General features: G+C 38.0%; 91 protein-coding genes, 4 tRNA genes and 2 pseudogenes. 34 read left to right on the top strand and 63 right to left on the bottom strand.

Going from position 1 to position 96,149, the window contains the following annotated elements; genetic code table 11:
• Both EXE09_RS13570 and tusA read right to left on the bottom strand, forming a co-directional pair.
• Positions 1 to 1,116 (bottom strand): phage late control D family protein (locus EXE09_RS13570; RefSeq protein ID WP_213073889.1); only part of this gene is annotated, 1,116 nt, incomplete at its 3' end.
• A gap of 132 nt (positions 1,117 to 1,248) precedes the next feature.
• Positions 1,249 to 1,506, bottom strand: a complete 258-nt coding sequence (gene tusA, locus EXE09_RS13565) for a sulfurtransferase TusA (protein ID WP_068975110.1) — start codon at positions 1,504 to 1,506, stop codon at positions 1,249 to 1,251.
• Between the two features lie 204 nt (positions 1,507 to 1,710).
• Between tusA and EXE09_RS13560 the strand changes: the two genes are divergently transcribed.
• From EXE09_RS13560 to EXE09_RS13550, 3 genes are all read left to right on the top strand, one after another.
• Positions 1,711 to 2,550: an HlyC/CorC family transporter gene (locus EXE09_RS13560; protein ID WP_068975109.1), complete on the top strand. Its 840-nt coding sequence runs from the start codon at positions 1,711 to 1,713 to the stop codon at positions 2,548 to 2,550.
• The gene (gene lnt / locus EXE09_RS13555) at positions 2,547 to 4,106 is read left to right on the top strand and encodes an apolipoprotein N-acyltransferase (protein WP_130117629.1); all 1,560 of its coding nucleotides are present in this window, start codon (positions 2,547 to 2,549) and stop codon (positions 4,104 to 4,106) included. The genes EXE09_RS13560 and lnt overlap by 4 nt, the downstream gene beginning before the upstream one ends.
• An 80-nt stretch (positions 4,107 to 4,186) precedes the next feature.
• Entirely contained in the window at positions 4,187 to 4,612 is a 426-nt protein-coding gene (locus EXE09_RS13550; RefSeq protein ID WP_087553134.1) for a GFA family protein, read from the top strand.
• Between the two features lie 56 nt (positions 4,613 to 4,668).
• On the opposite strand, the gene EXE09_RS13545 is transcribed toward EXE09_RS13550, so the two are convergent.
• From EXE09_RS13545 to gspF, 3 genes are all read right to left on the bottom strand, one after another.
• On the bottom strand, positions 4,669 to 5,004 hold the full coding sequence (locus tag EXE09_RS13545) for a hypothetical protein (protein ID WP_068975106.1): 336 nt from the start codon (positions 5,002 to 5,004) through the stop codon (positions 4,669 to 4,671).
• Between the two features lie 282 nt (positions 5,005 to 5,286).
• Positions 5,287 to 5,724 (bottom strand): type II secretion system major pseudopilin GspG, encoded by a 438-nt coding sequence (gene gspG, locus EXE09_RS13540; protein WP_068975105.1) that lies wholly within the window; start codon positions 5,722 to 5,724, stop codon positions 5,287 to 5,289.
• A gap of 53 nt (positions 5,725 to 5,777) precedes the next feature.
• On the bottom strand, positions 5,778 to 6,983 hold the full coding sequence (gspF, locus tag EXE09_RS13535; protein ID WP_087553135.1) for a type II secretion system inner membrane protein GspF: 1,206 nt from the start codon (positions 6,981 to 6,983) through the stop codon (positions 5,778 to 5,780).
• Between the two features lie 154 nt (positions 6,984 to 7,137).
• Here gspF and EXE09_RS13530 point away from each other — a divergent pair, with 154 nt between their 5' ends.
• A complete protein-coding gene (locus EXE09_RS13530; protein WP_130117628.1) occupies positions 7,138 to 9,363 on the top strand; it encodes a primosomal protein N' in 2,226 nt (741 codons plus the stop codon).
• 17 nt (positions 9,364 to 9,380) lie between these two features.
• Here EXE09_RS13530 and EXE09_RS13525 read toward each other — a convergent pair whose 3' ends face one another.
• From EXE09_RS13525 to EXE09_RS13515, 3 genes are all read right to left on the bottom strand, one after another.
• The gene (locus EXE09_RS13525) at positions 9,381 to 11,894 is read right to left on the bottom strand and encodes a tetratricopeptide repeat protein (RefSeq protein WP_130117627.1); all 2,514 of its coding nucleotides are present in this window, start codon (positions 11,892 to 11,894) and stop codon (positions 9,381 to 9,383) included.
• A 78-nt stretch (positions 11,895 to 11,972) separates the two neighbouring features.
• Complete coding sequence (locus EXE09_RS13520; RefSeq protein ID WP_068975101.1) at positions 11,973 to 12,245, bottom strand: hypothetical protein; 273 nt, start codon at positions 12,243 to 12,245, stop codon at positions 11,973 to 11,975.
• Between the two features lie 31 nt (positions 12,246 to 12,276).
• Complete coding sequence (locus EXE09_RS13515) at positions 12,277 to 12,744, bottom strand: Holliday junction resolvase-like protein (RefSeq protein ID WP_130117626.1); 468 nt, start codon at positions 12,742 to 12,744, stop codon at positions 12,277 to 12,279.
• Positions 12,745 to 12,887: 143 nt separating this feature from the next.
• Here EXE09_RS13515 and EXE09_RS13510 point away from each other — a divergent pair, with 143 nt between their 5' ends.
• The 3 genes from EXE09_RS13510 (at position 12,888) to sodC (ending at position 15,521) form a co-directional block, all read left to right on the top strand.
• Positions 12,888 to 13,532 carry a ParA family protein gene (locus EXE09_RS13510; protein WP_068975099.1) on the top strand — a complete coding sequence of 215 codons (645 nt, stop codon included), beginning with the start codon at positions 12,888 to 12,890 and terminating at the stop codon, positions 13,530 to 13,532.
• A 100-nt stretch (positions 13,533 to 13,632) separates the two neighbouring features.
• Entirely contained in the window at positions 13,633 to 14,751 is a 1,119-nt protein-coding gene (locus tag EXE09_RS13505) for an AI-2E family transporter (protein WP_087553140.1), read from the top strand.
• A gap of 218 nt (positions 14,752 to 14,969) precedes the next feature.
• The gene (sodC, locus tag EXE09_RS13500; RefSeq protein ID WP_130117625.1) at positions 14,970 to 15,521 is read left to right on the top strand and encodes a superoxide dismutase family protein; all 552 of its coding nucleotides are present in this window, start codon (positions 14,970 to 14,972) and stop codon (positions 15,519 to 15,521) included.
• Positions 15,522 to 15,576: 55 nt separating this feature from the next.
• On the opposite strand, the gene EXE09_RS13495 is transcribed toward sodC, so the two are convergent.
• Positions 15,577 to 16,809: a DUF2252 family protein gene (locus EXE09_RS13495; protein ID WP_130117624.1), complete on the bottom strand. Its 1,233-nt coding sequence runs from the start codon at positions 16,807 to 16,809 to the stop codon at positions 15,577 to 15,579.
• Between the two features lie 183 nt (positions 16,810 to 16,992).
• On the opposite strand from EXE09_RS13495, the gene yccS reads away from it, so the two are divergent.
• Together yccS and EXE09_RS13485 are read left to right on the top strand one after the other, a co-directional pair.
• Positions 16,993 to 19,143: a YccS family putative transporter gene (gene yccS / locus EXE09_RS13490; protein WP_130117623.1), complete on the top strand. Its 2,151-nt coding sequence runs from the start codon at positions 16,993 to 16,995 to the stop codon at positions 19,141 to 19,143.
• 133 nt (positions 19,144 to 19,276) lie between these two features.
• On the top strand, positions 19,277 to 19,558 hold the full coding sequence (locus tag EXE09_RS13485) for a DUF3817 domain-containing protein (RefSeq protein WP_068975093.1): 282 nt from the start codon (positions 19,277 to 19,279) through the stop codon (positions 19,556 to 19,558).
• Positions 19,559 to 19,637: 79 nt separating this feature from the next.
• Here EXE09_RS13485 and EXE09_RS13480 read toward each other — a convergent pair whose 3' ends face one another.
• Positions 19,638 to 20,879, bottom strand: a complete 1,242-nt coding sequence (locus EXE09_RS13480; protein ID WP_130117622.1) for an MFS transporter — start codon at positions 20,877 to 20,879, stop codon at positions 19,638 to 19,640.
• 328 nt (positions 20,880 to 21,207) lie between these two features.
• On the opposite strand from EXE09_RS13480, the gene EXE09_RS13475 reads away from it, so the two are divergent.
• The gene (locus tag EXE09_RS13475) at positions 21,208 to 21,600 is read left to right on the top strand and encodes a hypothetical protein (RefSeq protein ID WP_130117621.1); all 393 of its coding nucleotides are present in this window, start codon (positions 21,208 to 21,210) and stop codon (positions 21,598 to 21,600) included.
• A gap of 57 nt (positions 21,601 to 21,657) precedes the next feature.
• Here EXE09_RS13475 and EXE09_RS13470 read toward each other — a convergent pair whose 3' ends face one another.
• The 6 genes from EXE09_RS13470 to EXE09_RS13445 form a co-directional block, all read right to left on the bottom strand.
• Positions 21,658 to 22,554, bottom strand: a complete 897-nt coding sequence (locus tag EXE09_RS13470) for a pirin family protein (RefSeq protein ID WP_130117620.1) — start codon at positions 22,552 to 22,554, stop codon at positions 21,658 to 21,660.
• Positions 22,555 to 22,732: 178 nt separating this feature from the next.
• Positions 22,733 to 23,497, bottom strand: coding sequence for a DNA polymerase beta superfamily protein (locus tag EXE09_RS13465; RefSeq protein WP_130117619.1), 765 nt, complete (start codon positions 23,495 to 23,497; stop codon positions 22,733 to 22,735).
• Positions 23,494 to 24,951: an AbiH family protein gene (locus EXE09_RS13460; RefSeq protein WP_130117618.1), complete on the bottom strand. Its 1,458-nt coding sequence runs from the start codon at positions 24,949 to 24,951 to the stop codon at positions 23,494 to 23,496. Before EXE09_RS13460 ends, EXE09_RS13465 begins: the two co-directional genes overlap by 4 nt.
• Before the next feature lie 92 nt (positions 24,952 to 25,043).
• Entirely contained in the window at positions 25,044 to 25,415 is a 372-nt protein-coding gene (locus EXE09_RS13455; protein ID WP_130117617.1) for a hypothetical protein, read from the bottom strand.
• A gap of 77 nt (positions 25,416 to 25,492) precedes the next feature.
• Positions 25,493 to 25,921, bottom strand: a complete 429-nt coding sequence (locus EXE09_RS13450; RefSeq protein ID WP_130117616.1) for a hypothetical protein — start codon at positions 25,919 to 25,921, stop codon at positions 25,493 to 25,495.
• A gap of 146 nt (positions 25,922 to 26,067) precedes the next feature.
• Complete coding sequence (locus tag EXE09_RS13445) at positions 26,068 to 27,477, bottom strand: FAD-binding oxidoreductase (RefSeq protein ID WP_068975086.1); 1,410 nt, start codon at positions 27,475 to 27,477, stop codon at positions 26,068 to 26,070.
• Positions 27,478 to 27,860: 383 nt separating this feature from the next.
• Between EXE09_RS13445 and serA the strand changes: the two genes are divergently transcribed.
• Positions 27,861 to 29,093: a phosphoglycerate dehydrogenase gene (gene serA, locus EXE09_RS13440; protein WP_130117615.1), complete on the top strand. Its 1,233-nt coding sequence runs from the start codon at positions 27,861 to 27,863 to the stop codon at positions 29,091 to 29,093.
• 192 nt (positions 29,094 to 29,285) lie between these two features.
• Positions 29,286 to 30,155 carry an EamA family transporter gene (locus EXE09_RS13435; RefSeq protein ID WP_130117614.1) on the top strand — a complete coding sequence of 290 codons (870 nt, stop codon included), beginning with the start codon at positions 29,286 to 29,288 and terminating at the stop codon, positions 30,153 to 30,155.
• Between the two features lie 57 nt (positions 30,156 to 30,212).
• Here EXE09_RS13435 and EXE09_RS13430 read toward each other — a convergent pair whose 3' ends face one another.
• Both EXE09_RS13430 and EXE09_RS13425 read right to left on the bottom strand, forming a co-directional pair.
• Positions 30,213 to 30,908 carry a metallophosphoesterase gene (locus EXE09_RS13430; RefSeq protein ID WP_228257214.1) on the bottom strand — a complete coding sequence of 232 codons (696 nt, stop codon included), beginning with the start codon at positions 30,906 to 30,908 and terminating at the stop codon, positions 30,213 to 30,215.
• Positions 30,909 to 30,943: 35 nt separating this feature from the next.
• Positions 30,944 to 32,374: a tetratricopeptide repeat protein gene (locus tag EXE09_RS13425; protein ID WP_130117613.1), complete on the bottom strand. Its 1,431-nt coding sequence runs from the start codon at positions 32,372 to 32,374 to the stop codon at positions 30,944 to 30,946.
• Between the two features lie 169 nt (positions 32,375 to 32,543).
• Here EXE09_RS13425 and EXE09_RS13420 point away from each other — a divergent pair, with 169 nt between their 5' ends.
• Positions 32,544 to 33,413, top strand: a complete 870-nt coding sequence (locus EXE09_RS13420; protein WP_130112101.1) for an EamA family transporter — start codon at positions 32,544 to 32,546, stop codon at positions 33,411 to 33,413.
• 60 nt (positions 33,414 to 33,473) lie between these two features.
• Here EXE09_RS13420 and EXE09_RS13415 read toward each other — a convergent pair whose 3' ends face one another.
• The 3 genes from EXE09_RS13415 to truB all read right to left on the bottom strand — a co-directional run bounded on the left by EXE09_RS13415 (position 33,474) and on the right by truB (position 35,838).
• Positions 33,474 to 33,935 carry a hemerythrin domain-containing protein gene (locus tag EXE09_RS13415; protein WP_068975080.1) on the bottom strand — a complete coding sequence of 154 codons (462 nt, stop codon included), beginning with the start codon at positions 33,933 to 33,935 and terminating at the stop codon, positions 33,474 to 33,476.
• A 160-nt stretch (positions 33,936 to 34,095) separates the two neighbouring features.
• Positions 34,096 to 34,863: a sulfite exporter TauE/SafE family protein gene (locus EXE09_RS13410; RefSeq protein ID WP_130117612.1), complete on the bottom strand. Its 768-nt coding sequence runs from the start codon at positions 34,861 to 34,863 to the stop codon at positions 34,096 to 34,098.
• Between the two features lie 69 nt (positions 34,864 to 34,932).
• Positions 34,933 to 35,838, bottom strand: coding sequence for a tRNA pseudouridine(55) synthase TruB (truB, locus tag EXE09_RS13405; RefSeq protein WP_130117611.1), 906 nt, complete (start codon positions 35,836 to 35,838; stop codon positions 34,933 to 34,935).
• Positions 35,839 to 35,975: 137 nt separating this feature from the next.
• Between truB and EXE09_RS13400 the strand changes: the two genes are divergently transcribed.
• The 4 genes from EXE09_RS13400 (at position 35,976) to EXE09_RS13385 (ending at position 40,434) form a co-directional block, all read left to right on the top strand.
• Complete coding sequence (locus EXE09_RS13400; protein ID WP_130117610.1) at positions 35,976 to 37,010, top strand: lipase secretion chaperone; 1,035 nt, start codon at positions 35,976 to 35,978, stop codon at positions 37,008 to 37,010.
• Positions 37,011 to 37,224: 214 nt separating this feature from the next.
• Positions 37,225 to 38,196: an esterase/lipase family protein gene (locus tag EXE09_RS13395; protein ID WP_087554316.1), complete on the top strand. Its 972-nt coding sequence runs from the start codon at positions 37,225 to 37,227 to the stop codon at positions 38,194 to 38,196.
• Positions 38,197 to 38,337: 141 nt separating this feature from the next.
• A complete protein-coding gene (locus EXE09_RS13390) occupies positions 38,338 to 39,318 on the top strand; it encodes an esterase/lipase family protein (RefSeq protein WP_130117609.1) in 981 nt (326 codons plus the stop codon).
• Positions 39,319 to 39,468: 150 nt separating this feature from the next.
• The gene (locus EXE09_RS13385) at positions 39,469 to 40,434 is read left to right on the top strand and encodes an esterase/lipase family protein (RefSeq protein WP_130117608.1); all 966 of its coding nucleotides are present in this window, start codon (positions 39,469 to 39,471) and stop codon (positions 40,432 to 40,434) included.
• A 67-nt stretch (positions 40,435 to 40,501) separates the two neighbouring features.
• Here the strand turns inward: EXE09_RS13385 and rplS are convergent, their stop codons facing one another.
• The 12 genes from rplS to ispH all read right to left on the bottom strand — a co-directional run bounded on the left by rplS (position 40,502) and on the right by ispH (position 50,875).
• Positions 40,502 to 40,873, bottom strand: a complete 372-nt coding sequence (gene rplS, locus EXE09_RS13380; protein WP_068973806.1) for a 50S ribosomal protein L19 — start codon at positions 40,871 to 40,873, stop codon at positions 40,502 to 40,504.
• Between the two features lie 138 nt (positions 40,874 to 41,011).
• On the bottom strand, positions 41,012 to 41,758 hold the full coding sequence (gene trmD, locus EXE09_RS13375) for a tRNA (guanosine(37)-N1)-methyltransferase TrmD (RefSeq protein ID WP_130117607.1): 747 nt from the start codon (positions 41,756 to 41,758) through the stop codon (positions 41,012 to 41,014).
• Between the two features lie 54 nt (positions 41,759 to 41,812).
• Positions 41,813 to 42,361, bottom strand: a complete 549-nt coding sequence (gene rimM / locus EXE09_RS13370) for a ribosome maturation factor RimM (RefSeq protein WP_087554320.1) — start codon at positions 42,359 to 42,361, stop codon at positions 41,813 to 41,815.
• A 42-nt stretch (positions 42,362 to 42,403) separates the two neighbouring features.
• On the bottom strand, positions 42,404 to 42,661 hold the full coding sequence (gene rpsP, locus EXE09_RS13365; RefSeq protein WP_068973809.1) for a 30S ribosomal protein S16: 258 nt from the start codon (positions 42,659 to 42,661) through the stop codon (positions 42,404 to 42,406).
• Between the two features lie 144 nt (positions 42,662 to 42,805).
• The gene (locus tag EXE09_RS13360; protein ID WP_130117606.1) at positions 42,806 to 43,237 is read right to left on the bottom strand and encodes a type IV pilin protein; all 432 of its coding nucleotides are present in this window, start codon (positions 43,235 to 43,237) and stop codon (positions 42,806 to 42,808) included.
• Complete coding sequence (locus tag EXE09_RS13355) at positions 43,234 to 43,662, bottom strand: type IV pilin protein (protein ID WP_130117605.1); 429 nt, start codon at positions 43,660 to 43,662, stop codon at positions 43,234 to 43,236. Before EXE09_RS13355 ends, EXE09_RS13360 begins: the two co-directional genes overlap by 4 nt.
• On the bottom strand, positions 43,662 to 47,174 hold the full coding sequence (locus tag EXE09_RS13350) for a pilus assembly protein (RefSeq protein WP_130117604.1): 3,513 nt from the start codon (positions 47,172 to 47,174) through the stop codon (positions 43,662 to 43,664). Before EXE09_RS13350 ends, EXE09_RS13355 begins: the two co-directional genes overlap by 1 nt.
• Before the next feature lie 30 nt (positions 47,175 to 47,204).
• Complete coding sequence (locus tag EXE09_RS13345; protein WP_130117603.1) at positions 47,205 to 47,972, bottom strand: hypothetical protein; 768 nt, start codon at positions 47,970 to 47,972, stop codon at positions 47,205 to 47,207.
• The gene (locus EXE09_RS13340; protein WP_130117602.1) at positions 47,969 to 48,841 is read right to left on the bottom strand and encodes a prepilin-type N-terminal cleavage/methylation domain-containing protein; all 873 of its coding nucleotides are present in this window, start codon (positions 48,839 to 48,841) and stop codon (positions 47,969 to 47,971) included. The genes EXE09_RS13345 and EXE09_RS13340 overlap by 4 nt, the downstream gene beginning before the upstream one ends.
• On the bottom strand, positions 48,841 to 49,320 hold the full coding sequence (pilV, locus tag EXE09_RS13335) for a type IV pilus modification protein PilV (protein ID WP_130117601.1): 480 nt from the start codon (positions 49,318 to 49,320) through the stop codon (positions 48,841 to 48,843). The genes EXE09_RS13340 and pilV overlap by 1 nt, the downstream gene beginning before the upstream one ends.
• A 9-nt stretch (positions 49,321 to 49,329) precedes the next feature.
• The gene (locus EXE09_RS13330) at positions 49,330 to 49,782 is read right to left on the bottom strand and encodes a pilus assembly FimT family protein (protein WP_130117600.1); all 453 of its coding nucleotides are present in this window, start codon (positions 49,780 to 49,782) and stop codon (positions 49,330 to 49,332) included.
• Between the two features lie 142 nt (positions 49,783 to 49,924).
• A complete protein-coding gene (gene ispH, locus EXE09_RS13325) occupies positions 49,925 to 50,875 on the bottom strand; it encodes a 4-hydroxy-3-methylbut-2-enyl diphosphate reductase (RefSeq protein WP_130117599.1) in 951 nt (316 codons plus the stop codon).
• A 134-nt stretch (positions 50,876 to 51,009) separates the two neighbouring features.
• Here ispH and gmk point away from each other — a divergent pair, with 134 nt between their 5' ends.
• From gmk to bfr, 6 genes are all read left to right on the top strand, one after another.
• The gene (gene gmk, locus EXE09_RS13320) at positions 51,010 to 51,630 is read left to right on the top strand and encodes a guanylate kinase (RefSeq protein WP_087552293.1); all 621 of its coding nucleotides are present in this window, start codon (positions 51,010 to 51,012) and stop codon (positions 51,628 to 51,630) included.
• Positions 51,631 to 51,767: 137 nt separating this feature from the next.
• On the top strand, positions 51,768 to 52,049 hold the full coding sequence (gene rpoZ / locus EXE09_RS13315) for a DNA-directed RNA polymerase subunit omega (protein WP_004718302.1): 282 nt from the start codon (positions 51,768 to 51,770) through the stop codon (positions 52,047 to 52,049).
• Positions 52,050 to 52,261: 212 nt separating this feature from the next.
• Positions 52,262 to 54,373, top strand: coding sequence for a RelA/SpoT family protein (locus tag EXE09_RS13310; protein WP_068973818.1), 2,112 nt, complete (start codon positions 52,262 to 52,264; stop codon positions 54,371 to 54,373).
• 95 nt (positions 54,374 to 54,468) lie between these two features.
• Positions 54,469 to 54,852 (top strand): RidA family protein, encoded by a 384-nt coding sequence (locus tag EXE09_RS13305; RefSeq protein WP_130117598.1) that lies wholly within the window; start codon positions 54,469 to 54,471, stop codon positions 54,850 to 54,852.
• Between the two features lie 192 nt (positions 54,853 to 55,044).
• Positions 55,045 to 55,239, top strand: coding sequence for a bacterioferritin-associated ferredoxin (locus EXE09_RS13300; protein ID WP_068973820.1), 195 nt, complete (start codon positions 55,045 to 55,047; stop codon positions 55,237 to 55,239).
• Between the two features lie 326 nt (positions 55,240 to 55,565).
• On the top strand, positions 55,566 to 56,030 hold the full coding sequence (gene bfr / locus EXE09_RS13295; protein WP_130117597.1) for a heteropolymeric bacterioferritin subunit Bfr: 465 nt from the start codon (positions 55,566 to 55,568) through the stop codon (positions 56,028 to 56,030).
• 82 nt (positions 56,031 to 56,112) lie between these two features.
• On the opposite strand, the gene EXE09_RS13290 is transcribed toward bfr, so the two are convergent.
• The 18 genes and pseudogenes from EXE09_RS13290 to tpiA all read right to left on the bottom strand — a co-directional run bounded on the left by EXE09_RS13290 (position 56,113) and on the right by tpiA (position 71,514).
• On the bottom strand, positions 56,113 to 57,756 hold the full coding sequence (locus tag EXE09_RS13290; protein WP_130117596.1) for an O-antigen ligase family protein: 1,644 nt from the start codon (positions 57,754 to 57,756) through the stop codon (positions 56,113 to 56,115).
• A gap of 61 nt (positions 57,757 to 57,817) precedes the next feature.
• Positions 57,818 to 58,564 (bottom strand): TfpX/TfpZ family type IV pilin accessory protein, encoded by a 747-nt coding sequence (tfpZ, locus tag EXE09_RS13285; protein ID WP_087552289.1) that lies wholly within the window; start codon positions 58,562 to 58,564, stop codon positions 57,818 to 57,820.
• Positions 58,561 to 60,231, bottom strand: a complete 1,671-nt coding sequence (locus EXE09_RS13280) for a PglL family O-oligosaccharyltransferase (RefSeq protein ID WP_130117595.1) — start codon at positions 60,229 to 60,231, stop codon at positions 58,561 to 58,563. Before EXE09_RS13280 ends, tfpZ begins: the two co-directional genes overlap by 4 nt.
• A gap of 66 nt (positions 60,232 to 60,297) precedes the next feature.
• Positions 60,298 to 60,762, bottom strand: coding sequence for a pilin (locus EXE09_RS13275; RefSeq protein WP_130117594.1), 465 nt, complete (start codon positions 60,760 to 60,762; stop codon positions 60,298 to 60,300).
• A gap of 219 nt (positions 60,763 to 60,981) precedes the next feature.
• Positions 60,982 to 61,542, bottom strand: coding sequence for a TPM domain-containing protein (locus EXE09_RS13270; RefSeq protein ID WP_130117593.1), 561 nt, complete (start codon positions 61,540 to 61,542; stop codon positions 60,982 to 60,984).
• Complete coding sequence (locus EXE09_RS13265) at positions 61,536 to 62,666, bottom strand: TPM domain-containing protein (RefSeq protein ID WP_130117592.1); 1,131 nt, start codon at positions 62,664 to 62,666, stop codon at positions 61,536 to 61,538. Before EXE09_RS13265 ends, EXE09_RS13270 begins: the two co-directional genes overlap by 7 nt.
• A gap of 93 nt (positions 62,667 to 62,759) precedes the next feature.
• The gene (locus tag EXE09_RS13260) at positions 62,760 to 63,350 is read right to left on the bottom strand and encodes a LemA family protein (protein ID WP_068973923.1); all 591 of its coding nucleotides are present in this window, start codon (positions 63,348 to 63,350) and stop codon (positions 62,760 to 62,762) included.
• 93 nt (positions 63,351 to 63,443) lie between these two features.
• Complete coding sequence (locus EXE09_RS13255; protein WP_228257213.1) at positions 63,444 to 64,268, bottom strand: tetratricopeptide repeat protein; 825 nt, start codon at positions 64,266 to 64,268, stop codon at positions 63,444 to 63,446.
• An 85-nt stretch (positions 64,269 to 64,353) separates the two neighbouring features.
• Positions 64,354 to 64,758, bottom strand: coding sequence for a ribosome-binding factor A (locus EXE09_RS13250; protein ID WP_068973838.1), 405 nt, complete (start codon positions 64,756 to 64,758; stop codon positions 64,354 to 64,356).
• Positions 64,758 to 67,286, bottom strand: a pseudogene (gene infB, locus EXE09_RS13245) (translation initiation factor IF-2); the annotation flags it as partial. The pseudogene infB and the gene EXE09_RS13250, both read right to left, overlap by 1 nt.
• A 43-nt stretch (positions 67,287 to 67,329) precedes the next feature.
• Positions 67,330 to 68,814 (bottom strand): transcription termination factor NusA, encoded by a 1,485-nt coding sequence (gene nusA / locus EXE09_RS13240; RefSeq protein ID WP_068973839.1) that lies wholly within the window; start codon positions 68,812 to 68,814, stop codon positions 67,330 to 67,332.
• A gap of 34 nt (positions 68,815 to 68,848) precedes the next feature.
• Positions 68,849 to 69,373, bottom strand: coding sequence for a ribosome maturation factor RimP (gene rimP, locus EXE09_RS13235; protein WP_068973840.1), 525 nt, complete (start codon positions 69,371 to 69,373; stop codon positions 68,849 to 68,851).
• A gap of 217 nt (positions 69,374 to 69,590) precedes the next feature.
• A tRNA-Met gene (locus tag EXE09_RS13230) sits at positions 69,591 to 69,667 on the bottom strand.
• Positions 69,668 to 69,860: 193 nt separating this feature from the next.
• Positions 69,861 to 69,937 (bottom strand) — tRNA-Met (locus tag EXE09_RS13225).
• 170 nt (positions 69,938 to 70,107) lie between these two features.
• A tRNA-Met gene (locus EXE09_RS13220) sits at positions 70,108 to 70,184 on the bottom strand.
• Positions 70,185 to 70,231: 47 nt separating this feature from the next.
• Positions 70,232 to 70,316: transfer RNA gene (locus EXE09_RS13215), tRNA-Leu, on the bottom strand.
• Positions 70,317 to 70,377: 61 nt separating this feature from the next.
• Positions 70,378 to 70,710, bottom strand: coding sequence for a preprotein translocase subunit SecG (gene secG / locus EXE09_RS13210; RefSeq protein ID WP_130117591.1), 333 nt, complete (start codon positions 70,708 to 70,710; stop codon positions 70,378 to 70,380).
• Positions 70,711 to 70,719: 9 nt separating this feature from the next.
• A complete protein-coding gene (gene tpiA, locus EXE09_RS13205; protein WP_130117590.1) occupies positions 70,720 to 71,514 on the bottom strand; it encodes a triose-phosphate isomerase in 795 nt (264 codons plus the stop codon).
• Positions 71,515 to 71,767: 253 nt separating this feature from the next.
• Between tpiA and pilB the strand changes: the two genes are divergently transcribed.
• The 4 genes from pilB to coaE are packed head-to-tail and all read left to right on the top strand — an operon-like array spanning position 71,768 to position 76,261.
• Positions 71,768 to 73,492, top strand: coding sequence for a type IV-A pilus assembly ATPase PilB (gene pilB / locus EXE09_RS13200; RefSeq protein WP_087552281.1), 1,725 nt, complete (start codon positions 71,768 to 71,770; stop codon positions 73,490 to 73,492).
• 32 nt (positions 73,493 to 73,524) lie between these two features.
• Positions 73,525 to 74,751 (top strand): type II secretion system F family protein, encoded by a 1,227-nt coding sequence (locus EXE09_RS13195; RefSeq protein ID WP_130117589.1) that lies wholly within the window; start codon positions 73,525 to 73,527, stop codon positions 74,749 to 74,751.
• Positions 74,751 to 75,611, top strand: coding sequence for a prepilin peptidase (locus tag EXE09_RS13190; RefSeq protein WP_130117588.1), 861 nt, complete (start codon positions 74,751 to 74,753; stop codon positions 75,609 to 75,611). The genes EXE09_RS13195 and EXE09_RS13190 overlap by 1 nt, the downstream gene beginning before the upstream one ends.
• A 38-nt stretch (positions 75,612 to 75,649) precedes the next feature.
• Entirely contained in the window at positions 75,650 to 76,261 is a 612-nt protein-coding gene (coaE, locus tag EXE09_RS13185) for a dephospho-CoA kinase (RefSeq protein WP_130117587.1), read from the top strand.
• Positions 76,262 to 76,273: 12 nt separating this feature from the next.
• On the opposite strand, the gene EXE09_RS13180 is transcribed toward coaE, so the two are convergent.
• From EXE09_RS13180 to EXE09_RS13165, 4 genes are all read right to left on the bottom strand, one after another.
• Positions 76,274 to 77,191, bottom strand: coding sequence for a DMT family transporter (locus EXE09_RS13180; RefSeq protein ID WP_130117586.1), 918 nt, complete (start codon positions 77,189 to 77,191; stop codon positions 76,274 to 76,276).
• Between the two features lie 56 nt (positions 77,192 to 77,247).
• On the bottom strand, positions 77,248 to 78,000 hold the full coding sequence (gene rlmB / locus EXE09_RS13175) for a 23S rRNA (guanosine(2251)-2'-O)-methyltransferase RlmB (RefSeq protein WP_068973848.1): 753 nt from the start codon (positions 77,998 to 78,000) through the stop codon (positions 77,248 to 77,250).
• Between the two features lie 177 nt (positions 78,001 to 78,177).
• The gene (locus EXE09_RS13170) at positions 78,178 to 78,501 is read right to left on the bottom strand and encodes a pyrimidine/purine nucleoside phosphorylase (protein ID WP_068973849.1); all 324 of its coding nucleotides are present in this window, start codon (positions 78,499 to 78,501) and stop codon (positions 78,178 to 78,180) included.
• Between the two features lie 83 nt (positions 78,502 to 78,584).
• Positions 78,585 to 79,895 carry a tetratricopeptide repeat protein gene (locus EXE09_RS13165; RefSeq protein WP_130117585.1) on the bottom strand — a complete coding sequence of 437 codons (1,311 nt, stop codon included), beginning with the start codon at positions 79,893 to 79,895 and terminating at the stop codon, positions 78,585 to 78,587.
• Positions 79,896 to 80,008: 113 nt separating this feature from the next.
• On the opposite strand from EXE09_RS13165, the gene recN reads away from it, so the two are divergent.
• Complete coding sequence (gene recN, locus EXE09_RS13160; protein WP_130117584.1) at positions 80,009 to 81,670, top strand: DNA repair protein RecN; 1,662 nt, start codon at positions 80,009 to 80,011, stop codon at positions 81,668 to 81,670.
• Positions 81,671 to 81,757: 87 nt separating this feature from the next.
• Here the strand turns inward: recN and EXE09_RS13155 are convergent, their stop codons facing one another.
• Genes EXE09_RS13155 through EXE09_RS13140 form a run of 4 tightly spaced genes read right to left on the bottom strand, consistent with a single transcriptional unit; the run spans position 81,758 to position 85,143 of the window.
• On the bottom strand, positions 81,758 to 82,750 hold the full coding sequence (locus EXE09_RS13155; RefSeq protein WP_130117583.1) for a CsgG/HfaB family protein: 993 nt from the start codon (positions 82,748 to 82,750) through the stop codon (positions 81,758 to 81,760).
• Positions 82,751 to 82,804: 54 nt separating this feature from the next.
• The gene (gene lpoB, locus EXE09_RS13150; RefSeq protein ID WP_068973852.1) at positions 82,805 to 83,401 is read right to left on the bottom strand and encodes a penicillin-binding protein activator LpoB; all 597 of its coding nucleotides are present in this window, start codon (positions 83,399 to 83,401) and stop codon (positions 82,805 to 82,807) included.
• Between the two features lie 12 nt (positions 83,402 to 83,413).
• Positions 83,414 to 83,818: a DUF1425 domain-containing protein gene (locus tag EXE09_RS13145; protein WP_068973853.1), complete on the bottom strand. Its 405-nt coding sequence runs from the start codon at positions 83,816 to 83,818 to the stop codon at positions 83,414 to 83,416.
• 23 nt (positions 83,819 to 83,841) lie between these two features.
• Positions 83,842 to 85,143, bottom strand: a complete 1,302-nt coding sequence (locus tag EXE09_RS13140; RefSeq protein ID WP_228257212.1) for a COG3014 family protein — start codon at positions 85,141 to 85,143, stop codon at positions 83,842 to 83,844.
• A 430-nt stretch (positions 85,144 to 85,573) separates the two neighbouring features.
• Between EXE09_RS13140 and EXE09_RS13135 the strand changes: the two genes are divergently transcribed.
• The 3 genes from EXE09_RS13135 to EXE09_RS13125 are packed head-to-tail and all read left to right on the top strand — an operon-like array spanning position 85,574 to position 87,322.
• Positions 85,574 to 86,128, top strand: coding sequence for a YqgE/AlgH family protein (locus EXE09_RS13135; RefSeq protein ID WP_068973855.1), 555 nt, complete (start codon positions 85,574 to 85,576; stop codon positions 86,126 to 86,128).
• Positions 86,121 to 86,594 carry a Holliday junction resolvase RuvX gene (gene ruvX, locus EXE09_RS13130; RefSeq protein ID WP_130117581.1) on the top strand — a complete coding sequence of 158 codons (474 nt, stop codon included), beginning with the start codon at positions 86,121 to 86,123 and terminating at the stop codon, positions 86,592 to 86,594. The genes EXE09_RS13135 and ruvX overlap by 8 nt, the downstream gene beginning before the upstream one ends.
• A 14-nt stretch (positions 86,595 to 86,608) precedes the next feature.
• Entirely contained in the window at positions 86,609 to 87,322 is a 714-nt protein-coding gene (locus EXE09_RS13125) for an SDR family NAD(P)-dependent oxidoreductase (protein WP_130117580.1), read from the top strand.
• Between the two features lie 55 nt (positions 87,323 to 87,377).
• On the opposite strand, the gene EXE09_RS13120 is transcribed toward EXE09_RS13125, so the two are convergent.
• From EXE09_RS13120 to EXE09_RS13110, 3 genes are all read right to left on the bottom strand, one after another.
• Complete coding sequence (locus EXE09_RS13120) at positions 87,378 to 88,388, bottom strand: HlyD family secretion protein (protein WP_130117579.1); 1,011 nt, start codon at positions 88,386 to 88,388, stop codon at positions 87,378 to 87,380.
• Positions 88,389 to 88,449: 61 nt separating this feature from the next.
• Positions 88,450 to 88,656, bottom strand: a complete 207-nt coding sequence (locus tag EXE09_RS13115) for a DUF1656 domain-containing protein (protein WP_068973859.1) — start codon at positions 88,654 to 88,656, stop codon at positions 88,450 to 88,452.
• Positions 88,657 to 88,658: 2 nt separating this feature from the next.
• The gene (locus EXE09_RS13110) at positions 88,659 to 90,758 is read right to left on the bottom strand and encodes an FUSC family protein (RefSeq protein ID WP_130117578.1); all 2,100 of its coding nucleotides are present in this window, start codon (positions 90,756 to 90,758) and stop codon (positions 88,659 to 88,661) included.
• A 592-nt stretch (positions 90,759 to 91,350) separates the two neighbouring features.
• Here EXE09_RS13110 and EXE09_RS13105 point away from each other — a divergent pair.
• Both EXE09_RS13105 and EXE09_RS13100 read left to right on the top strand, forming a co-directional pair.
• On the top strand, positions 91,351 to 92,139 hold the full coding sequence (locus EXE09_RS13105) for an IclR family transcriptional regulator (protein WP_068973861.1): 789 nt from the start codon (positions 91,351 to 91,353) through the stop codon (positions 92,137 to 92,139).
• A 314-nt stretch (positions 92,140 to 92,453) separates the two neighbouring features.
• Complete coding sequence (locus EXE09_RS13100; RefSeq protein ID WP_130117577.1) at positions 92,454 to 93,161, top strand: NAD(P)H-dependent oxidoreductase; 708 nt, start codon at positions 92,454 to 92,456, stop codon at positions 93,159 to 93,161.
• Positions 93,162 to 93,496: 335 nt separating this feature from the next.
• Here EXE09_RS13100 and EXE09_RS13095 read toward each other — a convergent pair whose 3' ends face one another.
• Positions 93,497 to 94,126, bottom strand: a complete 630-nt coding sequence (locus EXE09_RS13095) for an alpha-ketoglutarate-dependent dioxygenase AlkB family protein (protein WP_130117576.1) — start codon at positions 94,124 to 94,126, stop codon at positions 93,497 to 93,499.
• Between the two features lie 212 nt (positions 94,127 to 94,338).
• Between EXE09_RS13095 and EXE09_RS13090 the strand changes: the two are divergent.
• Positions 94,339 to 96,140 (top strand): annotated as a pseudogene (locus EXE09_RS13090) (ABC transporter ATP-binding protein).
• Positions 96,141 to 96,149 lie beyond the last annotated feature (9 nt).

The raw sequence follows: 96,149 nt of genomic DNA, 5'->3' as shown, positions 1-96,149 counted from the left end.
GTCTGAGCCTTTGTGTTGGTCGATTTCTGGGTGTTCGGTAAATTTGAACCAGTAGCCCACTTGGGCATCTCGTACGGTTGAGTTGGCAATGAATTGTTTGGATTGACTGTTGTAGTAGTCACTTAAATTTTGATTCAGTTTTTCGATTTGGCTGTTGTTGGATGCTGTGGCTTGGTCTTCGCCTTTGAGGTCTTGCATCCATGCAGGGCTGATATGCCATGCTTGCTCTAAGCCTAAACTTGCATTGTCTTGGTTTTTGCTATGTTGATGTTTGCTTTGGACACTACCTGCGCCTTCTTCTTGTTCGAGTACATCGGCTTGCCAGCGTTGTACGTGGACGGCTGTCGGTTGTAGGCTGCGTTGTCCGATAAAACTAGTAATGCTGTCTTGTTTTTCTGTGGCACTGCTACGATGGTAACGGATGTTTCTACGTTCTAGGGCTTTGTATTGGCTATTGTCATCAATTAACCGAAGTTTCTGGGCTTGGATTTGTGTCGCTGAATTTGGAACTTGCAGTTGTGCTTCGTCAATCAGCCAATTGATGCCTTCGCTGCGCATTAAACGGGTGAGAAAGTCGTAATCGCTTTCGTTACTTTGCATGATGAATGGGCGGATATCGTAGTCTTTTTGCAATCCACTTTTATCTAAAGTTAAGCTTGTTGCGAATAATGGGCTTTTGTCTTGCCATTCTTTAAAGATGGTTTCGATGACTTCAACTGCCGATTTGTTCATGAATACACGGCTGTTACGGCGTTTATTCCATAGTGAAGTTGCATCTTGAAGTTTGAGTTTGTAAATCGTTAGTGAACCATCACTCTGTCCCTGAGCTGCTTCGGTAATGATGCCTGTAGTACGGAACAGCTGTCCTTGATCAGTCACTTGGTCGATGGCAACTTGTGTACCAATGAATTGTTTAAGTGGAATGGTTGCAGATGTTGATAGGCAAATCAGTTCAGCAGACACACCTTGGTTAATAGCATGTTGTCCGTCAATGCGTTGTAAGTAGACGTGTTGGTTTAAGTCTGTATTTGTAAATTGGATATGGATGGCACGTTTTTGAGCGGTAAGTCCAAGTTGATCCAATATTTTATGAATACTATTCACTAAGCTGTTCATTCGAATATTTAATTATTATTAAAAATATGTTTAGATTATAATCAAAAAGTAACTAAAACTTATTATTTTTATGTAAAAAAGAATGAATAAATCTCAAGTTATTCATTCCTATATTTTTATTTTACTAACCAACTAGCCCTTTTTGACCAGATAATGAAATTCTTTATTTCCTTCTGCATCTTGTACTTCTTCTTGTAAAATCAATTCATGCCCAAGATGCATGCAAAACTTCGGAATATCCCAAGACGTTGAATTATCCGTGGCAAAAACCTCTACCACATCACCTGATTTAGACTTACGAATCGCTTGATGTAACATCATCACGGGTTCAGGACAGCGCAATCCACGTGTATTCAATTGAATGTTCGGTGTAATAGACTGATCTGACATTTTCAACTCTCAAAACACAACTAAAGTAAATCAAAATTTTAACACAAACTCAAATAATCAATAAGCTTTACTATTTCTTGGCAAGTTCTTGGCAAGATGACTCATGCTTTCATCTATTTACCTCATTTAATAGATAGACATCTGTATTTTCTTCGGTATGATAAAAATTCATTTACCAGATATTAAGCGTCTTTAGGAAAGATCATGCACGAGGAATCAGGCACATCGTGGGGAATGCGTGGATTACGCAAATGGCTAGGCACAGCACCAGAAACCCGCGATGAACTGCTAAAATTAGTACAAGATTCACGTCGTTTTTTAGAACCAGATACCGTTGCAATGTTAGAGGGCGTTTTAGACCTTCCAGCAACAAAAATTCGTGAAGTGATGACGCCACGTACGGCGATGGTTAGCTTGCAAGAAGATGATCAACTACTTGATATTTTGCATGTTCTAATTGAATCTGCGCATTCACGTTTCCCAGTATTTTCAGCAGATCAACCTGAAAATGTGGTAGGGATCTTACTTGCAAAAGACTTATTGCCATTTTTGACAGATCGCTCATCCAATGTCGATGTACACGCACTGATGCGTCAGCCTTTATTTGTACCTGAAAGTGCGCGTTCTGACCAAGTATTGAGGATGTTGAAAAATACCCAAACGCATATTGCAATTGTCATTGATGAATATGGTTCAACAGCAGGTTTGGTGACTTTAGAAGATATTCTTGAAGAAATCGTTGGCGAAATCGAAGATGAACATGACAATGTTGATGAAGAAGCACAATTTATTGTTCCCGATAAAAGCCATAACACAGCCAACACGTGGATTGTACAAGCACTTACACCAATCGAACATTTTAACAATGTTTTAGATGCTGAATTTTCTGATGACGAAGTAGAAACTATGGGTGGTTTATTGCTTCAAGAAATTGGTTTAGTCAGCGATCTACAAGGGCAAGTCATTGAACTTGAGGATTGGCAATTTACCATTATTGAAGCAGATGCCCGCACTATTCATCTGATTCGAGCTGTACGTAAATGAGAGCATATTTTGACAAGCTGTTAAATTCTTCACAACAACAAAAACAGTTACCTTTCATTTTCCCCTTACTGATTTCGTTAATGTCGGGCGCAGTGTTCAGTTTAGCACTGGCGCCTTTTTATTGGTGGTGGTTGGCGATCTTATCACCTGCCCTACTCTATGCATGTTTAAAAGGTCGTACACCCAAACAAGCTTTTGCGATAGGTCTAAGTTACGGCTTTGGCTTATGGTTTGTTGGGGCTTTTTGGCTCTATACCTCAATCCATGTCTATGGCGATACCAATGCCTTTTTAAGCGTACTCATGATTGCAGTTATGGCGCTTTTAATGGGGCTATTTAGCGCAGTCCAAACTTGGGTATATCGCAGATTTTTCCCAGAAACACCTTTGACCTTCGCGCCACTTTGGGTATTTTTTGAATGGTCTAAAACGTGGGTCTTTACAGGCTTTCCGTGGTTATTTGCAGGCTATGCATTTACTGAAAGATTCCTAGATGGCTATGCACCTTTATTTGGGGTCTTTGCCGTTTCATTCGTGGTGATCATTCTTGCCTGTGCGCTCGTTGAAATTCTGAATAAAAAGTTTTTTTGGGCAATCCCTGCAATTGTACTTTTGCTCGGGGCTTGGGGTGCTTCATTCATTCAGTTTGTACAACCAAAAGCTGAGAAGCCACTGAGTGTTTCCCTCATTCAAGGCAATATTCCACAAGATTTAAAATGGTTGACTGAATACCAAGTTAAAACCTTAGAAATTTATGTCAATTTAAGCCGTACCGAATGGGGACGTGACCTGATTGTTTGGCCTGAATCATCCATTCCATTATTCCAAACCGATATTGAACAGTTTTTGGAAATGATGGATCAACAAGCCAAAAGTACAGGTACTGCATGGGTAACTGGCATTCCCTATTGGGATTTAAAAGAATCTCAACAGAATGGCTATCCAATGTATTACAACAGTATGATGGCTTCTGGTGATGAAGGTTCGGGCTTATATAAAAAGCAAAGACTAGTCCCTTTTGGTGAATACATTCCCCTTTCTGGCTTACTCAGTTGGGTACTTCCTGCATTGCAAAATGACCCTTCGATGAGTGGTTTTTCACGTGGTGCTTCTGATCAGAAACCATTTAACATTAAAGGTCACCATTTAGCCGCAGCGATTTGTTATGAGGTCGCATATCCAAATTTAACCCGTCGTAATGCGATCAATAGTGATTTCTTAGTCACTGTTTCAAATGATGCATGGTTTACTGGAACCGCGGGGCCGTTGCAACATTTACAAATGGTGCAGATGCGTGCTAAAGAGAATGGGCGTTGGCTTATTCGTGCCACCAATACAGGTGTAACGGCTTTTATTGATCACAATGGACATATTGTGAAACAAGCACCTGTGGATCAAAAAGCTGTTTTACGTGGTGAATTACCCGCGATGCAAGGCGAAACTTTATATACTCGTTTAAGCGATTGGCCGATTTTAATCTTCTCATTATTATTGCTGATTTTAGGCTGGGTTTATCGTCCGAAAAAAGTTGATGTGAGTTTTAAATCTAGACGCTGATCTTGACTATATAAATAACCTCTTATTGTAAATATAAGAGGTTATTTATGATTAAAATGAAGAATAACAAAGGATAAAAAATGCTAACAGGAAAATGTCTCTGTCATACCATTCAGTTTCAAGTAAATAAACCAATCAATATCATTTATCAATGTCACTGTAGCTTATGCAGAAAACAATCTGGGACACATGCCAATCATGCAAGCATGGTCAAATCACAATATTTTCAATGGATTCAAGGTCAAGAAAATATTATCACCTATAAGAAAGACACAGGTTTTACTTCTTGTTTTTGTCAAAAATGTGGTTCACCTGTTCCCAATCAAATTGGTCAAACCACGTTTATCTGGATTCCTTTAGGACTCATTGACAGTGAATTATCTCCTGTTCAAACGCTCCATTTTTGCGTCAACTCTAAAGCCAATTGGGAATGCACTTCGATGAATCCACAAAGCTATGAACATCTCCCTCACTGGGATGAAATCGAACAATTTTTTGAATCATAAAAAACCGAGGGCAACCTCGGTTTTTTTATTTTTAGAATATCTTAAATCAGAACATCTTAGATTTGAGTCACTAAGTAAGACATCATGCTGACTAAGAATAACATCGGTAAATAACGATAAATTTTTACCGCATATTGTTCAGCGAATGATGATAGTTCTGTTTTTAATTGCACTACGGTAAAATTCAAAGCACTACAAAAACTAATAATTGACACAGCACTAAACACACTGATTGCCATAAAACCAATCATGATTTGACTACTGGCATCTGCACCTTGCCATAAATTCATAAAAAATTGACTCATGGGTAACAGGCTCAAAATGAGTAAAACAGATTTGAGCATGCTCCAATGAAATTGGGTAATTTCATCCGATAATAATAATGCTTTCATCTCATTCTCCTGAGCAATTCATGTTGCCTTGAGAACTATTATGCAAGCTTTTAACTAAATAAAAAGTCTATTTTTATCCATGATTTAACTTTATTGTAACTATTAAATATGGGAATAATTCTTATTATAAATCTCAAATCAAATTTATTTTATAATGTAATACTTTTCAATGGTTTAATGCTATTTTTATAATTAAGAAAGATTATCACTTCACTCAATATTTATTTATTCGATTAAGTGAAGTGATTTATTTCATCATCAATAACTTAGAATGATTTTCAATTAAGGTGTGTAATAAATATCAGCATCATTCCCTTCGCCGCCTTGTTTACCATCGGCACCAAATGAATACAGATCAAACTTACGACCTTCTGAGCCTGGAATCACATATTGAATATCGTTTTCCCAGCTGTCTTTTGGATAACCACCTTTCACATAACCTTCTGGCATCCAGTTTTTTGCTGTCGCAGGCTTATTGATCAAAGCATCCAAACCACCTTCTTGACTGGTTGGATAATGGCTATTGTCTAATTTGTACTGATCCAAAGCACCCGCTACACCTTTTAAAGTAATTTTGGTGGTGTCTACTTTGGCTTTTTCCCCACGTCCCATGACATTTGGAACGATCAATGCGGCTAATACACCTAAAATCACGATCACAACCATAACTTCGATTAAGGTAAAACCTGTTTGGCGAGTTCTATTCATCTTCTGTTGCATTTACTTACTCTCTAAAAACTCTTTATAAAAATAATTTGGTTAAATCGTATCAATCAAATCATATTGTTCATATTGACGATTGGCAACATCACAGCAATCACAATAACCAAAACAATACCCGCCATAAACACCAACATCAACGGCTCTAACAATGCCAATAAAGTCGAGATAAAAGATGATACTTCTCGGTCTTGCATATCTGAGGCACGACTCAGCATACGGTCTAATTCCCCAGATGCTTCACCACTTTTGATCATTTGTACCATCATCGGTGGGAAATAACCACAGCGCTCAAGTTGTGTTGCAAGGTTCCCACCCTCCGTGACTTTTTCTGCAGCGATATTGACGGCATCTCGAATCACCCAATTACTACTCACGGCTGCACCAATTTTCAATGCATCTACCAAAGGCACACCTGATTGGGTCAAAATGGATAAGGTACTGGCAAATCGTGCTGCATTTATACCACGTGATAATTTACCAAATAATGGCAATCTGAGGGTTAAACGATCAAAGGCATAATGTCCTGCCGATGTCCGTAAAAATCGAATCAATAAAAATATTCCGAGCACACTAGCAACCAATATAAATGGCCAAGCTTGCCGAATGATGTCACTGGTTTTCATTAACACCACAGTAATCCAAGGCAGTGCTTGTTTACTTTGATCAAAAGTTTTGACGATGTCCGGAACGACATAGGTCATTAAGCCCATGACGATCGCAAATGACATCAACATGAGAATAATTGGATAGATCATTGCACCTTGTATCTTCTTTTGCATGGCAAAACGGTTTTCGGTGTAATCTGATAATTGATCAAGAATAAGGTCTAAATGCCCTGAACGTTCACCTGCTGCAACCGTGGCAATATACAAATCAGGGAATCGCCCTGTTTGTTGCATGGCTTGGGCTAAGGAATGCCCTTCGAGTACTTTAGAACGTGCTGAAAGCAATAAGTTCTGCACATGCGCTTTTTCACTTTGTTTTGCCACAGCACGTAAGGCTTCTTCCAAAGGAATTGCAGCAGCAACCAGTACAGATAATTGGCGTGTCATCAATGCCAAATCATAAGCGGAAAATTTACGCTGAAATAAGCCTGAGCTTTGTGTTTTATCCTTTTGCTCTACAGCATCCACAGTCACAGGGATCAGTTCTTTGTCCCGTAGCTGTTGTCGGATCTGACGTGCTGAATCGCCCTCTAACACGCCTTTTTGCTGCTTCCCTGAAGCGTCAATCGCAGTAAACTGATATGCTGGCATTATAATGCTCTAGTTTTCCAAAATTTTTTGCTTACGCTGTTGCGTCAAACCCTATAAATCATTCATATTCTTGTTTATAAATGATCGCTACACTCTAACACAAGCAGAATCCGTACACGATACAATTTCATCGTTGAGTCTTTGAATCTTAAATATGCCGAATAATATTGATACGCCGACACCGATTTACCGAGTTCAAGTTGCTGTACCTGTCTATTTGAATGACTGCTTTGATTATCAAGTCAGTCCTGAACAATATGCACAGGCAGAGATCGGTGCTCGCGTGGCGGTATCTTTTGGTCGACAAAATCTGATCGGCATCATTGTGAAAAAAATTCCCATTGATGAACCACTCGATTCACATTTCAAACTTAAATTCATCACTGAATTGTTAGATGAACAAGCCATTTTAGATGCGAAAGTTTTAAGTTTATTGACATGGTCTGCGCAATATTATCAATTTCCAATCGGAGAAGTGATTCAAACTGCTTTACCGACCTTATTACGCCAAGGGAAGCCCTATAATTTATTGGCACGTATTTGGAAAGTACTCAATTTAAATGCTGAAGACAAAGTAAAGCGTTCCGAGAAACAGCAAGAAGCTTATAAAATTTTAAAATTGCATCCCAAAGGGACTCAGGAAAATATCCTCAATCTCAGTGGTGTAGAAACAGCGACGTTAAAAGCACTTGAAAAGAAACAGATTGTTCGTTGTGATTTAGAAGAACAAAACTTTAAGCCTGAACCTGTGCAATTGGCACAAATGCCACTGACACCGAATGAAGATCAAAAGAAAGCTATTCAAAATATTTTAAAATCGCAAAATAAATATCATGCATATTTACTCGATGGTTTAACAGGCAGTGGTAAAACTGAAGTCTATTTGCAAGTCATGCATGAGGTATTGAAACAAGGCAAGCAAGTTTTGGTTTTAGTGCCTGAAATTGGTTTAACCCCACAAACTATTAGCCGTTTCCAATCCCGCTTTCATTGCAATATTGCCCTGCTCCATTCAGGTTTAAATGACACCAAACGTCTACAAGCTTGGCAACATGCACAGACGGGTAAAGCGTCTATTATTTTGGGTACACGTTCAGCAATTTATACGCCATTGCCAAATCTGGGTTTGATCATTTTAGATGAGGAACATGATCTCTCATTTAAACAGCAAGAAGGCTTCCGCTATCATGCCCGTGATGTGGCGATGTATCGTGCGCACTTGGAAAATTGTCCGATTATTTTAGGTTCTGCAACACCAAGTATCGACAGTTATTATTTGGCACGTCAGGACAAACTAACACGTATTGAATTGAATCAACGTGCAGGCACGGCGGTGATGCCGAAAATGCATTTAATTGATTTAAAAGTCGCGAAAAAACAAAATGGGTTAAGCGATAGTTTAATTGCCGAAATTAAAAAACGTTTAGAGAAAAAAGAACAGGTTTTAATTTTTCTCAACCGTCGAGGTTATGCCCCTGTTTTAATTTGTGAAAGTTGTGGATGGCAAGCCAATTGTCCACATTGCGATGCACATTTCACCTTACATTTAAAACCGTATCAGCATTTGCATTGTCATCATTGTGGCACGATTAATCGCATGCCTGATGCTTGCCCGAGTTGTAATCAAACACAGCTCAAACCGATTGGTATGGGCACTGCAAAAGTTGAAGAAACCTTAAATGAGCTATTTCCAAATTTTCCAGTCTTACGTGTAGACCGTGATTCCACCAGTCGTGTTGGCAGTTGGCAAAAAATTTATGATCAAATTCAAAAGAGTGAACCAACGATTCTATTAGGTACACAAATGCTGGCGAAGGGTCATCATTTCCCTTATGTCACTTTAGTGGCGATTTTAGATATTGATGCGGGCTTACTCAGTGTCGATTTCAGAGCGACTGAACGAACGGCCCAGTTGATTGTTCAGGTCGCAGGTCGTGCTGGTCGCGGCGAGAAAAAAGGGGAAGTGTATTTACAGACTTTACGTCCCGATCACCCCTTATTAAATACACTCATTGATAAAGATTATCGTGCTTTTGCAAAGCAGACTTTGAAAGATCGTCAAGCTGCCTTAATGCCACCTTGTCGTTATGCCATCATGATCCGTTGTGAATCTAAACATCAGGAAGAAAATTTAAAATTCCTCACTGAAATGACGCAGTTACTTCGCCAAAATTCAGAGGAAAATTTAATTGATATTTGGGGACCGATTCCTGCACCGATGGAACGTAAAGCTGGACGTTATCAAGCTCATGTGGTTTTACTTTCACAAGATCGCGCCAAGATGCATTTCTATGTACGCCAATGGTGGGCTAATCTTTTACACAGTAAACCATCTTCGATGAAAGTAACGATTGACGTTGATCCACAGGAGTTGAGTTAATCGCTACTCAACTTGATTTAAGACTGACCAAATAAACGCTTAAAGAACCCTTTTGACTTCTTTGATGGGAGCACATGCTCAGGAAGATCCACTTCATTTTCTTGGGCGAGTGCGAGAACACGAACATAGTCATCTTCTGATTCAAATGCACCATTTTTGATATAATATTCAAGCAACGCAATGTACGCAGCAGAATATGAACCTACTTCCAAGCTACGTTCATAATATTTTTTGGACTTTTCCAGATTTACATCGATACCGAAACCGTGTTGATAAAAGATTCCCCAATAAATATGGGTAAAATCTTCATCTTTAGACTTTTTTAAATACTTAATCGCATTTTTATAATCATCAATTCGATAATAAATTTCGATCATTTCATGCGGGTTAGACATTCCTTGCTTTTCAGCCTTTTTAAAATAATCCAATGCAAGTATCAAATCTTGTTCAACTTCCTCACCGTTATAGTAATTAAACGCTAAATTCTGTAGGGCTAAAGCATAATTCTGTGCTGCTGACATGGAATATAATTGGATGGCTCGTGCTACATCTTTCTGAACACCTATCCCAGTCATATAGTGATAACCTAAATTATTTTGTGCATTGGCATCACCTAGATCAGCAGATTTTTTATAAAGTTGAATTGCTTCATCAATATTTAATACACTTTCATTTTCAGTATAAATATATGCCAATTGGCACATCATCTCCGCATGTTGTCGTTCAACACCAATTTTATAAATTTTAATCGCTTCGTCTAAATTACCATTTTCAGCTTCTTCCATCCCTAAATAGGACAATTGGCGATCGTCTAAATATTGATAATAATTAAATCCTTGTGTTTCTTCTAAATTTTTAACATAGCGTTCAAAATAAGTTAAATCCTCACCTTCAAAGTAACTACGGCTCAAATATAATTTTGCACATTGTTCATTCGTCATTTCTTCACAGTTAAATGCCTGATCTATATGCACTAACTGATTATTTTTATAAGCTAAAATATAAAAATCATTTTGTAAAAATCCACAAATATAGTCATACTTTTCATCACTAAAAGAATGCTCAGATAATTTAAAACATTGATAGCTCAGAGTATCTTTTATGATAAAAACATCATCACTGACATATTGAATGCTTAAAATTTGCATATCGAATGGAAAGACATAATCATCATTGAAAGCATCGTACAATGCGTACTGATTCTTGGTATTGGTCAAAATATAATGATCTTTCAGCGCAGTATGTTGATGAAAATAGTCATCTTGAATATTCAAAATATCTTCAATTTCAATACTTTTTTGCAGAGCACAATGATAAAACATCCACGCTTTATTGCGTTGCAACGCGATACAACTGTTCTCACTGGTATATTTTATTTTTTCAATATCATCGAAAATTAACGTTCCATCTGAATCATATAGCTGATAAAAAACAGCTTTTTTCTTAAAAGGTTTTAACAGCAAATATTGATGATTTAACTCACGTAAATTCTCAGGATAGAACTCCCCAATATATTCACCGAGACGGTTATAAAATTTTAAATAGGGCGACTTAGCAATCTGCTGTGTAAGAAAGTTTTCAGACCATAGCTCAAATGGTTGATCGCTGTTTTCAATGATCGAACCTAGAGACTGATCGAGTACCTGAAACACACCATTCTTTTTAACTTGTAAATATCCATTATAAAGAAAGTCGATTTCCTCATAATCGATTGGCAATAAAATCTGTTCATTCAATAAGTCAATTAAGCCAAGCTTTCCATCACGAATAACAATCGCTTGTTTTTGTTCAAAATCATTGATCTCACTAATCTCATCCCACTCAGGTTTAATACAAATTTTCCCGTCTGCATAAACCACACCGAATTTTTGATCTTTTTCAACAATGGCATACCCCATATAAGAAAAAGCTTGAATGTCGTTATAAATAGCAGGAAGAATAATTTTAGATTTTGCATTCATCAAACCATAGTGTTCATCTTCACAAATGATATGCACTTCTGGATGCATAAGATGACCGACTTCGAGCAAATACCAACCGTAATCGACATATTCGTGCTCAAGTAATTCCAACCAACTTTTAAAATGAAATTGACTTTCCAATACTGGATTCAACGGTTCAAGCGAATTAGCTTCAATTGCTTGTTGAAAAGCATGTTGATTTAACTGTAATTCTTCTACAAAATCTTTTGCTTGCTGTTTTTTAGGCTCATCACGCATATTAAAGACATCTGTTGCATCCATATAAAAATGCTCAAATGCTAAGTCATTTAAATATTCAAGGACTTTGTTGCGTTTCTCCTGAAAATCATGATGTTGAAATAGATCTAATTGTTGTTCTAATAAGTTATAAAATTTCGTGAGTTGTTCTACACCGATTTTTTTATTGAAATACAGACTTTTTCCTTTTGCTTTTGGCTCGGCTAACAAAGGAATAAAAAGGAGTGGAACAACATATTTCCATTCACCAATATAAGATGAAAATTCACTCGTTTCTGCACAATAATTATAAAGATATAGGCGATGTGACATTGTAATTTAGATATAAATTATAAAAATATTAAACTCATCATACATTTAAAAAGTAATTATGTGAGATAAATGATTAGATTATTCACCTAAAGCTTTTACAAACGCATAGGCGAAGTGAGTTGGTACTAATGGCGAATGATAGCCCACAAAATAATCCAAAGTATCTGTCAGTATGTTGTAAGCGCAAGATTGCTCATGAACATCATCTTGAAGAATCTCCATCAAAACTTGGTAGAGCTGTTGCTTTGAAAGATGTTGTTGATACTTTATCTGAATTAGAAATCTAAAAAATGAATCGATTTTGTCATTTTCCAATTCATTTAAGAAACTCAAAATTTGTTGTTTGATCATTGTGATGATCCAATTTTAACTATGCTATTTTTTAATCCTCAAAATCAATCCGAATCGTTTCGAATCGTATTCGCCCCTCTCGAATCGCCTGAGCAATCGCCTGTTGCCCTTTAGTCAAACGAGCACCACCACTTTTAATATCAATCAACACCACTTCTATATCTTCTGCTAAACCATCACCATCACGAAAATCCGTATACCCATCAAAAACCACATAATCAATTGGGTCACCTAAAAATTTGGCATCACTTGGTAAATAACGAAACTCAGGCATAATCGGTGCAAGTTGCTCTGCCATTTTCCCTTTTAAAACAGCACGACTGGTATTCACACTACGCTTTTGCGCACTTGCCAAAGCCTGCTGATGTTCAAGCTCCAACTCAGAAATGTATTGCTCATATTCCGCTTTAATTTTGCCATTACGTGTGCTTGATAACACGATTGTGGTTAATACAATACCGATACAAGCACCGATTAACATTGCCAGCCCAACGGACATGCTTTTTCCCTTATCAATTTGACCTAAATTAGGTTTTACACAATGTAAACAACTACTAAAGTTTTGTCATGTGTAACCTATACGCTTGAAAATAGTGCTACAGTAAGACAAAACCCAATCTTGACAGAATCTATAGATCACTCATGAAAACAATACTCATTGCAAATTTAAAAGGTGGATGCGGTAAAACAATTACAGCAATAACATTAGCAACTGCATTAGCTCAAAAGGGCTATAAAGTCGCATTGGCTGATGCTGATACGCAAAAATCTGCCCTGCAATGGTTAAAACAGCGTCCTGAACAGGCGGCGACAATTCAAAGCTTAGATTGGCGCCATGAAAAATCAATTGGTGATGCGCCTAAAAATCTTGATTATTTAATTATTGATGCGCCAGGTGCATTAACAGGTGAACACGCTGAACAGCTTATCAGCGAATGCCATGCTGTCGTTACACCTCTACAACCCTCTTTCTTCGATATTGACAGTACCAAGCGCTTTCTAAAACATATCCAAGACATTAAAAAAATTCGTAAAGGTAAAGTTGCAGTACATTTGGTGGCAAATCGTGTGAAACCAAATAGTTCGAGCTCAAAAGACATTCAACAATTTTTTGAGAAGATTGAGCAAAAACCTGTAGCTTGGATTTCAGAACGTACTGCTTATGGTCAATTGGCAATGCAAGGTCTCAGTATTTTCGATAAAAACCAAAAGAACTTTTTAACCATACAAGAACAATGGCAACCGCTACTTGATGCTTTAATAGACGACCCAAGCGATTGGTTCTAAAGTCATTTGAGAATACCTAAATAAAATAGGTGCTCAATTTGCCAGACTTTATTTTTCAGTTAATATTGAGTTAGCCTCTCAACCGTTTTTAGAGTGATCAGTGCAAGATTTTACGTCGAATTTACAGCGCATCTTATTATTCGGATTATTGTTTATCCTGATTTTTTTAGGCTACGATATTCTGAAGTACTTTATTGTACCTGTGTTATGGGCGTGCATTATCGCTTATATGACATGGCCAATATACAAACGCATTTTAAGATTACTGGGTGAAAATCGTCCGACGCTTAGTGCGTCACTGATGATCACACTAGTTGTATTGGTTATCGGAATTCCTCTGACATTTGCGATTTTTATTTTGCAGCATGAAGGGCGTAATCTCTATTTCGACTTACAGCGCCAAATGTCATCAGGACATTTAACGGTTCCAGATTTGATTCGTGATCTTCCAATTATCGGTAAAGAAATCAGTCGAACTGTCCGTGAAATCAATGCCGACCCGACCAGCCTTTCTCAAACGATAGGTGCATGGATTCAGGGACATATGAATTATGGTAAATTTATTTTAAATGAAATTACCAAAAATCTGGTAAAACTCAGCTTTTCCATCATGTCTTTGTTCTTCTTTTATCGTGATGGACAAACAATTTTGGCACAAGTGAGTAAAGCGCTTCAGATGCTGATTGGTCCACGTATTCATCATTATCTAGATACAATTTCTGAAACGACTCGTGCAGTTGTTTATGGTGTAGGTTTAACTGCTGTTGCACAGTCTATTCTTGCTGGTATCAGTTACTTTGTTGCAGATGTACCAAATCCAATGGTACTGACCATTGTCACATTCTTACTTGCGCTTATTCCTTTTGGCCCGCCTGTCGCTTATACCACGGTGTCTTTATGGCTATTTTCTAAAGGACATACCATCGAAGCAATAGGTGTCATGGCTTGGGGTATTTGTATTGTCAGTACAGCAGATAATGTGATTCGTCCTTTGGTCATTTCTGGTGCAACCAAAATTCCGTTCCTGCTCATCATGTTTGGGGTACTGGGTGGACTGGCAAGTTTTGGTTTAGTCGGTTTATTCATCGGCCCTGTGATTTTAGCGATTCTATTGGCAATTTGGCGTGAATGGTTACATGAAACTGAAGAACCTAAAATGATCATGCCTGATGCAACAATGGCCTATGACATCAAGGATGATGACTCACCTAAACCATAGATGTTTCATATTTTAATTTTAAACATTTTAAGAAGATGGTTCGCAATAAATACACATTAGCGAATCATCTTCCCCTCTCAAGCACATAAAGCATAATAAGTGCCAATAAAATCGTTATTAAATAAAACTATACAATCAGATATTTAATTCATATTGTTTATCATTTAAAGCTTTGTTTGAATATTGTTTAATACTGACTAAATCAATTGGATGCACCGATGACATCTATCATTTTTAAAACTTCTGTACTTTGTACTTGTCTTGCTTTTTTTACAGCGTGTACAACTACACCTACAACAAAAAAATCACCAGAGCCTCAGCAAACTGTTGATATACATTCTGTTTCAGCTCAAGGTGTCGGTGGAAAAATTGGTACTGTTAACTTTCAAGACTCTCCAAACGGCTTAAAAATTAATACTGAATTAAGTCAATTACCATCGGGTTATCATGGTTTTCACATCCATGAAAAAGGTTCATGCGAACCTGCTGAAAAAGATGGGAAAATGGGCGCTGCTTTAGCCGCTGGTGGACATTTTAATCCACATAAATCCGCTCATGGCACACCAAATGACGGACATATGGGGGATTTACCCGTGCTCAATGTCGATTCAAATGGTAATGCAAAAACTACACTTATTGCACCGCGTTTAAAACTTGCTGATATTCAGGGCTTAGCTGTCATGATTCATGCGGGTGGAGACAACTATTCTGATCTTCCGAAACCTTTAGGCGGTGGTGGTGAACGTATCGCCTGTGGAGTTATTCAATAAGTAAATGATGTGATGTGGATAAAATTAATTTTATCCACATTTCTGTTTTTAGATCCTACTTCTCATGCGATAAAGCATAAAGGCGGCAATGATTGAGATACCCTGCCTCATGTACACTGATCAACTCGACAATACTACGCCATAACCAAAATGGCGCATCAATCGTTTTTGATTGATTGCGTTTTAATTCCTTGATCCAAGAATTTCGAGTAACGTCATCCATTTGTCGTACATGCGCACGTCCAACAACAAATGCCAAATAGAAAGCTAAATTCTGTGCTTCTTGCTCTCTCATCCCTTCGATCTCTAACTTTAAATCTTGCGGTAAAAGCTCTCGGATAAACACTGAGGTATCGAGGAACTTACTTACTCGCATCCGTTCGCCCAAATATGGAGATAAATGTCTTGCACCTTCAACGATACGCAGTGCATTGTCTTTCGGCATAGGCGCATCCGAATATCGAGGAGCAAGCGCTTTAGTGGCTTCTTTTAAATCCATTAAACATAGCCCCTTGCCTCGTTGAACTTTACCATCCATTGAATCAATCAGCACAATGTAACGTAACAAACCCAGTGAACTACACCCTTTCACCCAATATGCTGAATCAAGTACCCTTAACTTAGCATCTTCATCACGTTTTCCAATCATCGTGACAAGATCTTGAAGCTCTGGTCTCTCGAAAACTAAATCTATTTCACTTTGTTCTTTTTTTAATAAAGGCCAAAACTTTTTGCCTAGCGTAATTTCTGGCTCTAAACCACTTAAACGCTCTTCCGCCAAACATTTCCATGTCCGTTTTACGGCTTTCTTCATCACAGTTTGAATCAGTAATGGATGCTCAAGCTTCTGACTCAAACGTCCATTGCGTTCCAAGGCATGTACATAACCCGCATATAAAGATTCAATCATTTTGGCAGTGATGACACCAGGTAAATCCGAACTCCGTACTGCTGTTGCTAGTGATAATCCTAAGCGAATCAAATCATTGGCGGGATTTCCAATCACCGTCTGATCTAAATCACGGATTTCAATATCAATTTGACCTTTCGCATTGGCAACAGGTCCAAGATTTCCAGTATGACAATCCCCACAAATCCAAATTGCAGGTCCTTGCGGAATTGAACTAATTTCCGCCTGCTGTAACCATTCATAATATTTTGCTGTATTTCCACGAACATAGGCATGGATCGAACGCGCCATTTTTAAATTACGATGTTCAGTCAATGCAGCACTTCGAAAACGGGGGAGTTTTATTTCAGAATTTTGTTTTTTCAATGGTTTAGGCATTTTTATAATCTAATCAGTCAGAAAAATCACATTATGATATTTAAAAACAAAATTACCGCCAAAATCTGTATATAAAATGTTGATTATTTATCCTTTCTTTTTACATTTCGATAATCAATAAAGCATTTCTACAATACAGAATTAGGTAAAATACGGATTCAGCCCAACAACCGAACACCCACTGTGAATAGTTATTATCAAATCTTTCAAAATATTAAGTCTAATTCGATCTTAATTTATTGCATACAGATGTTGATTGTACTGAGTGGTACGACACTGGGGCTTTATTTTCTTGGTTATCACGAACTCATTGTACCTATCACACTAGGTGCAATTGCCACCGCTCTGACCGATTTCGATGACCGACTCAGTATTCGTTTAAGAAACCTCGCCTTTGTCTGCATCCTATTTTTCACTGTTAGTAGTATTCTCGATTTTCTCTATCCTTATAAAATTTTATTTTTAATTTATCTATCACTGTCCAGTGGCTTATTTATACTCATGGGTGCACTAGGACAACGCTATGCAACCATATCATTTGGTACGGTTTTATTGTCCATTTACACCATGTTTGGGCTGGGTGAATATTCTGAATGGTACCAACAGCCCACTTATTTTGTGATGGGTGCTTTATGGTATGGCTTTAGCTCGATTATTTTCTATTTACTTAAACCCACACAAGCAGTACAAGATAATTTATCCAATAGTTTCAGCCACCTTTCTGAATTGCTCATGTGCAAGGCGAAATTATTTGACCCTGACAATACTCAAAATGTTGAACAACTTTTATATGATTTGTCCTTACAAAACAGTATTGTGGTACAAAGTTTAAATAGCACTAAAGCCTCCTTACTCACTCGCTTGAAAGCCTCACGTGCCAATAAAAATACCATTTACTGGTTAAATTTATATTTCCTCGCTCAAGATATTCATGAGCAAGCAACTTCCAATTATTTACATTATGAAAAAATTCAGCAGAATTTTAGTCGTACCGATTTAATTTATCGCATACAAAAAAATGTCCGTTTACAAGCGATTAACTGTCTAAAATTGGCAGAATTTATTTTAAATCGACAAAGCTTTCAAACCAATCCAGACAATGCCTTAGCTTTAGAAAATTTACACAGTTCCATGTATGAGTGGATCCAACAAAATCCACACAATCTTGAAGTTAAAAATCTACTCTTGGTCTTAAAGAATCTAAAAAATGTACAAGATCAATTTATTAACCTGAGTATAGAGCAAAATAATTATCAACAAAGTTATAGCCTACATCGAGATAACTTGAATTTATTGGATGATGATATTCACGGCGTTCAAGATTTATGGCTCAAGATTAAGCAACATTTAACCCCAAAATCTGCGTTGTTTCGCCATTCCGTACGAATCGCTTTTGTTTTTGCTGTGGGCTATAGCATTTCCTTGCTACCATTTGCAAAAAATGGTTATTGGATTTTACTCACCAGTTTATTTGTCTGCCAAATCAGTTACTTTGCCACCAAAAGTCGTTTAAAACTGAGAACTCTAGGAACAGTGTTGGGTGTAGTACTGGGAATTCCTATTCTCTACTTCGTACCTAGCATCGAAGGACAGTTGGTACTCACTATTATCTTTGGTGTGTATTTTTTCTATTTGCGTTCAAAAAAATATGCCATGGCTACGCTCATGGCAACCATGATGGTATTGCTGATTTTTAATTTAAAAGGTGCAGGTTATGCCATCATTTTACCTAGAATTATCGATACATTATTGGGCTGTTTGATTGCATGGTTTGCCGTGAGTTTTATTTGGCCAGATTGGAATTTCCGTGATATTTCCAACAATATTCGTAAAAGCAGTAAAGCCACTTTGGATTATTTTGATGCCGTGGTTGAGCAATACCAACACGGACGAAATAACAGTGTTGATTATCGTAAAGCTCGTCGTGCTGCACATAATGCACAGATTGAATTATCCAGTATGATTTCGAGTTTGAGTACTGAACCGAATCCAAATCAAGATCTTATTCACAATGCGTTCAGATACTTGGTGTATAGTCATAGCCAACTCAGCTATATTTCTGCACTGGGTAGCCACAGAGACGCCATACAAGACCCACATATTTTAGCCTTGATGCTATGGTGCAAACAGACTTTAAATGATGTATTACTCAATCAAAATCTGTTGAATGAACCCGAGATCAATGAAAAATTGTCCGAGATTCAACTACTCAGTGATCAAGAAAATTTATCTGATGAATTATTACTGGTACTCAAGCAAATTAGTTTATTGCTCGAAACTTTACCTGAGTTGTTAAAACTCAAGACCAATCTGTTGGCTTTGGAAATTAAATAATCGATGTTTGAAACAACACCAAAATCATATTTTATATTTCATTAGATGTAGATGAAATTTCAATCAAAAATTATTCGACTTTTCATTTTATTCAGATAGACTCAATTGCTCATTCTCATTTGACGAAGTGACCATGAATATCAAAACCTTACGTATTGTCGGTTTTCTTGAAGGGCTTTCTTTTCTTCTCCTGTTGTTTATTGCAATGCCTTTAAAATATATTTGGGGTAATCCTATGCTAGTTAAATACGTCGGCATGGGACATGGCGTGCTATTTATCGCCTTTCTTGCTGTTTTATTTATTGTTTGTGAAAAGCAAAAATGGTCTATTAAAATGTTTATTTTCGGTTTAATTGCTTCAATTTTACCGTTTGGGCCTTTTGTTTTTGATCATAAATTAAAGAAGTTTGAATAATAATTCCGCTATTAAGTCCCCCTCCTTTCAGGAGGGGTTAGGGGGAGGTGATTCAAAGAATCTAGTCAGAGCTTTCCTCTTAAAACTCACCATTGGCTTTGCGCTGTTGCATGATCCTTTTCAAAATTCCACGTGGAACCGTGAACCATAAAGCGATTAAGGAAAAACATGAAATCGCGTATGCCCACAGGTGAAAATACTCATACAGAATACGAATAATTTCAATCACCACAAAGAAGGTCATCATTAATAATACTGATACTGCTGCTGCAACAGTGCCCTTAGACACTTCAGAAGACATTAACGCAAAACGATAAAGCACTGAAAAGCTAATCCCTTCACCAAAGCTGACTAAAGTCATGCCTAAAATGACACAGTAAAGAAAGTATTCTCTCCAGATCGTACCAATAACGACAATTGCCGTTCCAAGTAGCATCAGTGGTAAACCAATCAAAACGGTACGACCCAAAGCCAAGCGATCGACCAATTTAATCAACACGATATTGCCAACGATTAAACCACCCAAAACTGGGAACTGTGCTAAACCATATTGCAAACTACTTAGCCCAAGTTCTTCGACGAGCATGACAGGTGATAAGGCAATCCATAGCATCAGTGGCATAGCCACCATCGGCATACCTAGAGTTAAACCGAGAAAAGTCTTATTTTTAAAAACTTTCTTATAGTCATCCCAAATATAGCTAACGGGTTGTTTAGGAATACTGATTTGATTATTCGGCATTTTGGCTTTTAAACCAAACCAACTCAGGAACGCTAAAAAGGCAATGCCAATAAAGCCCCAATGCCATGACACATGGTCAATCAGCGCAGCACCGACCACAGGGCCAATCAATGGTGCGAGTAGGGAAATATTCGCCATGAGTGCCATGACTTTAATGGCATCACGTTCTTCAAAGGTTTCCTGAATCGCCGCATAACCTGCTGAAGCAATCACAGATAAGCCAAAACCTTGAAGGAATCTTAAAACTAAAAAGCTTTCAATATTCCCAGTCAATAGAATGAGTAAACAGGTAATAACGAAGAACGCCACACCACCCAATAATACTTTTTTACGCCCGATTCGATCGGACAACGGCCCCATAATCCCAGCGACACAAGCGCCACCGAGCAGGTAAAATGACATCGATGACGGCGCCCACGCACTGCTCACACCAAACTCTTTGGTGATCGCAAGCATCGCTGGCTGAATCAAATCATTGCCGATATACACTGAAAATTCGAATAATACCAAGGCCAATGGAAACATCAGCGTAGCACGACTCAAACTTAAGTTTTGTCCTTGTTGTACTGAATTTTTCATGACTTTCTACATATCTTTCATCATGTTTGGATGACTTGAGCAATTTTCAGGGAGAAAAATACCGTCACACTGCAAACAAGCGTGTTAAACACTAACTTTTAAAATTAAATTGTGGAGTTTGCTTTGAGAGAAAGCGAGTTGAACACCGTATTCACAAGGTGTCTAGAACATATAATATTTGTGAGAATTGACTGAATGGACACTGTGAAATGAATGTATCCTAAATTCAGTGAGCACAGTCTAACACATGCGCTTTTCATGTCAAAGTTGAACTTTTTTTATTCTTAAGATATTCTAAATTCTCTATAAATAGATATGAATAATTTAAATGAAAAATAAAAACCCTGTCGTCATGATCATTATTGGTATTGTTTTATTCCTTATTGGTGGTGGTCTTTATTTCACAAGCTCCAAGCCCAATATTAGTGCAGAAGACCAAGCACGTTGTGAAAGTTTAGTTCAACAAAAATATGGTGAAAGTTCCAGTTCTATCATTGGCAGTTGTAAAACTGACACTGGTTTTGTTGCAATGATGGATGCTCAGGCAGGTGGTACAAATTCAGCAGAAGCAACGGCAAAAGCCATTAGTTCTGCCAATAATCAAGAGCTCGGCTTAGGCTTCTTCGGTAAATTCTTAACAGGTTTATGTGTCGGTATAGGTATTGCGATGATCATCAAAGGTTTTATTGCTCTGAGAAATAAAGCCAATCCAACTACTTAATTAAACTTAAATGACTTTTAAAGCATGCGGTTACACTAATCACATGCTTTAACGGATTTATTCATCTTCTAAGACTTTGGATTTGATGAATGTGCCATTTTTAATGTCATCAAAAGCTTCCAGAATTTCATCATAAGTATTCATGACAAATGGGCCATGACCATTGATCGGTTCTTGTAATGGTTTGCCTGTAAGAAGTAATAATTTACAGTGTTGCAAAGCAGTGATTTCAAAGTCTTGTTCAAGGTTCGACATCACGGCAAGTGATTGCTCTTCAAATATTTCATCTTCGGGTTGAAATTGTGCTTTACCTGTTCGTAAATACACCAGCGTGGTATCTCCTACCCCTGCGGGTAGAGTTACGGTTTGCCCTGCTTGGATTTCAATATCTAAAACATTGAGTGGTGAATGTACTTTTGCAGGTCCTTGATGTGCTTCATTGTTTTCATCCACATAAGTGCCTGCAATGACGCGTAATGTTCCTGCTGAGTCTGGTAGTTCAACCACGGGAATATTGGCTTTACGCAGACTTTGATAGCGTGGTGGATTCATTTTGTCTTTGGCAGGTAAGTTGACCCACAGTTGCACCATTTCAAAGTATCCACCTTGTTTGGAGAATGCTTCGCTAAAGACTTCTTTGTGTTCTACGCCTGAAGCTGCGGTCATCCATTGCACATCGCCTGCGGAGACTATTCCACCGCCTCCAGTTGAATCTCGGTGTTCGAGTTCTCCTGAAAAGATTAAGGTAACGGTTTCAAATCCTCGGTGTGGATGTTCGCTTACACCTTTACGTAAATTGGTTGGTTTTAAAATGCCTGGACCTAAGTGATCAAGCAAGAGGAATGGTGAAACGGTATTGCCCAGTTCATAGTGTGAAAAGACTGATAGCACTGGATAAAAATCGCCAATGGCAAAGCGAGTATCATTTCGATGGATAAAGGCAAGGGTTTTCATATTGTTATACTGATGAGTTTAAACTAGTTAAAGCATAATTCATCAATATGCATCGCTCAATCCTCTAAATGCGTTTCAGTGTTCTATCATTGAGATGATCTACGATTAAAAACGACAGAAAATTACTGCAAATACTCTTCAACTCATATTTGCAAGCAAATTCAAAATCATACAAACATTAACCATAAAAATGCTGCTTTAAATTAAAGCTATATTCTGTCAAATATTGCTGTAATTTTTCCAAATCATTGGTTGGTTCAATCGCACGTAAATTCAGTGCTTCGATTTTATCATCCAGCAATTTTAAAATTTGCGTTTGCTCTGTTTCAGGTAGTTGAGCCTTCTCTTTTTGCTGTTTTTTGATTTCTAAATAGTCTTCCGCCCAATGCCGTAATGGATCATTTGCATCTATTTGTGCGAATAGTTCAGTAATCAGTAATTCAGGCATAATTTCTTGGGTTGCCAATTCGGCTGACATCAAACCACGAATCGAATAGAACACTTTTTTATAGGTAAAGTTATCTGCTGTTTGCATCACATTCATCCCGCCTTTAGCAAGTGATAAATAGTGGTAATACAAAGCTTTATAATCTATACGTTCAAGTAGTCCATCTCGAAACTTTTCCCATTCTGGAAATTGATTGAAATAGACAATATGCGCGCGTACCCATTCCAAAACCGTTGGATTACTTTTAGCAAGTAAGCCAAACATTTTGTTTAAATCAAAAGAGACAAAGTCAAAATCGCCATCCATGATTTCGATCAAATCACGATGCTTTCGGTAGTCGTAATATTGCGCTTTTGATGGTAGGTGAAAACCTCGTACATCATAGTCACTGTCTGGGCTTGCCATACCCCATAGGCGACTGCCACTTTCGATATAAAACAGTGGATGTTCATCTCGGTTTTGGAATAAGTTTTGGATTTCTTGTTGGATGTTCATAACATTTTTACTTTTGGTAAATCTTCTAAAGTTATAGCATTTTCTGGAACAATTTTTGGATTTTCTTTAAATTGAAGCCATTTGTTTTTCATCCAATGTTCTACTTTGTCTTTACCTAAAATTGCTAGTAAATTATTAAGTAATGAAAATTTTGCATTATCATCAAAATAATAAACTTTTACTCTTACATTCCGATCTATATCTTCATTTAAACCAAATAAATCAATAATATAATCTCTATCTGAAACATCTAATGAATGCCCCCAAATATGGAAGTTTAGATTTAATTGATTTGATTTATTAATTCTCTCCCAAGCGCTTTGTTCATACTGAAAACTCTGATAGTCAGTAATCTTGTGCTTATCTAATTGAGATTTACCCTGTTGTATAATCTTTTTATATCTATCTAAAAACAAATAATCCGTATCCTTAAAAAGCTTTTGGTGATATTTCGTAAATCCATAAGCTTTTATTTTCTTTAAATATTCATCTTCTAAGTCAGAAACACCTAAAACTATATTTTGATGTTCACCATGACTTCCATGTAAATACTCAACTTCTACTGAATCATGAATACGTTGATAGGTATTTGTATAATTAAATGAATATATTTTATCAGGATATACAAATTCTTTAGCCTCTATCTCCAACATAGAAGCTGGACTTAGTTGACTAACTACTAATTCTAAATATAAATCAAAAATAATTATAAACTCTTCTAATTGTTGTTGTAGAAAATCTAAAAAACTTAAAGGGTTTAATCCATTTTTCACCTCATCACCATAACAAAAATTTTTATTAATATTTAAAAAAACGCCTGTACTCGTCAGCAATGCTTTTCCAGAAACTAAATCTCTAGAACGTACTATTGACATATTTTCTTTACAAGAAAATTTAAAAAAATCTAAAACCTTTAAGTCTTTGGAAGCAATTAAAGCTTTAGACTTATTATTACCATTCAAATAAATATGAATAGCCTCGCTGTTATCAAGCCCCTCTATTTCAATTACTTTTTTAGCAGCTACTTTCAACACACTTTCAATTTTTTGCTCAAAATCAATCCATGTTTTGATTTCTTGAACATGATTTTTAAAGTACTGATACCAGCAATTTAATTCCAAACGATACTGTAATTTGAGTACATCTTTTGCAGAGAGATTAATTTGCTCAGTTAAATAGAACTCTTTCGTTTTTTCTATAAAGTAAGATTCTCTAGTCTTAGCAAAAAGCTCTTCAAAATTCATTGCATAATCTGGATCAGTTTGATCCTTTCTCTTTTCAAAAATTTTGTCTATTTCGTTGCCCCACTCTTCAACTGAATGAATAGATAAATCCTTTACTTTTTCTCCAGTATTCTTTTCTTCAATCGCCTTCATCACATCCATAAAATGGTCATACTTTGTCGGCAAATAGTGCGAAAGATCAAAACCATTACCTACAATCAAAATATTCATTTATTGTTATTCCCCAAATAAAAAAACGTACCATGACTGATACGTTTTATGAGGTGTTTCTTTATATTTTTCAACTACAAATTAAAAAATCATCAAGCACACTTCGCCTTTTGGAAAGTCTTGGTATTTTTGCCACGATAGCATTGATATTCCTTCTGCGTATCTACACGCTTCCACTGACCATCAACATTTTTAAAACTATAGACCGTACGAATCGAACGAACAGAATCATCCATCAAGCCTGTTTCAGTCAACTTCACTTCTGCCACTGTTGGATTTTCTACACGGTTAAAATACTGACGCAACTCGACTGTTGCCAAGTTCTTACGCAGATCAGAACGCTCATTTAAAACCTGATCTAAAGGCGTGCTTCCACCACTGACTTTATTCACTAAATTTTGCGTGGTTGCACAACCTGATAAAACACCCAAACACAGCGCAGAAATTACAACTAAACGATTCATATTCTTAAATTCCATACTTAACTTTCGACTAAATTTTGCCTGAATTCCTCATTTTACAATAGTCGTACTTTGTAGTCTTAGCGAAGAGAACCGTGTGGTTTAAAGGCAAACTTTAACCAATAAAAGGAAATAATCAGCAACCCAAAAACAAATTTGTCAAAATGCATGACCACCTCATAAATGATTGGAAAACTTGAAAGAAGGATCAACCAACGACCATAATTTTTAAACGCCCCATTGCCTTTAAAATAATAAATAATGCAACTCCAGCTCATCACGATAAAGCCAATCGCAAGTGCATACAGGCGCTTTCCATGTGCTTGAACAATTTCTTGGTCTTGGTAACTTTCAGGACTTAAGCTGTACTTAACTAAAAAGTAAATTAAACCTGCCGCCATAAATACTGTCAGTGGTAAATAACGTAACAATAATCCAATAGAGTGATCAAATGCTTTACGCCTTTGTTTAGATTGGTCTGTTTCAAACTTAATTCTTATTTTATCCATGGTGATGTTCTTTTAATATTTTTGTTAGATTTCGAGTAGCTGAAAAAAAGCGCATTCTACTGAATACGCTTTTTAACATAAATCTATGCGATTACAAAATGAATAACCGCGTCAAGCTTGAATCAATAACTGACAGATCAAACAAGTTAAAGATCAAACAATTTACCTGGATTCATTACACCATTTGGATCGAACACTTTTTTCAACGCTTTCATATATTCGATTTCTTCAGCAGAACGAGTATAGTCCAAATATGGCTTTTTCGTCATGCCCACACCGTGTTCAGCTGAGATAGAACCGTCATATTTCTTCACAGTTTCAAACACATATTTATTCACCACCTGACATTTAGCAAAGAATTCATCTTTAGATAAATTTTCAGGTTTTAAAATATTTAAGTGCAAGTTACCGTCACCGATATGACCAAACCAGCAGATTTCAAAATCAGGATAATTACTTTCTACAATTGCATCAATTTCTTTAATAAATGCAGGAACATGCGTAATCAACACTGAAATATCATTTTTATACGGTGTAAATGGTGCAATCGTTTCAGAAATATCTTCACGTAAACGCCACAAGCTTTGAACTTGCTCGAGGCTTTGACTCATCACACCATCAAGTACCCAACCTTGTTCCATGCAATGCTCGAAGATTTCCATCGCTGCATCCATGATCGGCTCATACGGCGCTTCAAATTCAAGCAATACATAGAATGGGCATTCAGTTTCAAACGGACGTTGAACATGACCACGATCCAAAACTTTTTGCATTGCCAATTCGCCAAAGAATTCAAATGCAGTTAAATCAATTTTGCTTTGGAATGCATGAAGTACAGGCATGATCGCATCAAAATCTGGCACACCTAAAACTAAAACTTGTAGGTCATGTGGCGCACGTTCAAGTTTAATTTCAGCTTCAGTGACTAAACCTAAAGTTCCTTCACCACCGATGAATAAATGCTGCATTGCGTAACCAGTCGCATTTTTAATCATGCCTTTATTTAAACGCAGTACATCACCTTTACCTGTTACCACAGTCAAACCAAGTACCCAGTTACGTGTCATGCCGTATTTGATGACTTTGATACCGCCCGCATTGGTACCAATATTTCCGCCCATTTGAGAAGAACCCGCAGATGCAAAATCCACTGGATAATACATGCCCTGTTCTTCAGCATAATTTTGCAATTGTTCAGTCACTACACCCGCTTGGATACGCACCATACGATCCGCAGGATAGAATTCTAGAATTTGGTTCATCTTGTCAAAACTAATGACAATTTCACCATTGGCAGCCACAGCACCTGCTGACAAACCAGTACGACCACCAGACGGTGTAATCGCAACATTAAACTGATTGGCAAGTTTAACAATCGCTTGCACTTGTTCTGTGCTCGATGGAAAAACGATGACCGAAGGATTTGGATCAAAATGCTTGGTATGGTCTTTACCCCAATTTTCTAAACTGTCAGCATCTGTTTTTATACGGTTTTCACCAACAATCTGCGTCAATTGGGTCAATAATTCGGGTGCTATCGTAACTGGAGCATTCATCGTTTTGCGGACCTAGCAAGAAGTAAAAGAGAGGTTGTAGCGCTACAACTTTCGATATTTTAAACCAGTACATGAAAGTTTTTCGCAAATTTCATGGTTTAAATCATTAACAATACCGATTTTTCAGTCATTTTAGCCAAATGACTGCTCAGGATAAAGCACAGATTTGAATTTGATTATCCACACTTTGTGTATGATCAATTCAACAACAATATTAAAAATCAATAAATTAGAAAAAAACCTGTAATCTATTTGATTTATATATAATGCTTATCAGAAATCGTAGATAAAATATCCGTCGATACTGTCATAACGAAATATCTATAGAACCATGTATATGGTATCATACTGCGACTAAATTTGGCCTTTGTAGCGGAGCCGTAATGAGCCAACATCTTTCACTACCTAAAGATAAAATTCGTTTCTTGTTGTTAGAAGGCGTTCACCAAAACGCAATCGACACGTTAAATGCTGCTGGATATACCAACATCGATTTCCGTAAAACTGCGCTTGAAGGTGAAGCGTTGAAAGAAGCGGTTAAAGATGCACACTTCATTGGTATTCGTTCCCGTACGCAATTAACCGAAGAAATCTTTGAAGCTGCGAATAAATTGATCGCAGTGGGTTGTTTCTGTATCGGAACCAACCAAGTGAATTTAAATGCAGCCATGATTCGTGGTATTCCTGTATTTAACGCACCATATTCAAATACGCGTTCAGTAGCTGAACTTGTACTTGCTGAAGCGATTCTTTTACTTCGTGGCGTACCTGCGAAATCAGCATCAACTCACCGCGGTGGTTGGAACAAGTCTGCTGTAGGTTCGTTTGAAACTCGTGGTAAAACTTTAGGTATCGTGGGTTACGGCTCAATCGGTTCTCAACTTTCAGTTTTAGCTGAAAGCTTGGGTATGCATGTCATTTATTATGATGCAGTGACTAAACTTCCGATGGGTAATGCACGCCAAGTCGGTTCACTTGATGAATTACTTGCCAATGCAGACGTTGTAACACTTCACGTTCCTGACGTTCCTTCTACAAAGAACTTCTTCGCAAAAGAACAATTTGCGAAAATGAAAGAAGGTTCAATCTTCTTGAACGCTGCACGTGGTACATGTGTTGTGATCGAAGATTTAGCTGATGCAATCAAATCAGGTCATATTGCTGGTGCAGCAGTTGACGTATTCCCTAAAGAACCTAAAGCAAATGGTGAAGAATTTGTTTCTCCACTTCGTGGCTTAGACAACGTGATCTTAACACCTCACGTGGGTGGTTCGACTATGGAAGCGCAAGCGAACATCGGTCTAGAAGTTGCTGAAAAATTTGTTGCTTACTCAGATAAAGGTATGACTTTATCTGCTGTGAACTTCCCTGAAATTGCACTTCCATTGACTGAAGGTAAACACCGTTTACTTCACATTCATAAAAACGTGCCAGGCGTTCTTTCTAAGATCAACAACTTGTTCGCTGAACACGGTATCAACATCTCTGGTCAGTCTTTAATGACTAAAGGTGATGTCGGTTATTTAGTGATGGACGTTGATGCAACTGCATCTCAAGAAGCACTTGATACACTTCATGAAGTTGAAGGCACAATCCGCGTTCGCGTATTGTTCTAAGACTAATTGATGTTAAAAACCACAGGTTTTTGCCTGTGGTTTTTTATTTTTAAATTTTAACAATGAGTCAAATTATGATCATTATTTTCACTAATTCTCACCTATTTATCTGATTTAGAAGGTATGATCTAAACTGATTACAACTTCCAATATCGTTCATATTTTAAATAAATATCAACTGATCAGACTCCAATGCCAAATCTCAAAAATGCCCCACATTTCCAAGCCTTGATCTTACTGTTCATTGCGATGATCAGTATGCAAAGTAGTGGTGCACTCGCCAAAATCCTGTTTGATCAATTTCCTGTACTGACCATTTCAGCGATGCGATTATTACTTGGCTCTTTGATCTTGGCGATCATCTTTAAAATTTGGCAAGCTGATTTTAAACAAGTGAAATGGAAAGCAATTATTAGCTATGGTCTTGCTTTGGCTGGGATGAATGCCCTGTTCTATTTATCCATTGCACGGATTCCTTTGGGCATTGCCGTTGCTTTTGAATTTATCGGTCCACTCAGTGTGGCATTATTTCATGCACGACAACGCTTTGATTTTGTTTGGGTTGGATTGGCAATCTTAGGACTGGTTTTACTGTTTCCATTTCAACAAGCTTCACAAAGTTTAGACCCCATCGGCATTGCTTTTGCTTTAGCCGCAGGTGCATGTTGGGCGCTGTATATTATTGCAGGGCAACGACCTTCAGGCGTTTCAGGCAATCATACGGTGTGTTTAGGGATGTTTATTGGCATGCTTTGCCTTATGCCGATTGCGCTATTTTCAGGAATGCCGTTGAATGTTTTTGAACCCTCAAATTTGATTTATTTTATTGCTTTGGCAATTTTAGCGAGCGCCCTGCCTTTCTCTTTAGAAATGATTGCTCTAAGAAATTTATCAGCGTTAAGCTTTGGCACATTGATGAGTTTAGAACCTGCAATTGCTGCACTTTCAGGATTTATCTTTTTAGGTGAGCAATTGCTTTGGACACAATGGCTGGCACTCGCAACCATTATCAGTGCATCGATTGGCTGTACGGTGACGACACAAAGAGCGAGAAAAGCGTAACTTGATAATAAAGTTATTGATAAATAATGTATAATTTTGAAAATTCATATTTAATCTTTATCTAACAAGCACTTGCTCTTCAATCGGTAGACTTTGATCTATTTCCACAATTGTTAACTCACCACCAAAACACGCACCCGTATCGAGATAATAGCAATTGTCTTTTCGAGTCACACGATCCACCACGGTATGACCGAGAAAAATCTGATCAATGCCCGATACAGTTGAATACTTTAAGAAACGACGATTTTTAATTCGTCCTCTGCCCCATAAAGCAGACTCACGGCTTTTAGACTGAATGGCGACTTTGAATTTATCCCAATCATTCAGATCAATATCTGCATGGACAAAACCATATTTTTTATTTTGATAATGAACTTCTAAAAGCAACGGAACACGTTGCAGTCTTTTAATAATTTGCTTTTGCTGTTCTATACTGAGTTGATAAAACCATTTTCCACCATGCTGTGCATGTAGATTTGCCATTGATGGTTCAACATTAGAAAGCAAACACATTTCCTCATGATTGCCTAAAATTGCTTTAAACCACGGTTCATCCAGTAAATTTAGACATTTTAAGCTGTCAGGGCCACGATCAACCAAGTCCCCAACAGCAATGAGCATATCTTGCTGAAAGTTAAATTGTATCTGTGCAAGCTTTTGCATCAGTTGATCATAACAACCATGCAAATCACCCACCACAAATAAGCGTCCTTTGTGGTGGGTATACTGCTCAATCAAAGGTACATTCAAAACGGATACAACCTAACTGATCATTCAAAATTTAATTAAAACTCAATCGAAGCAGCTTCTAAATGCTGATTTTGTTTCGCTAAATCAAGATATTTTCCTGCGGTCTTTTTATTTTTACGAACACCTAGACCATCGCGATAGATTTTGAATAATTCAAAATATGCATCCACATCCCCTTGATCAGCCGCTTCAACGAATAAAGTTGCACTTTGTTTTAAATCTTCTTTAACCAGCTTACCATCACGGTAAAGTTGCGCTAACAGAAAGAAAGCACGTGGGACATTCAACGCTTTGGCTTTATTTAACCAATACAATGTTTGTTCAGCATTTTCTTGGCGTTGTTGATAAATCGACATACACAACATTGCTTGTACATGGGCTTTATCTGCTGCTGCATTTAACAATGGTAAATGATGCTCGTGTTCCAAAGGCAACAACATCGCCAATTCAAACTGTGCATCCGTATGATTTTGCATGGCTGCACGCTCTAACCAAGAAACACCTTGCTCAATATTTTTCTCAGCACCAATACCATAACGTAAACATTGTGCTAAAGAATATTGCGCAGGCACATTCCCTGCCACTGCGGCATGCGTCAACAATTCAAAAGCCAAAGTTGTATATTCTTTCTGTTTTTGTTCAGTTTTAACTGTTTCAGCATCTTTCAACAAGGTCACTGCTGCAAGATAAGCGGATTCGACATGCCCATTCTTCGCAGCTTTGAGTAAAAACTCTTGCGCAATTTTAGCATCACCATTGGCACTTTTTTGTTCGATCAAAGCGCGTACATAACATCCAAATGGGTCATTGGCTTCTTGGGCAATGTTGGCATATTTGAACGCAGCATCTACCTTATTGTGTGTTAAATAACTGAATGCCAATAACGCACTTGCAAAACTATCATTTTCAGCAATGATCAATAAATCATTTTGAACTTTAATCGAATCAAACTCTGAAGATTCAACGCAGAATTTCAAACTATTTTGATGCTTATTTTTAATATAGTTTTCCACCAATAATTGATAAGCAGCAGCTTTATCTTGCTGTAGTTTATGCTGTGCGTGTAAAAAAATTGCCTCAGGCTGATTTAACTCTACTGCGTGTTGCAAGTGCATTAACCCTTGGGCTTGAGACAACTGATCCGTAGAGTTATTTAAACCCAAATATGCGAGTTCTAAATGTGCCAAACCGTGATTGAGCTGTGCACCATGTTGAAAAAATAAAATTGCAGCTTGAATGCTTTGATTGACATAGTGCCCCAAGACATGCCACTGCCCCAGTAAAGTACTGGCTGGTGCAAAACCTTGATTTGATGCATTGACCAATAAGTCAACACGTGCTTGAGCTTCTTGCTCGGTCTGTGCATACCCCTGTTGTTCTTTTTTAAGTACTTCTACATACCATGTTTCAGCTTGACCTAATTCATTTGACTTTAATTCTACGATTTTTTGGGTATTACCTGACATCTTCTATTCCTAACACATGTGCCATTACAACTATATTTATCCCCATCTTACAGAGGTGTTATGAGAATCACAAAGAAAAATATCACCTGAATATTCATATATTTTCAAAATACCGACAGAATTTGCAAAAAGTGCTAAAATTTTTGAGTCACTTTTCTACACGATTGATATGCCAAATTCTCAACTTATCGCTGTACTGTTCATGGTCTTATCGATGGTGTCTTATCAGATCAGTGCATCATTTGCCAAACAACTTTTTCTAGTTTTAGATCCTCTCACGGTCGTTACACTTAGGCTTTGTTTTGCTTCTATTTTAATTGTCTTGATGTTCCGTTCATGGAAAATTATCAAACGCTTACCCTATTTAAAATGGAAAAACTTATTGTTCTATAGCGGTTCAGTCTGCTTGATGAATGTATTGTTTTATGCCTCTTTAGGTAAATTACCTCAGGGAATCGCTGTAGGGCTTGAGTTTTTAGGACCTTTAACGCTTGCATTACTCTCGATCAAACAAAAAAGTGACTATATCTGGGTTTGCTTAGCGATCTTTGGTATTGCACTGATGGTGCCTTGGCAAGATGCAACAGCGCAAAATTTTTCTTATATTGGTGCTGCATTTGCCCTCGGTGCTGGAGTTTGTTGGGCGATCTATATTTACTATGGTCAAAAGGTTGTTCGCCAAAATATCGGGATGCATGCGCTCAGTATTGCCATTATTCTATCCGCAATGGTGCTATTACCGATCAGTGCAGTACACAACCCCGACGCTTTATTACAAACTCAATATTGGGGTAAAGCATTACTCATCGCACTGCTCGCAACCGCAATTCCTTATGCACTCGACCTACTTGCCTTAAAACGACTCAGTAAAATGAGCTATGGCACACTGTCTAGCTTGTCCCCTGCACTGGCAGTTGTTTCAGGAATGCTCTTGCTCAATGAACATATCACTACTGTGCAAATGGTTGCTTTGGTCTGTATCATGCTTGCTTCGATTGGGGTGACATTTAGAGCAAAAAATACCGAACAAGGCGATTGAGTTAAACATGCTTTTGTAATGTTCTGATCAAGATATTGATCGGTTTAAGTCAAAAAAATATTAACCCGTTAAACTGGTTTTATCCTTTGCTTTATATTTTTTATATTCTGTTAAATATTTCTTGGCCAAAGTCTGTTTTTGTTGATCATCAAAAATCTTTCCAGCTTGCTGAAAAAAGCCACGCTCTTCTTCTTGTAAGTGATGATGTACTGTTTCAGACAATTTCTTGGCTAATATTAACCAACGAGAATGACTCAAATCAGTCTCAGCGAGTTGCTCCAGCAATTCATCCATAAGATGATGTTCAGCCAAAGCATGACGGCTAATGTTTAACCCAGAATCCGTCATCATTAAAGGAATATAAAAATAACGGTCTTCAGCGACTGCATGCGCAAATAGTTCATTTTTCAATAAAATAAAAAGTTGCTTCCGTTCAGGTGTATTGCCTGCTGTTTGCGTCAACTGTTCTGCTAATTTTTTTTGTATTTCATGGCTTTCTCGCAAAGCCTCAAATATATTCATCAAACATCCTCTTTTTTTAATTCAATCGTCTTCTATGCACAACCCTGCTAAATTAAGATGCGTAAATAAACGATCATAGAGGACTCGCAAAAAAATACCTCGTAAATTTTCAATATATTTGTATCAAAAAAACTAGAATTTTTTTTAAAATTAAAAACTGTTAAGCAACAAACATTTGATAAGCTAAACGGCAGATTAAGACACTCACAAGAATAAGAAATAAAATACGAATAAAACCACTACCATATTTCAAAGCCATTTTTACCCCGACCAATGAACCACAAACATTAGCAACTGCCATCATTAAACCCAGTTGAAATAACACATGTCCGGTAGGAATGAAGAAACTTAAAGCAGCGAAGTTGGTCATAAAATTACCGATTTTAGACAATGCAGATGCATGTAAAAAATCAACTTTTAAATAACGAATGAAATAAAAAATAAAGAAACTTCCTGTTCCTGGCCCAAAAATACCATCATAGAAACCAATGGCTAAACCACCGACTCCTGCGATCAATAGCATTTTATTGGTGATTTCTTGTTGAATATGGATTTGACCAAATTGCTTTTTGAATAAAGTATAAATCGCAATCACAATCAGCATGAATAGCACGAATGGTCGCAGAATATTTTGAGGAATCAGTGATACACATGCTGCACCACCAAATGAACTGATAAATGCAGTAACACCAATAACAGCAAGTAATTTCCACTGGATTTTGACTTGTTTTAAATAAGAGAAAGCAGCAGATGCCGTTCCACAAATCGAAGCCAGTTTATTGGTTCCAAAGATCGTTGCAGTTGGATAATGTGGTAACGCGCCCATTAACGCAGGAATTTGAATAAGCCCCCCACCTCCGACAGCCGCATCAATTGCACCTGCACAAAAGGCAAAAAAGATCAGACTGAGGATCAGATCAAATTCCATACCACTTACTCTAAAGTTTTCACAATGTGAGAAATAATAACAACATTGCCAGCAAAACTGATGGTTTATTTAGAGGTTTAACACTCTTTTCGGAATTAAACGCTTTTTATCACTAATTTCTGCCAGCCCTAGACATTTATCACCCTCAAAAACCAAAACCTCAGCCTCGGCAGCATGGTCAATATTACTTTCCATACCGCGGCAAAAGTATTCTGCACGACCTTCAGGTGCTTGGATTTTAGTGAAATGATCAATCGGTGCATACACGGGTAATAACAAAGCTTCACGCTGTTGCTCAGTCAAACTTTCTAAATACTCAATCGTATATTCAGGAAGAAGATCAAAATGTCCTGTTTTAATTCGATGTAAATAGGTCAAATGTCCATAAGTACCCAAGGCTTTGGCAATATCCTCACCCAAAACTCGGATATACGTCCCTTTTGAACAAGTCACATCTAACGTTATTGAATCTGTTGTAAAAGATAAAAGTTGAATTTGCTCAATGGTGATTGGACGAGCTTCACGTTCGATCTCAATGCCTTTACGTGCCAACTCATATAAAGGACGACCTTCTTTTTTAAGTGCTGAATACATCGGAGGAATTTGCTGAATATCCCCTGTGAATTGCGCCAAAACCTGCTCGATCATGTCTGGGTTTAATTCAGGAACTGCTTTTTCTAAAAGGGTTTCACCTTCGACATCACCTGTCGTGGTGCTATTGCCCAATTGAATTGTGGTTTGATAACGCTTAGTTGAATCGAGTAAATAATGTGAAAATTTCGTCGCCTCACCCAAGCAAATGGGTAATAAACCAGAAGCCAAAGGATCTAAAGCCCCTGTATGTCCCGCTTTTTGCGCACGGTATAGCCAACGTACTTTCTGTAAGGCTGCATTTGAACTAATACCCAAAGGCTTATTCAATAAAAAAACACCACTGATATGGCGACGTGATATTTTTTGAGCTTTAGCGGACATAATCAGACTGTATAAAGATGTGATTGATGTAGTTTAACAAAAACCACTTGTCTATTTTTACAAATTTTAAATGAGAAACTGATGCTTTTATGTCAAATTGCTTTGTCTATAAAAATATTAAAAAAATAGGATATTAGATGGACCTGTCTAGGAAAAAAATGCTAGGGTTAACAACTATTGTTTTGTTAATCCTTATTTTAGCGATTATTTTTTGGTTAAAACCAAGTACACAAGACACTAAAAATTCAGACAATACACTACAACTACAGCAGCAAGCTGGACAATTAGCTCCATCTCAAATTTCTGCTTCAGAAGCCATTAGCTTTGCCAGTAAAAGCCAACAAGATACCCAAATCAATTGCCAAATCCGAACAGATGCAAGCAACCATTTGATTGTGAATGAACAAACTAAAGACTGTTTTGAATATTTCATTACTCAGTATGGTGAAAAAACGGTTGAACAAATTAAAACGGATTTTCTCAGCTATATCAAAGTCAGTTATCAAGATCCTGTTCGTTCACAACTCGGGGATTTATGGACACGTTACGTCAACTACCGCAATAAACTTGGTGACTTACAAGCACCCACTGCGGATAAGGAAAGTGTGCAGTATTATCAACAAATTGTGAATAACACCCAAAGTTTAAGAAAACAATTCTTTTCAGACTACGAAATTCAAGGCTTATTTGGCACTCAAGACACCTATGACCAATATACTGTGGATCGTATGGCAATCTTGGACAATAAAAATTTATCTACTGATGAAAAAGCCAAGAAACTCAAAGACCTCTTCGACAATCTTCCTGAAGATTGGAAAGAAAACCTACAGCAACTCAACCAACTAGAAGATCTAAGAAAGCTCACAGCTGAGATTAAAGCTCGTGGAGGTTCCGCTGACGAGTTACGTCAAATGCGCACCAATCTTGTCGGTGCTGAAGCAACACAACGCTTAGAAAGCTTAGATGTACAACGTAATGATTGGAAAAATAAAGTCACCCAATATCTTACTGATCGCGACAGCATTATCAAAAGTAATATGAGTGATTCAGCAAAACAAAGTGCTGTGGAACAACTCAAACAAAAGCAATTTAGCAATCAACAAGAGCAATTACGCTTACAAACTTTTGAAACTATTCATGACCAAGGAGGGAAATTACCATTTGCGAATTAATGATCAAATTTTCAATACATAGGGAATATAGAGAATACCGACAATACGTTATTGGTAATGAGTTTATGTCGTTGCTGTAAATGCAGAAGTCAAACTCAAGTTTCAGCATCGCAATTTTTTGCAAAAAGTAACTGTTAACGCAGATTGCTTAAATACTAAATTTCTCAGCATGATGGTTCTTTCAAACCATCAAAAACAAAAAGAGTAATACACCATGAAATTAACAATGAATGCACTTGGAATAGGACTCATCATAGGACTCAGCACAATGTCGGCTTCTGCCTCTGGGCTCCAAAAAGTCAGTGCAAACTATGTCAGTTCAGATTATGCAAAAACCAAATACCCCATCGTATTTAATCATGGCATGTTTGGTTTCACACGTTTAGGAACACAGTCTTTTGGTATGGATTATTTTTACCAAATCCTACCTGATCTTGCCCGAAATGGTGCAAATGTTTATGCAACCCAAGTTTCACCATTGGAATCTACTGAGGTTCGTGGGGAGCAACTTTTACAACAAGTCGATGAAGTCCTCGCATTAACTGGTTCATCTAAAGTCAATTTAATTGGTCATAGCCATGGTGGTCCAACCATTCGTTATATTGAAATCGTCGCACCGCAAAAAGTAGCCTCATTAACAGCCGTTGCGGGTACCATTAAAGGCTCGAAAGTCGCGGATGATTTACTGGCAAATCAAGCAGCAAGCAGTGTGATGACGGTTTTAGGGCAGTATCTCATTGCACCTATCATTACCATTCTTGAAGGCAATCCATCATTAAGCAATAGCCTAGATCGCTCATTGAAAAGTATCAGTGAAAAAGGTTCAACAGAATTTAATAACAAATACCCTAGTGCTGCGATCCCAACAGACTGTGGACAGGGACAAAAAGTGACAACGAATGGTGTTTACCATTATTCATGGACTGGGACGGCACAAATAACCAATCTCTTTGATATTGCGGATACTGCTATCTCTCAATTAGCACCGCTTTCTTATAAAAATAAAGATAACGATGGTCTGGTCAGTCGCTGTAATACTCATTTTGGGCAAGTTATTCGAGACAATTACAATCAAAGCCACCTCGATGAAGTCAATCTCATCTTAGGCTTAAAAGGATTGTTTGCACCTGATCCAGTTGTGCTCTTCCGCCAACATGCCAATCGATTAAAACTCGAAGGCTTATAATCTTAAAGATGATCAAGATACTGATATTCAGTATCTTCCATTCATCGATATTATTTGATTTTCACACATACTATTTACTTTATCTTTATAATCATAATTGACAAAATGAATTGTCAATACAATATTAAAAATGAGGATAAAATGAAAATAAAACCACTTCTATCTAGCATGCTCACTTTAAGCTTATTTATAAGTTTATCGACTCAAGCAAGCGTAATAACACAAATCAAGCCCAACTATGTCAGTTCGAACTATGCGCAAACTAAATATCCTATCGTCCTTACCCATGGCATGTTTGGCTTTAGTCGTTTAGGTACACAAGCTTTTGGTATGGATTATTGGTATCAAATTGCCCCCGACCTTGCCCGCAATGGAGCCCAAGTCTATGCCACTCAAGTTTCGCCCTTAAATTCCACAGAAATACGTGGTGAACAACTCCTACAACAAGTTGATGAAATCATTGCACTGACAGGAAAACCCAAAGTAAATTTGTTTGGTCATAGTCATGGTGGTCCTACTAGCCAATATGTTGAAGCTGTTGCCCCGAACAAAGTGGCATCAGTAACTGCTATAGCTGGCGCTATGCATGGTGCGGAATTTGCAGATAATATGTTAAAGTATCAAGTGGTTGCAGTACCACTTTCAAAAATTTTCAATATTATTGGTACTGCCGAATCTTATCTGCAAGGCAATCCCGATTTACCTAATGATGCAACAGCCTCTTTAAAATCGCTCAGCACTCAAGGTACTGCCATTTTTAATGCAAAATATGCCACTGCGGCAACCCCATCCAATTGTAATATTTCAAATTCTGGACAAAAAATCATAAGCAATGGGATTCATCACTATTCATGGACAGGTGATCGTCAAGTTACCAATCTGTTTGATGTCCTGGATACAGCATTGATGACTGTCGTCCCTGCTCTATTCATGGGACCTGCCAGTAATGATGGTATTTTATCTGTTTGTACAGCCAATTATGGTCAAGTGATCCGTAATGACTACGAGCATAATCACTTTGATGAAGTCAATCAGGTATTGGGCTTACGAGGTCTATTCTCTCAAGACCCTGTGGCTCTATTCAGGCAACATGCCAACCGCCTAAAACTGCAAGGTTTATAATCTAAAGAACAATTAAGATGCTGACCCTCAGCATCTCCCACCCATCAAAATTGTTTATTTTTTACACAAAAATACATACACTATTTATTTTATCTTTATAATTTTTAGTGACAAAATGAATTGTCAATAAAAATTAAGAATGAGGATAAAATGAAAATAAAACCACTTCTATCTAGCATGCTCACTTTAAGCTTATTTATAAGTTTATCGACTCAAGCAAGCGTAATAACACAAATCAAACCAAACTATGTCAGTTCAAACTATGCGCAAACCAAATACCCAATTGTTCTTGCCCATGGAATGGGAGGATTCTCTCGCATTGGTACGGATACACTTGGTTTAGATTATTGGTATCAAATCGCACCAGACCTTGCACGAAATGGTACAAATGTTTGGACAACACGTGTTTCCCCATTTAACTCAACTGAAGTTCGAGGTGAACAACTTCTTCAGCAAGTTGAAGAAATTCTTGCCCTTACAGGTAAAGAAAAAGTTAACTTACTTGGGCATAGTCATGGTGGCCCAACAGCTCGATATGTTGCAGGCATTATCCCTACAAAGGTTGCTTCAGTTACTGCTGTTGCCTCACCTCAAAAAGGCTCAACAATTTCAGATCTTATTCTCTCATTAGAAGACACGCCGTTAAAAGGACCTGTAGTTGCTGTCGTAAATATCATTTCTGCATCAATTGTTTGGGCACAAGGCTTAGACCAAAAACAATTTCCGAGCGATGCCTTAGCTGGTGCTAAAAGTTTGAATACTGCTGGTGCGACAGAATTCAGTCGAAAATTCCCAATGGGCGTCTCAGCCAATTGTAACGAAGGTGCCTACCAAGAAAAAGGAATTTCATTCTATTCGTTTCAAGGGAATCGACTGGTCACGAATATCTTTGACCCTGATTCAGCAATGGGACTGACTGGATTGTTGATGGGGGGAGAAGGTGATGGTCTAGTTTCTACATGTAGTGGTCGCTTGGGTAAAACCATTCGAAATGATTATGCTTGGAACCATTTCGATGAGGTAAACCAAGTGCTTGGCTTACGTGGCTTATTCTCTCAAGATCCAGTTCAGGTCTACCGTGAACATGCCAATCGTTTAAAATCGCAAGGCTTATAAAACTTTATATTTTGACATAAAAAATGCGCCAAAAGGCGCATTTTTTAGCTGTAAAGCAAAGTTAAAATTAACCTTGTTTACGTGCTGGCAATTTTTCACGAATACGTGCAGCTTTACCAGACAATTCGCGTAGGTAATAAAGCTTAGCACGACGAACGTCACCACGACGTTTCACTTCGATTTTAGCAACGATTGGAGAGTGAGTTTGGAAAACACGCTCAACACCAACACCGCTAGAAATTTTACGTACTGTGAACGCAGAGTTCAAACCACGGTTTTTCTTAGCAATTACAACACCTTCAAAAGCCTGAAGACGTTCACGATCACCTTCTTTTACTTTTACAGATACGATAACTGTATCACCAGGTGCAAAAGCAGGGATGTCTTGTTTAAGCTGAGCATTTTCTACAGCTTGTACTAAAGGATGCTTACCGCTCATGGGGTATCTCCAATATGTGCGAGTCAGAAGAGGTCTGATCATCGCTGGGTATAGAGGCTAAAGCGCATAAACCCGATTAGCTTTCCCTTTATACTTGACCACTTCAATGTATAAAGAGCCTATTAAAAAATACACAAATTAATTTTGAGTATTTGAATCCCGAAGCCATTTTTTTTGCTGCTTTGTCAACTCCACTTTTTCAGCCAATTCAGGTCGACGTTCCAGTGTGCGTTGGTAGCGTTGCAAAAACCGCCATTTTTCAATATTTGCATGATGCCCAGATTTTAATACCTCAGGCACATCCAAACCTTCAAAATGATCTGGCTTGGTATATTGTGGGCAATCTAAAAGACCATCCACAAATGAGTCTTGCACATGTGATTGTTCATCAGACATTGCATTCGGCAAACGTCGAATAATACTGTCCAATAAAACCATCGCAGGGAGTTCACCACCAGATAATACGTAATCCCCAATTGACCATTCCTGATCAATATATTTCTGGATCAAACGCTCATCTACCCCCTCATAACGACCACACAATACAATCAATCCATCGTAATCGACGAACTGTTGTACCGCAGATTCATTTAAGGTCTTTCCTTGTGGTGACATATACACCACAGGGACATGAACTGCACCCGCTTGCACGGCAAGCGCTTTGGCACGGTTGATTGCTTTGCTTAAAGGCTCCGCCATCATCACCATGCCCGGACCACCACCAAATGGACGTTCATCCACTTTTTTGTAGTTGCCCTCAGCAAACTCACGTGGATTGATACAATGGACTTGTATCAAATCACGTTTTACTGCACGTCCGCTAATCCCGTAGGCTGTAATCGCTTCAAACATTTCAGGAAAAAGCGTAATGACTGCAAAAAACATCGCAGACTCCTCTATTTTCCTGCTGCGTTAATTCTTTAAAAATAAATTTAAGAATTAATAATCTACGCCCCAATTGACGTAAATACGACCAGCTTCAAGATCAACACGTTGTACCACATCTTTATGCCACGGAATCATTCGCTCTTCGCCATCGATGCTTTCTGCTGTTGCACGAACAACCATCACATCGTTAGCACCTGTTTCAAACAATTCATGGATTTGACCGAGATTGACTTCTTGTTCTTCTTCATCCAGACCTAACACTGTTAGACCTTTCAAATCAGACCAATAATACTCGTCCACGCCCGCTTGAGGAAGTTGCGACTTTGAAATCCAGACATTTGCGCCAACTAAGCTATCTGCTGCGGTGCGATCACTCACACCTTTCAGCGAAACAACCAAACCTTTGCCATGCGGTTTCCAACGTTTTACATCTATAACTTGCCAACCTGCTTTGGTTTCAATGTACCAAGGCAGGTAGTCAAATATATTGCTCATAGGTTCTGTATTGGAATAGACCCAGAGCCACCCATTTAATCCATATGCTGAACGTAGCTGTCCAATCTGAATACGATCTTCGGGTACATTCTGTGTTGGTGTCATGGGTTACCTACTGACAAGTAAAATAATTCTGCGAAGAATTAATTATGCAGCAGCTACAGCTTTTTTAGCTTGAGCAGCTAAAGAAGCAACACGTTCAGAAGGTTGAGCACCTTGTGAAACCCAGTGAGCAAAACGGTCAGCATCTAAACGAAGTTTTTCTGCTTTACCTTGAGCTGTAGGGTTGAAGAAACCGATACGCTCGATGAAACGACCGTCACGTGCATTGCGACTATCAGTCACGATGATTTGATAAAACGGACGTTTTTTAGCACCACCGCGTGCAAGACGAATAACTACCATGATACAACCTTATAGTTTTTACGGATTATCCCTGTACCGACCATCGATACATTTCAAACCCCTTTCATAGAGGGCAGTATTTTACTTTATCTTTCCATCGAAAGATAGATCAATATTTAGTTATTCACAGGTTTGAATTTAAATTTACTTGCCGTCCCATGCAGTACAACTACCAGATGTCTTTTCCCAACACTGTTTGCCTGAACTATCTAACGTCAAACCACCTGTTCCAGTCATAGAGTTGACTGGTGTAGCTGTCAATTTCCATGTTGCCAACTTCGTGGATTCTGAGAATTTCTTACCATCTATATCAGCGATACTCAATGTATAATTGGATGTTCCACTATTCGGAATTTTATTTCCATATACGGTACTAATATCAACGTCCTTATATGTTCCGTTCGCCACTTTATATGCAATCAATTTATGCGATATTTCTTGCATAATAGTCTGAGCTTCTACTCTTTTTGTCCTCTGCACATATTGTGTATAACTTGGAAAGGCTATTGCAGCCAAAATACCGATGATCACAACAACGATCATAAGCTCAATCAATGTAAAGCCTTTAGTCTTCATTTAGCCACCTTACAAGCATCTGGTACATTACAAGTTTTTGCCTCTTTCCATTCACATGAAGCACCTTCACTATTTAAGGCATAATGACTATAAGACCCTGCATCTTTTAAATTAGTATTCACACATGCCTTAACAACCCATTTTTGAAAAACTGATTTATCCACATCAATATTATATTTGACATCAGTACCAGTCTTACCTTTAGGGCTTACCCTATCTTCATCAGCCAATACAAAATCTTTATAGCTGAAATTACGAGTTCGTTCATTTTCAAGTTTTAAAGCAATATCTTGTAACTTCTGCTCTGCAATTTTTTCATTATTTTTTCGTGCATACTGTTGGTAGCTTGGCAGCGCAATAGCTGCCAAGATTGCAATAATAACAACAGTCAACATTAACTCAATTAATGTAAAACCTTTCGTCATTATTTTGCTCCCACATAAGGCGTCATATTATACCAACGCGTCGGCAGCAACTTATTCGTTGTATTATATTCAACAATAGGATTTGGCGTACAACTTGTCCCTACACACGTTTCAGGAATCTTGTTGAAAATTAATTTTCGAGAACCTTTTTCGGTGCCTGGCCCAACGTTCAAAGAGATAATACCTGCACCCAAGTCCCCCACCTCTGTAATTTTAGTATCTGTACCACATACACCAGAAGGTAGGCATAATTTATATGCTTTACTCGTACCTACAATTCCACCTGAACAACTGGTACTTGTACCACTGCTTCCATTATTTGTCTTACTCGGATCAAAGACGGAATAGTACAAATCTTTATCTAAAGCAACACCTTCAGACAATCCACGTGTTTGATACTTACTATCCGTTTTAGGTAAACGATAATACCAACCACCCGTTTTATTTGTCGCTGCACCATAAATTTCATTCATATTCGAAAGGTTCACTGTAGTGCCTTTCACTGGTGTGACTTGAGTAACACCGCTATCATAAAAACCTAAAATCATATCCTGTGCAGAACTTTCAGATTTCAAAGGACTACTTCGATCACCTGAAGCCAAAGAAACGACTGCAAATCGCTTACCAGTCGAATCCGTATGCATTGTAAAGGTTGGTGCTTCATAAAAACGAGGCGGATTATTATTGCCATCTTTTGCATCTGCAAAAGTAAATGCATTCAAAACAAATTTTTTCGAAGAATCACTTGCTTTATGATTTGGGTTTAGATCAATTCTAAATACTTTCCCACCCAAATCTCCTACATAAAGATGATCAACTAAACCATCACCATCACGATCGGCTGTTTTGATTCGTGATGGAATACTATTAGTCATATCTGTTATTGCTGTAGCAGCTCCACCATCTTTGTCGCCATTCACATTACCTGCTCGACTACTTCCCCACCATAGCAATTTCCCATTTTCTGCATCAAAAATATAAACTCCATTGCCTTTTACAGGTTTCAAAGACGAACTCGTAAAAGTAGGGTCCTCATATTCCATATCATAACCACCGCCTACAATCATGGCTAACTTGCGTTGTCCATTCCATTTAATATAAGCGACTGTTGGCTTTGACCAACTCTGTCCCATATATGAAATAGCACCACTGGTCTCTGCATCTGGATTAATATGAAACATCAGCTTCGGCTTATCTATATCCGAAAGATTTAAAGCATAATAACTACGTCCACCCATGCGTAAACCACCATATACATACTGATGACTTAACTTAGAATCAGCTTTTACTTGTAGGCCATCCCTTTCCACAGTTGTTCCATTCACTGTAGCATTATAGAAATTCGGCTCATAAACCGTATGAGCAGTCCAAGGACCATCTACACCATAATAAAAAGCATTATTATTATTTGTAGCTTTCTCCATTGCCATAGATTCAAAGAACCCTTTTTTTTGATTAACTAACATTTCCTTAGGTACAAAAGAGAAAACCTCTTCACCACTCCCCGAAGCGATTCCACTACCATTTATCACTTGCGAGTTTTGGGTTCCAGATTTGACAACATGCAATACACCTTGTGTTGTTCCAAACAATACATAGTCATCACGATCAACCGAGCCCATGGTTCCTGCGTCAGCCGCAATTGCACCTTTTTGTGTTAACAAAATAGGAGATGAATGAATAATCGAACCCAGTTGATAACCTTGGGCTGTTGTTTTAGTTTTCAAATACGTCAATTGATTTGTATAAGATTTTGATTTTAAATCGGTTAAATCTGCTGCTGTAAGTTTTGAATATCCCAACAAACCATATAAATACTCTCGATCTGCTAGAGTTCCTGCTTTAAGGATATCTTCCGCAGATTTCAAATCACTCGCAGAACTACCATCATTGATAAATACTTTTCTTTGTAAGACTAAATTATTTGAACCATCAGTTTTCGGCATTTTAGCACCCAAAAGCTGACTCAAATTACCACCGTAACTTACACCTTCATCTGCGTGTGTTACGCTTTTATTCAACCAATAATCATTTAATCCTGTATTAATATCAGTGGAATTTTTAAACACAAGCTGACGATTTGTATCGTAAAGCGTGCCCTCAAGCACATTAAACTTTTTTAAGTTACCGACCCACAACTGATCTGCTGTTTCAATCAGTGGCTTAAACATTGGAAAATAAGCAAAAGGTTGTAGCTGATTGGTATTTAAAGCATCGTTTGGAATGGTACTACTACCGATGGTCGTGCCTTCAATTGGGACTGTCGTATCCGTAATAAATGTTTTAATACTCTCAACTAAGTCAGCAGATGATTGTGCGGTATAAAAACCACCCTCACCAAATCCTCCCATATCTGTTCGATTTGGAATGCTCTTTGCCCCCCATCTACATAAACTTTGATGATCAGTCTGTCCCGATGAGGCTGCATCAATATATGAGCAATCAAAATACTTTTTATCACCTATTGTTATATTTGCTGAATTTTTCTGTGTTTGAGTTAGGTAATATCCTCCGCCAAAACCAACAGTTGCTGTTTTAATTAAGTACTTACTTGCTCGAATATTTTGGGAAAAATTACCAATATTTGTCCAATAAGCAGAATTACTATTAGCCCAAGTGTTAGTTGATAATGTTTTTAAATCCTTTGTAGCTAGAGATGGTATTTTATTATTAGACAAGGTTGTACTAAAATTTCCCTGCCCTTCATTTGTACTAGGCTCTCCATCTGTTAAAAAGTAAACTCCATTACCCGTACAACTGGCACTTGCTCCAGTTGCATTTTGACCTTCTTGAATAATTGCATTCCCTGCAACATTATATGCTGGTGAAATGGGTGTATTACTACTTGCTGACAATGCTTGAATTTTTTCTATTAAAGATTTTTTACCTGACGCATCCATAGAGGTAAAGCCCATTACAGTTTTACCTCCTTGATTACTATTCGGATAATTGCCTAAAGCGAAATAGATTTTCTCATCAATCGAAGCATCAGCAACGACAGAAATTAAACCTTTACGTAAATTCACAATACGGCTATAACAATTATATGTATTTGTTGCACCTACTTTTTCACAGACACTCTGTATTTTTTCCCTATAAGCCTTACCTTCATTAGTATTTTGTATAGCACTAGAATCCAAATCAATACTACAATAGTAATCAGAACTCGTTGCATAAGTATAAGATGTACTCGCTGTATTATCTTTATTAGGTATTTTTACTTGTAAATTATTTGGAAGTTTAACTCGTTCACATAAATTATATGTTTGCCCCCATTTATAATAAGTATAACCATAATCCACGTTAAAAGAGCTATTTTGCGCCATACTTCCTGAAGTATCTAACATCAAGTAAATACGTGTCGCTCCTGTCCCACCCGCTTGATAAATATCAATATCACTCGCCTGAATCTGAGCAGGCAAGCTTGCTAAAATCAATGATGTAACGGATGCCGCTAAAGTTGATACTTTAAAGTACATCCAATGATTTTGAATTTGTTTGTTCTTGTTCATAGAAACCTCTAACCGATCTTAACTTCAGGCTTAACTCGCCGACTTTTGAAGAAATTGCCCCAAACTATATTCTGAAACTTGCGTAGTGAAAGGCACACCAAGTTGTCTGAGACACTCTGATACAGTCACTTTATCCTCGGTACTGATTGCAGTATCAGTTGGGTCTATATAACTGGCACGTTGCATACATTTATTCACTTCATCTTCAGAAGCATTACCAAGTACTGGCATGACTGAAATCACGGTAACAACCAAGTTTTGTGGTTCATCCACTTTTGCAGTTTCAGAGTCTGTACCCTCGGGCATACCACTAAATGGCATTACATTTGCAACTGTAGAATTACCCACTCGTACCGACACTTGAGTCAATGCAGCTGAACGCCCACTACTAAAAAAACTAGTTTCATATTTACAATAACCACTGACTCCAAGGGCTGTCGTTTGCAAAGCTGAAGACTCATCAATATAAGCAAGGCTTGCTCTACGTAAGGAAAAGAAATCTTTTTCAGACCCCTTATAGCAAAAAATCAACTCTCTATTACGATTGGCATCCATTTTGGGGTAACCAAATAAATTCGTACCCAAAAGATAAGATTCAATTTTTGTTTTATCTTCGACAGGTATAAACGCAGCATCGGTATTTTGATTTAAGATTTGCATAGCTTGGCTATTTGTCGCAATTTTCAAACCAAACAAACCAGACTTAGCTGCCATCGCTCCAATAATCGTAATAATAATTAAAATGAATAAAACAACGATTAAAGTTGAGCCTGTTTGCTCATGTTGATTCATTTTCATTGAACATCTCCAATCGCATTACGTATCGCAATCGTTTGTTCAACAGGTATTCTTAAAAATTTACCAGTTGTATTCTTTGGATTTGAAACGGTATATGCCGTATTTAATAATGTATAACTCTTTGGAATAACAGTATTAACTCCCGCATTCTCTACAGATCTTACTAAAACCCCCACTTGAAATGTCACGGCTCTGACGGTTGTTACTTCATCTTCATATTGCTTTAATGTTAAGTAGCTCATCTGATTCGCCGCATTCTCAACACCAACTAAAACTTTAAACTGATCCACTCTTTGTAAAATAACCTGCCCTAGACTTGCATCACTTAAACCTGTAAGTGCTGGGGTTGCACTACTTGCATCATATCTACCAGCAGCACAAGCTAAAACGAGATCACCATTTTTACTATTTTGATCCTCACGAACAAAATATTTCTGAACGATAATCGTATCTGCTGTCGTTATTTTTCCACCTTCGCAATCAAAACCGTTTAATTGTGCAGGGCGATATTGGATTACAAGTACATCACTTTTACTATTAGCAAAAGTTTTCCCAGTTTCCGAGCTGCTTAATGGCAATTTTTCCGTAGTCATTCCAGTAGGATAGTTTTCTTTTTTTATAATCAAACCTGAAATTGTACTGTTCCCCATTTTTCGCCCTCCCACACCTAGATTTGTTTGGCGAAGATCTTCTGTAATATAATTTATGCCAAAATTTGCATTATCTTGAACATTTTCAATGGCTTTTTGAAAAGTTAATGTAGACTGCCCACTGATTAAAAGTTGTACTGCAGCGGCAACGATAATCAGCCCTAAAGCTAGAGCTACCATCAATTCAACGAGTGTAAATCCCTTAAAATTAGATTTCATTAGAATGCCTCCACCACAATACAGCGCGCACCTGTTTTATATTTAAATGTAGTAGTTTCAGTACACGCATTATCATCTTTATCACTTTGTGTAGCGGTTGTTTCATCCCAAGCAACATAAATACAATTACGTGAGTTTTTAGTATTTGGGCAAGAAAATATGGCTACTTTCATATTTTTTGTAGCAGCAAGTTGAGTAATATCTGCAATATCTTTCTTTGCAAAACTATCTGCATCACAGTAAGTTTTTAGACACTTTGTTGTATCCGTTGAAGTGACCCCTTTATAATCACCACCTCTATTAAAAAACATTCTTTCACTTAAGCTACGTGCAATATTAGTTGCTTCTATCTTGCGTAAAGACTGTTCTCCCATTTCTAGAGACCTATATTGCAACAAAGCAAAACCTAAAACAGCTATACCCAACAGCAGCATTGCCACAATGACTTCCATCAACCCAACACCTTTTTGATATTTCATATTATTCTCTTATTTTGTATCACATGATGTTTTAGAACGGGTAATAAACCCTAGCTGAGTAATACTGATATATTCCGTCGTTAGGCTTTTACTATGTTTTATGTTTATACATACGGGATACGTTTTCGCAGTTGTTTCAATAAGCCCATTTGCTAAAAAAGCAATCGCCTTATCAGTTGAAGTTAAAACCACATTTTTCCCCACACCTGTGCTCAAGTCATATTCCTTATTCTTTGGATCAACTTGATAGGAACCATCTAACTTCAATGTTGACGTCTGTCGTGTTAATCGAGCATTGTTTTTTGCATCGCTTAATACAACGGTGACTTTATCTACTCCCGATCGCAACTCATTCGCCCGAATAATGGATTGAAATGATGGTGCAGCCAACATCGCCACAATAGCCAATATAGCTATCGTGATCAGCAACTCAATTAAAGTGAATCCCTCAATATCTTTCATCACGCCCCCACCGCAACAAAAAATTACTCTACTTTAAATATTAATCAAAATATTTACAAAACCAATACATGCTAGATAAAAGGCACAAAAAAGCAGATAACCGAAATAAACAGCTATCTGCTGTAAAAAATAAAACGATTGTCTACTTTTGAGTAACTGGAATCCTTAGCTCTTTAGGTAAACTAAAAGTGATATTTTCTTCACGACCATTTAGTTCTTGCGGTGCAGACGCGCCCCAATCTTGTAGACGTTGAATCACCTGTTTAATCAAAATTTCTGGTGCAGAAGCGCCTGCAGTTACGCCAATTTTATGTTCAGGGCTAAACCATTCTTGTTTTAATTCATCTGCGTTATCCACTAAATAAGCATGTTTCCCCATACGCTCCGCCAATTCACGTAAGCGGTTCGAGTTAGAAGAATTTGGCGAACCGACCACTAAAACCACATCACATTGGGTTGCCAAATCACGAACAGCATCTTGACGATTTTGCGTCGCATAGCAAATATCATCTTTACGAGGGCCTTGAATTTGAGGGAATTTCGTACGTAAAGCATCAATCACTTTGGCAGTGTCATCGATAGATAATGTTGTCTGAGTAACGAAAGCCAATTTTTCTGGGTGATTCACCGCTAAAGCAGCTACATCTTCTTCGTCTTCAACCAGATAAATTTCACCACCACTCTTTTTGTCATACTGCCCCATTGTCCCTTCGACCTCTGGGTGACCTTCATGACCAATCAGAATCGCTTCAGTTCCCTCACGCGCATATTTCGTCACTTCGATATGCACTTTGGTCACCAAAGGACAAGTTGCATCAAATACTTTTAGACCACGGCGTTCAGCTTCTTGTTGAACTGCTTTAGATACACCATGCGCACTAAAAATCACGATATTATCATCTGGTACTTCATTCAACTCATCCACGAAAATTGCGCCACGCTGACGCAAATCATCCACCACAAACTTGTTGTGTACCACTTCATGGCGTACATAAATTGGAGGGTTAAAACATTCAAGTGCACGATTGACGATGGCAATTGCACGATCTACACCTGCACAAAATCCACGTGGATTAGCCAAAACAATTTCCATAGATTCCTCAACGCTCACTTCAATGGTTGGATAAATTTTATCGTTAAAATGCAAACAATGTGTAAAAACAGTTTTGTTTGTCTGCACTCTACTCTAAAATAGAGAAGATATTTTATCATATCAGGAAAAATATCATGTCGGGTCTATTGTTTGTCGTTTCTGCGGCTTCAGGAACAGGCAAAACATCTCTCGTAAAAGCATTACTTGAACGTGTGAGCAATTTACATGTTTCAGTTTCTCATACGACTCGTGGTCAACGACCAGGTGAACTCGACGGTGTTCATTACCATTTTACCAGTAAAGAAAATTTTCTTGATCAAGTGAATCAAGGTGGTTTTATCGAATATGCTGAAGTATTTGGTAACTATTATGGTACTGCTCAAGCTACTGTAAAAGACCAATTGGCAAAAGGTCACGACGTTTTATTGGAAATTGACTGGCAAGGTGCTGAACAGGTTCGCAAACTTTTTCCTGAGTCTAAACAAATCTTTATTCTTCCCCCTACACAGTTTGATTTGCGTCAACGTCTTTCAAATCGTGGCACAGACTCCGTGGAAGTGATCGAGCATCGCCTAAGCTGTGCTGTTGAAGATATGCAACAGTATGTTAATTTCGAATACATTATTATCAATGATGATTTCAATAAAGCATTACATGATCTTGAGTCTGTGATCAATGCAAATCGCTTAAAACTCAGTCAGCAAGCTAATCGTCATCAATCGCTTATTACCAAATTGATTACGCCACAATCGTAACGATTTGTTGATTGGAAACCGTCGATAATTTTTAATAGATGATTTTAAATAAGCATCGATTAAAACTTGAGTCTGTAGTCAAAGCATTTTATACTGCATAGTCTATTTAAAAAATTTGTATTCAAACGAGAATTCTTATGGCACGCGTAACCGTTGAAGATTGTTTAGACCATGTAGACAACCGCTTTGAGCTTGTACTAGTGGCAAGCAAACGCGCGCGTCAATTGGCACGTCAAGGTATCGAACCGACTGTAGAGTGGGACAACGACAAACCGACTGTTGTTGCATTACGTGAAATTGCAATTGGTCATGTGACTAAAGATATCTTGAAACAACGTGATCAAGATTATCAAACTTCTAGTCTTGATCTTGCATTGTCTGCAAACAATCTTAATCTTGAAGGTTTCTCTTTCCAATAAGTTGAACTTTCTAAAAAAGCCTAGTTTTGATACTAGGCTTTTTTATTGCATATTTATATTATTTATTTTGCCAACTCATCGACAAAACTCAAAATATTTGTTAAAAAAAATAGATATTTTTAATGTCAAGAAATTGACAAGAGACGCAATATGCTTTTCATTAGAGCATTAGGAAAAAATAGTTCAAATTTGTAATTTAAGATAGGTGTTCTATGCCAGGCCAAGCGGTCAGCCAAGCTAAACAACAGCTCAATATTATTATCGACGCATATTTAAAACCGAGTGATGTCGAGCGAGTACTTGTGGCTTGTGATTATGCTGATATTGCGCATGATGGCATTACACGTAAAAGTGGCGAACCCTATATTCTGCATCCAATTGCGGTCAGTTGTATCCTTGCACATATGCGTATGGATGCAGAAACCCTCATGGCAGCCTTACTGCATGACGTCATTGAGGATACAGATTTTACCAAAGAAGACATTACTGAAAAATTTGGTAAAGTCGTCGCTGAACTGGTCGATGGCGTGACTAAACTCAGCCATTCCAGCGATAAAGAATATAATAAAGCTGCCTCTTTCCGAAAAATCTTACAAGCCACCCTACAAGACCCTCGCGTTATTATTATCAAACTTGCAGATCGTTATCATAATATGACGACCTTAGGTGCATTACGCCCCGATAAGCGTGCGCGTATTGCTCAAGAAACCTTTGATATTTTCGTTCCGATGGCGCGTCTGGTTGGTATGAATGAGATGGCAGATAACTTAGAACATCTGTGTTATCAAAATCTTGATTTAGACATGTATAACGATGTTCAAGAAAATCTACTAAAGACCAAACCTGAACGATGTAAATATCAATCTGTTTGGGAACAAAATCTTGCGGATCTACTCAATAACTATAATATTGTCGGTCGTATTAAAAAGAAAAATAATAATATCGAATTACTCCGTCACTTTGTCAAAAATGAAATCGACCTACAAGAGCTTACCCATAGCCATGCCTTTGAAATTATTTTACAAAGTATTGCCGATTGTGACCGTTTAGTCGAAGCGCTACGTGAAAACTTCCAAGTGTTAAGTTACGAAGATCATATTCGTCGTCCATTGCCTGGTGGCAACCAATCTTTAATGATTCGCCTAAAAGGTGAAAAAACTACGCTATCACTCACCATTCAAACGGAGTTAATGCGTAAAGCCGCGCGTTTTGGTGTTGTTCTTGGTGAAAATGCACCGCAAGCCTGTCGCTCTGCAATCCAAGCCTCGATGAAGAATCTAGACATCTTGGTGGGTGGTGATTGTGCAAAAACCACATTTAGCGATCTACTTGATTATTTACATCAAGAAAAAATTTGGGTGTATACCCCACATGGTCAGCTGCATGAACTACCGCAAGGTGCGACTGCAGTCGATTTTGCCTATTCAGCCAGTCTATTCTTAGGCAACCATGCGGTTGGTGCAAAGATCAATGGTGAAGTGAAACCATTGTCGACACCACTGGTCAGTGGTCAAGTCGTCGAAGTTATTACCGATGTATTGGCGACGCCAAACCCTGATTGGCTCAGTTTTATCAATACACAAAAAGCCCGTCGTGCGATTCAAAACATTCTGCGTGACCAAGATATTGATGAACAACGTTTAGTTGGACAACAAGCCTTAGATCGCGCTCTAAAACTCTTTAATCGCTCGACCAAAGATTTGTCTGAAGCAGATTGGATTGATTTATTGCAATGGCGCCATGTTCAAGACAAAGATACCTTGTTTGAACAAATTGCAGTTGGTGATTTACTACCACAATTGGTGGCGAATCATTTATTTGCACAATCACAAAATGCTGATGAAGCCGCTTCAGAACGCTTAATTCAAGGGACAGATGGGGTCGATGTGAAATATGCACATTGCTGTAATCCTGTACTCGGTGATCCAATTCAAGGGCATTTATCACGACGTGGTTTAATCGTACATCGTGAACGTTGTCATAATCTTTTGCATGAACAGCATTTGCACCCTGAAAATATCATGTTGTTACACTGGACATCTGAACAAGAAGATGATGTCAACTTCAATGCTTACCTAAGTATTGATTTAGTACTGAATGATGAGCAGATTTCTGAATTGATCTATTTGTGCCGTAAAGCCAAAACTGGTGTTGAATCTGTTCGCTCCCATGAAGGCAAAACTTATGTCAATATCGTGGTGAACAATCGTAAGCAAATTGCACAAATCATTCGTGAATTACGCATGCAATTCGGTTTCCCTCGCATCAGTCGTCTTGCAATGCCACCGACAATTAATGAACCCATCAAAGCAAAAGCGTGCTAAGTTAGAGCTTGAGCATTTTTCAACTGAATCATGCCACTTTCAAGTATACCGTTCATTCATATCAGATGAATTGAGTTGAAATTAAGGAGAAATCGATGTCCCGCCAAGTAATCCATACTGAAAATGCCCCTGCTGCTATTGGAACCTATTCTCAAGCGATTTTAGTTGACAATACCTTGTACCTTTCAGGGCAAATTGGTTTAGACCCATACAGCATGGAGTTGGTAGAAGGCATTGAAGCACAAATCCGCCGTGTGTTTGATAATTTAAAAGCGGTTTGTGAAGCGGCTGGTGGTTCATTGGCTGATATTGCTAAACTCAATATTTTCCTTACAGACTTATCTAACTTCCAACTCGTCAACCAAATTATGGGCGAATATTTTGCACAGCCTTATCCTGCACGTGCGGCACTCGGTGTAGCTTCTTTACCTAAAGGCGCATTGGTTGAAATGGATGGCATCGTCATTATTTCTAAATAAAAGATTAGAATTGTTAACCCACTCATTTTTAATGACTTTAAAAATGAGCACAAAATACCACCGATCACGTGGTATTTTTTTATTCAAAAATCCAATTAAGACAAACCCTTTTCTAAATGAATTTCATTGACAAGTGATAACAATTATCAATAATATTAGTTATCGCATTTAACCTTAGGGTTGAGTTTCTCTATGTACGTTTGTTTATGTCGTGGTATTACAGATCAAGATATTAAAGATGCTATGGCAAATGGTGCAGAAAGCTATCGTGAAGTTCGTGATCTTCTAGACCTAGGTACGTGCTGTGGTCGTTGTGCGCCTGAAGCAAAAAGCATCATTAATGAAGAACTTAGTCTGATCGCAGCACGAATTTCTGTGGCGGCTTAAATTTACTCAGCTTTCACTCGTGTTCATCATTAAGCGCATGATTTGAAGACAGAACCTAATTTAAAATCATAAATTTAGCCAACGAATAATAATGACATTTCTCCAATGATCTTCGGATCATATTCCTCACCCGCCTCGACTCAAGGCGGGTTATTTTTATATAAGCAGTTCCACAAAACACAGTTCTATTGTTTTTGATTGCGATTTTCATTTGCCGTTCCATAAATTACTCGAAACAAGCTAAAATTTTGATTAATATAAAACATATCAGATTGCCTTAATTTTTAATTGATCTTAAGGCAGAAATTAAGAATGGAGCTTTGACCATGAAAGGCAATCGTGAAGTCATCAATCAACTTAACCAAGTGCTTTATCATCATTTAACAGCAATTAACCAATATTTCCTCCATTCACGCATGTTTAATGACTGGGGAATTGAACAACTCGGTTCAGCAGAATACAAAGAATCTATTCGCCAAATGAAACATGCTGATAAGGTTATTGAACGTATTCTTTTCCTCGAAGGTTTACCAAATCTTCAACATCTTGGAAAGCTTTATATCGGTCAACATACCGTTGAAGTGCTGAACTGCGATGTACGCAAAGTTAAGGAGAATATTGAAGCACTTAAATCAGCAGTTGCTCTCGCAGAGACTCATTTAGATTATGTGACTCGTGACTTGGTTCAAGAGATTTTAGAAAAAGAAGAAGAATACTGGGATTGGACAACAACTCAACTCGATCTTTCAGAAAGTGTGGGTATTGAGAATTACATTCAAAGTCAAATGTAAGCTGAAAGCTATCTTTGATCGAAATTTGATAAAGATAAAAAATCCCCAACTAATTTGGGGATTTTTTGATTAGAACCAAAATTTACTTGGTTGCAGAACTCGGTAATAAATCTTGATAGCGCTTATCTTGCCTATGCAAGGTTTTTAAAATCCACAGCTGGTGTTCAGCTTCTGCTTTTTTACCATTAAATGCGAGTACCTGAGCATATTTATTGATGTCATAAGCCGATGCTAAATTTGCCACCATACGCCCGATATATTGCAATTGTTGATCTGACATGTGTGTATAAGGATTTAAACCAATCCACCAAACACGCTCTTTAAATTGTGTCAGGACATAGATCTCTTGATCCATGACTTCTTTTTGTGAAGCAGTGAGTGTTTTCTTTGAGACAAAAACAGATTGTTGGCGATAAATAATATAATCACGATAAATCACACCAACGAGCATCACACCAATAATCATCACAGTAACAATCACCGATGACTTTAATTTAACTGTCGGCAAATTTGGATACTGCGCTTGGATCATCCCGAGTAAAAACCCTAACGGTAATAAAAAGTATGCATAATGAATTGGATATTCTAATAATGCATGAATCAAGATCGCACAGACCATTAAACTAGCAGCGATGGAAACAGGTTCTCGGATACCTTTATTGAGCCAATACAACCAACACATCACATAAAGAATGATCAATCCACCAATCGGAATACCATTCCAAATCAACAAGTCTAGGATCACGTTATGTGCAGTTTTGTACCATTCATGTGATGGATAAAGATCAAATGCTGCGATTTGTGCCATTCCAGTTTGATTCCAACCATAACCAAACCAAGGATGTTGTCCTATTGCGATTAAAGCTTGATTCCACATATCCAGACGCAGATAGCTAGAAGATGCCCTTTCAACCACAGTCATTGTAGTTTGTACATTTTCTATTGCATATGAGGCCACCAATTGATTAATAAGTGGTAATGAAAAAATTATTGCGATAAATACACTCACCCATACGAGCAACTTAGAAAAACTGAAACGCTTCGCTTGTCCAAATTGCCTAATCGTTAAATAGATCAAGGTAAATAAACACGCTACCCAAGCTGTACGAGATTGGGTCAATGCAATCGTGAATAAAAATATGAATGTTGCAGGAATTAAAACCAAACGTGGCAATACTCTTTTTTCATAGAAATACAAACAAGCAAATACCCCCATGCATATAAAAGTTGCTAAATTATTGGGTTGGGCAAAATTGGCATATGGACGGTTGTGATTTAAAACATTAGCAAATGGGCTTAAATGACGCTCCAGATCTAACCACTGACTGATCGCAATTAGACTTGAAAGCACAGCACCTGTAAAAACCATAACGCAGAATATTTTAAAAACTTGTTCTCTTTGCCCTTTTTCACCTATTGCTAAGTTATATCCCACACTGACCATCAACCAAAACATCGCAATGTATGCTGTACACAGTAACGCATTACTCAAATAGAGAATTTGTCCGAACGCAAATTGTAGTAATGGAATAGTAAGGATCGGCAATGCCACCATTTGTGGTCGTGGTATTTTTAGGTCTTGATTGATAAATGCTGAGAGCAATGCAATAGCTGATAGGAATGTTAGTAGCTCGCTACCAAAGGTTGTCCATGGTATTTTATGGATCGGGAGTAACCATGCCAGTAATAAGAATATGGCTGAAAAAATGTATGGAATGGCTTTCATAAATGGAAAGTACAAAGAAAAACTGAGCTTATTATAAGCTCAGTTTGCAAAATTTAAGAGTTTATTTCCAAGGTCGTAAATCAACGATTTTGATCACTTGGCCTTTTTCTTTATTGATCAGTACCACCATATCTTCTGCATTAGCTTTAAGTGGAAGCCATGCATTGGCTTGCGAGTATTTTTTAATGATGTTATCTACATCTTGTTTACTATTGAATAAGTTAAGACCACTTAAATTTTGCGCACGATCAGACATTTGTTTTTGTGCATTACTTAAAGCAATATATCGTTCAGGCTTTTGTGAAAGAGAAATACCACCTAAAGCTTCTGCAAACATATCTTCATTACGTACTTTTACATCCTTAGCAAATTCAACTGCAATAAATTGCGGTTTTAACCATGATACGTGTTGATATTCAGGCAATGCTTCTGCGATATGATCTTCAATAATTTCATTTTTTCGGACCAATTCAAAACGATCCACATTAAAAGCGATCCAAGCTGGTCGACCTTGCTCAATACTATAAATACCGTAGCAAAGCGCAGATATTTGCAGTGCAATAATGACACCCAAATCCATTTTTAAAGATTTTTTTCCTTCTTTATAAACAATAAAGCCAAGTACTGGCCCTACAATGACATCAATCGCGAGCATCATCAGAAAAATCTGTGTCACACCAACCGCATTTGCAAGTGGTGATGGATACCAAACAAAAAACACCCATACCAAGATAATTAATGCCGATACACACGATATACCTAAGTGACCTAAAAAAAACTTTTTCCGTTTGGATAAACTATTCATCATGGTTTAGATTCGCTCTGATTTTGCCACTCAAAGGCTAGAGATTGATGTACTTGGTATAATGAATCAAGGCTGTGCTTTTGACCGTGTAATTTTTCCAGAATTAATAAATATTTTTTTGCTAGTTCTGGCTGATGATTAAGTGCCAAAGCCTGTGCATAACGGTATAGCGCGGCAGATGTTGAAAAACGATAAGTTATTTGCTTCATCCAAGCCAACTGTTCTTGAGTCATATTTTCCTTAGGTTGCGTACGAATAAACCGTATTTGCTCTCTTAATTGTGAAAGTAAGATCACATCAGGGGCCGCCTGCTTTGCATGTAAAGTACCAATATTGGACGACTCAAATCTAACCAACTGTACATCTTTTTCGATCAATTGGTATTCGTAAAATATCCAGCAATATAACGTGCTAAAAATAGTGAAACAAATTACGACGATTATTCTTGGTATTTCAATAATTTTAATTGTTTTGTCATAAGATTGTACCAAGCCCAATAAAAATCCTACTGGCAATAGAAAAAAAGCATAATCTAATGGATATTCTAGCATTGCATGTACCAATACTGCTCCAACCATTGCAAGTGCAATAAAAGTTTCTATAGTTGTTGCTAATAGGCTTAAACGGTATAACCACCACGTAAAGAATCCAATAATTGCTAAACCAATTGGAATACCATTCCAAATCAATAAATCAATGAGAATATTGTGACTATGTTCTGTCCATTCAGAGATAGGATAATTCAAATAAATTGAAAGTTGAGCCACACCAACTTGATTCCAACCATACCCCCGCAGTGGTTGCTCTTGAATTGCTAATAACATTTGATGCCACATCGGTATTCTTAAATACCCTGAGCTAGCACGACTCACAGCATCGGCAGTTATGGTTACTCCTAAATAATTAGATACATAAGGAAGCATAAAAATAAATAAGACAAATATCCCCACAAAATAAGCAAGTGAATATTTATGTAAGCGAACCTGAAAATACTTAGTTTTCCAAAACCACCAGATCAGAAAAGCGAGTGCGAATACCCATGCTGTCCGTGATTGTGTTAAAGCGATACCAAACAAAATAAAGCTAGCTAGCAATGTACCGCAAATTTGATTGATATATTTTTGTTCATAGACATATAAAGATGCAATTAACCCCATGCACAAAAAAGTTGCACAATTATTAGGCTGAGCAAAATTTGCAAATGGACGCGCTCCAAGGGGTAAATCCGCCAACCAAACACCACCTTGTGTTAACAATAACCATTGTTTTAAAATTACATAAAGTGAAATGATAGAACTGAAAATAAAAATACTAGATATAAGCAATAAATAGTTCGCTATATGTTCTTGTCTACCTAAATTTAATGCAGCTAAATAAGCCAGCCCAAATGACAATATATAGATAAAAGCGACAAAGCCATCCCCCAAAAAGAAAATCTTATGAACTAAGACTTGAATCAGTGGAATTACAGCAATCAAACAAATAGCGTAAAATTTAAGGTCTAATATTAATTTCTTTTTTAGAAAAACAGTAAATATCACCAACAACACAAGAAAAGATGCAAAATCTTGATAAACTGTCCGCCAAGGATAATGATGATTGGGCAAAATAAAAGGGATTACACCTATTAAAAATACCACTATAAAATAATAAAGTTTCTTTTTTTCCACAAATACAACACCATAAAAAAAAGGGACGTTTCACACATCCCTTTTTATGACTACATTTAGTAAAAATTAACCACGGCAAGAAGCTGGTAAATATTTTGGAGGCATTGTTGAAGCACCGCCGCCACAAATCCAAGAACCAACACCAGTACCTATATCCGGAGCATTACCATTAGTTTGCTTCGGAGTCATAATAATAGTCGTACTTTTTGCACCTTTAAGACTGTCATCACCAGAAGTTGTTACAGTAATTACACCACCAGCACCAGTAGTCACACTTTGAACATATTTAGAAACTTGACTTCCAGAGGTTGACTCACAACCAAAATTACCAGCTGTAGGAATTGATGAAGCAGCTTGAAATGCCTCAGTAACAGCAGTACGACAAGTTGAACCAGCTAGAACAGCCTCCGATACTTTCGCACGAACTGTATAATCCTGATAAGCAGGAAGTGCAACAGCAGCAAGAATACCAATAATCGCAACAACGATCATTAATTCGATAAGGGTGAAACCCTTTTGAACTGATTTCATAACATTTCTCCAATGTTTTAAAAATTTTTATCGCTTTTTAGAGCTTTTATGAGTCTGTCTTATGTGGAAAAATCAACAGCCCTCGAACACCTCTCTGATTCTAAAGACTATGTAACACTTTACAAGTTTTTTTTATTGTTATTTTTCAACATGTAATTAAACGTAAAAAAGTGACATTTATGGTCACTTTTTTAAAGGAAAAATTCAGGTTTTTCTGTTCTAATTCAAAATTATAGGCTGATTTGACAACTCGTTCATCATATCAGGTTTTTTATCATTGTAAAACAAATTCAATACTTTACCTATTTCCACTACACCATTGACCACCGCAGAGCGATACTGCTTATTTTTAAGCTCAGCCACGATCTGATCACAGATCCGCTGCCATACTTCTGCAGACGTCTTTAGATTGATCCCCCGATCCACCACGATTTCTACAGTTTGCTCACACAAATTCAAATACAGCAAAACACCACTATTAAACTCGGTATCCCATACACCCAACTCAGCAAAAAGTTGTTGTGCTCTCAATTTTGTATTTTGATGATAAGCCTGATGACTTGGAATATATCCTTCGATCACGACTTGAATTTCACCGACATGACCATCTTCCGACTGTTGCACAGCTTGAGCAATTACAGCCTGATCTTGTTTAGTAAAATACCGTTTAGATGCAGGCATATAAAAAAAGTGCTTGAGCCAACGTCTAAAACTCGGTTCAACTGATTCTTGCAACTTAGGTTGCGTTACAATTTCTGTTGTATCGTTCTTTGTCACCATGAACCTGATGCTCCCCCTCCACCAAAACCACCTCCGCCACCGCTGTAGCCTCCGCCCCCACCGAAGCCTCCACCACCGCCACCACGTCCACCACCAGAAGCGAACATTTGGAACAACAACTGTGCGATAGACGTAATGAGTAAGAAGAACACACCAAAACCAAGCACTAAACTCATCACGATGCCTGAGCCATAAATCATACCTGCCGCAGCAGCAGTTACTCCTGCCACACATGCACTCAAACGATTCCCCACAATAAACGATGCAAATACACCAATAATCAAAATAATCATCGTGGTAGTGAGTGTTCGATCTTTGGCTTCCTGGGCTTTTATCGCTTGATCTTGACGATCCTTGAGTTCATCCGCAGCTTTGGCTGCTGTTTCAGGATCCATATCCAAGATACGCTCAATTTCATCAACACCAGCTTGGATCCCTTGACCAAATTGGTTTTGTTTAAACGCAGGTGTGATTTGATTACGGATAATACGATTGACCATAATATCTGGAAGCACACCTTCCAAACCGTATCCTGTAGCGATATGCAATTTATGATCATTCACCGCAACTGCAATCAATAAACCATTGTCTTGCTTCGCTGAACCCAATTTCCATTGTTCAGCCACACGCATAGCAAAATCAAAAATGCCCTCACTACCTGTTGTCGGGACAATAATCACGCCAATTTGTGCCTTACCCTGACGGTAAATATCCTGAATTTGTTGTTCAAGATTTTGCTTTTCCGCAGCAGTTAAAACATTTGCTTGGTCAATAACTGGTTGATTTAAGCTTGGAATATCACGTGATAACTGCCCTTCTGCCATATCATTGGCAACAGCGATTGAATTTTGAGTCGCATCAGTCGGTGCTTGTGATTGAGTTCTCGTTGTGACATTTGTGGCTTGTTGCCCATTGATCGCGGATGCATTTGTACCAATCACATTTGGAACATTCGCATTGGGCACAATTTTACCCAAAACTACAGCTTCTTGCGCCTCTTGTTCATCCGTTGCTGTTGCAGTTTCAGCCCATACGGTTGATTGAACAGACAGCATCAACCCAAACAGTATAAAGATACCTATACTGATTTTTTTAATTCGTGATGCTTGTAACCATTCAATCATCAAACCACCTCTATTCACACAATGTATTCATTAACCAGATCAATACCCCTTTCGATTCACGTCAAATAAGATGGTGAGGGAGGTATTTAGAAATTAGTTAAAATTCACTGTTGGCGCTTTAGAAGCACCCGCTTCTGCACTAAAGTTTGGCTTGGTTTTCATACCAATCACTTTAGCGGTCATCGCTTGAGGGAATTGACGTACATAAGTATTGTAATCTTGAACAGTGGTCACATAACGAGTACGTGCAGTACTGATACGGTTTTCTGTACCTTCAAGTTGCACTTGTAAGTCACGGAATTGCTCATTGGCTTTTAGATCTGGATAATTTTCAGTCACTGCCAATAAACGTGATAACGCACCTGTCATTTGCGATTGTGCTTCTTGGTATTTTTTGAATAATTCAGGATCGTTCAACACTTCTTTATCGACTTTCAAGCCCGCAACATTGGCACGTGCTTGAGTGACTTCTGTCAGCACTTTTTCTTCATGTGTCGCATAACCTTTTACGACATTCACAAGGTTAGGCACTAAGTCCGCACGACGTTGGTATTGGTTTTCAACTTCTGACCAAGCTGCAGTTACTGATTCATCTTTAGCCTGCAAGGTATTATAGCCACAACCTGAAAATGCCAAAGTACTTGCCAAAGTAAGTGCCAATAAGCCTTTTTTCATTGCATTCATCATATTTCCCTCAAAGATATTTCGTTGTATTTGTTCATATATATTTGCATTCTAAACACAATTTGCACAAGTTTTGTGTATTTTTGCTATTCTTTAATCAAAAAATTTTTTTAAATGTTGCCATAGTTGAAATACAAATGCTTTGAATTGAAACCACTTTGAATGTAGGAAATAGTCTTTACGCTTTTCCAATAATTGTGGATTGCTATAACCTAAGTCTTTAGCCCGATCATAAAGAATATCAACGGTATAATCATCTGTATTGTATTTTGTAAGTTCGATATTTGTCATATTAAAAACAATCTGCGCGCTGATTGGATCATGCTTGACAAACCTTAGCCGCTGATCCATTTGTATTTCACTGTCTAGCAATATTTTGTCTAAATCATAATGCTTATTTTGAAATACAATTTCTTGTACTTTTGCCTTAGGTACAGTTGAAGTACCAAAATCTAAACCTAATACATCATGGGTTTGAATCCATTTTGAATCTTTCTTCTGCTGGATCTGTGCATCCAATATTTTTAAATGAATCCATTCACTGCCTTGGTGAATATTGGCATCACGTTGCATACCTTGTGCAATCCAATATTTCGCTTTTTCTAAATCACCTGAAAGTTCGTAGGCTGTCCCTAAATTTGCCGCAGTCTTGGCTAAATTGGGATGTTGTTTTTCAAGTTGTTTAAACATTTTTATCGCATCGTTATAGCGATGGGCAAAAATGAGCAATACACCATAATCATTTAATTCTTCGACTGTTTTTATTTTAGCTTTAGTTTCCTCAAGCTTTTCTTCTGCATATTCTTGAGTAATAGCACTCGCCCCCATCTCAAAGGCATAACTATTAATACACGCAACGGCTGAGTTTGAAACTGCATAAGTTAGGCTTAAACATAAGATATTTTTTATTGTCATCATTTTGATTCATTATTATTCAATGTGCTCATTATATATTTCAGCCACAAAAAAGCCACCCTAAGGTGGCTCTCATCAAAATGATGATTTATTCATCATCTTTTTTGTCTTCTGAAGGAGGTAAGTCCTTCACAGCTTCTGCAATCAAACCAAACATGTAGTTTCCGTATGCATTGGTTTTGTCATAATGGAAGCGCAGACGTGGCGTTACACGTGTTTTAATGCGACGACCCAGTTCATGACGCAAGAAACCAGATGCTTTATTCAATACATCTAAAGTTTCTTTGTTCGCGGCTTCACTTTGTTCATCACCCAGTTCACGCCCCATTACAGTCACGTAAACTTCGGCATAACCTAAGTCTGGGCTTACTTTTACCGCAGAGATGGTCACGAGACCACCTAAGCGTGGATCTTTAAGCTCCTGACGAATCAGTTCAGAGAGCTCTCTCTGAACTGTATCTGCCATACGCTTAAGACGTTGACTACCCGCCATTAAAGACTCCGTTTGATCAACTGAACATCATACACTTCGATCTTATCTTGTGCTTTGATGTCTTTATAGCCTTTAACAGCAAGACCACACTCCATGCCCGCACGAACTTCTTCAACCACTTCTTTATAGCGACGAAGAGATTCAAGCTCACCTTGGAATACCACCACATCATCACGAAGTACACGAATTGGTTTGTTACGATGCAACATACCTTCAAGTACCATACAACCTGCAGCAGCACCAAATTTACTTGAGTGGAACACTTCACGTACTTCAGCAACACCCAGAATAGTTTCGCGATGTTCAGGAGCCAACTTACCGCTCATTGCATCTTTTACGTCATCAATCAATTGATAGATTACGCTGTAGTAACGGATGTCGATGTCGTCTGCATCTGCTTTTTGACGTGCAGTATTGTCCGCACGTACGTTAAAGCCGAGCAAGAATGCTTCTGAAGATTCAGCAAGAATCACATCAGACTCAGTGATCGCACCGACACCTGAACTGATCACACGAACTTTAACTTCGTCAGTAGATAATTCAGAAAGTGCAACGATCAATGCTTCTAGAGTACCACGTACGTCTGTTTTCAAGACCACATTGACAATCGGCACATCTTTTTTGCCCATTGAAGCCATCAAGTTTTCAAGACGCATTGCAGATTGACGTTCAAGACGACGTTGACGTTCACGGTCTAGACGAGCTTCAGCAACTTCACGTGCTTTCTTCTCATCATCAACCACAAGAACTTCATCACCCGCCATAGGCGCTTCTGGAAGACCCAAGATTTCAACTGGAATCGAAGGACCTGCAGATTTGATACGTTGACCATTTTCATCTGTCATCGCACGAACACGACCATAAGATGCGCCAGCAAGTACCAAGTCACCGACATTCAATGTACCGTTTTGTACAAGAATAGATGTTACAGCACCGCGACCTTTATCTACACGCGCTTCAATAACAACACCTTGCGCAGCACCTTCTTCAGATGCTTTCAATTCTAACAATTCAGCTTGAATTGAAATTAAGTCAAGTAAATCATCGATACCGGCACCTGTATGTGCTGAAACCATTGCAACTGGAACATCACCACCCCATTGTTCAGGGACGATTTCTTTCGTTGTCAATTCGTTCAATACGCGATCTGGATCAGCAGATTCTTTATCCATCTTGTTGATTGCAACAATGATTGGTGTACCAGCAGCACGTGCATGATCAATTGCTTCCGCAGTTTGTGGCATTACACCATCATCCGCAGCCACAACAAGCACCACGATATCAGTCGCTTTCGCACCACGTGAACGCATTGCAGTAAATGCAGCATGTCCTGGTGTATCTAAGAAAGTAATAATGCCTTTCTCAGTTTTAACATGATAAGCACCAATATGCTGAGTGATACCGCCCGCTTCGCCTTGTGCCACTTTGGCACGACGAATACGGTCAAGAAGCGAAGTTTTACCATGGTCAACGTGACCCATAATGGTAACGACTGGAGGACGAGTAGTTTGAACACCACGCGCTTCTTCAGCTGCTTCAAGTAAGTTATCTTCCGCTTGTGTATCAGAAACTAGAACAGGATTGTGTCCCATTTCTTCTACGATCAATGCTGCAATTTCTTGGTCAATCGCTTGGTTTTGTGTAACCAATTCACCCATTTTCATGAGTGATTTAATCACTTCGCGAACTTTAACTGCCATTTTCGCAGCTAAGTCAGCAACCACAATCGTTGTACCAATTTCAACATCATAAACTTGTTTTTTAACTGGTTTTTCAAAGCCATGCTTGTTTGCTTGACTTGTTTTCAAACCGCGTTTGTGTGGGTTATGGCTGAAAGATTGCTCTTCTTGACCACGACGTCCACCTTTCTTTTGACCACGTGGATTATTCGTGTTTGTACCACGCTTAATCTCACGGTCTTCTTTCGCAAATGAGTCTTCATAAGCCTGACCCACAAGACCAGCAGCCAAAGGAGAATCATCCACAACACGAATTGTTGGTGCATTATCATCAGCTGAATACTTCGACGCCATTTGACGCATTTGCTCAAGTGTACGTTGTTGTGCTTCTTCTGCTGACTTTTTACGTGCTGCTTCTTCCGTCGCTTTCAATTGCGCTGCTTGAGCTTCACGTGCACGTTTTTGCTCAGGCGTTTCAATTGTTTTCACTGTTGCTTTAGTAATTGGTTTGTTCGTAGATTTACGTTTTACCACAACCGCAGCTTTCGGTGTTTCTTTTGCAGCGGTTTGCTGTTTTGCAGCAGCGCGCATTTTTTCCAAATTCGCTTTTGCTGAACTCTCAGTTTTTTCAACTTCTTGAACAGCAGTTTCTTCCTGTGCTTTTGGAGCCACTTTTTCCTGTGCATCAGCCTGAGCCTTCGCTAAAGCTTCAGCTTTAATTTGTTCAGGATCCGGCTTGGTAAAAGTATGTTTCTTACGCACTTCAACATTAATCGTTTTAGATTTACCTGAAGTACTAGCAACTTTTGCAGTGCTGGTCGTTTTACGCTTTAACGTAATTTGTCCTGATTGTCCTGCATCTTGCGTTGACTTATCCGTCATTTATGCACTCCTAGTTAAACCATGATTCACGTGCTTTCATAATCAATTGACCTGCTTTTTCAGCACCTAAACCGTCGATATCTGAAATATCGTCAGTTGCTTGGTCAGCCAAGTCATCGATTGTTACAACACCACGAGCAGCTAAAGCATGCGCAATTTCAGAAGTCATACCTTCCATCTCAAGAAGCTCTGGACTTGGATCCTGAATATCTTCTTGTTGTTTCAATGCATCTGCCAAAGCGGCTTCTTTTGCACGACTTTGTAGTAATTCAACTGTATCCGCATCCAATTCGATTTCATCGAAAGTTTCTGCAGGTACATAAGCAATCTCTTCAAGTGAAGTAAAGCCCATTTCTACTAAAGCCATTGCAAGATCTTCTTCAATATCAAGACGTGTTACAAACATGTCTAAATATTGTTGAGCTTCATTTTGTTGACGAGCACGATACTCATCTTCAAGCATCATATTGAGTTTATAGCCAGTTAACTCTGAAGCTAAACGAACGTTTTGTCCTTGAGAACCAATCGCACGCGCGAGTTGATCACTGGTCGCAAAAATAATGTCTGCAGTACGCTCTTCTTCATCGATCACAATACCCGATACATCCGCTGGCTCTAAAGCACTAGCGATATATTGAGCAGGATCATCAGACCATACAACTACATCGATACGTTCACCATTCAACTCAGATTGTACTGCTTGGATACGTGTACCACGCATACCAATACACGCACCTACTGGATCAATACGATGGTCATTGGTTTTCACAGCAATTTTTGCACGAACGCCTGGTTGACGTGCTGCTGCTTTAATTTCAATGATTTCTTCAGAAATTTCTGGAATTTCTTTTTTCATCAATGCGATTAACATTTCAGGTTTAGCACGAGACAATAATAATTGCGCGCCACGACCTTCACGGTTTACATTGAAAAGAATTGCATTCATACGCTGTTTAGGGCGAAGAATTTCCTTAGGAATCATTTCTTCACGCGCTAAATATGCTTCTGCATTGTCACCTAAGTCGATGATAAAGCCATCTTTGGTTTGTTTTTTCACTTCACCGTAGATCAACTCACCCACTTTAGATTCATAAGCATCTGCAACCAACGCACGTTCAGCTTCACGAATTTTTTGGACAATTACTTGTTTCGCGATTTGAGCTGCAATACGACCGAAATCAATTGATGGCACTTCTAATTCACGAATATCACCGATTGACCACTGCGCAGGATCTACATCAGAAATAGCATCTTGGCATGCAGGCATTTCATGATCTTCATCAGCAACCACTTCCCATTGACGGAAAGTACTATAGTCACCAGTTTTACGATCAATCTCCACACGTAGACGCGCTTCTTCCGAATTCGTTCCTTCGTAGAATTTCTTTTTAGTCGCTGCAACTAAAGCTTGTTCAAGCGCTTCAAAAATTGCTTCGCGACTTACACCTTTCTCATTACTAACCGTTTCAACGACGGTGAGAATCTCGCGTGCCATAGGTCACCTATTTGTTCAGATTTCTATTTCTGGATTAATCTTGATAGATCAGATTCGCTTTATCAATATTGTTTGCATCAATTTCAAGTACCTGTTGTTTTTCAACTTCCACTTGAATGAATTCATTTTCTAAATCAACAGCAACCAATTTCGCTTGAAACTTACGACGATTTTCCACCGCTGCGATTAAACGCAAAGCAACTTGTTGACCAATATAAGCTTGTAACTGTGCCAATTGGAAAAATGGACGATCCCAACCTGGTGATGATACTTCTAGGGCATATTCACCTGAAATTGGATCATGAACATCCAAAATCGCACCCACTTGCTGTGTTACACGTACACAATCTTGTACACCGATACCACGACCCAACTCTACCTCACCCTCTTCATTTAGAACAGGTTCAGCATTTTCAGAAACTTCTTTATCGATATAAATACGCAATAAAGAACGTTTACCTTGAGGGATAAATTCAATTCCCCAAAGGTCAACATCACAAGCTTGCACTGCAGGAGTGATTAGATCTTGAAGTGCCTGAGTTTTATTTGATAGCTTCATTTACTCTCGTCAATTTGTGCGATTCAATCGCTCATCGGACTAACCAATTTTTTGGACTAACCAAACTTTACTATAGTGAAGCATGTCTTTTTGACCAATTGATGTACACACCACACGATAGCCAATAAAAAAGGGCGTAATCGCCCCTATTATCGTACAGTAAACCGTAGCTCACTATACAGAAAGACCCACCTATCTGTGAGCCCTTTTAGAAACTTGGTAGCGGGAGCTGGATTTGAACCAACGACCTTCGGGTTATGAGCCCGACGAGCTACCAGACTGCTCCATCCCGCATCAGCGTTGCAATATTATACTCAAAAATGATTCAAATTTCAATCAATATGTTTCATTTCTAAGCTTAGCTAAGTTGCATCTTAACTAACATGGTACAAGAGTTGGATTAAATCAATAATCTTCGTGATTTTATAAAGAGTTGAGCCCGACGAGCCAAATCAACAAAAACACATCAACTACATGACCAAATAAATGGTAGCGGGAGCTGGATTTGAACCAACGACCTTCGGGTTATGAGCCCGACGAGCTACCAGACTGCTCCATCCCGCAACAAACTGCAAATATACGAGTAAAATCTCTCAATTCTACTTTTAATTAAGTTGCATCTTAATTAAATTGGTAGCAGGAGCTGGATAAACCAACAACCTTCGTGATTTTATGAAGAGTTGAGCCCGACGAGCTAAATCAACAAAAACACATCAACTACATGACCAAATAAATGGTAGCGGGAGCTGGATTTGAACCAACGACCTTCGGGTTATGAGCCCGACGAGCTACCAGACTGCTCCATCCCGCAACAACGTATTCACTGCAAACACCAACAAAAATTTCTGGATTCTTTGTTGGTGCGGAAGGGGGGACTTGAACCCCCACGCCCGAAAGCACTACCACCTCAAGGTAGCGTGTCTACCAATTCCACCACCACCGCAGCTGTGACGCATTCTAGTAGCTTACACACCAAATTGAAAGGTTTAATTTCAAAAAAAGAGTTATTTCGGTTCGGTTGGCGAAGTTTCACCCGTATTTGACGATGCAGGTACAGAACCTTGCGATGTTGTTTGCACAGTTTTTAAACCATAAGCATCGGAAGTTTGCTTTTTCGCAAACACAGCAAGCGTGATACTGGTAACAAAGAACAATGCCGTCAGAATCGCAGTTAAACGTGTTAAAAAACTCGCTGAACCTGATGCACCAAATACAGTTGCTGCACCGCCGCCGCCAAATGAAGCGCCAGCATCTGCACCCTTACCATGTTGAACCAAAATAAGCCCAATCATCAGAACAGCCAATATGATATGTACTACCAGCACAAAAGTATGCATGCTGAACTCCTATTCTTTTATTTTCGCAAATGCACGAGCAATTTCAAAAAATGACGTTGCATTGAGTGATGCACCACCAACCAGTGCACCATTAATATCTGGACAAGCTGCCAACTCTACTGCATTTTCAGGTTTAACACTACCACCATACAAAATAGCAATATTCTTCCCTTCAGCTGTAATTTGAGCCAAACCTTGACGAATTTGGGCATGCATCGCTTGTGCATCTTCAGGAGAAGCTGTCTTACCTGTGCCGATTGCCCAAATTGGTTCATAAGCAACTACAATATTGTGCCACTGATCTGCTTTTACAACTGTCGCTAGGTCACAAATTTGTTGTAGCACAACTTGCTCAGCTTGCCCTGCTTCACGCTGCTCCAAGCTTTCACCGACACAATAAATGACGGTTAATCCCGCATTCAATGCATTCAGTACTTTTGCTTTAACTTGCTCAACGTCATCACCAAAAATTTCACGGCGCTCAGAATGACCAATCAACACATAATCAATTTGACTGTCTTTAAGTAACTCCGCGCTGACTTCACCTGTAAATGCGCCTGTACCTGCCATACGAGAAAGGTCTTGAGCGACAACTTTAACAGGTGACTGTGCATCAACCAATGACTGTTGAACGGACAATAAAGCAATAGAAATCGGTGCAACACCAATATGACATTGTTGTTCTGTAATCGGTGTTTGTTTTAAATACTGTTTTAAATCTTGAATGAGCTGTTGCGAATTCGCTTGCATTGGGTTCATTTTCCAATTGCCGACAACCCAAGGAGTAATAGTCGAATCCGACATACATCTAACCTTTTATCGAAAATGAGCACATTCTACACGGAATTTATGGAAACTTTGAATTTTTTATTTTGTAAAAAAATCAAATATAATATCCTTGTTTCAAAAGAACTCTCTGAAACCCAACACCTACTGCTATTGAATCGACCTCAATATAGATTTGGTCGTTGAAGATTGTTTAATAAAATAGTATACGTATAATCTAAAAAATAAGTTTTAAATAATTCATATATATTCACAAATTTGGGGTGAACTAATGGCGGATGATGAACTAAAGTCAAAATATCCAACCTATTTGGATCGTTTAGTAACGAATGGATTTCTGACAAATGAACAGATTCATCGAATGTTTTATGAAATAAATAAAAACAACAAGCTCATAGTTCAATACTTAGTAGAAGCTTTTGATATAAAACCATTAATCATTGCAGAGGCTATTTCTGCTGAATATGAAGAACCTCTACTTGATCTTAGCACATTTAATCTTTCGCTAATTCCAAAAGGCGCAATCGATGAAAAATTAATCACAAAACATAAAGTTATACCTTTAAGTGTTAAAGACCACTCATTATTTATTGCAGTAGCCGACCCCACTCTCACACATGATCTAGATACCATTCGATTTAATAGCAAGAAAAAACTTGAGATTATTATCGTTGAACATGACAAACTAGAACGAGCTCTCGAAGAGATTTACGGCACAAATGCTCAGCTTGAATTTCTTAATAATCTTCACAATAATGATGATAGCGAAAACACTGAAGACATATTAAAAGAGCTCAACTTTGATATAAATGCTGATCATGAAAAAGACGATACTATCGTTGTTAAATATTTAAATAAAATACTTTATGATGCTATAAAAATGGGGGCATCTGATCTTCACTTTGAACCATATGCCAAGATTTACCGTATTAGATACCGTATTGATGGTGTGTTACATTCAATCTCGTTTCCTCCTTTAGTTCTTGCACCTAGACTTACCGTCCGACTAAAAATCATGTCGAAGATGGATATATCTGAACGTCGCTCACCACAAGATGGTCGTATCAAGTTACCAGTTTCACAGTTTAAATCCATAGATTTTCGTGTTAGCTCATTACCAACTTTATATGGTGAAAAACTAGTTTTACGTATCTTAGATGCATCAAGTGCTACATTAGGTATCGACGCGCTAGGTTACGAGGAAGACCAAAAAGCACTTTTTTTAGAAGCTCTAAACAAACCACAAGGTATGTTATTAATTACTGGACCAACAGGTTCAGGGAAAACCGTTTCGCTTTATACTGGCTTAAATATTTTGAACACCGAAAGTTCGAATATTTCAACTGCCGAAGATCCTGTCGAAATTAATCTTGAAGGTATCAATCAAGTTAACGTCAACCCAAAAGTAGGATTAACATTTTCAGCCGCCTTGAAATCTTTTTTACGTCAAGATCCTGATATCATCATGGTCGGGGAGATTCGAGACCTTGAAACGGCTGAAATTGCGATTAAAGCTGCACAAACAGGTCATATGGTGATGTCTACACTACATACCAATAGTGCACCTGAAACATTAACGAGATTGCATAATATGGGTGTGGCATCATTTAATCTTGCTACATCTATCAACTTGGTAATCGCTCAGCGCCTTGCCAGACGACTATGCAATAAGTGTAAAAAACCGATTCAAATTCCACGAAATAGCTTAATTGAGTTGGGATTTACAGAACAAGATTTATCTAGTTCAAAATTTACTGTTTATCAACCAGTAGGTTGTCCAGAATGCAGAGAAGGCTATAAAGGCCGTGTAGGTATTTATGAAGTAATGAAAGTCACGCCTGAAATTTCGAAGATTATTATGGAAGATGGTAATGCGCTTGAAATCGCAGCAGCATCTGAAAAATCGGGGTTTAATAATTTAAGACGCTCAGGCTTAATTAAAGTGATGAATGGTTTAACTTCTTTACAAGAAGTCAATCGTGTTACAAGTGAATAGCATATAACTCTAAAATAATTAAGGATGAAACCATGGCAATTAATAATGCTCAAGTGATGCCAACTTTTACTTATGAAGGAGTTGATCGTAAAGGGGGAAAAATTAAAGGGGAGTTATCAGCAAGGAACTTAGCTCTTGCGAAAGTAACCTTGCGAAAGCAGGGCATCAGCATTAAAACTATCCGTCAAAAGCGTAAAAATATTCTAGAGGGATTATTTAAGAAAAAAATATCCACTTTAGATATTACTATTTTTACCCGACAATTAGCGACAATGATGAAAGCTGGTGTTCCGTTAATTTTAAGCTTTGAAATTGTTGCTGAAGGCTTAGAAAATCCAACCATGAGAGATTTAGTTCTCAATTTAAAAAAAGAAGTAGAGGGCGGAAGTACTTTTGCAGATGCTTTACAAAAATACCCACAACATTTCGACCCATTATTTTGCTCTTTAGTCGAGTCTGGTGAAATCTCTGGTGCATTAGAGACAATGCTAGATCGTGTTGCGATCTATAAAGAAAAATCAGAACTTCTTAAGCAAAAAATTAAAAAAGCCATGAAATACCCAATGGCAGTTATTTGCGTTGCAATCATCGTCACCATTATTCTAATGGTTAAAGTTGTTCCTGTGTTCCAAGACTTATTTAGCTCATTTGGTGCTGATCTACCGGCTTTCACCCAAATGGTCGTAAATATGTCGAAATGGATGCAATCTTACTGGTTCCTTATGATTATTGGGATAGGATTAGTCATTACTCTTTTTCTAGAGTCCAAGAAACGTAGTAAAAAATTTCGCAATACACTAGATAAATTGGCTTTAAAACTGCCAATTTTTGGTGATTTAATTTACAAATCCATTATTGCTCGTTATAGCCGTACTTTAGCGACTACTTTCGCTGCTGGTGTACCTTTAATTGATGCACTTAAGTCAACAGCTGGTGCAACCAATAATGTAATTTACGAAGATGCTGTAATGAAAATTCGGGAAGATGTAGCTATTGGTCAACAACTTAATTTTGCAATGAAGACATCCAACTTATTTCCTTCAATGGCAGTTCAAATGGTTGCCATTGGCGAAGAATCAGGTGCATTGGATACCATGCTAGATAAAGTTGCAACACACTTTGAAAATGAAGTGGATAATGCTGTTGATGGCTTAACTTCGATGATGGAACCACTCATCATGGCTATACTTGGTGTACTTGTTGGTGGTCTCGTAATTGCAATGTATCTTCCAATCTTCCAAATGGGTTCAGTAGTTTAATGCAAGAACTTCTCGATTATTTGATTCAAACACCAACGGCACTTTATTTGACTGTTGGTGTGTTTAGTTTGTGCATTGGTAGTTTTTTAAATGTTGTCATTTACAGAACACCCAAAATGATGGAACAAGAGTGGCATACTGACTGTCAACTTCTGCTTCATCCAGAGCAGCCCATCATTGATGAAGAAAAACTCAGTTTAAGCAAACCAGCTTCAACATGCCCAAAATGCAAAACCTCAATTCGTTGGTATCAAAATATACCTGTTATTAGTTGGTTAGCATTAAGAGGAAAATGCGGTACTTGCCAAAACCCGATTAGTATTCGCTATCCATTTATCGAATTACTGACTGCTGTTTGCTCTTTAATCGTCGTTGCTGTTTTTGGACCAACTTTACAAATGGTTTTCGGGGTCTTTTTAACATGGATGCTGATTACCCTCACCTTTATTGATTTTGATACCCAACTGCTCCCAGATCGCTTCACTCTGACACTCGGTGCGATTGGCTTAGGCATTAACAGTTTTAACATATACACCACTGCAACATCAGCAATCTGGGGCTATATTATTGGCTTCCTCTGCCTATGGATCGTTTACTATTTATTTAAAATTGTGACTGGTAAAGAAGGCATGGGCTATGGTGATTTTAAATTACTTGCAGCATTGGGCGCATGGATGGGACCATTACTCCTCCCATTAATTATTCTATTGTCATCAGTTGTAGGCGCGATTATTGGAATTATTCTACTCAAAATACGCAAGGAAAATATTCCTTTCGCATTTGGTCCTTATATCGCGATAGCAGGTTGGATTGCTTTCTTATGGGGCGATCAAATCATGAAGATTTATTTAGGACAATAATTTTAAAGTACTTTAAATTATAAAATCAGGAATCAACCATGTCATTTATCTTGGGTTTAACAGGTGGAATTGGTAGTGGCAAATCTGCTGCGAGTCAATGGTTCGAGACCCAAGGAATTACTGTGGTTGATGCTGATATTGTGGCACGAGAAATTGTCGAAAAAGGACAGCCTGCTCTACAACAGATTCAGCAAACTTTCGGTGATTGGGTACTCCTTGAAAATGGTGAACTTGATCGTCGTGCTTTACGTGAATATATTTTCAAAGAACCTGAAGCACGTCATCAACTCGAACAAATCACCCACCCTGCGATCCGCACCTCGATCATTCAACAACTCCAAGCAGCGACGAGTCCCTATGTAATTCTTGTCTCGCCTTTATTGTTTGAAACCAATCAACATCAACTCACACAACATACACTACTGATTGATGCGAGTGAGGATTTACAAATTCTGCGTGCTTCTCAGCGTGATGGACAATCCATTGAACAAATTCAAAAAATTATTGCAGCGCAAATGCCAAGAGAGAAAAAACAAGAGTTGGCTGATGATATTGTGTTAAATGATGGACATATTGATCATTTACACACAAAGCTCGCCCCCTTACACCAGCAATATTTAACTAGATCTAAATACGAATACAGTCAATAAATAGCAGATGGCTTAATCTTTATTTTGTTGTTCTAAACTGGTTTGTAAACTGTCCTTATGAGCAAACCAGCGCCAAGGTTGCAATGCACCGATTCCCATACCAATCAAACCACAAATAATCGCAAGACTTAACGGCTCATTCAGCAACGGTACTGCAATAATTGCAGCGATAAACGGTGCAAGTGTGACAATACTGCCCGTCTTAAACGCGCCCAAACGCTTAATCGCTTCCACATAAGCCAAAGTCGCAATAATCACCACGAACACGCCATGGAAAAGCGTTTGCATAAGCAAATGCGGCATAGTGGCCTGATCAAGATGCTTTGGTAAAAAGAGCAAGTAAATCGGCACATAAATAATCGCTGACCAAATCGCTACACCTGCCATCGAATGCCACGCAGACAGCTTCCACTGCCGCAACAAGACGGTGAATATTCCCCACCAAATCGCACTACAGAAGAATAGAAAATCACCAAAACCAAAAGCAACACCCGTTTCCTCATACATTAGGAAACTCATGGCTGAAATCGCAGTCATCATAATGACCAAGCTGATCCACGTATGCTTATCGAAAGGCTGTTTATATAAAAAGAATCCAGCCAGAGCTGTACATAAAGGAATACAACCATTCAGGAAAATAGCTGCATGTGCTGCGGGGACAAAGTGAAAAGCACTATATGAAGTTAGGCAATAAGCAACCCCACCAATCATAGCGAGAATAAAAGGTTCTTTTTTAAATAAAAATGCCGTGTCTTTTTTATAAAGCAGAATTGGCATTAAGATACAAAATGCCAGAGAAAAACGTAAAGCTGTAATGTCCCAAGGGCTGATATGCCAAATTGCATTCAACCTTGATGTAATGGTAAACCCGCCCCAAATGCACATGGTAATTGCTACATACAAATAGCCTTGGGTACGGGAGGTCATCATGATCTTTCTCTAATTTACAGCGGACTGATAATTAAATTGACACTAAAAATAGTGAATTAGCTTGTTTGTCGTTGACGGCATGCTTCATACAACGCCATCCCTGTTGCCACACTGACATTTAAACTTTGTAGGTTTCCAGACATTGGAATAAAGACAGTTTGATCACAATGAGACTGAGTAATTGGACGCAAACCAGTATCTTCAGCCCCCATCACCACACAGACTGCTGTACCTGTAAAATCAAATTTTTGAATTGGTAATGCTTTCTCATCCAACATTGTACCAACAACACGGACATTGTAGTTTTCTTTGATTTGACCCAATGTACGTGCCAAGTTAGTCACTTGAATAAACTTCACTTTTTCAGCACCACCTGCCGCAACTTTACGTGCAGTCGGTGTTAAAGTCGCAGAACGATCACGTGGTACGATCACTGCTTCAACGCCCATTGCCGCAGCCGTTCGGATACAAGCACCGAGATTGTGTGGATCAGTAATATGATCCAAAGCCAATAATAATGGTTGATTCGAAGACTCAAGTAATTGATCTAGGTCTTTTTCATTCAGCACAGGATGTGGACGTACTGCAGCCACGACACCTTGATGGAAAGGTTGCCCTGCCAGTTTTTCTAAACTTTCACGGCTGGCTTTTTGCACACTGATTCCAAATGGTTCAGCCAGTTGTAAAATCTTTTGCAAACGCTGATCATCACGTCCTTTCAAGGTAAATAAGGTCAAAACACGCTCAGGTTCTAACTCCAATAATGACTCCACAGAATGAACGCCATAATAATATTCGGACTTCGCCATGAACGACCTCATTAACAACACGATAATAGAAATATAGAAATGAAAAATCCTGCAAAGCCAACTTTACAGGATTTTATTTGATGATCTAGTCTAACCGATTTAGCTTAAAAATTCTTTGCTTATTTTCCAAACTCGTAAAGACAATCCAATCTACACTTTGAAAAATGGAGCTTTAGATTAACCTTCTAAATGGCATACATAATCTAAAACATCATCTGTTTCGATTTTAAAACGGCTATTGCCTGGTACATAGAATGACTGACCTGCACGGAACAATTCACTTTCTTCACTGTCTGCAATTTTAACGCGACATTCACCAGAAATGATTTCCATACGTTCAGGTACATGTGTTTCAAAAGTTAAAGCTTCTTCTGATGGAAGAATCACGCCTAAAGTTTTTTTCGTTCCGTCTTCAAATTGAACAGTGTGACTAATACATAAACCGCCAAAATATACATTCGATTTTTTTACTACGGATACATGATCGTACTGAGTTGACATGCGTATTCTCCAGATAATGCGCATTTATAAAAATTATGTTTTGAGTAGTTTAATGTTGCCTCACCAACTAATCAATCTATGTTTCATTCATTGTTTTCAAATAAGTCTACTTGTATTTTCCAATTTTGCTTTTCGATCTGTCGTGCATATGACCTTGGTACATCCAATATAATCTGCTGATCTTTTGTGACATCTGCAATATATCGACACACTTGTTGTTCATTTTCATCTAGCAAGGTCCAAAAAACCTGTTTCTGATTTGGAAATTTTACGCCTAATTTCAAATTTCCAGAACCTTCATTCATCCCAATATGAAACTGGCTTAAGTCTTCAAAACCAGTATATTGTTCATGTTTTGGAAATGGCATAGCATCCACTTCAAAACTTTGGCTGTCATGAATCAAGACACTTTGCTTGATCGTAGACCAAATCGCATAGCGTAAAAAATGCTGATCTATAACACGTGTATTGGAAAAGCGCCCAGTAACAATAAAATCACGAATCAACTGTTCAATATTCTCAAACATGCCATAACAGCCGCCCCACATCCCTGCAAGAATTAGCTCAGTATGTGAATATGAATCATGCATGGTATGAAACCATTTATCACTCTTCAACCACGCATCTACAGCGGCTTTTTCACGATACGATACCAGTGAATCAGCATCACGAATCAAAAAGCGCTTAACGGTCGGATCATCCATCACAAAAAAGCGCCAAAACAGCCCAGACAATTGATTTTGAGCTTGTGTCACTTCAACAACTTCTGCACCTTTTTCTCTGAGTCGCTGTTTGACCAGATCCGTTACCGTGTCATTGACATAAAAACGGCACGTCCACTCAGGATAAATCTCTTTAACCAAATCCACATTAATAATGGAAGTTTCACAATAACGTGCCAAATTTCCAAACAATGAAAATGCAATGATATTTTCTTTTGGCTGATGTGGATTAAATGCTTCAGGTGGTGTTTGGATGTGTTTCAGGATTGGCTCATTACTCACCATATTTTTTTTAGTTTCTAAAGCCAATCGCCCATATTGGACAAGCTCATCTTTTTTATTTAAAAAATGGCATACTTCTGCTAAACCATCATAAATATTGGGGTCAACTTTAGCACCACTATATTTAATTGCTTTTTTATAATGATCATATGCCAAATCAAATTTATGCAATCTTAATTCTGTATATGCTAAATCCATCAAAATACTTGGATGTTGTGGCAAAATTTGATGTGTTGGAAGAATCTTTTGGTATGCTTCTTCAAAGTTGTTTCGCGCTAGTGCTGATCTAAATGCTTTAGAGGCAAGATCTAATTTTTTATTTAACTCTGCCGTACTCATTTGTTTGTGCATATTATTTGGAGGCTTAGGCAAAGGTAGTTTCATTTTCATATTAAAATTATTTAGAATGTATAAAATACCTCATATTAGAATATTTTCTGACTTGTGACAAAAACAAAACTTGACTATCTTAGAACCTAATCGTTCGCAGCTTGGATGCGTTTATGCTGACACACTTAAATCTAATCAATTTTGCTTTAGCCGATAACCTTGCCATCGATATTAATCAGGGCTTCAATGTACTCACAGGCGAAACAGGTGCAGGTAAATCATTATTATTAGATGCGTTGTCTGCCTGCTTAGGAGAACGTACTGACACGAACTATGTCCGTTATGGCTCAGAAAAAGCGGATATTACCGCTGTATTTAGTTACCAAGAACATAGCCCAGAAGCTGAATGGTTAAAAACCCATGAACTGGATGATGAATCTGGTGAAATCCATTTAAGACGTGTCATATTTGCCACAGGTCGCAGTAAGGCATGGATTAATGGTCGTCCAAGCAGTCTATCTGAATTAAAAGAAGTTGGACGTTTATTGGTTCAACTTTATAGCCAACACAGTCAACAACAACTCTTAGAACCACCTTATCCAAAGCATTGGATTGATCGCTATAGCAATTTTTATCAACCTGCCCAAGATGTTCGCAATGCTTATGGTACATGGCAAAAAAATATTCGTACCCATCAAGCCGCGATTGATGCTCAAGCCAATCGTTTACAGCGTATAGGCACCTTAGAACTACAAATCGAAGAACTCGAAGAACTTGTACAGATCGACTATAAAGAAATAGAACAAGAGTTTGACCGCCTCAGTCACCATGAACACATCATGCAAGACTGTAGTTATAGCATCAATGTACTTGATGAATCTGAGCAGAATATTAGCCAAGAAATCTCTTCGATTATTCGTCGTTTAGAGTCACATGCAGGACGTAGCGAACAACTATCTGAGATTTATAATTCGCTGATTAATGCGCAAAGTGAAATTGATGATGCAACTGCAAATTTACGTCAATTCATTGACCGTCAAAGTTTTGATCCTGAACGCATGGATGAGTTAAATACTCAACTTGAAGTTTTTCATCGCTTAGCCAGAAAATACCGTATTCAACCTGATGAGTTAAAACAACAGTATGAAACTTGGCAGCATGAACTTGAACAGTTACATCAACTTGAGGATCCTGAAACACTGGCCGAACAAGTTGAACAATCGCATCAAGTCTTTATCGAGAAAGCACAATATCTTGATCAAATCCGTCGTGATGCCGCTGAACCTTTAGCCAAACAATTAACGGAACAAGTCAAACAGTTGGCACTACCCGAAGCTCATTTTGAATTTAAATTTGAACCTCTAGAGCAAGTTTCTGCTGAAGGACTCAGTTTCATTCAACTGTTATTTACTGCGAATAAAGGCATTCCACCACAGCCGTTGGCACGTGTTGCATCGGGCGGTGAATTGTCCCGTATTGCCCTCGTCATGCAAGTGATGAATGCTGAAAAAACCGATGCTGAAGTGTTGGTATTTGATGAAATCGATGTCGGGATCAGTGGTGGGACCGCTGAAATTGTCGGTCGACTCTTGGGTAGTTTGGGGCAACATGTACAGATCTTATGTATTACCCATCAAGCCCAAGTTGCAGCACAATCCGATCAGCATTTACTGGTGAAAAAATTACAAACTGATCCTGCAAGCAGTACCATTGTTGAGCTTGAAGAAGATCAACGTATTTTAGAATTGGCACGAATGACGGGCGGTATTGAAATTAGTGAAACGACTTTGCAACATGCCAAACAGTTACGACAACTTAAGTTTCAACATGCTTAAGCTTAAATGGCAATCACTCAAAAATAGAGTCAAAAAAACCAGTCATCGAAATGACTGGTTTTTTATTGTCAGAATAATAAATCTCAATTAATCCCACTTAATCGGTTTTTCACTTGACCCAGGTGTCATATCATAAGTTGGGGTAAAACTTGAACCTTGATTGCCATAAGTACCTGCCGAAGGCTGTAACTTCAAGCCCGCCAATACTTCTTGACTCAGTCCTTGTGCAACTTTTTCAGCACTATTCTCATCTAAATTGTTATTCAACATATTTTGAAAAGAACTATTGTTTAAAGCGCGATTGAATGTTCCTGAAGCTACCACTTTACTCGTATTCGCTTCGATTACACGCCAAGTTAAACGGATTTGTTCAGCACCTTTATTCAAACCATACATTCGATCTGAATTTGCAGCAGACAAATTATTAATACGCCCAACCAATAAATAGTCAGCACCTACTTTTTGGCCAATACGCGCCATTTCTTGTGGTGCGCCATCCCATTGTAAGAATGCATTTTCATACATCATTTCTTCAAGATAGTGACGATCAACCAGACTCAATTGACCTGATTGTGCAAGATAATTGCCTAAAACATCGGCTAGTTCTACACTAAATTCACCAGCTGAATCTGTTGCTGCAGAACGATTATTCTTCTCTGCAAATTGGAATGGTAGAACAGCAATTCGACGTAAATGTTGATCTTGAACTGTAGACTGAAATTGAACTACATGTGCGCGAACTTTAGCACGATAGTTATTTTTTGAGCCCGTTACACTCAATACTTGGAATTTTGTTACCGAACCTGATCCAGTATTATCCACGCTAAATACAGGTGAAACTTTACCTGAATATTTCCACTGATTATTGCTCACAGACATTTCAACTGTTTCTTCAATATCAGCACGTGGAGCAACCGATGCACCATTAACAGACTGTACAGCAATTAAAAGTGCTTCAGAAATGGCTTGATGTTGTGTTGCACCGCTTCCAGTTGCTTCTTTAACCACTTCCTTTAGAGCTGCAAATGCGCTGCTACTGCACACTCCTGCTAAAATTGCGGCAAGTAATATTTTTTTCATCATTCTCATCTTCAAGAAAAAAAGCGACTGCCTCAAACAGTCGCTAAAATGATTTTATAAGCCAAATGCTGAACGTTTTGCTGATTTACGAATTTCTTTTTCGCTTGTCCATTCAACGATACCCGTTTGAACGTTTTGTAGTTTTAAAGTGAATTTATAATAAACATCGCTCTTACCACCGACATTTTTCACGATACTTGAAAGGTTACCGTTAAGCATGTATTCAGCACCAATATGACCACCTGCTTTTACAGAAGTCGCTTGATTCACTAAACCACTATTTTTTTGATAGTTCAATTGATCTGCCATCGCATTGGCAGCAGTCATATCAACAAAACGGAATTTACCCGAATTGATCAATTTGTTTTGAATCGTGTCAGTGATTGATTCAGTATCGATATGCTCTTGAGTTTTGTTGCGAATTTTATCTACAAACATCACTGGACGACGGTTTTGCGTCAATTGCACAACGACAGGGAATGACAACATATCTGTCACCATTTTATCGGCAATCATTTGTAGATCTGTAGAACCAAAATCTTTGTTTAATGTTTCAACAGACTGCGCATCACCATAATTCACCTGAGTGCTTGCACAACCCGTTAATGCAACTACAGTGGCAACCGAAGCCAAAACTAATTTCATATTCATGGATCTATTTCCTTAATTACCTTTTAAATAAACAATGACATCAACAGCCGATGGATTTGGTGCAACAGATTGAACCGTTTTCGTTTCACGACCTGCCAATTGAATTGGTTTCCAGATTGAACTTTCTGGGCTAATTTCCATGTTATTTGCATCGACCCAAACAATTTTGTATAAAAATTCTTTGGTCACAAACCAATCACCCTTAATGCCTAAAGAAACTTTTTTCAAATCCCCTGCATAAGCCATTGAGATACGCTCAGCTGAAACTTTGGTGTTTAACCATGGGTTATTCCCCACTGTTTTCACAGAATAAGTGCCATCTGCAGCTGTTTTGGTCGACAGTGCATTTGGCGCTGTACAGCCCACAACTGTTGCAGAAAGCACACCCAATAAACTGAGCTTTAATAATGTTTTCATTGCATTTTCTCTAATTTAAAAAATTAATAACTGATGGTACTGATACTGGTCGTGATACGCTCATTCACATCATTGACATAAACAAATACGGTTTGATTCGCTGCCACATCCAAACTCACAGGCTCACTGTTAGCACGTTTTCCAAAAATCTGTAGATTGTGCTTTCCTGGTGCGACATCAAAGCGCGCGATTTGGGTATTACTCGGTAAGGTTGACCATGCACGTAAATCTGCACGTTCTGTAGCAATATTCATCAAGTTGCCAGCCAACTGTCCTAGAGAACCGAGTTGCTGTCCCAATTGTTGTTGAGCTGCATATTTAGTCGTTGCACGCAGAATTTGACTGGTGACCGTTCCCATCATTTTTTCTTTTAAATCTTTTACTGCAAGTGCGCCAATATCATTCAATACAAAGCTGCGTTGTGCTTTATTGCCCAGTTTGATATTTAGACTTTCAGGATTGACATAAGTACTTGGTTCATAAGTTGCAAATGCAATATTCATGATGCCGTTTGGCATCGGTAAAGCCAGTTTGTTTTCAATTTTTTTAGGTACAATTCCTTGTTCGATAAACACAATAACTGGCACAGCACCTTTACCACGAGCTGGACTACGATCTAAACGTTGCACATCTTTGGCTAAGTTTGTATCTGGTTGCAATTCATAAGCTTTTTTATAATCAACCAAAGCATCATTGGATTCACCAACGGCTTCCCAAAGATTGGCAGCCATATAAAATGCATAGGCATTTTGGTAAGTATTTTTGATTTTCCCAGCAATCGTATTTAGTCCTGCGAAAGCTTCATCGACATTTTCTAAAGCTGGATTACTCGGTTCATTCTTACTGGCTTTTGCAGACTTCTTCTCTAACTCTTTTTCATGATCAATTTCAATTTCACGCTGAATACGTTGTGCAATTCGCATTTCAACACTTGCAGCTTCTGAATCTTTTAAAAAGATATAGTTTTTCGCTTGAGAAATATGTGCAAGAACTTGCTCATAAGGGGGTACATCATAAGGTACGATTGAATCGTTACTCAGCATCGAAAGTGCTTTAAAACCAAGGCGAGAAACACTGACTTTGGCACGATTATTTTGCTTTTCTAGTAATTCAAAGGCTTTTTTATACACATCAGCACTTTCTTCATACTGATGATTCACTTGTAATAGACGTGCTTTTTCTAAGTTGTACAGCACGGCGTCTTTAGAAGATAGATTTTTATCAAATTTGGCTAAAGTTGGTGCTGAGATCTGACTATTCAAATCACTTCTAAAAAGTGCCCCATCTTCTTCATATGTACTAAAAACCCCTGCTTGAACACTCATGGATAAAGCCAATGATAGACAAGCGACCCCAATATTTTTCGTGAATGAAAATTCCATAATATTATGATTATTAATAAAGTATGCGCGAGATATTACAAATCAATAACAATAGTTTCAATATTCATCTTGAATATTGAAATTATATAAAAATTACATCTTCAACATATACTAAACAAAATTACATCGAATGATCAGTGAATCATATTTTTTAACCGTATTCATTTAATTTAGATTAAATATCAAGCAAATTATTATTTTTATTCAATGGTTTGTTTGATTGTTTTTTAAACATATTGAGTTTTAATATGGCATATTTTTCACACCTTTGTAAGAATCATCAAACTATTTCTTTGAAGTATGCTATTTATATAGACATGAATATTCTTAAAAAATTAAAAACTTAATTTGAATGGATTAAAGGAGTTGCATATTGAGCAAACAATATCTTTCACATCGTTGTCTAATTGCACCACCTGAAATGGCAGATGATTTCTTTGCCAATACAGTCATTTATATCGCTCGACACGATGAAGAGGGTGCTCAAGGCATTATTATCAACCGACCTTCGGGGATTCAAGTCAAAGAACTTTTAAATGATCTTGAAATAGAAGCAGATAATGTTCATCCACATGAAGTGTTGCAAGGTGGCCCTTTACGTCCTGAAGCAGGCTTTGTGTTACATACAGGTCAACCGACTTGGCATTCGTCGATTGCTGTTGGGGAAAATCTGTGTATCACCACAAGTAAAGATATTTTAGATGCAATTGCCCATAATGAAGGCGTAGGACGCTATCAAATTGCGTTGGGCTATGCCAGTTGGACGAAGAACCAACTTGAAGGTGAAATTTCTCGTGGTGATTGGTTAGTCTGCGATTCTGATATGGATTTGGTATTTAATTTACCTTATACCGACCGTTGGGATGCTGCATATCGTAAAATAGGCATTGATCGTACTTGGTTATCTTCTGAGATTGGACATGCCTGATTTAAATCCACCGCAACAAGCTTCCTCACAAAATACTTCTCCAAAATTAATTATGGCTTTTGATTTTGGTACACAAAAAATGGGAATGGCGGTGGGTTCTTCACTGATTGAAAGTGCTACACCGCTTGCACTTTTCCCGATGAAAGATGGGATTCCAAATTGGGATGAGCTTTTAAAAATTGTAAAACAGCATCAACCGAATTTATTTTTAGTCGGTTTACCGCTGAATATGGACGATTCCGAATCTGAATTATCGACCCGCGCCCGTAAATTTGCGCGTCGTATTCGTCATCAAACCAATATTGAAACCTTCATGGTCGATGAGCGTTTAACCACCCGTGAAGCACGTGATGAGTTGGAGCATTATCAAGCTCAAGGTCGTGGGAAAAAAATATCTGCGGATAGTATTGCCGCCGCCTTATTTATCGAAAGTTGGTATCGTAATCCTGAAGGCTTAACGCCTTAAGCAGAGTATTCAAAATGTCAAAAACCTTTGTAATTTACGGTGTCAGTAAAGGCTTAGGACAAGCTATTCTACAGACAGTCCCTCAAATACAAGATCAGGTTTTTGGAATTTCTCGCTCAAAACCTGCTTGCGATCTCCCCCTTTTCCATTGGATTTCTACAGACCTCTCTAAGCCTGAGCAAGCAAGAGATTGTGTTAAAAATCAAATTCAAAAACAAAGTGTTGATTATCTAATTTACAATGTTGGTATTTGGGAAGAAAAAGCTTTTGATGCTGATTATGACTTTGAACAATGTTCTGATTTAGAAATATCCAATCTAATTCATACCAATATACAATCCTGTATTTTGACAATTCAATCCTTACTTGAGAATTTACGTCTTTCCCCAAATGCTAAAATTATATTAATTGGCTCAACATGGGGACTCGATAACCACTCAGGAAAGGAAGTTGTATTTTCAGCGAGTAAATTTGCATTAAGAGGCATTGTACACGCACTCAGAGAAACCCTACGCAAAGACCAGATCGGCATTAGCATCCTAAATCTAGGCTATTTAGCCACTGAGTTTGATATAAATACACCTGTCGATGAAGTATTACAAAAAAGCGATCATCAATTCATTCCCTTACAAGATGTGATTTTAGCAATCAAATTTATTTTATCGACCAGCAAAGCGAGCTGTGTAAAAGAAATTGATATGCCTGCAATGGCTGACTCAAACCTATAAAAAACCCACCTCACGGTGGGTCAAAAGTTGAATGATAAGAATCAGTTTGAAGCTACTATTTTTTCGGTTTTTCCAAAATATGCACAGTCACGGTACGCCCTGCGACAAATGCTAATGAATCATGTGGAACATCATCTAACACAATTTTTACAGGGACACGTTGCGCCAAACGAACCCAACTGAATGTAGGATTCACATTCGCCAATAAGCCTGAAGACGTAGTACGTTCACGGTCTTCGATCCCTGAAGCAATCCCTTGAACATGCCCTTTGTATTTCTCAGAATCACCCATTAACTGAATCGTTGCTGGATCGCCTAAATGAATTTTATTGAGTTTAGTTTCTTCAAAATAACCCACGACATACAGTTGTTTACGATCTAATAAAGCAGCTACAGCTTGTCCAACTTTGACATAATTCCCTGCGCGCAAATCAAAATTAGACAACGTCCCATCCGCTGGAGCAACCACCTCAGAACGTTGCATATTGAGCTGTGCCAAATGTACGCTACTGTTGGCAGCTTCTATTAAGGCTTTTTGCTGTTTAATATTGGCTTCGGCTTGTTGCACAGCCGCTTCAAGTTGCTGATGCTCTGCATGTGATTGATCGCGTGTTGCAAACATTTGATCTTGTTCTTGTTTAGAGATCGCTCCATCCATTAAGTTTGAATAGCGACTGGCATTTTTATCTGCAAGATTAATATTGGCTTTGGATTTGACAATATTGGCTCTGGCTTCTGCAAGCCCTGCTTCCGCTTCCGCCAATCCTGATTGTGCTTTTGCTAAATCTGATTTGGCTTGTTCAACATCTAAAGCTTGGCGTGCTAAATCAATTTTAAATAGAGTCTGCCCTTTTTTCACAGTTTGGTTATCTTGTACCATCACCTCAGTGACCAACCCCGCAATATCTGAGGACACTTGGATCACATCACCACGTACACGACCATCTCGTGTCCACGGTTCAGCATTGTAATAATTCCAAATATGTAGTCCACAAAAGATCGCGATGATGACCACCACAGCCAAAGAGACTGGGCGTATTACTTTACGCACATCAAACTTATTCATTTCACTTGTCCAATCATTAAACTCTTAAAACAACACAACACCTAGCAACCGATCACGACACTTAAGTGGTGATTTGAATCACCACCCAATGCAAAATCCATAAAATAATCAGATATAAGCTGATATTAAAAATACCAGGCAACGCGATTAAATCTTTCTCAATCAAACGGTCTGTACCGATACAAACAAATTTCCAAATCACAAAAGCGATCACGGCTTGTATCAAAAATATCGGAACATAAATGCCATAAATGTTTAACTCACCCATATTTATGCTCCAATTAAAGTTGTTGTCGTTTGTGTTGCTGTGGCTTGAGTATCTACAACTGAAATATGGCAAATACTATTGCGAATGTTATTGACTGAAATTTCAATACGATGGCGAATATCCTCATCCCCCACAGCTTGTGCATCTGCAACAACTTGAGAAAACTGTTGAATCAATTGATGTTGCAAAGCTTCATCAACTTGATAGCTTTCACGCTCACTTAACCACTGACTCAGTAGAGTTTGTAATTTGGCAATAGACAGCGCAGTAATAGAATCCGCAGGCAGTTTTTTCATCAGCTCTTGTAAACGGGTTAAATCAATCGCAGCACTAGATTCAATCAATGCCTTATTAATTTCCACTTTGAGATGTTCTGACTGAATCATCTTGGTATTCAGCACACCAATACGATCCAGAATACTGCGCAAATGTATTCTAAAACCTGTGCCATAAGGCATAAGAATGGTTTCACGCATGGCTTTATAATGTAGAGCGAGCATCCGTTGCACGGTCATTTCTGGTGACATTGCACGCACCATTTGTACCATGCACACCGCAATCACAGGACCAATCACCGTACCAATAGACGCATCAAAGAATGTCACTTGATCCATGGCATAGCGATTTTGAAGATTTAAACCCATGATCGTGCTCATAATCAAAGGCAAGCCCAAACCATGTAAAGGTGGATGTAGGTACAACATCACACAGAACATGATGAATGGCGCTAAAACCAGTGCTAATTGCCAAAATGCTGTGATATGTGGAAAAATCCCATACGCATAAATAAAGACAAAAAATGCAGCGTAAATACTGGCACGAATGAACATTTTTAATGCAGGCACTGGATCATCTAAAAAGGTCAAAATACATGCACTGATCGCTGCCATTTCAGCCATCATAAAACCCATTTTCCAACCACTCAGTATCCAAAATGAGCACGCTATAAGTGTGGTAAGAAATGCAGATAAACCACCACGTACTGCAACACCATAATCACGATGTAAACTTGGATAGGTTGTGGTCAACGGTGCTATCGATTCAGGTAATGTGCTATCGCCTTTTTGGATGCGTTGCCAAATTAACTGTACGGCACGAACATTTTGAATAAAATGGCGAATATCCATTTTCAAACTGCCTAGAATGACCTGCTGTTCAGATGTTGCATGTAGCGCAATATTTTGAAAATCTGAATCAAAGTTCTCTGGTAAATGCTTTAACTCATGATCTTCTAAGTTTTTTTGCTGATCTAAAAACTGATCAATACTTTGATGGAATTCGCGGAGATATGGGCGATAATTTAAATCAATTTGATCAAGCTGTTTCATCCGTTCAGACATTGCAACCAGATTGGCAACCAACATTGTCATTTGATGTAATAACTCTTGTAGCGGTTTGGTCATGCCTTTAAATTTTGATTTTTCATAACTCAAATGCTCTGCCATGGTATGAATATCCGAAGTATCTCGTGTGATATTGGCTAAGAGTTGCGTGTAATTATCTAAATGTTTAGGATCGGATAAAATTGAGTCAAACGCTTGTTTGGTATCTGCTAAAGTTTTCGACACTCGCATTTGTACCACAGGTCCAATATGCATCGGAAAGATCGTTGCAGACACTACAGAACCACAGACCACGCCCAGCGAAATTTCTAAAAAGCGTCCGACTGCCATATCAAAAATTGAAACTGTCTCAATGTAATAAATTGAGTTAAAACAAATAATAACCGCGGTATAACCTGCCAACATCACCACATAACTTCGAGGTGAACGATCTATGAGTGACAGGTAGAGACAAATCCCCACCCAAGTTGCCAGTACAAAAACGAATAGCCATGGTGTATTGATCAAATGTGATGTGACGGCGAGTGCAAAAATCGCCCCAAATAATGTACCTAAAAGACGATAGATACTTTTTGAAGCCAACATACCTGAATAAGGGTTTGCTGTGACAAATACGGTACCAATCGCCCAAATCGGATAACTGAGGTTCAATTCAAAGGCGATATAAAGAGCCAACATCCCTGCGATAAAAGTTTTAGTCGCAAAAATCCAATCCAATTTATTGGGTCTAAAAGCCAATAGTGGTTTGATCAGTAACATTTTGCGCTCGCTATAACTTAAATTTTATTTGGCTTCTCCATTGCAATTTTTAACGACTGTCCTTCGGCTTAAAATCTCTGAAAGATACAGCGTCATTATTACAATTTTAGTTGCATACATCACATTTTGATTTTTCAGAGCGACCAAAAAACTGCACCATCTAAATCAATAAACAGTGAAGTTTGTAAAAAATTTAAATATGTGAATAAGCGAACAATAATATGAACATTCAATAGACTTCTTATTGAATGTTTTTGTTCAAATACAACGTTTGAGTAGAGAATGACTCAATTTATGCTGAAATTCTAAGCTTTTCTCAAAGTTTAACTTTCATCATTGGATATTCATATTGCTAATTTTTTCAAAAAAACACCTAAAAGTCAATATTAATATCTTATTTTGATAATTTATTATAATATATTTTAAATAAACATCACCCTATGGTGTACTTTTCTCAAAAACCACACCAAATTGAAAAATGTAGAATCATTTGCATTTACAATGCAAATTTGGCTGTTTTTTTCCGGACAATTTGTTATAACGTAACATTAATTTTTTATTTTTTGATTCTCACTAATTGAGTAGGTCATCAATGGCACTTTCAAGTTTTGGCAAAATTCTCACCGTATTGGATTTATTTTCGGTGTCTCGCCCTGTAATTAATGTTGATGTGATTTGTGAAGAACTTGGCTTATCAAAACCAACCAGCTATCGCTATCTGAAAGAATTAGTTTCAGCCGATATTTTGCAACGCTTAAATGGTACTTCAGGTGATTACACACTTGGACCTAAAATTGCAGTTATGGATTATATTTCCAGAACAACTGATCCTTTGGTTCAAATCAGTAAGCCTTTTATGCAGGAAATTTCAAACCGTACCGAATTGTGCTGTTTACTGACCCATTTGAATGATGACTATTGTATCGACATACATCATGAAGTGTACCGTGATGAAACTCTACTCTCGTATGGTCGTGGCTGCCCTCGCCCTGTATTTATGGGTTCTTCACCTAAAGTCATCATGGCACATCTGCCAAAGCAGAAAATTCATGAATATTACACTCAATTTGCAACACAATTGGCAGAAGCTGGCTTTGCTGAAAACGAAGAAACCTTTGTCAATAAAATGAAGAAAATCAAGAAACAAGGTTACTATTTTTCACAAGGAGAATTAGATCCTAATGTTTCTGGGCTTTCTATTCCAATCAAATTTTCAAGTAAAGAAGCACCAATGGCATTGACCGTACTTGCTTCAAAAAACCGCTTTGAATTTTTAAACCTCCAAAAGCTGATCGAAACACTGCAAGATTCAGCATCGCAGATTGAAAAACGTTATCAAGCCTTATCTGCAAATGACCAACTGACTGAACTGCAACCTTAAACACATTGATAATTTAATATTTTGTAATATTTTTATCACTTGATTAAGTTTAAATATTCTCATAATATGATTATGTTCTTCAGTATTCCATGATATAAACATTGTTTTTACGAAAACAATGTTTCTTCAGAGTAAGAAAGCCTATGCCACCATTTGCATGGGCTTTTTTATACCCAATACTTTTACAATTGAATGTACTTTTCAGCCATAAAAATAATGCTTAAGGTAATTGGCGAAGCATACTGATTTATGAATAATCAAAAAACACTGTAGAAATTGAACAACAAAAAGTTGAGATGGAATTAGAGAAAATTATGAATATCCTCATTGTACACGCACACCCTGAACCACAGTCATTTACCACAGCGCTAAAAGATCATTCGATTCAAGTCTTAAAAGACTTAGGTCACCACGTTGAAGTATCTGATCTTTATGAAATGGATTTTAATCCTGTGGCATCCAAAGCAGACTTTCATAGCCGTGGCAATCCTGAATATTTAAACTATGCCTTAGAACAACGTCATTCTTCTAAAGCACATACGCTGACTGAAGATATTCAAGCTGAAGTCGAAAAAGTCCAACGTGCAGATTTGTTGATTCTCAATTTTCCAATGTATTGGACATCGATGCCTGCAATGTTAAAAGGCTGGATTGATCGCGTCTTTGTTTCAGGCATTTTCTATGGTGGCAAACGTTTTTATAATCATGGTGGGATGGTCGGTAAAAAAGCCATGCTCAGTTTTACCCTCGGTGGACGTGAACACATGTTTGGAGATCATGCGATTCATGGTTCGATTGAAGACCTGCTTTTACCCATTCAACGTGGAACTCTGGCGTATGCTGGCTTTGAAGTACTTCCGCCTTTTGTTGCCTATCATGTCCCTTATATTTCAAATGAAGCTCGTCAACAAATGTTAGTGGATTACCAACAACATTTAAGCAATTTAGAAAATTTAAAAGCTTTAGAATTTCCAAAACTAGAGCAGTTTGATGACAAGCTTTACCCACTGCCTAAAGGATAGAATAATTTGAGTTCAATATGAATTTTCGTCAACATTCGATACGCGGAATCGTCCTTCGCAATTGTTTGAGGCAGGACACAATTCGTTCGTTAATGTTTTTGCGATAATTTTGATATATTTCGGTATCAGACGAGTTCTGCGAATGAGGAGCAACACTCCGTAAGATGGTTTCCTTGCAAAGCTTCACTTCTCATTTTGCCTTATCAAAAGTAACTCGAACCTGAGCAAATTAAAGCATTGCTTTAACAAAGCGCAAGACGCAGTGGTTAGTCCTAATATATGAACAAAACCTATAAGACTCCGTCACAATGAATCTTATGAAAATTGCTAACTCTCTATTTCGATGTATTTGAATAAAAATAACGAAAAGTTAAATTCACACGAGGCTCAGAAATTCGTGTAGATTTCGCCAACATATGTTTCCAATAACGCTGCGTCTGCCCTTGCATCACAATCAACTGACCACTTTGCAATAACAAATCGACTTTTTCAGCTTTCCACTTATGCTTAAAACTAAACTTTCGAGTTGCACCCAAACTCAAAGAAGCAATCACCACCTCTTGCTCAGGTGAAACTAAAGATGGCTCATCATCACTATGCCAACCGACACCTTGCGTGCCATTTTCATACAAATTTGCCAAACAAGAATTATAAAAATGCCCTGTCAGCTTTTCGATGTGTTGTTTTAATCTGAATAATGCGGGATTCCACACATGTGCTTGCTTCACCATTCCTGAATAGTGATATTGATAATTCTCATCACCGTACCAAACCACTTTTCGTTCAGTTTGAAAATATTGACCATGCAAATAGACTTCATCCTGTTGCCAAGCCAAATGCTGAAGAAAATAGTTTAAATACTTTTGGCTTTGCCCATCATCTAAAATTAAGCCACAGTCCTTTACCATCCCATCACAGGGTAGTAAATTGTCATTTTGCTGTGGCTCAAAAAGTTCAAGATTCATGGCTTCAAATACCAATCACAATGATTTTAATCGGACACCTAACATGATGGATTTCGCGTATTGAAACAATGATGAATCTAAATATATTCGCAACAAAATGAAAAAATCTATGTACATTCCCATTTGTGACAATTCAAAACAATTCACAGACTTGTGACAAAAAAAATTCAGCCGTAGACTGCAATTAAGCTTCCCAATAAAAACAACTGTCTATGAATTTATGGCAACTCTTTCAAAAATTACGTCCATTTGTACGACCATACCGATGGCTCGTCATCGTCACACTCGTATTGACTTTAATCGGTTCACTCACCGCACAGGTCAATGCGCTGACACTGAAATATGCCGTAGACAGTATCAATGAATTGCTCCAAACAGGACAAGGTTTAACGCAAGGTTGGCATATTCTCATCACCATTACAGCAGTTTTACTCGGTAAAGAAATCATCAATGCCATTGTACAATTTGGACAAAAATCCTTTGGTGAACGACTCAGAATTTTAATTTCACAAGATTTATCACAAGGCATTATTGAAAAATTTATTACTTATCGTTTAGCTTTTTTTGATCAACAAAACAACCAAGCAGGTAAATTACAAACCCGTATTGATCGTGGTGTGAGCTCTTTGACACGATTGGTGCAAATCTTTTTTATTGATATTTTACCGTTATTTACCAGTGCAATTATTGCGCTTGGGTTAATGTACTATGCCAATTTTTGGGTCGGTTTGGTCGCCACAATTATTGTTCCAATTTACTTCTGGCTGACCTATAAGCAATCACAAAAACTCTCAGGTAAACGTCGTGCTCTGCGCGATAATTTTGAAAAAAAGAATCAAGGAATTCTGAGTATTATCAACTCGATTACGGTGATTAAATCATTTAACAAAGAAGCTGTAGAATCAACCAAACAACTGAATTTACAAAAGTCTCTGACTGAAAATCAGATGCAGACACGTAAAACCAGTTACATCTTTGATGGTTTAAAAACCTTTATTGAACAAGTGGGTGTTGTCCTGATCATCATTCTCACCGCTTATTTTGTCCTTGCAGGTAAAATGAGTATAGGGATGATCATGTATCATGTGTTGTTATTTAATAACGTGTCTGCCCCGATTCGTTCTTTACATCGAATTTATGATGAAATTAACTCAGCGATGATCTATTCAGAGAGCTTCTTTAATATTTTAGAAGCCGATAATGAAATAGAAAAAAGTGGTTCAAACAAGCCTGCCTTACATGGCAAATTTGAACTGGAGAATGTTAATTTTACCTATCCAAATGGCCATCAAGCTCTACATGGCATCAATATGACCATTCAACCGAATAAAATCACAGCATTGGTTGGGCTGTCTGGTGCAGGAAAATCAACGCTGATCAGTTTACTCGATAAGTTCTATTCACCAGACTCGGGGTGCATCAAGCTTGATGGCATTGATCTCGAACAAATTGATACGCATTATTTACGTGAAAATATTGGCTTAGTGCTACAGAAAAATCATATTTTCCAAGGTTCTATTTTAGAAAATATTCGTTATGGTAAAACTGATGCGAGTAATGATGAAGTAATTCAAGCTGCAAAAAAGCATCTATTCATGAGCAAATTTTAAAGCTTCCACATGCTTATGAAGCCGATGCACTTTTATTATCAGGCGGACAACAACAACGCATTGCGCTCGCACGTATGTTCTTGAAGAATCCTCCAATTATCTTTTTAGATGAGCCGACTGCAAGTTTAGACGCGATTGCCACTGAGCAAATTAAACAGAGTTTGGACGAGATCAAACAAGGACGTACCGTGATTATGATTTCACATAGTTTGTCGCAAATTATTGACGCAGATTATACCTATGTAATGAAAGATGGGCATATTGTCGAACACGGCGAACATCATCAGCTTTATCATCAAGAAGGGACATATAAAGAAATTTTTGATGCGATGGCAAAGAGCTTAAATATTGAAAAAATTGCCAAAACTTTTGAAGATGATGCTGAGGACGAAACGCATAGTTGATTGTCTAAG

This window comes from Acinetobacter sp. WCHAc060025, assembly GCF_004209355.1.
In the GTDB taxonomy this organism is placed as follows: domain Bacteria; phylum Pseudomonadota; class Gammaproteobacteria; order Pseudomonadales; family Moraxellaceae; genus Acinetobacter; species Acinetobacter wuhouensis.
Note: the sequence above shows the minus strand (reverse complement) of the source record. Positions and strands in the feature narration are given on the sequence as shown.

What these genes read in the sequence shown, in the direction of transcription:
- tusA (WP_068975110.1), bottom strand. Translation starts at nt 1,506, where the DNA reads ATGTCAGATCAGTCTATTACACCGAACATTCAATTGAATACACGTGGA.
- EXE09_RS13560 (WP_068975109.1), top strand. Translation starts at nt 1,711, where the DNA reads ATGCACGAGGAATCAGGCACATCGTGGGGAATGCGTGGATTACGCAAA.
- lnt (WP_130117629.1), top strand. Translation starts at nt 2,547, where the DNA reads ATGAGAGCATATTTTGACAAGCTGTTAAATTCTTCACAACAACAAAAA.
- EXE09_RS13550 (WP_087553134.1), top strand. Translation starts at nt 4,187, where the DNA reads ATGCTAACAGGAAAATGTCTCTGTCATACCATTCAGTTTCAAGTAAAT.
- EXE09_RS13545 (WP_068975106.1), bottom strand. Translation starts at nt 5,004, where the DNA reads ATGAAAGCATTATTATTATCGGATGAAATTACCCAATTTCATTGGAGC.
- gspG (WP_068975105.1), bottom strand. Translation starts at nt 5,724, where the DNA reads ATGCAACAGAAGATGAATAGAACTCGCCAAACAGGTTTTACCTTAATC.
- gspF (WP_087553135.1), bottom strand. Translation starts at nt 6,983, where the DNA reads ATGCCAGCATATCAGTTTACTGCGATTGACGCTTCAGGGAAGCAGCAA.
- EXE09_RS13530 (WP_130117628.1), top strand. Translation starts at nt 7,138, where the DNA reads ATGCCGAATAATATTGATACGCCGACACCGATTTACCGAGTTCAAGTT.
- EXE09_RS13525 (WP_130117627.1), bottom strand. Translation starts at nt 11,894, where the DNA reads ATGTCACATCGCCTATATCTTTATAATTATTGTGCAGAAACGAGTGAA.
- EXE09_RS13520 (WP_068975101.1), bottom strand. Translation starts at nt 12,245, where the DNA reads ATGATCAAACAACAAATTTTGAGTTTCTTAAATGAATTGGAAAATGAC.
- EXE09_RS13515 (WP_130117626.1), bottom strand. Translation starts at nt 12,744, where the DNA reads ATGTCCGTTGGGCTGGCAATGTTAATCGGTGCTTGTATCGGTATTGTA.
- EXE09_RS13510 (WP_068975099.1), top strand. Translation starts at nt 12,888, where the DNA reads ATGAAAACAATACTCATTGCAAATTTAAAAGGTGGATGCGGTAAAACA.
- sodC (WP_130117625.1), top strand. Translation starts at nt 14,970, where the DNA reads ATGACATCTATCATTTTTAAAACTTCTGTACTTTGTACTTGTCTTGCT.
- EXE09_RS13495 (WP_130117624.1), bottom strand. Translation starts at nt 16,809, where the DNA reads ATGCCTAAACCATTGAAAAAACAAAATTCTGAAATAAAACTCCCCCGT.
- EXE09_RS13485 (WP_068975093.1), top strand. Translation starts at nt 19,277, where the DNA reads ATGAATATCAAAACCTTACGTATTGTCGGTTTTCTTGAAGGGCTTTCT.
- EXE09_RS13480 (WP_130117622.1), bottom strand. Translation starts at nt 20,879, where the DNA reads ATGAAAAATTCAGTACAACAAGGACAAAACTTAAGTTTGAGTCGTGCT.
- EXE09_RS13475 (WP_130117621.1), top strand. Translation starts at nt 21,208, where the DNA reads ATGAAAAATAAAAACCCTGTCGTCATGATCATTATTGGTATTGTTTTA.
- EXE09_RS13470 (WP_130117620.1), bottom strand. Translation starts at nt 22,554, where the DNA reads ATGAAAACCCTTGCCTTTATCCATCGAAATGATACTCGCTTTGCCATT.
- EXE09_RS13465 (WP_130117619.1), bottom strand. Translation starts at nt 23,497, where the DNA reads ATGAACATCCAACAAGAAATCCAAAACTTATTCCAAAACCGAGATGAA.
- EXE09_RS13460 (WP_130117618.1), bottom strand. Translation starts at nt 24,951, where the DNA reads ATGAATATTTTGATTGTAGGTAATGGTTTTGATCTTTCGCACTATTTG.
- EXE09_RS13455 (WP_130117617.1), bottom strand. Translation starts at nt 25,415, where the DNA reads ATGAATCGTTTAGTTGTAATTTCTGCGCTGTGTTTGGGTGTTTTATCA.
- EXE09_RS13450 (WP_130117616.1), bottom strand. Translation starts at nt 25,921, where the DNA reads ATGGATAAAATAAGAATTAAGTTTGAAACAGACCAATCTAAACAAAGG.
- EXE09_RS13445 (WP_068975086.1), bottom strand. Translation starts at nt 27,477, where the DNA reads ATGAATGCTCCAGTTACGATAGCACCCGAATTATTGACCCAATTGACG.
- serA (WP_130117615.1), top strand. Translation starts at nt 27,861, where the DNA reads ATGAGCCAACATCTTTCACTACCTAAAGATAAAATTCGTTTCTTGTTG.
- EXE09_RS13435 (WP_130117614.1), top strand. Translation starts at nt 29,286, where the DNA reads ATGCCAAATCTCAAAAATGCCCCACATTTCCAAGCCTTGATCTTACTG.
- EXE09_RS13425 (WP_130117613.1), bottom strand. Translation starts at nt 32,374, where the DNA reads ATGTCAGGTAATACCCAAAAAATCGTAGAATTAAAGTCAAATGAATTA.
- EXE09_RS13420 (WP_130112101.1), top strand. Translation starts at nt 32,544, where the DNA reads ATGCCAAATTCTCAACTTATCGCTGTACTGTTCATGGTCTTATCGATG.
- EXE09_RS13415 (WP_068975080.1), bottom strand. Translation starts at nt 33,935, where the DNA reads ATGAATATATTTGAGGCTTTGCGAGAAAGCCATGAAATACAAAAAAAA.
- EXE09_RS13410 (WP_130117612.1), bottom strand. Translation starts at nt 34,863, where the DNA reads ATGGAATTTGATCTGATCCTCAGTCTGATCTTTTTTGCCTTTTGTGCA.
- truB (WP_130117611.1), bottom strand. Translation starts at nt 35,838, where the DNA reads ATGTCCGCTAAAGCTCAAAAAATATCACGTCGCCATATCAGTGGTGTT.
- EXE09_RS13400 (WP_130117610.1), top strand. Translation starts at nt 35,976, where the DNA reads ATGGACCTGTCTAGGAAAAAAATGCTAGGGTTAACAACTATTGTTTTG.
- EXE09_RS13395 (WP_087554316.1), top strand. Translation starts at nt 37,225, where the DNA reads ATGAAATTAACAATGAATGCACTTGGAATAGGACTCATCATAGGACTC.
- EXE09_RS13390 (WP_130117609.1), top strand. Translation starts at nt 38,338, where the DNA reads ATGAAAATAAAACCACTTCTATCTAGCATGCTCACTTTAAGCTTATTT.
- EXE09_RS13385 (WP_130117608.1), top strand. Translation starts at nt 39,469, where the DNA reads ATGAAAATAAAACCACTTCTATCTAGCATGCTCACTTTAAGCTTATTT.
- rplS (WP_068973806.1), bottom strand. Translation starts at nt 40,873, where the DNA reads ATGAGCGGTAAGCATCCTTTAGTACAAGCTGTAGAAAATGCTCAGCTT.
- trmD (WP_130117607.1), bottom strand. Translation starts at nt 41,758, where the DNA reads ATGTTTTTTGCAGTCATTACGCTTTTTCCTGAAATGTTTGAAGCGATT.
- rimM (WP_087554320.1), bottom strand. Translation starts at nt 42,361, where the DNA reads ATGACACCAACACAGAATGTACCCGAAGATCGTATTCAGATTGGACAG.
- rpsP (WP_068973809.1), bottom strand. Translation starts at nt 42,661, where the DNA reads ATGGTAGTTATTCGTCTTGCACGCGGTGGTGCTAAAAAACGTCCGTTT.
- EXE09_RS13360 (WP_130117606.1), bottom strand. Translation starts at nt 43,237, where the DNA reads ATGAAGACTAAAGGCTTTACATTGATTGAGCTTATGATCGTTGTTGTG.
- EXE09_RS13355 (WP_130117605.1), bottom strand. Translation starts at nt 43,662, where the DNA reads ATGACGAAAGGTTTTACATTAATTGAGTTAATGTTGACTGTTGTTATT.
- EXE09_RS13350 (WP_130117604.1), bottom strand. Translation starts at nt 47,174, where the DNA reads ATGAACAAGAACAAACAAATTCAAAATCATTGGATGTACTTTAAAGTA.
- EXE09_RS13345 (WP_130117603.1), bottom strand. Translation starts at nt 47,972, where the DNA reads ATGAAAATGAATCAACATGAGCAAACAGGCTCAACTTTAATCGTTGTT.
- EXE09_RS13340 (WP_130117602.1), bottom strand. Translation starts at nt 48,841, where the DNA reads ATGAAATCTAATTTTAAGGGATTTACACTCGTTGAATTGATGGTAGCT.
- pilV (WP_130117601.1), bottom strand. Translation starts at nt 49,320, where the DNA reads ATGAAATATCAAAAAGGTGTTGGGTTGATGGAAGTCATTGTGGCAATG.
- EXE09_RS13330 (WP_130117600.1), bottom strand. Translation starts at nt 49,782, where the DNA reads ATGAAAGATATTGAGGGATTCACTTTAATTGAGTTGCTGATCACGATA.
- ispH (WP_130117599.1), bottom strand. Translation starts at nt 50,875, where the DNA reads ATGGAAATTGTTTTGGCTAATCCACGTGGATTTTGTGCAGGTGTAGAT.
- gmk (WP_087552293.1), top strand. Translation starts at nt 51,010, where the DNA reads ATGTCGGGTCTATTGTTTGTCGTTTCTGCGGCTTCAGGAACAGGCAAA.
- rpoZ (WP_004718302.1), top strand. Translation starts at nt 51,768, where the DNA reads ATGGCACGCGTAACCGTTGAAGATTGTTTAGACCATGTAGACAACCGC.
- EXE09_RS13310 (WP_068973818.1), top strand. Translation starts at nt 52,262, where the DNA reads ATGCCAGGCCAAGCGGTCAGCCAAGCTAAACAACAGCTCAATATTATT.
- EXE09_RS13305 (WP_130117598.1), top strand. Translation starts at nt 54,469, where the DNA reads ATGTCCCGCCAAGTAATCCATACTGAAAATGCCCCTGCTGCTATTGGA.
- EXE09_RS13300 (WP_068973820.1), top strand. Translation starts at nt 55,045, where the DNA reads ATGTACGTTTGTTTATGTCGTGGTATTACAGATCAAGATATTAAAGAT.
- bfr (WP_130117597.1), top strand. Translation starts at nt 55,566, where the DNA reads ATGAAAGGCAATCGTGAAGTCATCAATCAACTTAACCAAGTGCTTTAT.
- EXE09_RS13290 (WP_130117596.1), bottom strand. Translation starts at nt 57,756, where the DNA reads ATGAAAGCCATTCCATACATTTTTTCAGCCATATTCTTATTACTGGCA.
- tfpZ (WP_087552289.1), bottom strand. Translation starts at nt 58,564, where the DNA reads ATGATGAATAGTTTATCCAAACGGAAAAAGTTTTTTTTAGGTCACTTA.
- EXE09_RS13275 (WP_130117594.1), bottom strand. Translation starts at nt 60,762, where the DNA reads ATGAAATCAGTTCAAAAGGGTTTCACCCTTATCGAATTAATGATCGTT.
- EXE09_RS13270 (WP_130117593.1), bottom strand. Translation starts at nt 61,542, where the DNA reads ATGGTGACAAAGAACGATACAACAGAAATTGTAACGCAACCTAAGTTG.
- EXE09_RS13265 (WP_130117592.1), bottom strand. Translation starts at nt 62,666, where the DNA reads ATGATTGAATGGTTACAAGCATCACGAATTAAAAAAATCAGTATAGGT.
- EXE09_RS13260 (WP_068973923.1), bottom strand. Translation starts at nt 63,350, where the DNA reads ATGAATGCAATGAAAAAAGGCTTATTGGCACTTACTTTGGCAAGTACT.
- EXE09_RS13255 (WP_228257213.1), bottom strand. Translation starts at nt 64,268, where the DNA reads ATGATGACAATAAAAAATATCTTATGTTTAAGCCTAACTTATGCAGTT.
- EXE09_RS13250 (WP_068973838.1), bottom strand. Translation starts at nt 64,758, where the DNA reads ATGGCGGGTAGTCAACGTCTTAAGCGTATGGCAGATACAGTTCAGAGA.
- nusA (WP_068973839.1), bottom strand. Translation starts at nt 68,814, where the DNA reads ATGGCACGCGAGATTCTCACCGTCGTTGAAACGGTTAGTAATGAGAAA.
- rimP (WP_068973840.1), bottom strand. Translation starts at nt 69,373, where the DNA reads ATGAAGCTATCAAATAAAACTCAGGCACTTCAAGATCTAATCACTCCT.
- secG (WP_130117591.1), bottom strand. Translation starts at nt 70,710, where the DNA reads ATGCATACTTTTGTGCTGGTAGTACATATCATATTGGCTGTTCTGATG.
- tpiA (WP_130117590.1), bottom strand. Translation starts at nt 71,514, where the DNA reads ATGTCGGATTCGACTATTACTCCTTGGGTTGTCGGCAATTGGAAAATG.
- pilB (WP_087552281.1), top strand. Translation starts at nt 71,768, where the DNA reads ATGGCGGATGATGAACTAAAGTCAAAATATCCAACCTATTTGGATCGT.
- EXE09_RS13195 (WP_130117589.1), top strand. Translation starts at nt 73,525, where the DNA reads ATGGCAATTAATAATGCTCAAGTGATGCCAACTTTTACTTATGAAGGA.
- EXE09_RS13190 (WP_130117588.1), top strand. Translation starts at nt 74,751, where the DNA reads ATGCAAGAACTTCTCGATTATTTGATTCAAACACCAACGGCACTTTAT.
- coaE (WP_130117587.1), top strand. Translation starts at nt 75,650, where the DNA reads ATGTCATTTATCTTGGGTTTAACAGGTGGAATTGGTAGTGGCAAATCT.
- EXE09_RS13180 (WP_130117586.1), bottom strand. Translation starts at nt 77,191, where the DNA reads ATGATGACCTCCCGTACCCAAGGCTATTTGTATGTAGCAATTACCATG.
- rlmB (WP_068973848.1), bottom strand. Translation starts at nt 78,000, where the DNA reads ATGGCGAAGTCCGAATATTATTATGGCGTTCATTCTGTGGAGTCATTA.
- EXE09_RS13170 (WP_068973849.1), bottom strand. Translation starts at nt 78,501, where the DNA reads ATGTCAACTCAGTACGATCATGTATCCGTAGTAAAAAAATCGAATGTA.
- EXE09_RS13165 (WP_130117585.1), bottom strand. Translation starts at nt 79,895, where the DNA reads ATGAAAATGAAACTACCTTTGCCTAAGCCTCCAAATAATATGCACAAA.
- recN (WP_130117584.1), top strand. Translation starts at nt 80,009, where the DNA reads ATGCTGACACACTTAAATCTAATCAATTTTGCTTTAGCCGATAACCTT.
- EXE09_RS13155 (WP_130117583.1), bottom strand. Translation starts at nt 82,750, where the DNA reads ATGAAAAAAATATTACTTGCCGCAATTTTAGCAGGAGTGTGCAGTAGC.
- lpoB (WP_068973852.1), bottom strand. Translation starts at nt 83,401, where the DNA reads ATGAATATGAAATTAGTTTTGGCTTCGGTTGCCACTGTAGTTGCATTA.
- EXE09_RS13145 (WP_068973853.1), bottom strand. Translation starts at nt 83,818, where the DNA reads ATGAAAACATTATTAAAGCTCAGTTTATTGGGTGTGCTTTCTGCAACA.
- EXE09_RS13140 (WP_228257212.1), bottom strand. Translation starts at nt 85,143, where the DNA reads ATGAGTGTTCAAGCAGGGGTTTTTAGTACATATGAAGAAGATGGGGCA.
- ruvX (WP_130117581.1), top strand. Translation starts at nt 86,121, where the DNA reads ATGCCTGATTTAAATCCACCGCAACAAGCTTCCTCACAAAATACTTCT.
- EXE09_RS13125 (WP_130117580.1), top strand. Translation starts at nt 86,609, where the DNA reads ATGTCAAAAACCTTTGTAATTTACGGTGTCAGTAAAGGCTTAGGACAA.
- EXE09_RS13120 (WP_130117579.1), bottom strand. Translation starts at nt 88,388, where the DNA reads ATGAATAAGTTTGATGTGCGTAAAGTAATACGCCCAGTCTCTTTGGCT.
- EXE09_RS13115 (WP_068973859.1), bottom strand. Translation starts at nt 88,656, where the DNA reads ATGGGTGAGTTAAACATTTATGGCATTTATGTTCCGATATTTTTGATA.
- EXE09_RS13110 (WP_130117578.1), bottom strand. Translation starts at nt 90,758, where the DNA reads ATGTTACTGATCAAACCACTATTGGCTTTTAGACCCAATAAATTGGAT.
- EXE09_RS13105 (WP_068973861.1), top strand. Translation starts at nt 91,351, where the DNA reads ATGGCACTTTCAAGTTTTGGCAAAATTCTCACCGTATTGGATTTATTT.
- EXE09_RS13100 (WP_130117577.1), top strand. Translation starts at nt 92,454, where the DNA reads ATGAATATCCTCATTGTACACGCACACCCTGAACCACAGTCATTTACC.
- EXE09_RS13095 (WP_130117576.1), bottom strand. Translation starts at nt 94,126, where the DNA reads ATGAATCTTGAACTTTTTGAGCCACAGCAAAATGACAATTTACTACCC.